This is a genomic window from Pseudomonas sp. PvP027 (assembly GCF_017833005.1).
Lineage (GTDB): Bacteria > Pseudomonadota > Gammaproteobacteria > Pseudomonadales > Pseudomonadaceae > Aquipseudomonas > Aquipseudomonas congelans.
On sequence record NZ_JAFIBK010000001.1, the window covers coordinates 3,455,001 to 3,570,343 of the forward strand.

Consider the following 115,343-nt stretch of genomic DNA (forward strand, 5'->3'; position numbering starts at 1 on the left):
AGGCTGAAAAGCGTAGTCGATGGAAAACAGGTTAATATTCCTGTACTTCTGGTTATTGCGATGGAGGGACGGAGAAGGCTAGGCCAGCCTGGCGTTGGTTGTCCAGGTTTAAGGTGGTAGGCTGAGATCTTAGGTAAATCCGGGATCTTAAGGCCGAGAGCTGATGACGAGTGTTCTTTTAGAACACGAAGTGGTTGATGCCATGCTTCCAAGAAAAGCTTCTAAGCTTCAGGTAACCAGGAACCGTACCCCAAACCGACACAGGTGGTTGGGTAGAGAATACCAAGGCGCTTGAGAGAACTCGGGTGAAGGAACTAGGCAAAATGGCACCGTAACTTCGGGAGAAGGTGCGCCGGTGGAGGTGAAGCATTTACTGCGTAAGCCCCTGCCGGTCGAAGATACCAGGCCGCTGCGACTGTTTATTAAAAACACAGCACTCTGCAAACACGAAAGTGGACGTATAGGGTGTGACGCCTGCCCGGTGCCGGAAGGTTAATTGATGGGGTTAGCGCAAGCGAAGCTCTTGATCGAAGCCCCGGTAAACGGCGGCCGTAACTATAACGGTCCTAAGGTAGCGAAATTCCTTGTCGGGTAAGTTCCGACCTGCACGAATGGCGTAACGATGGCGGCGCTGTCTCCACCCGAGACTCAGTGAAATTGAAATCGCTGTGAAGATGCAGTGTATCCGCGGCTAGACGGAAAGACCCCGTGAACCTTTACTATAGCTTTGCACTGGACTTTGAATTTGCTTGTGTAGGATAGGTGGGAGGCTTTGAAGCGTGGACGCCAGTCTGCGTGGAGCCAACCTTGAAATACCACCCTGGCAACTTTGAGGTTCTAACTCAGGTCCGTTATCCGGATCGAGGACAGTGTATGGTGGGTAGTTTGACTGGGGCGGTCTCCTCCTAAAGAGTAACGGAGGAGTACGAAGGTGCGCTCAGACCGGTCGGAAATCGGTCGTAGAGTATAAAGGCAAAAGCGCGCTTGACTGCGAGACAGACACGTCGAGCAGGTACGAAAGTAGGTCTTAGTGATCCGGTGGTTCTGTATGGAAGGGCCATCGCTCAACGGATAAAAGGTACTCCGGGGATAACAGGCTGATACCGCCCAAGAGTTCATATCGACGGCGGTGTTTGGCACCTCGATGTCGGCTCATCACATCCTGGGGCTGAAGCCGGTCCCAAGGGTATGGCTGTTCGCCATTTAAAGTGGTACGCGAGCTGGGTTTAGAACGTCGTGAGACAGTTCGGTCCCTATCTGCCGTGGACGTTTGAGATTTGAGAGGGGCTGCTCCTAGTACGAGAGGACCGGAGTGGACGAACCTCTGGTGTTCCGGTTGTCACGCCAGTGGCATTGCCGGGTAGCTATGTTCGGAAAAGATAACCGCTGAAAGCATCTAAGCGGGAAACTTGCCTCAAGATGAGATCTCACTGGAACCTTGAGTTCCCTAAAGGGCCGTCGAAGACTACGACGTTGATAGGTTGGGTGTGTAAGCGCTGTGAGGCGTTGAGCTAACCAATACTAATTGCCCGTGAGGCTTGACCATATAACACCCAAGCAATTTGCGTCGAATGACCAGATTGCGGTGACTGTGGAGATGACACGAACCGAAAGTTTGCGTCACGAACGACACCTGAAACAGCTTGATATCACATACCCGATTTGCTGAAGCGCGCCGCAAGGCACGATTCGGTACCCGAATTTCTTGACGACCATAGAGCATTGGAACCACCTGATCCCATCCCGAACTCAGTAGTGAAACGATGTATCGCCGATGGTAGTGTGGGGTTTCCCCATGTGAGAGTAGGTCATCGTCAAGATTGAATTCCAGAAACCCTCTTCGCTTACGCGTCGAGGGTTTTTGTTTAAGTAGAAGTCACCAAAATTCGCTGGAACGTTACCTGTTAACGGATCGGCAACAGAATTTCTTGACGACCATAGAGCATTGGAACCACCTGATCCCATCTCGAACTCAGCAGTGAAACGATGTATCGCCGATGGTAGTGTGGGGTTTCCCCATGTGAGAGTAGGTCATCGTCAAGATTGAATCCGAAACCCCTCATCGCTTACGCGATGAGGGGTTTTGTCGTTACGGGTCAATAAAAAAGCCCGCTCGGCATTCGCTCCGAGCGGGCTGCTGTGCTGTCGCATCACTCAGCCAAACAGGCTGCGCACGTTACTCATTGCGCCATCTGCAAACCCCTGAAGAAACGCCTCAAATGCATCCCCCTCAGGCCCTCCATCAACAGGGTCTGCAACAATCGTCCAACTGGCGATGCAGGTATCGCCGCTACCTGTTGCTTCAACAGTCATTGCCGCCCACAGATTGCTGACCGGCAAACTGGTGTGGATCAATGACCAGGTCATATAAAGCGCTTGATCGTCCCTTGAGTTCAGTTGTTCGATGGCCACGTTGCCATCCTTGAACAGCTTCCTGCGAACCGAGCCGTGACCTTCGCCGGTGACCTCAATGCTCTCCAGTGCCGGTATGAACGCCTGGAAGCCACCGAAATTGCCGACGACAGCCCACACGCTGGACGCATCACCGGGGACTTCCACTGCCGAAACCACTCGGCAAGACACCGGATTCTTGATGAGGGTGTCGGGTTTCAGATTGCTGTGAAGTGTGTTCATGTCGTTCTCCATTTATCTCAGTGGGTAGTGGCTCAGATGAAATCGATTTCTCTCAGGTAATCGCAGCCTCTGCGCAGCAGCGCCGGCGTTTTCAGCGGATATTGCTCGCCCATGCGACGAATGCGGTTCAGGGTGTTGCGGTGCTCGATCATCGAGATGTCGCCGATGTCTTCTTCAAACCCGTCCAGGTAGAACCCCAGCACACCAAACAGCGCATTCTCGCTGTCGACGCGCCTGAGTTGCGCCTGCCATTGCTCAATGCTGACCAGCTCGAACTGACACCCAGCCTCGCGGAAGGCGTGCACGTAGTCGCTCCAGCTCAACGGCTCGGGGTTATGCAGATTGAAAACGGCGTGCTCTGGCTGGTAACGACTGGCATTGAAGCCGATGAAGCGCGCCAGAAAGTCCACCGGCATCAGGTCGAAGCTGATGGCGAATGCCGGAACCTGACCCAATTGCAGCGAGCCCTTGAGCATCAGCATCAAGCGGTTTTTCTGTGGCTGACACACGCCTGTAACGCTGTTGAACGCGATGTTGCCGGGGCGATAAATATTCACCCACGCACCCTGGTCTCGGGCACATTGCAGGATGCGCTCAGCCACCCACTTGGAGAGGTTGTAGCCGTTCTTGATATAGATCGGTGGGGTTGCGGCAGCGGGTTGTTCAAGCACATTGCCGGCGGCATCGATGGCACTGCATGCAGACAGCGTTGAAACGAAATTGAAGATCTTTTTACTGCGCCCCTCACACAGCTTCAGGCATTCAAAGACCGGGGCCACATTGTCTTTGACCAGGGTTTCATAGTCCTGAACATGGTTCACATTGGCAGCGTTGTGCACCAACGCACCAAACTCAAGGTCCAGTCGTTCATACACCGCTTCACTGACCCCCAACCGAGGCTTCGTCAGGTCAGCGGGGTAAACCTTCACGCGACTAAGGTCCAGGTGATCCAGACGATTTTCCCGCAGGGCATGTACGAAGCGCTGCTGTGCGCTTTGCCCTGCAGTCTCTCGCACCAGGCAGGCGATCTCTGTCGCCCCCCAGTTGAGCAGCGCTTCGACGATATGCACACCCAGAAAGCCGTTGGCACCCGTGACGATCACTTTATGAACATCACCCAGCCTGCTGACGGGCAATGTAGTCAGCTGCAAGTCCGGGTTCGCATCCAGCAGGGCCTGAGCACTGAGGACACCCGCCGATGTGCCGTCGCTGTCGATCAGGCTGGCCAGCGTCAGCACCGTCGGTGCTTCTATAAAACGATTGATGGGAATGCTGCGCCCAAAGCGTTCACGAACCCCCAGCAACAGGCGCGACAGCAGGATCGAGTGACCACCGAGATTGAAAAAGCTTTCGTCAGTCGAGATGTCGTCTGGCGGCAGCTCCAACAGCTCGCCCCATAGCTCCAGCAGTGCCTGTTCATGCTCGGTCTCGGGCAGGCGACGAGTGTGCTGCCCGATAAAGCTCAGCGGTATTTCCAGAAGCGCTTTGCGATCGACCTTGCCGTTGCTGGCGAATGGCATGCCGGGCAACATCGTGTAGACGGCGGGATGCATGTAATCAGGCAACAGGCGTTGTACATGCGCCTTTAGCGCCTGTTCGTCATGCTCAACATACGGTTGAGCGAGAAACGCCAGAATTCGTCGCTGCCCGTCGATCACCACGGCAACCTGTCGATACAGTCCGCTGTCACGCAGGCAATGCTCGATCTCCTCCGGCTCGACCCGAAAGCCGCGAATCTTCACCTGATGATCACGACGTCCGCTCAGGACGATGCCGTCAGCCGTCCACTTGGCCATGTCGCCGGTACGGTAGGCACGCATCAGTTGCCCATCCGGTTTCGTCAGCCACACATAACGCTCGGCGGTAAGCTCGGGATTATTTACATAGCCCAGGCACACACCGGGGCCGACGATGTACAGCTCCCCTTGAATCTGCTCGGCCACGGGCTGCAATTGCTCGTCCAGAATCCACGCTTGGCTGTTGGCGATCGGTCGGCCCAGATGGCGGTTGCTGCTGGACGGCCCGAACTCGCAGGCGGTGACCAACACCGTGGCTTCGGTGGGGCCGTACAGGTTGTGGAAATGGCATTGCGCGGTGAGTTGCGCAATCACATGCGGCTCACAGACGTCGCCTCCGGTCATGACATGCTCAAGCCCCAGCGGCTGATCCAACGGCAGGATGCTCAGTAGCGCCGGCGGCAGGAATGCATGGGTGATGCCTTGCTGCAGCACGCGGACCAACTGCAACGGATCACGCCGCTGGTCTTCATCGGGGACCACCAGTTCGGCACCACTGAGCCAGGTGGGGAAAATGTCGATGATCGACGAATCGAAACTCAGCGTAGAGAATTGCAGCACGCGGCTGTGTTCGTTCAGGCTCACATACTCGGCATACCAGGCGGTGAAGTGGCTGAGATTGCGCTGGCTGAGCAACACGCCTTTCGGCTGCCCGGTGGTGCCCGACGTGTACAGCGCCATGCAGGGCGCATCCTGATCGGCAGGAATGAGTACAGGGGCTGAAGCGCTCTCCTCTACAGGCACCGCAGCGATATCCAGCGCTGGAAACTCGGCAGCTGCCAGAGGGTGCGAGCCATCGTGCAGCAACAGCATCGCCCCCGAGTTTTCCAGAATGTACTGCTGACGCTGCACAGGCTGGCCGGGATCAAGCGGCAGGTAAACTGCACCGCAACCCAGAACCGCGAGGATGCCCGCATACAGCTCGGCAGACTTGTGCAGGCAGATACCAATCACCGCAGGTGTGTCAGCTTTCGCGTGCGCCAGCAATGGCCGCAGCAAGCGCTGGATGGCGAGACTCTGCGCGTGCAGTTGCCGATAGCTGAGCGTCTGGTTGCGAACGGACAGTGCCGGGCGTTCGGCAAACTTCAGCAGCGCCTGCTCCAGCCGCTCGGTGATGGGTGTTTCGGCCAGTTTCAGCAGGTACGGTTGATCTGTCTGATTCAGACGATGTTCGAACAGCAATTGATCAACCGCCTGCAAGCCGTGCTGTCGATCACTCTGGGCAGGCGTGACGTTCATCAGACCCTCGAGATAGTCGTCGTCTCTGGATAACCGACTGATCTGTAATGCCGCCAGATCCACCATGGCAGCGACAGCCGCATCACGCAGTACGCGGCCGTTGCCTGACTCCTCTGCCGGCAGCCACTCATGAGCGATCAAGCGTCTAGCCTCGACCGCACCGTGCCAGCACAGCAGCTCCAGCCGGGGTAACCCGTATTCCAGTGCCCTGCTGAAACCCACTCGCAGGCTCAGATGAGTGCACTGACCGAACCTGTTCAGCTGCTCTTCGGACAGGTCCAGGCTGCCATCTTCGATCAGTACGCAGGCATCAGGCATCGTCAAAGCGTCCAGCGCCTGCTGATCAGAAAGATGCCGCACGCCATGCCCGTGGTTCAGCAGCTCGGTATTCAGTTCACTCAAGGTCAGGCTGTGACCAATGAGCACAATCTCCAGGCGCTTCATTGCAGCGTCCCCTGAGCAGGCAGATAGTCCGCCAGCGCACGCTGTACACAAGGGTCGTCCAGCATCGAGCTGTTCTTGAAGAAGCGCACGATGTTGGCTACCAGAGGGTGATGGCGGTTGACTGGAAAACTCACAGCCCTGGTCTCGTCCCTGAGCGCCTGCTTGACGGTGTCCGGCACCTGCAGGTGTTCGATCAGCGTGAAGTCGAAGCCATTCTGAATATCGTTGGTCAGATATTGAGCGATGAACACCGGCATGATGCGGGCGATGGCCGCCCGATCCTGTTCGGCCGCGGTGTGCCAGTAGATGCGCACCAGCCGCGCCCAGAAGCCCGAATGACGTCCCTCGTCCAGCAAGTGGTCGGCCATCAGGCCCTTGACCGATTGCTTGACCGATTCGTCCTTGGCGAACGCCGCCACATCGTTGGTCACGGTGTTCTCCGCGATGGCGACACAGATCAGCTCCACCGCGCTGCGCAGATGTTCGGGGGCCAGAGCCAGTGCTGCGGGAATGGCCCGGCTGAGTTCAATCTCGTCCGGCAACGGGATAGGCTCTATGCCTGTCAGGGCGATGGTCTGTTGCATGAAGTCCATCGCGACCAGCGCGTGATAGTCCTCATCGACCACCACCGTCATCGCGTCATAGCGACAGGCAAACGGGAAGCGAATCGTGAAGTTGTCCTTGGCGATACTGCGCGCGGTCTTGTCGACGATCTCGGTCTCGAAGATCACCACATCGTTGATGAACTTGTAGAGGCTCTGCACCAGCGCGTAATCGCGCAAATGCGCGCACTCGCGGATGAACGTGTCACTGAGCACCAGCGGCTGGCGACTGAGGGGGTAGATCAGTTTGTCGTCGTTCTCGACAATCCTGCGTGGACGAGTACGAATGGTGGCGCGACCTTCCCACGCATCGATGAACGACATGTAGTCTTCTGCTTTCATGATGGCTTCCTTGTAAAGGCTTCAGGATGTTGCGGGTCTTACGCGCTGGCCTGCACGAGCGGCGTTCGCATGCTCAGGCGCAGCGTGTCCCACAGCTGGATCCTGCTTTCCACAGCGGCGATGGCGGTCTGATAAACCTCTCGTTCGCGCTGCGCGTCGCCAGCAACCAGGCGAGCCAGCAACTGCTCCGCCGCCGGACCGTGGTCCTCGGCGTCCACTTCGATGTGGCGCTCCAGGTAGTAGCGAAAGGTGGGTGCCTGGTGGGCGGTGATGCCCCAGTCATCGAGGATGGTCTGGAACATCTGCGGGATGACACTCTCGCGTCCATGCAGAAAGGCCGCAGCAACGCTGTGCGCCGGCGCATGCAGGGCGATGTCGAGTGTGTGTGTCACGAATGCCGTCGCCGCCTGCCCCGCGTCGACTTGCTGCAGTGCCGTTGTGTAGCGCAGGCCCGTTCTCTGCAGTTCGATGAAGCGCTCGATCTGCACCGTGCTCGCACCAATCTCGCGCATCGCGTCCAGGTACAGTTCGAAGTGGCTGTAATGACCCGCGCCCAGTCGGTCATCGGACTCCTCACCCAGGACGATCTCGTTGATCAGGCGGGCAGCTGAAGCATCTGTCGGTGGCAGCCACGGCAATTGAGTGCAGGTCAGTTCCTGTTGCAGGCGTTTGGTCAGCGACATGAAGTCCCAGACCGCGAATACATGGGTTTCCATAAAGCGCCGGAGTACATCCAATGTCGTGATTTCCGCAAAGATCGGATGACGGCCAAGTTCAACTTTCTTATGTATGAGCAGCGTTTTTTCACAAGGCATAGTGACGTTCCTATTGAAAGAGGGCGGTAAGTAGCGATGCAGTTTTCTACGATATAAGCGTGTCGACAGTGCAGTGATAATACGTAATGAAATACCGGCTGCTAGGCGAACACGGGCCTGGGTGTGAGAACCCATTCGCTGCAAACACGTGTCGGTTATTTCAATTCAATTCAAAACACGGTGCGGGCTGGCTTGCCGAGCAGTAGCCCTTGTCTAGCAAGAGGTTCAGCCCGGTGAGCCGCCGATACCGCTGACGACGAAGAAAACTTAAAACAAACTTATGAAGGGCTGCAATCATTTTTTAATAATATTTAAAAGGCTGTTTTTTTAGCATGTAAGTTGCCATATAAAACGACGTGAATACGTTTTACAGGCGCGCAGACAACCCTCCCGACTGATTGAGTCAGAATTATTAATAATGAGCGAATGCCTCGCCCAGCGTTGCCGATGTGCTGAATAATCAGGGTTCTGGATTTTTTAATGGGCGAAGTTGGAAGTGACTTCCAATGTCTGTTTGCCCCGTTCAACAACTCCTTATCCATTGAGTTCAGATGAACAGAGAACCGCTCCGATCCTGCGCGAGCGGTTCAGCAGTAGCCAGGGAACATCCTCCGGTTGGTGTCCTCAGCGCCACGGCCGAGTTTGACTCATTCCAGCGTTGTGCCATCCGGCAGATCAGCAAAAGAGCAATAAAAACGCCAGGCCGAGGTTGGGCCTGGCAATGCGTTGACGAGGTGTGAAGAGCAGGGGGGAGAAACAAGCTGCCAGCCGGCTGGACAGACCGCTTCGATGATTCAGGCGGGGGTTTTCTTCACTGCGCGGGTCGACTTGGCCTTGGTGGCCTTTTTGCTGTTCAGGTATTGAGTGACAGCCTGAACACCACGGTTGAGGTGGTACTGCAGCGCTTCGACACAGGGTTCGATTGCTTTCTGCTCGGCGAGCCGCAAAAGCTGCCAATGGTCATCCTGAGACAGCTTGCCCAGGCCCATGTCGGAAAGATTGAAACGCAGGAAGCGTTCTTCTTCGTTCAGGCCCTCTTCAACCAGACGCATAAGACGCTTGTTGTGGGTCTTGGCATACAGCGAAAGGTGGAACATCCGATTGAGTCTGCCGATCTGGCCGAAATCCGTCTCGACTTCAAGCTGCTCGATATAGCCCTTGGCCGCCGCTAGATCATCGGCGTCCAGCAATGGGATAGACAGGCGCAACGCCTCGGATTCCAGCAGGATGCGCAAGGCGTAGGCATCCACCGCGTCTTCGGTGATCAACGGCGCGACCACGGCGCCCTTGTGCGTTTCGACACGCAGCAGCGACTGCGCCTCGAGCTGGCGCAGTGCTTCGCGCACGGGCATGCGGCTGACGCCAAACAGCGTCGCCAGTTCCTGTTGGCGCAATGCCGTACCACTTGGAAGGCTGCCATCGATGATGGCGTTTCGCAGCTTTTCTTCAATTACGGTTCTGGCAAGGTGCGCCGGAGGCTGCTCATTGCCCAGTACGGAGCCCAGAAAGGCTTCTCTATCTGATTTGCGCATTGGCCTACTTCTTCATCAACCCTGGCTGGACAACGTCCAATTAATCGCTTTGTTGCCGACAGACTAGCCAAGACTTGGCAGTACGTCGCGAAAATACAAACATCATTATGTTTAGCGGCGAGCGCCGGATCGCGCAGTAGCCCGGCGAGCTCGACAAATACGCGCCTATCTTAGCGCTCATCGGTCCTACGTACCGAGCGTGCATTCACAGGTAACAGGAGTTTCACGTGTTGTTTTTATGACATCGCGCTCTGAAACGACCGTTCCAGAGCGCAACAGGGATGTGCTCGCGGCATAAGGCCGCAGGCGTGATCATCTCAGCGCGTCAGGCGGCCAGAGACAAAGTGCTGAACGTCATTGAAACCGGGCGTCGACGCGTGTCCGGGTGTTACCAGCGAATCGATGAACGCTTCGTCTTCAGTGGTGATATCAACCGCCAGCGCCTTGATATACCCGTCCCACTGCTGCTCGGTCCTTGGTCCGACGATGGCTGACGTCACGGCCTGGTTGTTGAGTACCCAGGCAATGGCAAACTCGACAATGCCGACCCCCTTGTCCTGCACGTACGCCTGAATTCGCTGCGCGATACGCAACGACTCCATGCGCCATTCGGTTTCCAGCAGCCGCTTGTCCTGACGTCCGGCGCGGCTCTCGCTGTCGGGGGCGATGTCCGGAGCATATTTGCCGCTGAGCACGCCGCGCGCGAGTGGGCTGTAGGGCACAACGCCCAGGCCATAGTGTGCGGCTGCAGTGATCTGCTCGACCTCGGCCTGGCGATTGACGATGTTGTACAGCGGCTGGCTGATGATCGGCTTGTCCACGCCCAGGCGTTGCGCGACGTTGACGATTTCGGCAATTCGCCAGCCGCGGAAGTTCGACACGCCCCAGTAGCGGATCTTGCCCTGCCGGATCAGATCGCCAATCGCTGACACCGTCACTTCCAGCGGCGTGTCGTGATCTTCCTTGTGCAGGTAATAGATATCCACATAGTCGGTATCCAGCCGCCGCAGGCTGTTCTCGATGGCGTTGAAGATGTGCTTGCGATTCAGCCCGGCCCGGTTGGGCACGCCGTCGGCCGGGCCGATTGCGACCTTGGTGGCCAGCACCCAGTCGCTGCGCTGTGCCGCGATGCCCCGACCGACGATTTCCTCCGAGCGCCCGGCGTTGTAGACATCCGCCGTGTCGATGAAATTGATGCCCTGATCCCTGGCCTTGTCGATGATACGCAGCGACTCTTCGGCACCGGTCTGCTCACCGAACATCATCGAGCCGAGTGTCAGTGTGGAAACCTTGAGGCCGGACTGGCCAAGGGTTCGATAATTCATGCTCAGCATCTCCATATCAGTCAGGCGAGCTCAGGCAACCCCCACGCCTTGAGCGGGAAGTCGGCCAGCGAGCCCAGCAGCAGGTCCGCATGCTCGTACTGCTCGACTGGCATGTGCGAGTCCGGCACGGCCACGGCATACATCCCGGCAGCCTTGGCTGCGGTCACACCGAACGGCGAGTCTTCGAAAACCAGGCAATCGGCGGGCGAGACGCCAAGACGGCGGGCGGCGACCAGAAAGATGTCCGGGGCCGGCTTGGCAGCGCCGACTTCCGGGTCGTCGGCGGTGACGACGGTGTCGAACAGCTCGAACCATGCACGGTGCAGGGTGGTCTTGGCCTCGAAGTAATGCACCGACGAACTGGTGCCCACGGCGATCGGAATATTATGCGCAGCCAGATGACGGACCAGCGCTTCGGCACCGGGCATGGCTGCGGCGCGCGGGAAGCGTTCTTCAAGCATTGGCTCCCTGACTTCGAGAAACTCGTCGATCGACATTGGCAGCTCCAGCGCCTTGATCACGTAGTCCGAGAAGTCCCGGGCACCGCGGCCAATGGTGTGCTGCTTGACGGACCAGTCGAAGGTGCGACCGTGGCGGCTGGCAATCAAGTGGGTGACTTCGGTATAAACCCCCTCGGTGTCCAGCAACAAGCCATCCATGTCGAAAATGACGGCCTTGATCGGGCCTCGTTGTTTTTGCTGCTCGCTCATGTGATCACGTCCTGTTCCCAAATTCGTTTCAGCCTAACGTTTCCGGGAAGGCTGTGGCTAGGGTCTGTTTCAAAACCTTTCAGCGGGATTGGCGTGCGCAACAAAAGGCACAAGGCCATGTCCAACGCGCTTACAGAACGGCTACGCGCCCACAGAAATGGCCATGAAGACTGGGCCGTCGGGATCTGCCGATGATAGTCTCTCGCGGCTCTCAATCGGCGCTGCCGGTCCCGGTACGACTTTCCCATCATCAGAACGGATATCTTCACGTCACTATGAATAAATCAGCAGGTATAGCGATTGGCGTCATCGTCGTAGCGGGCGCACTGGCCACGGCCGGTGCCTGGTACACCGGCAATCAACTGGAAGGCGCGCTGAACGACTCGATCGGCAAGGCCAATCAGGAACTGGCGAAGTCGTTCAAAGGCACGGACACCAGCGTCAAACTGGAAATGCTCTCGCTCGACAAGCACTTTTTCAGCAGCACGGCGCACTATCGCGTCGATATCCAGAACCTGTCCGATAGTACTCAGGGCGGCCAGTTTCTGTTTGTCGACCATATCGAGCACGGCCCTATTCCGCTGTCGCATCTGAAGACCCTGAACCTGCTGCCGGTCATGGCCCTGAGCAATTTCCAGATGGAAAAAAGCCCCAGCGCCGAGAAATGGTTCGCCATGAGCAAGGACGTTCCACCGCTCAAGGGCCAGGCCAGCATCGGCTATGACCGCGCCACCAAAGGCACGCTGCAAATGGCCCCTCTGGAAATGACCGACGTCGACGGCACGTTCCGTTTTTCAGGCCTGGACCTGAATGCCGAGTCGTCTGCCGACGCGGAAAAATTCAGCCTTGCGGGCAACATGGACAATTTGCAACTCAATGTCGCATCGCCTGACGGCCCGGTCAGCATCGAAATCAAAGGCATGACCTTCGACACGGGTGGCACCAAAGGCAAGTCCGGTTTCTACCTGGGCCACACCAACATGAAAATCCAGAACGCGGGTTTCCAGGTGGTGGGCAAGCCGCAGGTACAGATTAAGGATTTCACCAACACCAATCTGGCGCAGGAAGATGCCGGTAACCTGGCAGCCCAGATCAACTACGATGCCGGCATGATTGCCTACGCGGGCAAGGACGTCGGTTCTGCGCACATGGGCTTCAAGATCGCCAACTTCGATGTGTTGGCGACTCAGGCGCTGTATCAGTTGTATCAGGATAAAATCCTGCCTCAACAGCAAGAGGCCGCGCTGGAAAAGCGTCCGTTCCTCCTGGAACTGAGCCCGGCTGATCAGGAGCTGATGAATACCCAGATGAAAACGCTGCTGGCGGCCAAACCGCACATCGAGCTGGAAAAACTCTCGCTCAAGACCAGCAACGGCGAAAGCCACATGCGTATCGCGGTGGACCTGGCCGATCCAGGCCCGCTCGATCAGCCTTCCGATGCGCTGCTCATGAAGAGCCTGGGCGAAGTCAACGCCAAGGTCGTCCTGTCCAAGCCGATGATTCGCGATCTCGCGACCCAGCAAGCCATTCGTGAAGGCCAGACCGACCTCAAGATCATCGCCGATCAGGCCAAGGCCGCTGGCGACATGGCCAGCGCCATGGCCGAGATGATGCAACTGGCCAAGGTCGACGGCGACAACATTGTCTCCGACCTGCATTACGCCAATCAGATGGTCGACTTCAATGGCCAGAAAATGACCGTGCAGCAGTTCATGAGCAACGTCATGGGCAAGGTCGGCGTGCTGGGCAACCAGTAAGCCGCCTGTAACACGGTCTGCTGTCAGGAGGGGCAATGTGCTGTCCTGACAGCAGGCGCTGCTACTGCGTCAGCCCGCGCAGGGTATCCGCCAGTTGCCGGGTACGCTGCGAGGTGCCCGCCGTCATGTCGCTTGAGCCCTCCAGCTCCGACAGCAGCCCCGTCAGCGTTCCGACCTCAAGGGACTGCTCCTCGATGTGCTGAGCCACCTTGCGAATTTCCTCGGCCAGGCGCTCGATATCGGTGCCGATGTCGTTGGCGTTCTGCGACGTCTTCTGCGCAAGCTGGCGCACTTCATCGGCCACCACTGCAAAGCCACGTCCCATTTCACCTGCCCGTGCAGCCTCGATGGCGGCGTTCAGCGCCAGCAGATTGGTCTGCCCGGCGATCTGCTGGATCATCTGCACCACCGACTGAATGCGCAGGCTGGACTTGGCCAGCTCCCGCGAACCCAGCACCACCTCGTCAGCCTGACTGACCAGACTTTTGACCGTGCTACCCGCTTTGTCGATAACCGTTTCCTGCTGGGTAATGGTCTGCGACAGCTCATCCATCGAAACATGCAGCTCGCCAGAGTAGTGGCGCAACTGAGCGGCGATTTCTTCCTGATCCTGGTGGGCCTTGACCAGCACATCGCCCAGGTCGCTTAGGCCACCGAACACCGGGCGGATCTGCTCGTCCAGACCGCTTGGGTCAATGGTTTGCACGAAGTTACGCTGCTTGAACTGATCGATCTGCTTGACCACCACATGGCTCAGACCGGCCAGTTTCTTGATCTGCCGGCGCAGAAAGAACGCCTTGAACTCGCCGTAATAGGCGATGAAGTTATCGATGTAGTCGTCGCGGAACGGCTGGCCTTCCGGCGTCTTGAAGAAGAACACGGCGGTTAGCGTCTGGTTGAGGTTCAACCCCAGAATCTCGCCAAAGGTCGAGAAGCCCACTACCGGCGTTGCACCGAACACATCGTTCATCCGGCCCAGTTCACTGCCGTTGTTCAGGCGCCGCAGGATGCAGTCGCTCAACAGGCCGAGCAGCGGCTTTCCGGACTTGCCCTGCAGAAAGCGCGCGAAGTCCTTGCGCGTGGTATCGATCATGGATGTTCGTTTGACCATCACCAGCTCTTCGCCGGGCGCCACGTCGCAGAACAGATGCACCCGCTCGCTTTCATAATCGATGCGCGCAATCGAGCGCACGAACAGTTCTTCGCCCACCCGGATGGCGAACGAGTACTGCGCCAGCTTGCCTTCCAGCTCATTCCGCTCGCACTTCAGCGCGTCACACAGCGCCGCAACCATCGTGGTGATCTCGCCTCTGGCGTTGACCACCTGGCTGATGTAACGCTCCTCCAGGGAGGCCGTCAGCACACTCAGGCTCAGTGGCGTCGGCTCGAAATTCTGGCTCTTGAAGACGCCGAAGCGCACGTTTTTCGCGCTCTTGAGAAACACCACCTGAGCATGATTTTCGTAGCTGCGTTTGCCGTCGTGGATCAAGGTCTTCTTGAAGTCGCCTTTGCCGCCCGCAGAACCACCCACGAACAGGCACGGAAAGCGCCCCGACTCATACAGCGCTTCCATGAAGAACGACTCCGACGCCGACAACCCGTCGAACGTGACGTAAGCCAGCGTATCGCGGTGGTCGATGGGGGTGCTGATCTGCGTACGCTTGATCGAGTCTGTCAGGCGCGCAATGCGCTCACGCATCGACAGGCGTTTGCCCGCGCCGCGAATGTCTTCGCTGTGCAGCGGAATGTGCACCACCTCCGCACTCTTGATGACGCTTGAGTCGAACAGCGCGAGGACGATCCGGTCCCACTGGTTATCCGCCGCGCAGTACAGCGAATCATTGCCCGAGCACAGTTCGCCTGACGTAGTGCACAGGCTGATTTTCGCGTTGGGAAAGCGCGCAGCGACAGACTTGGCCACCTGATCGAAGTCGACGTGCGGCGAAACGAAACCAGTCAGATAGACCGGATCGAAGCTCAGCGCAGACAGCTTGGCGTTCAATTCGCGGGCGGACGTAATGACACTGATGACGCCCTCGGTCCGCGAAGTGCCGGCCCGAAAACGAGATAAAAGGCTCATGGTTAAACCCGTAAAGATAAAAAAGCAGAGGCCACGCGGAATATGGACCGATCCTTATTGATCGGCTGCCAACAGGTTCGGGTGAGCTTGAAGGGCGATGAATTTTGCCTATGCGTGCCGCTCAGGACAGGTGCAGCATCAACGCTCTGATGAGGGCAAGCGTCTGGCGATGCACTGAATCATAGTGATCATTGTGGCAATAGGGCCGTACTGACAAGGTGATGGAGTCGGCTGTCGCAGAGGACAGGTGCACATCGACCGCAGGGCTGCTCAGTACGTTGGGGAGGCGGGCTGTCTGATCCTTGAGACGCGGGATGATCTTCTGCTCGTCGGCGCTGCCGGGCAATATCGCGGTCAGTTCGACACTGCGAAAGGCATTGCTGGAAAAATTGACGATCGTGTCAGAGAAGATCTTGTTGTTGCCCACCAGATTCAGCACGTTTTCCGGAGTGTTGATCGACGTAACGAACAAACCGATTTCGACCACAGTTCCGGTCACGCCCGCCGCCGAAATCAGATCGCCGACCTTGAAGGGCCGCAGCACGATGATGAAACCACCCGCGGCCAGATTGGCCAGCAAACCCGACCAGGCCATGCCGATCGCCAGTGCCACGGCCGCCAGCAGCGCCGCAAAGCTGGTGGTCTCGATGCCGCAATAGCTCAGAATGGCGATCACCAGAATGATATTCAGCGTCACCGTGATGAACGAGCCGACATAGCGCAGGACCGTCGGATCAAACCGCTGCCGCGTCAGCGAGCGCTGCGCCATCCTGACCAGCACACCGATCAGCCAGCGGCCGACAATCCACAGCAACGCTGCGATCACCAACCTCAAAACAACAGTCGCTCCGTATTGCATAACGATAGTGAACAGCGAGTTGATTCCGTCAGTGCCAATATTGATGACATTCAGCGCATCCATCACCGCTACTCCCGACTGCTGTGCTCGCCCGGCAGATGGCCTGACGAGCGGAGCCGTACATTGAAGGGCAAAGCGGGTTGGTGGCTACTGGTAGTTATGACTGGAGGCAAAGGGCCTTATCCACGGGACTGTGGACTTCGCGACATGGCCGTCTCGGCAGATAATCCGTTTGAAGATGCGATCAAGCGTGAGGCAAAAAACAGCACGTTAACTCACGACGGCTGTTTCTTTTTCCGTAGCCGCTGGATCAGCGCCATCAGGACGCAGGCTAATCCTGAGTAGGCACAAAACTGGCTGATGCCCAGCATTGCGTCCAGCGTCTCTCTGCCGTCTTGTGAAATGCCTGAACCGCTGACCCCGGCACCTATCGCCCCCAGATAAGAAAATGCCAATCCAAAAGATAGGATCAGGAAACAGCACGCTATTGCGAACAGCCCGCGTGGGCTAAACACATTCGATATTTCCCCTTTAAAGAGTGATCTGACGACAGAAAAAATGACAATAACCACGTACAGCAGTGCCATCAAGGCGATGTCTTCCAGCGAGTTGATGATAAAGAGCATGGCCTTACCTGCAAGAAAGGGCGATAACGCGCGTGGCATTTCGCGATAAATATGGGTCGGATGCTGTTGCAAACCATGTCGAAATCATAGCGTGGAAATCGTTACGCGGGAGGAGTATCAGTCGCCTGAGGGTCACAGAGCATCGGGGCAAATCTTGAACAGCATTCGAGGCTACTCGGTATTAAGCCTGATGAGTTATCGCTAAACTCGCCATCTCACGAGGACGACTCAAGGACCTGGTATGCCGCTCTCTTCTGACACCCTGCGCCGTACGCTGGTGATCTGGCTGTATGCCGTCGCAGTTGCGCATGTGCTGGGCAGTCTGGTGTTCACCTGGGCAGGTTTTTCCGGCTTGCTCGATGGCTACCTGACCAGCCTCGAGCAGGCGTTCTGGACCGAGGCGGTTCCCGCCGCTGCGCGCGCGCAGCAGGTCTGGTGGATGGCGCTGTTCGGCGCAACCTTGCAAACGTATTCCGTGTACATGCTGGCGCTGGTGCATTTGGGCAATCGTCTAAAAAGCGCCATGCCCTGGGGTTGGCTGATTGCCGGCCTGCTGCTTTGGGCGCCTCAGGACATCCTTATTTCTGTGCGTGGAGGCGTCTGGTCGCACGTGTGGCTCGATCTGGCAGCACTGCTTGCGTTGTTGCCGCCGCTGATCTGGCTGTATCGCCATGATCGCCGTACTTCGGCTGGCCACGCGTCGAAGGAGCCTCGCCATGTCTGACTTGCCGCTGCTGTATCTGCTGGCGGGTAACGGCAGCAGTGCCGAATGGTGGGACGACGCGCTGCCGCATTTTCAGCAGTATCACGTCGTGCCGCTGGAGCTGCCAGGCTTCGGCAATAACCCTCAGCCACCCTGCGAAGACCTCGCCGCCTACGCCGATGCGCTGTTGGCGGCGACGGTGAAGGGCAGCGCTATCGTTGCTGTGGGCGTCAACGCGTTGCTGGTCATGCATGCCTTGCAACGCCAGCCGGGGCACTTCTGCAGAAGCGTGCTGCTGGCGCCGGTGGGGGCTTTTCTGTGGCAGCGGCGCTTGCCTGCGCTGATGTCGCCGCTGCCCATTCGCAAGACCATTCACTGGCTGCTGGCCAACAAGCCCACGCTGTTTGCGCACAAGTTTTCCAGACAGACCTGGCCTGCCGCGCACTACCAGCGCATGGGCTCCGGTTACGCCCGCTGCCGTGCTTTCGTGCCGTATTGGGACCTGTTGCGTGCCGATACTGCGCTGCCGCTGCTGGAGTGGGTGCAGGATCCGATCGAGCTGGTCTGGGGCGATCAGGACGAGGTCCTGGGCATCGAGCAGGCGGCAGCGTGGACTGCCATTCTGGCGCGTGCCGACCTGACCATCAGCCTGAAACCGGGATGGGGTCACTACCCGTGGATCGACGCGCCGGCCGAGTTTGCGCAGTGGCTGGAGTCGGGCGAGCGCGGTTTTGTTGCGCACACCAAAGGTGGCCGTCTGCGTCTGGCGGCCATCGCCGGGCAGCCGGTGCCCGATGCACTGTCTCTGGTGCAGGGCGCCGACTCGGCCTTGCCGGCGTTTCTGGCCAGTCAGCCTGACGCTATCTGGGCCGTGCGCTCGTCCAGCTTCGGCGAGGATCAGGCCGATGCGGCCAATGCCGGTCTGAGCAGCACTTTTCTTCGTGAGCCCAGCCACAACGTACCCGCGCGCGTCGCAGAGCTGCACAACGCTGGCGTCGAAGAGGTTGTGGTGCAGCGCTTCATCACGCCGTTGGTTTCCGGGATCGCCTTCGTGCGTCACCTGTCGGTCGAGCTGGAGTGGGTGGAAGGGCATCTGGAGTCGCTGGCCGACGGTCAGGCAAGCCCTGAGCGAGCGATCATTTCCCGCCTCGGCGCGGCCTGGAGCAGCGGCAGCTTCAAGCCATCCCACGGTTTGACTGAGGAGATGCTCTGGGACTTCCTGCAGGGCGTTCTGCGCGTATTTCACTACGTGCCGGGCGACGTCGAGTGGGCCTGGGATGGCCGCCAGCTTTGGCTGTTGCAGTACCGCCCGATCAGTGACTATGGCTGGCGCCGCCACCTGACCGCCGCCAATATTGCGGAGATCCTGCCGCCACAGCCCAGCAGGCTGGTCGAGTACGCACAGCGGCGTGCCGCAGGCAGCATCCCGGCGATCATGGCGCGTTGGGACTCGCGCATATTGCAGGATAACGAGCCATTTACCGCACTGTTTGGCGCAGCTTCCTACATCAACAACGACCTGTTTCTCGCACGCCTGGCTGACTGGGGCATCGCCTCCAGCAGCTACGCCGATGAGGTTGGCGGCGCGACCCCGCACCTGCCTTGGCGACCGCTGCGTCTGTTGCGCTCGTTACCGGTGTTTCTGCGGATGCAGCGTGTTGCGCGTGGCCACTTGTTGACCCTTGAAAAGCAACTGCACCGCTTCGACCGGGAGCTGCATGCCCTGACGGCCCAAGGTGCTGACGGCCAGCAATTGGCTGACTGGTTCACCCGTTTCTACGTGTTTGTCGTGCAGGGCAACCTGTGCATCGCCACCTCGCTGGCCAGCAGCGGTGGAGACCTGTTGGGACGTCCGCCTACCGCCTACGATGACCTGGAGCACTGCCCGCACCGGCTGCCCTGGGAAACCGACCCCGCGACGCCGCGCCCGGCAGCTATTGACCTGCCTTTACAGGCCTTCCCGAGCTGGCCGGGGTTCATTCGTATAGCCCACCACGCAGGCCTGCCGGGCATGCGCGGCTACTACCTGCAAGTGCGCGAGTGGTATCGCGACAACCTGATGCGCCTGTTCTTCCGCCTGCATCACGCCATGCCCAGCGCCGACCGGGAACACTGGTTTGCGCCCCATCCGGACATTCGCAGCCGTGCAGGCTGCTTCTGGCAGGACGGCCGCGAAGGCACCGAGCAGGCCACCGGTTTCATGATTTATCCGGGTCGGGTCCAGGGCGTTCTGGGTGACGACATCCTGCTGGAAGACACCCTCGACCCCGGACGCCACGCGCACTACCAGAACGCCCGCGCGGTGATTGCGCGCATGGGCGGACGTCTCTCACACGGCTCGACGTTGCTGCGTGAACTGCGCAAACCCTCGGCCGTGCTGCCGCAGGTTGATCTTGCGTGGGTGGGGCGTGAGGTGCTGTATGTGGACGGGGAGTTGAGGCTGGTTGAAGGGCAGGCATGCAATCAGACCCGCGTCGACAAGGTATAGCCAAACGCTTACACGCGGTGGAGGGATTTGGCCATTTCCGATCTGGTCCTTCCTCCGTAGTATTGGATCCATCAAGTGGTGAACAGGAGTTCACCAGGATCAAGGATGATCGACCATCGCCTCGGAGGCAGACGACAGAGAGTCGGGATGGTCTTGGAAAAACCCGCTTCGGCGGGTTTTTTGTTGGGGGCGATAAAGTCCTCGTCGAGCCAAGGCTATTTGCGTAGCGCCTTTCTCTGGCGCAGGCTTTCGCGATGCACCTCGAGATCCTTGCGCCGCCGCATCTCCTGACGGATCTCCTTACGTTCGGATCGAATAATCCCCCATTGCATGCGCAATTCCCGGCCGCGCTCGCTGTTGAGCGATAAAAGGCCCAGCAACGGGAAAAGCAGCCCCAGCACGTAAAGCATCAATTCAAAACGCCGCCAGTGCGCAGGGGCAGTGGGCAACACGGCAAAAAAGCAGCTCACCAGAATGGCCGCCAATATCCACATTCCGCAGGCATGCCCGCGACTCATCATGATGCCGCCGAAACTCAAGACCAGTGATACGCCCATCATGAGCATCATTGACTGGCCCGTTCTCTCCGGCTCATTTGGAAAGTACGCATCGACCATCGTGCCTGCGGTAATGGCGAGGGAAAATATGCCCATGAAGATCGGAGTCAGAAAGGACAGCAGATAACGCGAGCGGAAAGCGGCAACGTGACTGCGGTAAATTACCATAGGCTCCGGCGAGGCCCGCTTGCTGCGAGATTGTTTACCGATTTTTCTTCCCTGGTTGGGTGTGGCGGTTAGTTGTCTTCTTCGCTGATGGTCTGCTACCTGACTTCATTTGCTGAATGATATTACCCATTTCAAAAACCTACCCAGCCACCAGCGACTGCGTGCTTCACGAAGCTGTTCGATGTACTCGAACGTGTAAGACCGATTGTGCTTCTTTTCCAGCGCCAGGATTTTTTTCAGTATTCGGATGGCGTCCCTGTTCCAGTAAAGAAGGTAAAGATTGCTCAGTGCTATCCAGATACTGACCATAATGATCAGTTCTATAGGCCACACGACCATTGCAGCGATTCCGGCCACAATGACGCCTCCGCTCAGTAAGTTTCCGTTTCTCGTGCTGACATAACCGTGCACCATATAGACCTTGTTATCTCTGATCTCAAAAGACAGCTGACTTGATCTCGATTTTGTGAAGTAAATAAATAAAAATGAAACGAGCATCAGTAAGGCCGGAATCATCGCCCACGATAAAGCATCTGTCGTTGAAACGCCGTATTCAGATTTTGCTATAAGATAAATAACGCTTGTATTCATGAGTAGAAATGAAGAGAAAAGGCCGATGAAAGAATGAACTGCGATTGCAGTGAAGCTTTCACTCAGGTAAATCAAATATATTGCCCGTATGAGTAGGGTAAAGAGGCCGAGGCATACAAGCCAGAAAAAATCAGATTTAAACGTCGACATTGTGCCAAATAAGGCGATCAGCAAGAAAGACCCGTAAAGTCCCTTTTTTATTGCGTTGGGTTGTGGTTCGATCATGTGGTTAACTCAAGTTTTAAAAGCGAAATATAGTAAAAGTTAATGGCTTGGTCTGAAAGATCATACATCAAATATTTAAGTGTATGACCAGTCGTCCCACTATTTTAGATGGTTGCATTTGACGTGTGACCTAATCAAAGCGGCCGGTGCTGAGGTTCAGACGGCTGCCGATGTCGTAATACGGATGGTTAGGTGCTGGTCTATGCGATGAGGCAGTGAGGTTTAATTGCTGAGTTAATCGTCCTGGCAGCCTGCGCTCCATAAGTCACGGTCTTTCACATAATGGCCCACAGGTCGTGTGCGAAGTCTGTCTTCTCGGCGGTGACGCCCAGTTTTCTGCCGGTGTCCGTCGGCTTGCGCTCGATTGACAGCAGTCGGTCGCCGTCGTCGTAGGCATAGTCCTGACGGGCATCGTCGTTTAGCTTGGCCAGCAGGCGACCAATCGGGTCGCGCTCCAGATGAGTGCTGCGCCGTGGCTGTTCGCCTTTCTCGCCGTAGCCGATTTCCTCGACCTGTGTCAGGTGCCCGCCGAGGTTGTAGCTGAAACGGCGGGTCAGGTTGTCGATGCGTTTTTCTTCGATCAGACGATCTGCACTGTCGTACTCGAAGTTGTAAGTGGCGTTGTTTTCGTTGACCAGTGCCGTTAGGCGAATGGCTTTGTCGTACTGGTAGGCGACCGCCTTCCCTTTGGCGTCCTCACGCCGGGTGGGTAGACCACGGGCGTTGCGGGACAAACGTGTTATCTGGCCTTTGCCGTCGGTGTTCGAAAGCACCTGGCAACGCCATCGGGATGGTTGATGCGCAGCACTTCGCCGTCGGGTTTGCGTTCCAGCGTGGTGGTGTTGTTAAGGGCATCGGTGACGGCCACCAGGTGGTGGCGCTCGTCGTAGCGGTAATAAGTGCTTTTACCCGAACAATCCTGAAAGCGCTGCACTTGCGCCAGATTGTTCGACCACAGGTATTTGGACTTGAGCGTCGGATCGACGATGGTGTGCGGCAGGCCGTCCTCACCATTGAGGTACTCGGTCTTGTGGCCCAGCGCATCGATCTCGGCCACGAGGTTGCCTTTGGCATCGTAGTTGGCCTTCCAAGTACTTCCATCCGGGTAATCGACCTGAGTGATAAGATGATGGTATTGATTTTTGAATTAACTACCTAATGAAGCAAGAAAGCTAGTGGCTGAGGCAAGGTTGGCAGCCACTAACGTTGATTATTTTTTATTAAAGAGCACTAGAATCTGACGTCAGCAAAATAGCAAAACGAGTCTGCTCTATAGACCTCAGGTTTTGGAAAAGCTCTTTTTGAACTCTAAACCACGTACTTCATTAAGCTCGCATATTTCCTTAACGCGAGCGGAAGCTAACATAGTTGTAAAATCCTCATCCGCTCTAAAAATATCTACCACTATGTCAATATCATCCCTCAGAAAAATCTCAGTATACTTTTGGGGGCCATCTGGCAGATAGCTCAAAATTGGCTCGCTTCTAGATTTCTCTTTATTAAATGCGCTGAGTTTTGAAGTTATATTGAAAACTTTATAGCCATCATATTTCTTTCCACCCATGTAGACGTCTGCATCGAGAAATTGAACACCCATAATCTTGGCATCCAATAATAACTTATGAAACCTGGGGCTAATAAAATTAGGTCCATCGCTGAAAAGAAAATCATACTTGAGTATCTTGTCAATACTGGCTCTTGAAGTCAGCGTAAACTCAATTAACAATTTCTCATTTACCTCCACCCCAGTCTTCAAGAGAATCGAGTCTTGACCTGTCAAAATCTTGCTCTTAAACCAATAGCTTTCTGGATAAGATTCAGATATTTTTAGAATAAAAATTTTAGCCACAAGCAACACCTCTTACGGACGCCGAATTTAACCTCGTAGTGCCAGAGCGCAGCCCTTTACGCTCAGTAGCGATAATCTTATTTACTGCTTTGTCATAATCACCCTTGGTCCAACCGTTTTCCACTCCATACTTATGAACCGAATCAAGCTGTTTTTCAACAGAGGTAGTATAGTCAGCATGAGAACCTCGATGAATTGTTCTGGTAGGATGACTTTCGGCATATTTAGGCAGGTAAATAATATTTGAAACTTTATGAATATTCATGCCAGCTGCTTTGATAGCCACATGATTTGCTAATTGCTGAGGGATTATATGATGCTTTTGAAAGCCCGAAAGAGCTTGCATGGTGTTATAGGTAATCCAGCCAAGTGGATCCAGCCAGCCTACTGGGTTCGGAGCATATTGATAAAGATTAAATCCACCCCACAACCCAATCGGATCCTGCGTAGTAAACCGCCCAATCTCCGGGTCATAATACCTAAACGTGTTGTAATGCAGCCCCGTCTCGGCATCAAAATACTGCCCCTGAAACCTCAGGTTCTGTTCAACCTCGTTCACGACCAGCTTTTCAACCGCCCCCCACGCCCGGTACTTGGCCTGCCAGACGATCTGTCCTTCGGCGTCGGTCATTTCCAGCGGCGTGCCGATCTGGTCAGTGTGGAAGTAATAAACCTTGTTCTCTACCTCGCCTTCTTTCTCATCCACACGGGCCAGCGGCGCATAGCTGCCGGGCTCGTAAAGGTACAGGCTGCTCTGTCCTGGACTTTCCTCACGCAGCATGCGCAGGCCTTGCCAGAGGAAGCGTTTGTGTTCGGTGTGGCCTTTGATCTCGGACTGTTTGGCGACGCGTCGACCGAGGCTGTCGTACTGATAGCTGCTGGTGCTTTCAACCTGCGTGTCGGCCATTGTCTCGGTTTTGACCAGGCGGTTTTCGCAGTCGTAGGTGAAGGTCTGCCAGCGCACGATGCCGACAACTTTTTCGATCAGGTTGCCCCAGGCGTCGTATTTGTATTCGTGGTTCGCCCACTGTTTGAGACGGTTGTCTTTGACGTGGTCGAAGCGGCTGGTGTTGAAGTTCAGGCGGTTGGCCGCGGCGTCGTAGCGGAACTCTTCGCCGTCGACCACTCGACCGGTGTTGCGCGCCAGCAGTTGGCCGTTGGCTTCGTACTCGTACTGGGTTTCGCCGCGCAGCTTGTCGAGGGTGCGGCTCAGTTCGCCGGCAGGGTCGTATTCGTAGCGGCGGTGAATCGGGTTGTAGGCGTGTTCGACGTAAATGCCTGAGCAGTCCTGAAAGCGCACAACCTGAGCGAGGCTGTTCCACCACAGGTTTTTGGACTTAAGCGTCGGGTCGATGATGGTGTGCGGCAGGCCGTCCTCACCGTTGAGGTACTCGGTCTTGTGGCCCAGCGCATCGATCTCGCCCAGAAGATTGCCTCTGGAATTATAGAGAGACTTCCATTGGAGTAATAGACCTGAGTGATAACATGGCGGTACTGGTTTTCAAATCCACTATTCAATAAAATAAGAGGGCTAGTGGCTGAGGTAAAGTTGGCAGCCACTAGCATCGCTTGCTTTGTTATTAAAGAGCGTTAAGCCCAAGTAGCAGCAAAAAAGAATAAAGAGCACGCTCCATTTAACTCAAGCCTTGAGAATATGCTCTTTGAATTGCAGGCCCCGCACTTTATTAATCTCGCATAAATCTTTGACGCGAGCTGTGGCTAGTATAGTTGTAAAGTCCTCCTCCGCTCTAAAAACATCTACCCCTATATCGAGATCATCTTTAAGAAAGATTTCGGTGTATATTTTAGGCCCATCTGGTAGACAGCTCACAAGCGGCTCATTTTTTGATTTTTCTTTATCAAAAGCGCTAAGTCTTGAGTTGGGGTTAAAAAATTTATAGCCTTCATATTTCTTCCCGGCTATATATACGTTTGCGTCAAAAAATTGAACTCCAGAGACATTGGCCTCCAGTAATAATTTATGGAGTCTAGGGCTGATAAAGTTAGGGCCATCACTGAAGAAAAAATCGTATTTAAGGATCCCATTGGTGCTGGCTCTTGACGCTGAAGTAAACTCAACTAGTACATTCTCACCTATCTCCATTCCTTTTTGCAAAAAAATAGGGTCTTGACCTGTTAAGACCTTACTTTTAAACCAATAGCTCTCTGGATAAGAGCTAGATATATTTATAATGAAGATCTTAGCCACAAGCAATACCTCTCACAGACGCAGAATTTAACTTAGTAGTACCAGATCGTAATCCTTTACGCTCATCCGCTATAATACCATTTACTACTTTTTCGTAATCTCCCTTATTCCAGCCATTGATCTTTCCATAATCACTAGCTATATTAAGCCGTTTCTCAATTCTGGCAGTGTACTCAGCATGAGAACCTCGATGAATTGTTCTGGTAGGATGACTTTCGGCATATTTAGGCAGGTAAATAATATTTGAAACTTTATGAATATTCATGCCAGCTTCTTTGATAGCCACATGATTTGCTAATTGCTGAGGGATTATATGATGCTTTTGAAAGCCCGAAAGAGCTTGCATGGTGTTATAGGTAATCCAGCCAAGTGGATCCAGCCAGCCTACTGGGTTCGGAGCATATTGATAAAGATTAAACCCACCCCACAACCCAATCGGATCCTGCGTAATAAACCGCCCAATCTCCGGGTCATAATACCGAAACGTGTTGTAATGCAGCCCCGTCTCGACATCAAAATACTGCCCTTGAAACCTTAGGTTCTGCTCAACCTCGTTCACCACCAGCTTTTCCACCGCACCCCACGCCCGGTACTTGGCCTGCCAGACGATCTGCCCTTCGGCGTCGGTCATCTCCAGCGGTGTGCCGATCTGGTCGGTGTGGAAGTAGTAGACCTTGTTCTCTACCTCGCCTTCTTTCTCATCCACACGGGCCAGCGGCGCATAGCTGCCGGGCTCGTAGAGGTAAAGGCTGCTCTGACCCGGACTTTCCTCACGTAGCATCCGCAAGCCTTGCCAGAGGAAGCGTTTGTGGTCGGTGTGGCCTTTGATCTCGGACTGTTTGGCGACGCGTCGGCCCAGACTGTCGTACTGGTAGCTGCTGGTGCTTTCCACCTGCGTGTCAGCCATGGTCTCGGTTTTGACCAGGCGGTTTTCGCAGTCGTAGGTGAAGGTCTGCCAGCGCACGATGCCGACAACTTTTTCGATCAGGTTGCCCCAGGCGTCGTATTTGTATTCCTGGTTCGCCCACTGTTTTAGACGGTTGTCTTTGACGTGATCGAAGCGGCTGGTGTTGAAGTTGAGGCGGTTGGCCGCAGCGTCGTAGCGGAATTCTTCGCCGTCGACCACGCGCCCGGTGTTGCGCGCCAGCAGCTGGCCGTTGGCTTCGTATTCGTACTGGGTTTCGCCGCGCAGCTTGTCGAGGGTGCGGCTCAATTCGCCGGCCGGGTCGTATTCGTAGCGGCGGTGAATCGGGTTGTAAGCGTGTTCGACGTAACGCTCCGGCTTTATGAGCGGGTTCTGGATCTGCGATAGCTTTTCGGCGGGCAGGGTGGTTGCGTACTGCCACGCTTTGCGGCCCATGCTGTCATAGCCGAAGCAACTGGTGAGTTTGCCCTGGGTGCGGTAGACCTCGCGATGCAGATCGTCGCGTTCCATGTCGCTGATCAGCTGGCCATCCAGATTCATCTGGTGCATGTGACCGCTGCCGTAATAGAGGTGATTCAGGTGCTGGCCGGTAGGAAGTGTCAGCGTGTTCAGGTTGCTGAGCGGATCGTACTCGTAGGCCAGCGCGCCCTGAGGCGTGGTTTCTTTGACGAGGCGGCCCAGCAGGTCGTAAGCAAATTCCAGTTTTTCGGCAGTGACGCCGAGTTTTCTGCCGGTGTCCGTCGGCTTGCGCTCGATTGACAGCAGTCGGTCGCCGTCGTCGTAGGCGTAGTCCTGACGAGCATCGTCGTTGAGTCTGGCCAGCAGGCGACCAATTGGGTCGCGCTCCAGATGGGTGCTGCGCCGTGGCTGTTCGCCTTTCTCGCCGTAGCCGATTTCCTCGACCTGTGTCAGGTGCCCGCCGAGGTTGTAGCTGAAACGGCGGGTCAGGTTGTCGATGCGTTTTTCTTCGATCAGACGGTCGGCGTTGTCGTAGGCAAAGCGGTAGGTCGCATCGTTTTCGTTGGTCAGGGCGACGAGGCGAATGGCCTTGTCGTATTCGTAAGTGATGGTCTGGCCTTTGGCATCCTGTCGCCATTTGGGCAGGCCACGGCCGTTGTGCAGCAACTGGGTGGTTTGGCCTTTGCCATCGGTGTGGGTCAGGACCTGGCCCAGTTCGTTGTAGGTGAAGGTCTCGTGTGTGCCGTCCGGGTGGTTGATGCGCAGCACTTCGCCGTCGGGTTTGCGCTCCAGCGTGGTGGTGTTGTTCAGGGCATCGGTGACGGCCACCAGGTGGTGACGTTCGTCATAGCGGTAATAAGTGCTTTTGCCCGAACAATCCTGAAAGCGCTGCACTTGCGCCAGGTTGTTCCACCACAGGTATTTGGACTTGAGCGTCGGGTCGACGATGGTGTGCGGCAGGCCGTCCTCACCGTTGAGGTATTCGGTCTTGTGGCCCAGTGCATCGATCTCGGCAACGAGGTTGCCTTTGGCATCGTAGTTGGCCTTCCAGGTACTTCCATCCGGGTAATCGACCTGAGTGATCAGCGTCGTCAGGTGGTGATACTGGTAGCGAATACTGCGGCCCAGCGGATCGGTCTCCTTGAGCAACCGGGCGAACTCGTCGTACTCGAACGCCAACTGATTGCCATCGGGCAGGGTCAGCCCGGTCATGTTGCCGGTGTCGTCGATCTCGATGACGTAGTGATCGCCACTGTAGTCGCGGCTCGAGGTGACGCGATGGTCCTTGTTGTAATGAATCTCCAGCTCGCGGCCCAGTACGTCGGTGACCCAAGTGGTGCGGGCTTCGCGGTCGTAGCGGAAGAGGAAGTGCTCGCCGTCGCTGGTCCAGTGCTCGACCACGCGAGGCTGGTCATCAATGGTTTCCCAGCGGTAGTAACAGTTCAGGCCCAAGGCGTTGCTGTGGCGGGTCATCACGCCGTCGGTATAGGAAAAGCTGCGAATAGAATAATGATTTCGGTGATGCAATAGGGTGGGAAGGAGGCTGAAGTAATATCAGCAGCCTCTCTTTCGACTTGATTTTTAAAGAGCTTTAATTTATATCTAAAAGCTGCACTTTAAGAAGTTAATCTACTAACTAAAAGCTCTACTTTGATTTCTTCAAAATAAAAATCAGTTGGATCTTTTAGTGTTTTTCAGTTTATTGCTCGCGAACTATTCGTAAACCCCGGCATCTTGTGCTTTTCCAATGAAAATATCAGCAAGACTACCCTGAATCTCTTTGCCGTCGCAAAGAAGCAAAAAGTCTCCATCTAAATCATCGGGAAAATGTACGCCATCCAAAGTTCCTAAAATCACAGATGCACTATCAAACATCACCACTTTAAAAAAATTTATTACATGAGATCTTTCAGTTTCATCCAGCAATGCTAGAGCGTTTCTAGCTCTAGCAAAGGAGTCTTTGCCATCATCGATAGGCTGGTTTAAAACCTCCTTATAACGGTTGAAATTCTCCTCGAACAGCTCATCATATATAGCACGCACAAAATTTTCATCTAAAGACATAAGGACTCCGGCTAACGCATTTCTGGATACATAGATTTATTGAGTTGAATAAGTTCTTGTAGCTTTGTATTAGGCACTTCTGGGTAAACTCGTCTGAGTTCTTTAATGTCACGCGCCAAAACATCTCTTGCGCTCGTGAATGGTAGCCTTGTTGTAGGGTTTATTTTGCTGCGAGAGACTACTCCAAGGTTACCTTTTAAACTAGTGTGTCCGACTTTCGGCACCAGCATTGCTGGCCCAGTTGCAGGATCATAACCTTCGACCAAATCCTTCATCAAGTCTTTCTGACCCACATGATGAGAATCCAAGCCGAGTTTTTTGCCTTTCACAGCGCTTTTATTTGCTTTATGTGAACTGACTGTCCATTTATCACACGCTAGCCCTAGAGCATCAATCCAAGATTGCGTGTTTGGAGCATATTGGTAAAGATTCTCCCCACCCAACAACCCAATCGGATCCTGCGTAATAAACCGCCCAATCTCCGGGTCATAATACCGAAACGTGTTGTAATGCAGCCCCGTCTCGGCATCAAAATACTGCCCTTGAAACCTTAGGTTCTGTTCAACCTCGTTCACCACCAGCTTTTCAACCGCACCCCACGCCCGGTACTTCGCCTGCCAGACGATCTGCCCTTCGGCGTCGGTCATTTCCAGCGGCGTGCCGATCTGGTCGGTGTGGAAGTAATAAACCTTGTTCTCTACCTCGCCCTCTTTCTCATCCACGCGGGCCAGCGGCGCATAGCTGCCGGGCTCGTAGATATACAGGCTGCTCTGTCCCGGATTTTCCTCACGCAGCATCCGCAGGCCTTGCCAGAGGAAGCGTTTGTGTTCGGTGTGGCCTTTGATCTCGGACTGTTTGGCGACGCGTCGGCCCAGACTGTCGTACTGGTAGCTGCTGGTGCTTTCCACCTGCGTGTCGGCCATGGTCTCGGTTTTGACCAGGCGGTTTTCGCAGTCGTAGGTGAAGGTCTGCCAGCGCACGATGCCGACGACTTTTTCGATCAGGTTGCCCCAGGCGTCGTATTTGTATTCGTGGTTCGCCCACTGTTTGAGGCGGTTGTCTTTGACGTGATCGAAGCGGCTGGTGTTGAAGTTGAGGCGGTTGGCCGCGGCGTCGTAGCGGAACTCCTCGCCATCGACCACTCGACCGGTGTTGCGCGCCAGCAGTTGGCCGTTGGCTTCGTACTCGTACTGGGTTTCGCCGCGCAGCTTGTCGAGGGTGCGGCTCAATTCGCCAGCCGGGTCGTATTCGTAGCGGCGGTGAATCGGGTTGTAGGCGTGTTCGACGTAGCGCTCCGGCTTTATGAGCGGGTTCTGGATCTGTGACAGCTTTTCGGCGGGCAGGGTGGTTGCGTACTGCCAAGCCTTGCGGCCCATGCTGTCGTAACCGAAGCAACTGGTGAGTTTGCCTTGGGTGCGGTAGATCTCGCGATGAAGATCGTCGCGCTCCATGTCGCTGATCAACTGGCCATCGAGGTTGAGCTGATGCAGGTGACCGCTGCCGTAATAGAGGTGATTCAGGTGCTGGCCGGTAGGAAGTGTCAGCGTGTTCAGGTTGCTGAGCGGATCGTACTCGTAGGCCAGCGCGCCCTGAGGCGTGGTTTCTTTGACGAGGCGGCCCAGCAGGTCGTAAGCAAATTCCAGTTTTTCGGCAGTGACGCCGAGTTTTCTGCCGGTGTCCGTCGGCTTGCGCTCGATTGACAGCAGTCGGTCGCCGTCGTCGTAGGCGTAGTCCTGACGCGCATCGTCGTTTAGCTTGGCCAGCAGGCGACCAATCGGGTCGCGCTCAAGATGGGTGCTGCGCCGTGGCTGTTCGCCTTTCTCGCCGTAGCCGATTTCCTCGACCTGTGTCAGGTGCCCGCCGAGGTTGTAGCTGAAACGGCGAGTGAGGTTGTCGATGCGTTTTTCTTCGATCAGGCGGTCTGCATTGTCGTAGGCAAAGTTGTAGGTGGCGTTGTTTTCGTTGACCATTGCCGTTAGGCGAATGGCCTTGTCGTACTGGTAGGCAACGGCTTTGCCCTTGGCGTCCTCGCGTCGGGTTGGCAGGCCACGGGCGTTGCGGGACAACCGCGTTATCTGGCCTTTGCCGTCGGTGTGCGAAAGCACCTGGCCGAGCGCGTTATAGGTGAAGGACTCAACGCTGCCATCGGGATGGTTGATGCGCAGCACTTCGCCGTCGGGTTTGCGTTCCAGCGTGGTGGTGTTGTTCAGGGCATCGGTGACGGCGATCAGATGACCGCGATCGTCATAGCGGTAGTAAGTGTCTTTGCCTGAACAGTCCTGAAAGTGCACAACCTGAGCGAGGCTGTTCCACCACAGGTATTTGGATTTGTAGGTCGCATCAATGATGGTGTGTGGCAGGCCATCTTCACTGTTGAGGTATTCGGTCTTGTTCCCCAGTGCGTCGGTTTCGACCAGAAGATTGCCTCTGGAATCGTAACGGGCCTTCCACGTGCTGCCATCAGGGAAAGTCGTCTGGGTCACCAGCGTGGTCGCCAGATGATGCTTGTAGGCGATCTTGCGCCCTAGCGGGTCGGTTTCTTCGATCAGTCGCGAGAGGTGGTCGTACTTGAAGGCCAACGTGTTGTCATCGGGCAATACCAGCCCCGTCATATTGCCGCTTTCGTCTATCTCGATGGTGTAGCGTTCTCCGCCGTAATCACGGCCGGAGGTGACGCGCCGGTCTTCGTTGTAATGAATTTCCAGTTCACGCCCGAGCACATCGACGGCCCACGACGTACGCTGTTTAAAGTCATAACGGTAATCGAAATGTTCACCATCGCTGGTCCAGTGCTCGACCACGCGAGGCTGGTCATCAATGGTTTCCCAGCGGTAGTAACAGTTCAGGCCCAAGGCGTTGCTGTGGCGGGTCATCACGCCGTCGGTATAGGAAAAGCTGCGAGTGGAATCGCCATTACGGTTGTAGACGTCACTGAGCTGGCCGTTGTCGTCGTAGTGGTAACGAACCAGGGTTTCAACAGCTTCCTTATTGACGATCCGCTTTACCGACGTCAGCCGTCCCAGCGGGTGCTCGTACTGCAAATGCACATGTACGTTGCCGGGTGCGCTGATGTCGGTGAGAGTGCCTTCATCGGTACGGCTGAAATGCAGGTAATGGCCGAGCGCGTTTTCGATACGCTGCAGTGGAACGGGTTTGTTGTTATTCGGTACTTCGCCGAAGTAGAAGAATATGTTGTCCTGGGTCTGCAGCATGTAATGGCCGCCTTGCGTGCGGACCAGATGCATCTGCTCGTAAGGGTTGTAAATGCTTTCGCCGGGCTCGACGTTGACGAAGGGTACGCTACGCCCCTGATTGTCGATGAGGTAAACGAAGCTGCCATTTCGGCGCAGGTTTTGCTCCCACGGCAGAACCCAGCCCTTGCCCAGAACGCTGTCGACGTTGAGGTCGCTGGCGTAAAAGCGCGACCACTCGATAGGCATCAGCCCCGGCAGCGCAAAGTCTGTTTCGCCTTCTTCAAGCAGTAATTTGCGCCCGCTGGTGAGGTCAACGGGGTTGCCGCTTAAGCCGCCTATCACCCCGCTTATTGCAGGCCCCGCAACAAAACGTCCAAATAAGTAGGACGCGCCCACCGTGGCCGCGAATTTCAGGGCGCAAGGTGCGACAGCCTTCAGGCCGCCACTGAGTCCCTTGGCTAACATAGGCAGTCCACCGCGCCCCATCGAGGCAATGATGATCGCGATATCAATACCGACACGAAGCGATTCAGATATCTCTTCGTTTACTTTCAGATAGCGCTTTGTCCCGCCGCCAATAAAGACGTTATTGGAACCTGTAGCGATTTTTGAGTCACAGGTGAGCTTGTCGCCCTTGCGGGCGGCCGGGTAGCCATTGATGAAAACGCTTGCAGAGCCATCTGCAATCTGCACCGGCGCGGGATGGTTTTCGCACTTGGCGATACTCTGTGTGGTGAGAGCAGCATTGCGGCCATTGATAAAAACGTTGGGCGAACACCCTGTTTGCGTAATGTCTCCTGCGGGAGAACTTCGTGCTGCGCCCCAGCTTTCACCCACAGCGGGGGCTGCGCCTGCGCCTACTGACAAAACTACACCCAGAAGAATAGCCCCCAGCCCGGCGGTGCAGACAATCAGAGCCGCGCCAGCGACGGCCATCGCGATGCCGATGACAGCCCCCGCCAGAAGACCGACCAGTGCGCTATTGTGCTCAATTCCATCGTGCAAACGCGCTGCTTCGAACATGGTTTTATTCCTGTTCGGTGTTTATGGGCTCAGCGTTATCCGGGTGTGGCTGAAAACTGGCCAGCAACTGCAACCACTCCTCGTCCTGCGTGGAGCTAAAGTCAGTCTGACTGGTTGCCGAAAATACCAGAATACGACCCGGTACGACTTCAAAGGCCGCTTGGCGCTGGTAAATCGGTCTGCCCTCATGCATGTAGTAGGCATCTACTTGCATGCCGGGAAGGGTGTGCCCAGTAGACAATAAGGCAGACTTCTTACCGAGCAGGGTATAGCCCCGAAGCTTATTGGCGATGAGCTTTATCTGCCGGCTTATGTAGGTGCTCATGTCTTCTGCGGGCAGCATGTCATCACGTGAAATCGTGATATTGAGGGGGGCTGGAATGCTATCGCCGAGGGTGAACATGTTTACCGTCCGGTCCTTGAACCCATCTGGCAATGCGATTGATCCTTCGTGAAGCTGATAGTCCATTGTGAATGTCCTGAGTGCGAAAATAAAAATCAGTAAGCGACAATTGCTTCAAGCACTGCGTCGAAATCGATCAGCCAGTCTGCCAGCGCAGCGGTGTCAGGATCAATCATCGTGGAGATGCAAAGCCATTGCTTATCTCCATTTTCGGCAGTGGTGATCGCGTTGATAGCTCTGCCGTGAGTAAGCCCCTGCCTGGAGGTGAGTACATAGTCGAGAGCCACAGCCGCATTGCCCGCCAGCAAGCAATCTCGCTGCCGCACAGTATCGATATCAGGGTGTCTCTCACGCAGGTTTGCCAAATAGAGGCCCGTATAGAGGTTCAGCGTAAGATCATCCCGCACTGGTCGCCGCGTGATGGTGAGCGTGATGGGGTGACCATCCTTTTCAAGGGTGATGCTGATTTCCTGAAAGTTCACCCGCTGCGGCATTACCAGTTTCAGCCCGGCAACCGTAATCTCATTGCGTGTCAATTCAAGCGGTAAAACCGGCACTGGCGCAGGCTCGGGAACGATCGGCGGAGCACTTGCTGCGTGTAATGCTTTCTCACGCGCCAAAGCCTCATCGGCTAGACGCTTTTCCGAAATACGGTCATAAAGGCTGGTTCTGACCATCTCAGGATTTCTCGATATTGATATCGACACGGTCACCTTCGACAAAGGTGTTTTTGCCGAGAACCTTTATTTCGTCGCCCTTGATTTCGATGCTGCTCGGCTTGAGGGTAATGCTGCTGGTACCTACAGTGAGGGTGATCTCCGTCATGGCCGTAATGTCGATAGACTGCTTGTCGACGGTAATCGTCAATGAGCCTTGCTCTACCTTGAGCAAAGCGTCGTTCTGAATAATTTCCGTATTCTTACCGCCGACAGTCACACTGCGGTTATTACCCACGTCATGCGTCTCATCCAACTCGATCTCGGTGTCCATGTTGCGCTCGGCATGCATGATCACCTGTTCGGCACCGGCCTTGTCTTCAAAGCGGAAGAAGTTGGCTGTACCGCCATCCCCCTTGGCCGAACGCGTCAGGAAACCGCTTTGGGTCTTGTTGGCAGGCAGCGACCACGGCGGCGTGTTCTGGCTGTTGTACAGACTGCCCATGACGAGCGGACGGTCAGGATTGCCATCCAGGAAAACGACCACCACCTCGTCACCGACGCGCGGTATCTGGATGCTACCAAAACCGCCACTTGCGCCGGATTGAGCGACGCGGACCCAGCAGGAGCTTTTGTCGTTGTGCTCGCCTTTGCGGTCCCAGTGGAACTGAATTTTCACGCGCCCCAGTTCGTCTGTGAAAATTTCTTCTCCGGGCGGGCCCACAACGATAGCGGTCTGCGGACCGGAAATGACGGAGCGGTTGGTGGTGAGCTGTGGGCGGAAAACTATCTTCTTGCGTACGCAGGAGAAGGTGTTCCGGTAACTGGCTTGCTGGCCGTTGAGGTAATTGTTGTGGCCTTCGCTATCAATAAGAACGAGCAGAAACTGACGATCTTCAGGCGAGCCCTGATCGTGGTCGTAATGCTGCAGCAGTTCGAAGGTATAGCCAGGCTTCATGGCGCGACAGTTACTGGCCCCTCGAAAGCTCTTGCCCCTCAACTCAAGCGCTTCAACGCGCAAGCGCAACAACGCCTCACCTTCATCATAAGTGCCATGGGTGTACTGGCCGGGGAAGTCGTACACCTCGAAGTTCTCAACGTCACCCTGCTGGTTCAGGCTGTTCATGGTCACTGGCAGCCTGTTGTTAGGCTGACGATAGTCGAACGTCTGAACCGCCATTTTTCCTGATTGCAGCCTGCGGTCGCCGTTCCAATCGGTGATGGAGTCGGCTGTCTCGGTAACAGATGCCGAATGGAAGCGTATCTGAGGCTGTTCCGGCAACGGCACCAGCGTGGTGGAGTCGTCGCAGATGATCATGGTGTGGCCTTCGGCGGTATGCTCGAAGTAATAGAACATCCCTTCTTCTTCCAGCAGGCGCTGGACGAAGTTGAAGTCGGATTCGCGGTATTGGGTGATGTAGGTATAGCGCTTGAGAGGCTTGCTCAGGCGAAACTCATGCTTGGAGAACGCGGTACACATCGCGAACACTTGGGTAACGACTTCCTCAACCGTATTCCCCTGGAAGATACGTGTGTCGAAGCGGTTCTTCAGCATCGAGAACCAGGGGTTGAGCGTTGCCGTGTATTTGGCCATGCCGCCGTCGCTGCCACCGCTGGCAAAGCGCGTGAGATAGCCGGCGATGTAGCGTGGCGAGCCATCGGCCAGTTCGATCTCAATGACGACATGTTGGCCCATCATCGACTTCAGCTCGACCCCGGAGTCCTGGCATACCAATAGCAAATCAAATTGGTACGCACGCGAAAGACCTTCAGTCCCCCGGAAGGACTCCAGCAGCAGTTCCTGCTCAGGATTGGCGAGGTTCTTGAATTTGAAAAGGCGCCGGTTCTGCGGCGAAAGCATCGCGGCAAGGTCCATCAACATGTATATCTCCTTGAGGGCAGGGAGGCCAGCACCGCCGGGTTTAGCGGCTAACGATTACGAACTGACAAGTCACAGCTTTGGTCTGGTGCTTAAGTATCAATCATTTAGGGCATTCGATTGACATTAACCACGGATGTGCACCGCGCCCTAAACCTCCGAAAATCTCGTAGGACCAGGGCTACAGACGCATTCCACATCTCGTAAATACTGCAGCGTGCGACCATAAATTAGTGTGAAAGTGCCACTAGCTCAGTAAAAATACCCTACATCTCTCACAAAACCGTTACAGTTCTTATCTTAAAGTATGAAAGGAAACACCGTGGCGCTGCGCCGTGTCAACCACAACCATGCGGCTCACGTGTTGGCTGCGATTTTGATGAAGACGGGCTATCTATAGGCGTTTTGATTCCACCGAGCCCAGATACTTGTTAATGGGTAAATACTCAGTATTCACAATGGTTTAAGTGAAGACTCGACTGATTGATGGCTTAACGGCATCATTGCAGTCTGTTTCGCAGATGAGAAAAATGAGCTCGTCTCGAAATTCAGCTCAAATATTCAGGTCTGACAGGCGACATACGCACTGCTCAGCCCAAGCTGATTCGTGGTCACGCAAGGCACCGGTGCTAGCTTCCTTCAACCCAGGACTGTGACGTGTAAATGGACCTATTAGCCAATGTTCCTAGCTGGGATGACATCGAGCGAAACCTCGATGATAAATTCAATACGCTGAATCAAGCCTACAGCGATGGGCTGCAGAGCGCTCACGATAGCTGGAATGGCTTTAACCGACGCGTCAGTACCACAGCCACTCAAGCCTACGGGTACATGGGAGGCAACAGGATTGACTCGGTGAAAGCAGCGATGCGGCTTTCCCAGCCCATTATCGAGTCGAATCTCAAGCGCAAGTGGGCGTCTATCGAGATCGAACAGATCCTCCCGGTACTGCTGCAACTGGTCAAAGAAGTGGCGATGATTCTGGGGGGCAGCGTTGCGGTCGGCACCATTGCTGGCGGCGTTGCCGGGTCGTTTTTCTTTGGTGTGGGCGCCGTGCCGGTAGCGGCAGCGGGAGCGGGTATCGGGCTACAGGTTGGCAATCTGATCCTGTTGACGCTAGGCCTCGCATCTATCGCTGAGTATTTCTACCAAGGCCTACCCGCTTGCCTTGCAACCCTGCAGGAAGGCTTTGCTACCGCCTGGCATGCTGACGAAGGCCTGAAACCCGAGGGCCTCGACCCTACCGGTGGTTCAGCATACGTAATGCAGGAGCGCATTGATCGTGCGGCTCAGCAACTGGCCAAAGGTCAGGAGCAACTCGTACTGCTGCTCTTCACCGCCATCGTGACGTACTGGACACGTGGACAGGTCAAGGCAGGCCTCATGGGCAGCATGGATAGCATCGCAGCGCGCAGTACCAAGCTTCAGGCGGAGATTTCGAACAAGCAGTTCGCGAATTGGTTGGCGCGTAATGAGCGCAGGCTATTGGCCGAGCCTGAGTTGCGGGTAGATGAGCCGGCGCCGTTGTCTAAGGCTGAATCCGAGACAATGCGTGAGTATTACGCTAAGCAAGATCCAGAGTTTGTATCGGTAGAGCAGCAGATTAAAGAATTTAGTACATTTGAAACACACGGTGTTCAAACAAGTGAGATAGATGCGTATCTCGGTACGGCAGAAGGAAGGGCTTATTATGATGCTCTTGCACGGTCAGCCCCTGATGCTTCTGAAGAGCTTCTATACGCCAGAGCAGCAGGACAGCTTGCTTCCGGAAAAACTCTCCCTTCTGTGAAGTTCATAGAGGAGCCATTGGTAAAAATAGTTGCCGAAGGCGGGGCTTCTCCAAAATACTCGCCTTATTTTACAACACGTAAGGAGTTAATGAAGGCATCAGCCTCCGATAAGACGTTGGCTGATTATTTTGGGCTTCCCTTGGGGAGTGAAGGTGTTACATATGGCATATACGAAATAAAACCGCTAAATATTACTAAGGTTTACGTTAGTGAGGTCGCTCCTACGAGCGAGTTAGGAGGTCTAGTTAAACGCTCTGCCGGAGCAATACAATATGTGGTGCCTGATCGTGGGGGCTGGGCTCCAGCCGTAAGAATTGGGACAATAGGAAACTAGAGATGAATATAGATAAAATCGAATTTTCAGCGAAAGTTTTAGAGGGGAAATTAAAGGAATATGCTTTAAAGGATGATGAGGCTTCGCGTCTCTATGATGATTTAAGACCATTGCTGGAGCTAGCAAAATCAAGGCGCATTATATCGCCCATACAATGGGGTAAAATTCCGGGGCGTTATCGTTTTACTGAAAACGGACTTCAGGAGTACAGAGAATTGGAAGAGGCATATGCTGTATTTTCAATTGAGATTACGGGCGGGGAACCTCCACTTCTAAAGATACTTCGTGCAGAGAGAAATCAAAATAGTAATTGAACAAAGTGGCAGTGAAATTAAATGCGTGCTGTACATTGGTGGCGATATACCAAATTGATCGGCATGAACTGTTTAAGAGGTTCGAGGCCGCCGGAGCATTTATAGGTTAAGAAGTTCTCTAAGTCAAGAGGGGGTAAGTAATAATCAGGCAGTTTCTTAGAAGAAATCTGAAGAAGACTGTCCAGTTTGGCGGAGTATCTAATCCCAACCGCCGAGACGCCTGATGACGCAGATGACTTCCGCCGATGCCGTGCACACAGTAAAGATTCCTGCCGGAGCTTTTGTATATAAGGGGGGCATTAGAAAATCAAGGTGGACTTTACATGGATGGCGCAGATATAAAGCAGATTTTGGTCAAGATCCTTGGATGAGTCCGGGTGTTGAAGTGATCGGGCTTTCCGTATCTATTAAGTGAAGAGGAAGATGAAAGAATCCTATCTGATATCATTACTTACAGAGTTAAAATAGATTTATCATTTTGAGGGGTGTTTGAATTTCGACTCTGGAATAGATGCTGTACTGCATAAGCTTTCTGCGGGCTCTGATGCTATCGATATGACTAGAGAACGGAAAAAACGCAATTCTTCATTTTCTGTCTATGCCATAGTTATAAACCAGTTATTGTATATAAGGGCTGTTTATGACGGTGTTGAGAAGGATAAATTTATACTTCATAAGCTTTCCATTGGAGCTCTTACGGCGAAAGAGTTTGAAGATGCTGGTTACGAGTTGGTGCGAGCATTAATGGATTTTTATTACATAGCTAATCAATCAGCGAACGGACTAAAAGTTAAGCTTCCCGAAGGGTTGTGGCGTCCTTGAGAAATAAATTTCATTACGCTTGCCAAGAGCGAAAAAATTTTCAATTTTCGCTCTTGAGTCCGGTCGCAGATGTCTGCTTTCCTTCGTCCTTTCGTCGATCCATCTGCTGCTAAAGTCATTACTATGAATGCTGAATATCTTAAGCAAAAAACGCAAAAGCTGCGTGACGTGATCGAAGATTTGAGAAAGTCAGACCCCGTTGTTGAAAAGCTCCGAGCTGAGATCGAACCACTGATGAAACTGGCCGAATCTGGCATGATAACAGTTAAGTTGCAGTGGCGAGACATTCCGGGGCGTTACCTATTTACCGAAGAGGGCTTGCAGCAATATCCTCATCTTGAGCATGCTTTCGAGAGTTCAGGATTGAGCTGACTGGTGGAGAGACTCCCTTGTTACGTAAGTTGAAAAGGGAAATGGGCGAGGAGTGAAGGTGAGTGTCACGGGCATTTAGATTTTGCTTTGTGTGGCGTACGTGCCTTGCTATCTTGATGCTGCATGACCTGCTTTCTGAGATATATATTATATGCACTGGTGAGAATTAGCTAATGCCCAGGATAACATGCGCCATAGCGAATAGGAGTAATATTATGGATGTTGAAGCTTTGAGAATGGCAGCCACAACGCTTCGTGACAAACTTGAATTTTATAAACATCGCGATCCTGATGCTTCAATATTGCTATTGGATCTTGAGGATTTGCTTTTCCCGAGCAGAGCGAGGCCAAATCACTGAAATGGTTGAGTCGCGAGATATTCCAGGTTACAAGCTTTTCACTGAGACAAGTTTACAGTCATATGAAGATTTGGAGGCTGCATATACAGATTTCTATATGGAACTCATTGAGGGGCGGGAGACCGAGGCCTACAAAATTTTGCTGGCCAAAATGGCTAAGGACTGAAATATCTGCGAATAGGGAATAGGCGTGAGGAACAAAGCAGTGTAGCTTATTTCTAGCAGACGTAGGGGGTCGAATAAATTTCTTTCTGGCTGTGAAAGTTCAAATCATGAGGTGCTAAAAATTAACATAGAAAAATTGAGCTCTTCAGCAAGAGTTTTAGAGGAAAAGTTGAAAGAGCATATGAATAAAGATGTACAGGTGTCACATCTCTATAGCGACCTGAGGCCATTGCTGGAGCTGGCAAAGTCGAAAAGGATTTTGAACCCTATAGAGGTGGGAGCCGTTCCGGGGCGTTATCGCTTTACCGAGAATGGGCTTCAAGAATACAGTGATTTAGAGCATGCATTTGCTGTATTTTCAATTGAGATTACGGGCGGGGAACCTCCACTTTTAAAAATACTTAGCGCAGAACGAAATCGAAAATAGCTCATGCGTTTCGTATTGATGAAGCATGATCTGTATTAGGAGGCACTAATGAAGTTTGAGTCCTCCATGGAATTTAGCGATCATGCTATTCTACTAGCCGGAGTGCGTATAAGTCGCCGCCCTTTGCTTCCGATATACGCAGCAGTTCTAAATCAACTTCTCTATATAAAAACGTTTTGAGAGTGTTGAGAAAGACAGATCCAAACTTCACAAGGTTTCCATCGGTGCCCTTGCAGTCAAGGAGTTTGAAGAAGCAGATTACGAACTGGCACGAGCCCTGGTGGATGTTTCTTACATCGCGAATCAGTCAGCAAACGGACTGAAGGTTGAACTGCCCACCGGTATTCTATACCGTGACTAAGGTAGCACGCGGTTCATGCAGAGATGGATCGGGAAGTGATATCTCAAGACGGAATATGAAATTTAACGACACTTTTTTTAATCGCGACCTCATGCTCTCCTTGGGCACCGAGGAAACCTCCGGCCGTTTTTATTTATCGTTCCCGGTGAGCAATGGCTTGATCGATTATGAGGAGTATTACGAGATCGACAAAGCCAGCTTTGATCTTTTCCACACAGATCTCATTGCTGCAGATGCTTTCGCCACGACATGCCGCAGGAGAGAGCGGGATGATTTTTTGATCCAGAAGCCAGGAGCAAAGCGGGGAACGGCTATTTGGCCGTTAACAAGCAGTATAGACTCGGGCAACAGGTAGCAGCTTCCATACTGCTCTGCACCTTGAAAGATTATCCTGGAAGGACCCATGATCGACTTGAGAAGCCCCAACGACATGCTCGACCACTATGTTGAGCGCTACGATCATCTGCTGCCCGCACCTTCCGCGCAGCTACTTCAGCGCATGGATTACATGCTGAAGCCTGATGCACCCAGGCTGCCGAGGGGCAAGCCCGATTGGATAGCATCACGGACGTGTACCCTCAGCGAAGAACAGGCGCTGGACCGTGCGAAGGGGTGCTTGCTCGGTATGGCCATTGGCGACGCGGTGGGCACAACACTGGAGTTTTTGCCTCGTGATCGTAGCCACGTTTTTGACATGGTCGGTGGCGGCCCTTTCAAGCTCAGTCCCGGTGAGTGGACCGATGACACCAGCATGGCGCTCTGCCTGGCAGACACTTATCTTGCGAAGGGCAATTTCGACCTTATCGATTACGCGGCCAGACTAGGCCGCTGGTATCTAAGCGGCGAAAACAGTCACAACGGCAGATGTTTTGATATCGGCAATGCTACTCGAACTGCGGTCGAAGAAAGACTGAAAAATGGCGGCCTTTGGTATGGAAATGCTGCTCCATCCACCGCTGGTAACGGCTCAATAATTCGCTTGGCCCCAACTGCGATATTTTGTCGACATTCGCTCTCAGCTACTTGGCGTGATAGTGCCGCCCAAAGTCAATGCACGCATCGAGCACTAGAGGCCATCAGTTGTTGCAGACTGCTCGGTGCCCAGTTGCATCTGGCCCTAAATGGAGCAGACAAAGAAGAGACCCTTTCTCCGATGATTCGGCCATTACGACCGCGAGCTTTGATCATCAACGCAGGCGAATACAAAGAAAAAACCCGCGACCAGATCCGCTCTTCAGGCTATGTCATCGACACACTCGAAGCAGCCCTGTGGGCCGTATGGAATACCGACAACTTCAAAGATGCTATTTTGCTGGCCGCCAACCTGGCGGATGATGCCGACAGCGTAGCCGCTACCGCCGGACAAATCGCAGGCGCGCTTTATGGGGTGTCAGGCATGCCGGAGGAATGGGTCAAGAACGTCGCATGGTCCGAGCATATTCAGGGGCTGGCCCAACAGTTGTTCGAGCGTGCGCCGCTGCATGACCCTTTGGGCGACTGATAGGGAAACGCGCGTACTCTCTCCGAATATCAGCTCACAGCCCCTGACTTCTATCGCGTCTCAAGGAATCTGACCCAAATGTCCAACCCGTGCCCGCAACAGCTCTACAACAAATCCTGGCTATTCGCATCCCATGCCCACGTCGGCCAAAAAATGACAGGCTCGGACCTTCCTTACACCACCCACGTAGCGATGGTCGCCAACGAGTTGATCTTTGCCCATCGCGAAGAATCCGTGGGCGCGCTTGAAATCGCCTTGCCCACAGCGTTGCTGCACGACGTGCTGGAGGATACGCCGGTGACTCAGGATGAGTTGGCTGAAGCGTTCGGTGTGGAGGTCGCCTCAGCCGTGGCGTGCCTGAGCAAGAACCTGATCGTGCCGTTTTCCGAAGCGCTTTATTTCGCTGGGATTGCCAGGCATTCCACAGAAGCTGCGTCGGTCAAGTTGTGTGATCGCATCACCAATCTCCAGTCAGCGCCGGCCACCTGGAAGAAGGCGAAGCGAGCGTCGTATCTGGTGGAGTCGGCGCAGATCCTGGCAGCCTTGGGGCATACGAATGGGTATCTGCGGCAGCGGCTCATCGATACGATGGCGCGTTATCAGGCGCTTTATGTTGATGGCTTTGAAGGCTGAGTAATGAGCGGGCTTTCCATTTTGATAAATAGGGCTATGTAGCAATCATCGAGAGACACGTACCCTACGATTTGTGCCGAGAAGAGAACCATTTGAAAAACCTGCTCAGCCACCAACGACTGCGGGCTTCGCGAATTTCATCGATTTGCATGAACGTGTAGGCAGCAGGCATATTGCGCTCCTTGGCTCTGAGTGTGCGAAGCCCCCTGATGACATGCCGCATGTAGAACAGTATGGTCACACAGCATCCAGTAAGAACAAGGGCCGCAACTACACTGCCAGTTAGTACGCCGAACGCCTGCAGGAAAATACCGGCCGCCAACGTGGTTGCTCCCGCAATCAAGCCAGTTTTATAACTTGTTGATGGTTGTGAAGTGCTAGCAAAACGCGTCTGGATTTTCTGTCCGTCATATTCGAATGGTTGAAAAGAAGGCTTTTTGCTAGCAATCACATAATAAGCCAGCAATATAATGATGGCAGGGGCTAGACTTGTAATGAAAGCATTTAAACTGTTCTCTCCAAAAATATTAGAAGTGGAGACATAAGCTACGCTACAAGCGAGTAGTGTAAAAGAACCAATCAGTGCGCTAATAAGCGAAGTCATATAGGTTGTGTAATTTTCGGACAGGTAGACTAGGTATATTGTCCAGGCAAGCATCAAGGTTACGGCCAAAAAATATACGTACCAAAAACACGTTAATTTAGATGGGCCAAAGGCTGTAAAAAAACCAGTCGTGAAGAATGCTAGCCAGCTGCTTTTTCTAAGACTATCTGAGTTAATCATTATGTCTTCTCATAGTTTTAACATGTTCCCGAGATCTTTCTCCCATCCTTTATTAACGATGAGTGCCTGAACGCCTAGACCTGCCCTCCATTCAACGAGTATTACTAAAGTCAACGGCGCTGCCCCCTGGGAAGCAGCGATGAACACAACGCCAACAAAAGCACCTCCGGCCATGCCAGCCGCAGCTGAGGCAATGCTGGTCGGCTGACTGTAAACGGAGAGGTGGGATCGTTGATCACGATGATTGGTCGCATACTGGCTTCCCTGTAAGTGATGACTCCCTGCCTGCTTAACGGGGCAGGGAGAAAATATTGCTAACGGTAAAGTTAAAACTTTTGGCAAATACCAGCCGCTACAGTCTATTCATTGACCTTCAATGGGCTCTGGTCTTACCCATCAGCACCGCCATCGTCACTGCCTGAACAATGAGATAGGCTGATATCGATAGGAATAGATTCGTGTAGTCGGTATACCTGGAGTTCGGGACAACATTGACGATAAGAGCAAAGCCTGCAGCAGGAAAAGACAGGCACATGGATATCCCGTAGGAAAGTCGAGATACTCGATCAAGAGGGTTTTTACGCCTAATCAACGATACTACGGTTCTAAGCGGCGCGTAAAAAATAAAGAATGCCAGCGTTGAAAAACACAGCAGCGATATCGCATTGACTACATAATCAAACATTCATGCTTCCCTGAAAGTAGATCCCAATGTGTTCGCGTTACCAACGCAACCCCCCAAACGGATTCCAGCCCTGCTCGCCTCTCACTTCCTTCAGGTAATACGCGTAATTGGTCAACTGGCCATACAGCGCATTAAACGCAAACCCCAGCGCAGAACTCGCCTCCTTGGCGTAGCGGAACTCAAACATGTCCATCACGATGTTCAGTGCGACAGAAACCACTATCATGATCGCGATAATGCACAGGTTCTTCTTCCATAGCCCCAGAATGAACAGATAAATCGGCCCAAAAAAGAACGCGAAGAAGTTGAAGTTGATTTTCACTTTTTTCAGAAACGGCAGTTGCTTGAGCGCAGGTCTAAACCCCGGTGCGCTTGGGCCGCCATGCGCTTCAAAAAAGGCGAAGCGTTCTTTCCATTTGTCGCTGTAGTGGCCTGATGCGTTTACTGGGTCTGACGTGTTCATTCTCTAATCCCTGATGTATGTGAATCACGTGAATGGTCGTTCCCTGTTGCTGCGCTGGATACGACGCAAAATACGGATAAATCGAGGGTACGTCAGTCGTACAGACAGACTCGTTCTGTGGTGCATTTCCCGACGGTCTGTACGGATGTTCATACAGACCGATCCTACGGATTACGCTTACTGCTTAGGCTCTTTCGTACCCAGCACATCGCGAATGCTGTCCACGACGTTGCTGTCCTTGATGACGTCGTTCAGCCAGCCTTCCAGCGGCATGTTGCCCCACTTGATGGCGCGCTCGATGAGGTACGGGACGGGGCTTTGCGGTTCGGTGTTTTTGAAGAACTGCGCGATGCCGGCGAGCATGGTGAAGGCTTCGTCGCGTGTGGCCGGGGTGGTGCGCAGTGGTGCGGACGCGCTGTCCTGGCTGGCCTGGGTCATTACGGCACCTGCGGGTTGGTCGACGACGGTTTCGGGTGCGGCCTGAGCGGCGGCGGGGGCGGGGCTCAGTTCGATGCCGCGGTCCTTGAGCAGCTTTTCGGTCAGTTGCCCGGCGCGTTGCAGGATGTCGCTAAGGGTGACGAGGCTCGGTGCGTCGCGGCCGAACAGGGTGTCGGCAGTGGCCTGGAGCTGCTGACAGGCGTACAGGCTGGCGGCGATTTCGCTGGCCTTGAGGCGCAAGTGGTCCGAGTCGGTCAGGACCACCGAGCGCTGGAAGATTTCGGCGTTGATCTTGCCTTCTTCAACAGCGGACTGCATGGCCTTGGGGTTTTGCAGCGCGAGGTTTTCAACGTGGCGCGACTCGTCATAGCGCAACAGGCCGAAGTTCTGCCCCTGCGTGATCGGCAGCCCGCCGACGACTTCGGTCAGTGTGGTTTTCAGCCAGGCCAAGCGGGCGGCACGTTCTTCTACGCCATCTTCCAAAGACGGGTACAGATCGTCCCAGAAATTTTGCAGGATCCGCTCGGCCACGGTCAGGCCGAAGGTGATGCCGACGAAGTGGTATTTGTGCGCCAGGGCTTCACTGAGCCAGGCGACGAGCATCAGGTCCTTGCTTTGTTCGGCAAGGCCCTGTGCGGCCAACGTGATGGTCTGTTCCCAGTCCGAGGACTTGAGATCGGTTTGCCAGTCACCTTGGGTGAGGTAGTCGGGGTCTGCTCGACGAGCTTCCTTGACCTGATCGAACAGGGTGGAAAAGCTCAGGTCCTCGCCACTTCCCCCGTTGATGGGTGCCGTCAGATCGGCAAGCGAAAGGTCGTTGAGAAATTCAGACATAGTCAACTCTGATCAGAGGATAAAAGAACACCGTGCCCGGGCAGACACGGTGTTGAAGACGGGCCGCTTGCGCGACCCGATGTGTCACGGACTTATGCGAATACTTTGTTCGCAGTGCGGTCCCAGCCGCCAGTGACGTTACCGCCACCCTGGCCATCGGAACGGCTCTGCTGGGTGTAGGTGGTCTTGATGCGAGCGAAGTTGAAGCTGATTTCTTCAATCGGCAGATCGCTGACTGCGTTGTCTTCGCCTTTCTGGCTACCGCCAGCAACCGCCTTCACGGAAGACACAACCACTTCTTCCAGGTTGATGGTCAGGTAGGTCAGCTTGTCGCCGCCTGCACGGTTGACGTTCAGCTGGATCTTGGCGATGTGAGTGCCCTTGCAGCACGCTTCGAACAGCTTGGCGGAAGCCTTGTCCACAGACTTGCGGATGCTGAAGTCGCTCAGTGCAACGCGCTCGGACGAAGCACCGCCCGAAGAACTTGCGGTCGCCGAGGTGGCCTGGGTAGCGCCGAACTCGTAGCCCAACACTTCGATCCAGTCCTTGTGCTTGTCGTCCAGAACTTCGCCTGGGATGCCATCGATTTGGATGTATGCGTCAAATGCCATTTTCTGCTTCTCCTTCTTCATTTAAAGCCGTGGCGTCTGCGGACAGAACACGGCCCTTTTGATTAACCTTCCTGAAACGATCAAGAAAGGTTCTCTTGCCACGGCCAAGGTTTCATAGGGACAACCCGGGCTTCGGTTTGCTTGCCAACGCGCGATCAATTGAGCGCGCGTACTTCGATCTCCACGCGTCGATTCGGCTCAAGGCACTGAATCAACTGCGCTCTGGGTTGCTGCATGTCGCATTTGACCAGAGGCTTCTCGCTGCCTTCACCGACCGCGTCCACCAGCTCGGCGGGCACGCCCTTGCCGACCAGGTAGGTCTTGATGGTCTGCGCACGCTGTTTGGACACCTGCATGTTGCTTTGCGGGTCGCCCAACTGATCGGCGTGACCTGCAATCACGATCTTGCCGATGTTCGGTGTATTCAACAGCTTGCCGGCGATCGCGCTCAACTGATTTTGACCTTCGGTTTTAAGGCTCTGGAAATCGGCACGACCAAAGGCAAACAGCGTGTCCGATTCCAGCGTGATCGTTTCGATAGCCTTCAACGACTGCGTCAACAGGCTGTTGATGTAATTACGCGAACTGGATGTCAGAAATGCGTTGTCGAGAATACGCGGCACGTCCAGCTCGTGAATCTGATCGCTATAGAAGTTGATCTGTCGGCTGGCGTACTCGTAATCCTGATTGGAGCCTGCCTCGGCATTCGCGGTGATGGTCTTGCCGGTCTGACGCGCAATGGCCGGATACCAGTAATCAGGCATCTTCGCTTTCAGGAACGCCGGGTCAGCCTTTTCACGCTGGGCGCGCGACAACATTACGTAGGTGTCCAGCGTGGCCTTGCCGAAGGCAGCGATGGATTGCGCGCGGTTATCCGGCGGCAGCGCCTTGGGCTCGACACTGTCCACACCGGTGACCGGCATCAGGTCCTTGGCATTACGCTGGTAGACCTTGATCGTGGTCAGCAGGTAAAGCGAGCGCGTCAGGTTGTCTGCGGTCGGTTTGAGCATCACCGTTTCCAGACGGTTGAAGTAACGCGTGCGCAGCAACGGCTCGACGTCATAGCCCCGGTAGAGACCCAGACGCAAGCGCAGTGGTACGCCTTCGTCGTGATGACGGTCGTAGTAAAGCGAAGTCCAGAAGCGCATGCGATCCAGCGTTTGCCATTCGGTGTACTGCCCGGTGGCCTTGCCGTCCTCGGCTGCCGCCTGAGCGAGTTCGCTGGAGATGGACTGGATGTTGTCCTTGTTGTTCCAGTACGACCAGCCCCACAGACTGCACAGCAGCAACGCCACAAGGCTTGCGCCACCGATCCAGGCGGCCTGGCGGCGACGTTCGCGGTGGTTGGTGGTGTACAGCGCCACCAGATGCTGATCGGGGATGATCACCTTGCGGAACAGGCTGTTGATGAACAGCGGGTGCGGCTGGACATTGCCATCGACAGCCTCCTGCTCGCTTTCCAGCTGGAATCGCTCAGTGACCTGGCGGGTGTGTCCGCCCATCTCGGGCTGATCGGCGTCCAGTGCGCTGGTGAAGTAGAAACCGCGCAGCATCTCGGCGCTTTGATACGGGTTGGCGCGCAGCAGAGCATCGACAAACAGGAGCAGGCGCGGTTTCAGGGCTTCCAGCTCCAGCGGGAAGCGATACACCGCAGTGTCCTGACGAGTGACCTGGATGTCCTGAAGCACCAGTTGCTGGTTGGCGATCTGTTTCCAGTAATTGATCAGTTCTTCCATCGCCACACCGAAGCGCTGGCCCCAGTCGGCTTGCTCGAAGCCCTTGTGCGGGAAGGTCTTGCCCATCACTTCGCCACGCGCCACATCGTCGAGCTGGCGATAGAACGGCACGAAGCCCGGGACCAGGTCGCACTTGGTGAACACCAGATACACCGGCAGACGCACTTCCAGCAGCGCGTGGGTTTCCTGGATGCGTTCGCGCAGGCGCTTGGCGATGCGCTCCTGATCCTCCACCGAGGATTGCAGGATGTCATGAATGCTGACGGTGACAATCAGGCCGTTGAGCGGTCTGCGCTGGCGATGCTGACGCAGCAATTGCAGAAAGGCGCGCCATTTGCCGGCTTCTTCCTGATCGTTCATGTAGCGACCGGCCGTGTCCAGCAGCACGGCTTCCGAACTGAAGAACCAGTCACAATTGCGCGTGCCACCCAACCCGGCCACGCGTGCGCCTTCGCGCTCTGCGTAGGGGAAGTTGAGGCCCGACTGATAGAGCATGGTGCTTTTGCCCGCTGCGGGCTGACCGACCACCAGGTACCAGGGCAGGGCATAGAGCGCGTCCTTGGAGTTGCTGCCGTTCGGCTTGTTGCTCTGCAGGCGCTCAAGGCTTTGCAGCAGGCGCTCGCGCAGCAGGCTGACTTCTTCACGGTCTGCCGGGCTGGCGTTGAGCACCGCCTGATCGGCGTCGTCACGCAGCAGGCCTTCCAGGTTCTGGTGCTGTGATACGCCTCGGTACAGCAACAGCACATAGGCTGCCGACAACAGCAGAAACAGGCCGATCCCCGTCAGCAGGCTGTTCATCGAGCTGAAGCCCAGGGCACGGCCGATGCTCCAGACGATAAAGATCGCCAGGAAAAAGCAGACCCCTAAAACGTAGGGCTGGTAGCGCAAAAAGTAGTATTTGATCTTGTTCATACGGGCTTCAAATCCAGCACATCGACAAAGCGGTCGATAACGTCATAAAGAGGGCGGTCAATGTCTGGAAACACATGGCCTCGGTGGTGTTCGTCGAACGCGTCGAAGGGTGCCAGTACGTCATAACTCTCCGAATGCTCACTCACGCCCGTCACCACCCGATATACGCCGGAGGTGTTGCGGGATGCGAAGCAGAACAGCCGGGGGCGCATGAAATCATCCGCCAGAATGCTGATCTGCGGCACCGCCCGGTTAGGCTCGATGCGTGTCAGCCAGTTGACCCACAGATCGGCTGTCGGGTTCTTCAAGCCTCGTTCTGCCGGCAGTGGCAGCGAAATACCAACGGGTGCCTTGGACGACGGGCGGCTCAGCGCCTGCAGCCTGGTGAGCACGGCGTTGCTGATGAACTCCGGGTAGGAGCTTTCCAGCGAGGTCGCGATGTCACGCAGGGTGAAGTTCACCAGAAACTTCTCATGCACACGCCTGAACAGCTCGAAGTCCTGCCCTTGCAGCGGTCGCAAGGCCCTGATGCGTTCGAACAGCACCGCCGTACTTTCGCCTTGCGCGGCCATGTGCAGCAGCGGTTTGATCTGCCCGGCGAACAGTTCGCTCAGGGTGAACGGGTTCACAAACAGCCCGGCGTCACTGGACTTCACCGTTTGAAAGATGAAGAACGGATAACGCCGAGCGCTTGAGTCCCGGGAGCTGATCAAACCGCCCACCAGCCAGTTGCCGCTGCGTGCCCGGTAGCTGAAAAAGCACACGGGCAATCGGTCGAATAGCGTGCGCCAGTCTTCGCGGTGCTGCATGTCGGCGAGTGCGCCCTGCAGCCATGCATCGAACTCGCAGACATCGTCGCTGGCACCATGCAGGCTGACGAAATCTGCGCTCGCGGGCACTTTTCCGAAGCAGCCAATCATCGACCGCCCTCCAGATCCAGCATGTGCATCCTCACTTGCTCCGCCCATCGGTTGCGTTAAGCGCGCTCAGCGCCTTGACGTTGGCCAGGTCGGTCAGCTTCACGCCGCCATAGTTGCGTACCACCAGACTGACCGGCCCTTTGGCCGTGTTCCAGCTGAATCGCTGCTGGATGCCGTCGAGGTCAGCCACGCGTGCGCTGTCGTTCATGCGCAGCAGGCCCCAGCGGCCGGTGTAGTCGAACACGGTAATGCGTTCGCCGGACAGGGTGACCACATCCAGGCGTGCGCCTGGCGCTGTGGTAGTGCCAGGCCACGAGAAGCGGCTCCAGCTGGTCTTGCCGTTGCGGTAGTGCTGCTCCTGGCCATCCAGCGTGAAGATGATATCGGTGAAGTAGGCCGACGGCTCAAGCATGATCTCGAAGCCGTTGTCGCGGTCCGAGAGGCTGGCGATGACTTCGCCCAGCGAACTGGCCTTGTCGATGTTGCTGACCATTTTCGGGTTGACCAGCGGTGCCGCCTTGGCCCCGCTGCCCATGCCGAGCCCTTCGCCATCGGACAGATTGCCGATTTCATTGCGTTTGAAGTTGGGCAGCAGGCCCGACTCCGGGTCGACGAAGCGCTGCAGGTCTTTCACCGAGGCCTCGTTGCGGCTGTCTGCAGCAATCGGGTACCGGTGAGCCATGACCTGCTCCCAGGGCTTGGCGACCTGTTTGGCCCAGGCTTTGGCGATCTGTTCGCCAGCCGGATCACGCAGTGTTTCCCAGGCGAACTGAATCGGCAGGCTGAACAGGCTTTGCAGCGAAGTGGAAAGCCCGCCCTGGCTGGTATCGACCGTGGTTTCAACGTAGTTACGCACGTTGGTGACTTCGCTCGGCTGCCCTTCGAGAGTTTCGCTGATCAACTGCTTGCTGCTCTTGCCGACATCCTGCGAGCGCTGGATGTTGTTCATCCGCACTTTGAGCTTGCGCAGCGCTGCCAGGTAGCGATCCATGATGGTGCTGTCGGCGCCTTCGGCGTTCTGTGTGGCGAAAACCCGCGATACAGGCTCGAAACGCTTGGCCAGACTGCCGTCATCCACCGCAGGCAGTGGCGAGACCAGTACGCTGGCCGCCGCTTCCTTGTTGTCGAAGATGCCGGTGACCTTGCCCCAGAAGCCATCATCGCGCTTGACCCCGGTCTGTTGCGCCTCGCGAACTGCAGGGACGTCCCATTGCGTGTTGTCGTTGACTGAGGCCAACAGCAGCTTGACCGGCGAATTGCGCACGTCACTGAGCAATGACAACTGCTGCGTGGCGTTGGCCATGTCGCTGAAGCGACGTACGCCCACGCTATCGATCATGGTGTACCAGACTTTCGTGTAGTCACGCTTGTAACGGGACATGAACTCACGGACGAAGTTGGCTTTCTGCACCACGCTGTCGCCGCCTTCACCATCGAGCACCCAGTCCGATTCGTTACGCAGGTTGCCGGACACCAGCTTGATCAGCTCGGGCTTCACGAACTCTTCCCAGCCCTGACGGGTGAAAATCGCAGGCACGGCTTCCGAACCGTACAGCAGCTGACGACCCGGCATCGGCACCAGATCATTCAGGCCTATAGCCGGGAACTGACGGCTGGACTCCAGTTGCAGACGCAGGTATTCACGGTCCACCAGCGAGCTGGAGATCATGAAAAACTTCAGGCTCTTGCGGGTCTCGTCGATCAACTGCTCATTGCGCGGCATGGCCGGCGCGTCGCCGTTCTTGAGCAACTGTACGTAGACCGGCGAGTTGTCCTCGATAACGTCGTCGCTGATCGGATTGGTCTCGCTGGAAATATCCGCCCAGGCCACCGGCAACGCCGCGTTGACGAACTCGGTTTCCGGGTGCGTGGTCGGCTGAGTCAGAATCAGATAGAGCTTGAGAGCGTTGTATGACTCGATGATGGATGCCACTTGCCGTTCATCGAGTCGTCCAAGCATTTCCTCAGACAGCGACAGGCCACCCGTGGTGGCCGACAACTCGGCCGCGTCGTTTGCGGTGGCCGGGTTACGCAGTGCGGCGATGGCCTCGCTGCGTGTCTGACTGGCCGTGGTTCTCGCGGCGCCGGTCAGGCGATTGGTAACGTCGCCGGTGCTGCGTGGAATGCTGCTCAGGCTGGTCGGACGGCCTGCAGCGACGTTGCTTGCGCCACGATCCAGCAGTTTCCGGCCTTGCGCGCGCGCCTTGCCGGTTTTGCTGTCCGAACCGGCAGCGGCGGCCCCGAAGCCATACTGCGGATCCATGGTTTTGGCGAACTCGTTGAATTCACGCATCTGCAATTGCAGTTTCAGCGTGATCGGCTCCAGCGCCTGGGTACGCAGCTGCTGCAAGTAGGCGGTCTGGGTGGCGAAGTAGATATCGTCGCCACGGTACAGGCCGCCACTGAGTTGCAGCGGTACGCCCTTGGTGCGGTATTTCTCGATGGTTGCCAACTGATTACGCAGCAGCTCAAGGCCCTGGCCCGAGGCGAGGCGTTGTGCCCGGTCCGGGGATTGCTCCAGTTCGCGCAACTGCTGGCTGATGTTGGCCAGCCACTCGCGGTTTTTCTGGAACGACAGGGCCTGCCAGCCGATGAAGGCCAGCCCGGCGAACAGCGCCGCAGCGATGACAATCGGGCCAATCGAGCGGTCGCGGCCATGCCGTGACTGGTACAGGGTCAGGTCACGGTCAGGGAAAATGACGCGGCGGAAGGTATCGGTGATGAAGTAACTGCGATCACTGATTTTCCGGTGTTCTTCTTCCTCTTCCTCCACTGCACCGTATGGCTTCGCCGGCCGCAGGACGAACGACTCTGACAGCTCGTCTTCATACACCGGTGTCAGTTGCTTGTCGGTTTGCAGGGCACTGGTGAAGTACAGGCCGCGCAGCAGCAACTGAGTACCGTTGACGTTACTGCGCGCGAAATGCTGCAGGAACTGCTCGAGTATCGCCGACAGCTCGGCAAAGTAGTTGGGGAAGTTCAGCAGAGCGCTGTTGGCGTCTGCACCCAGCGCGATGATCTGTGCATCGACGTGGCGACTGACGTGCGCCTGCAGGTTTGCCAGCTTGCGATCGAGCACTGTACGCAGGCTTTCGGTGTTGATCTCGTTCAGACCGAACGTCATGCCCAGCGGCTGCTGGCGCTCGTTCAGGTCCATGCCGTCGAAGGCCTGGTTGAAGCCGGGCAGTTGGTCGGTCTTGGTCAGCATCAGGTAGATCGGTGGATTGGCGTCCAGGCAATCGGTGTATTCCTCGATGCGCGTGACCAGGCGTGCGCCCATTTCGTTGCGTTCGGCAGAAGAAGCGGCCAACAGCTCCGGCAGGCTGACCACCAGCACCAGACCATTGACGGCGGCCTTGCTGCGCTGCTTTTTGAGCATGCGCAGGAACGCCGCAAATTCGCTGGCGGACTGATCATCGCGAAGGTAGCGGCCAGCGGTGTCGATCATCACGGCTTCAGGGCTGAAGTACCAGTCGCAGTGCTGGGTGCCGCTTTCCGTGTCATTGGCGCTGCTGGCAATGCTGGCGGACAGGCCGGAGCGGGTCAGCAACGAGGTCTTGCCCGCTGCGGACATGCCAATGACCAGATACCAGGGCAGGTCGTAGAGCGCCGAGGAGCCGCCACCGCCTGCCGAGCGATCGGTGCGCAGCATGGCGATGGCGTGCTTGAGGCGGTCGCGCAGCACTTGCTGATCACGGAACTCACCGGTGGATTTCAGCGAGCGGTCAACTTCGATCTGAACCAGGTTCTCGAGGTTGTGTTCGGTGCGAATCCGGCGGTATTGGCGCAGTACGATCAGCAGCAGGTAGAAGGCGCTGATGATTGCCATCGCTTCGAGCGTGTAGCCTTGCAGCCAGCTGATCCTCGGGGCGAAAAACCAGCAGACAGCCAGGCTGATCAGCCACAGTATCGGGACCAGGAACCAGAAACTTTTTAACAGGCGCAGTAATGTCTTCATGTCTTCCTGACTCGGTTACCTGATCGGGACTCAAGCATTGAACAGTTGGCTGATTTGTTCGGCCAACGCGGCCACGTCTTTGCCCAGCAACCAGTCAAGGGTCAGATAGACACCCAGGCATACCAGGGCGATAAGCACCAGATAAAGCCATACCGGAACTTCATGGCGAAGCATCTGCGACACCTGGTCGGGCAATGCCCAGTCAGGCGACAGCGCCTTTGGCGTCTTGCGATAGCGTGCGATGTCCTGGCCCAGCGTGTTGGCCAGGTAGCGCAACTGGTCTTTCTGACCCAGTCCGAATTTGCCTTCGAAACCCAGTGCCAGGCACAGGTGATACACCTCAAGCACATCCAGGTTCTTTTTCACGTCGGCGCGCAGCAGTTCGATTTTCTCGAAGAAGCCTTCGCCCGCCAGGTGAACCCCGAAATAACGGAACTGCAAGGGCTCCATTTCGAAGTGGCGACGCATGTCGTTGTCGCCCGAGCGCAGCACGCTCTCATCGAGAAATGCGCACAGTGCGTACTGCGCATCCTTGACCTGTTCGACGCTGTAGTTGGCGCTGCGCGCCTGACGCTCCAGGTTGGCGAAAAAGGTATCGACGCTGGATTCGAAGGCGGTGACCGAGATCGCCTGGCGGCCGCGACGGACAATCAGCGCCATGGTGATGAAGTCACGTACCAGGTCTTTGAGCGTAGGTTTTTCGGTTGCGGCCGTAGCGGCACCTTGCATCACGGCTTCAGTCATTTAAGCACCGCCAACAGTTCGAGCTTGAGGTTGGTAAACGCGCTGGGCGCGTAGAAGGAAATGGCCTGGGCTTCCATCATGCGTTCGTACACCCGGCCATGCGGCTCGATGGAGAAGTAATGGTTGTCCAGACGCACGGGAATGGCATTTGGCAGGCGCGTCGAGTGGTTCAGCGTGACGCCCGGCATGGCGCTGTTGACGACCACTTCGATGTCCTCCGGCGAACCGACCTTGAACGCACGCGGCACCAGTTCCAGCAGGCTGGAGCCGGGCATGTCGGCATGCACCGAGATGTAAAAGTCGGCTTCGGTAAGGCGCGGGTCCAGCAACTGGCCCTGCCAGTACGAAGGCCGGACCTGACTCAGGTTGATGACGATGCACTGGTTCGGAATCACGTTTTCAAGCAGCAGACGAACCAGTTCGTCGAGCTTGACCAGCGAGGCCGCCGGGTCCTGATGATCGTAGTCGGGAATGTCGGTGAGCTGAGTGTCCAGCGAGAAGGTCAGCAAACCACCCGCCAGTTCCGCCAGAAACAGATACAGACGCTCCGGGTGCAGGCGTGGATGCGCCAGCAGGTGAGCCAGTTGCGGGTAGGCGCGGTTGACGGTATTCAGCAGCCAGAACAAGGTGACGTCGCTGGAGCCGAACTCGGCGATCTGGTCAGCACGCTCGCGGCGGCGGCCTGAAAGCGCCTTGCTCTTGGCTTGCAGTACGCTGATCAAACGTCTGCCGAGACCGACCAGCGTCTCGTGGGTGCCCACGTGCAGCGTCGGGTGCACAAAATGCGCATCCAGGTTAAAGCCGCCGATGCTATTGCGTGCCAGTCGGGCAATCGGGCAGTAGCTGTAGCCATCCAGACTGTCGCCATCGACCAGCATCACCACGTTCAGACGCAGGCTGGTGATTTCGTTTTCCAGATCGCCTTCGTTGAGGTCCGGCAGGGTGTCGAACTGTTTGCGAAAGCGTCGCGCGCTCTTCTGTTCCTGGCCGTCCTCAACGTAGTTCAGGCCAAAGGGCTCAGGCAATTTGAGCGCTGCGTAGACCTTGATTTCTCCGCCTTTGGTCAGGTTTTTCAGGTCACGGGCGGCGGGCAGCGGGTCGTGCTGCGGCGCGTCGTAAAGGCTGCCGTCCGGGAACACCAGCTTCAGACGCTTCAGTTGCAGGGAGCCTGTCGCCAGCGCCTCGACGTCGACTTCCAGCGTTTGCACACCCCAGTGAAAGGGCGTGGAGCGCAGCGTCGACTCAGCAAGCTGATGTTGATGAAACTCATCCTGATATTGGAAATGTTGCGGCAAAAGGAACATGCCTTCCGACCACATCACGCGGCTTTGTTTACTCATTTGGCGCCTTCCAACAGAGAATTGAATTGTGAGTCGGCTGCCTTTTTGGCAGCACTGCCGGCCGAGTCCTGAACCTGCTGGACAGCTGCGTCCTGGGCGCGCTCGGTCATACTTTTACTGGCGGGTTGTTCGGGAATCGAATTGGATTTGTTGAACTGCTCTTCAGTCTTGAGTTTGTTCAGCACGTCCACACCACGCACCGCGAGGATGTAGTTGTTATCCACCAGCACACGCACGCCGTCGGACGAGAACCAGATGCCATCCTTGCGCAGCGTGTTGGCGTCGAACGCGACCTTCCAGCGGCTGTCGACGTCGGTGCGGAAGAACGCCGCGATGCCCACGTACGAGGCATTCGGGTTCAGCGGCCATTGATCGGTCTGGCCCATGCCAGGCAACAGAATCAGCTCCCGGCTTTCGACCAGTGTGTTGCCCAGAGCCTTTTGCGGATCATCCCAGAGGGTGTCGGCGTTGATCGACTCGAAGCGCTCCAGAGAGGACAGCTGATAAACGCGCACCACCACCGAGAGCGGTTTACCGTACTCGTCGGGGTTGAGCTGGTTACCGCCGTCAGTGGTCAGGATGACCTTTTCGTTGTCACCGAACATCATGTCGCCAGCCCAGGTGTCATCCATGCGCTTGGCGACACGGTCTGTCACGCCGCAGGCGGACAGAGCCATCATCATTGCCAGAACAGCCAGGCACCTTGCCAAGGCTGGCTTCGAGGAACAATTGCCTTGAAGTCTTTTATTCATCACGTCTTACCTATGGGGTGATCGATCAGCTCAGGGTGTAAGCGAAGTCGCCATCGCTGCCCAGGTCGATGGCCAGGCTCTGAATCGGCTTGTCCTGCGCCATCCGCTCCAGCACCCGCTGAGCGAGCTCCGGCATGAGGGTCTTGGACAGGATGTTGTCGATATTGCGTGCGCCGCTGTCGACTTCCGTGCAGCGCGACGCGATAGCCTTGATCAGCGCTTCGTCGTAACGCAGCACCGCCTGATGATTGCGCTCGAAACGCTTGCGGATGCGCTCCAGTTTCAGGCCGACGATGCGTTCCAGAATCGCGTCCTGCACCGGGTAATACGGCACGATGGTCAGGCGACCCAGGAAGGCCGGTTTGAACACCTGATTCAGCTCGTCGCGCAGGCCTTCCACGATGTCGTCGGGAGTCGGCTTCTGCTCGGTGTTCAGGCACCACTGCATGATGCGATCAGTGCCGGTGTTGGACGTGAGGATGATCACGGTATTGCGGAAGTTGATCTCGCGACCTTCGCCATCGTCCAGCACGCCTTTGTCGAAGACCTGGAAAAACAGCTCGAGCACATCCGGGTGGGCTTTCTCCACCTCGTCGAGCAGCACCACGCTGTAAGGCTTGCGGCGCACGGCTTCGGTGAGCACGCCACCTTCGCCATAACCGACGTAACCAGGCGGTGAGCCTTTCAGGCTGGAGACGGTGTGGGCTTCCTGATATTCGGACATGTTGATAGTGATGACGTTACGTTCGCCGCCATACAGCGTGTCAGCCAGGGCCAGTGCCGTTTCGGTCTTACCGACACCGCTCGGGCCCAACAGCAGGAACACACCGATCGGCTTGTTCGGGTCTTCCATGCGGGCACGGGAAATCTTGATGCGCTTGCCGATCTCTTCGAGTGCGTGGTCCTGACCCAGCACGCGTTCGCCCAGCAGCGCGGGCAGGCTTTGCACGGTGTCGATTTCGTCGCGCAGCATCTTGCCCAGCGGAATGCCGGTCCAGCCGGAAATCACCTCGCCAATCGTGCCGCCATCGACCAGTGCGTGGACCAGCGGTTGTTCGCCCTGCACGCTGGCCAGTTCTGCGCGTACCGCAGCAATCTGCCCGGCATCAGGCTCGCCGCTTTCCGGAACGCTGAGTGCTCCTAGCTTCTCGACCAGCTCCAGCTCGCGTTTCCACTGCTGTTCCAGCGACTCGCGGGTCTCCTGTTCGGCTTTCAGCTCTTCATGCAGGGCTGTCAGGCGGCGTGCGTGATCGCTGCCCTTGGCGGTTTCCTGCTCCAGTACGGTGATTTCTGCGTTCAGGTTGTCGATGTGACGCTTGCAGTCTTCCAGCGCTCCCGGCTGTGCTGATTGGCCCAGAGCAACGCGTGCGCAAGCGGTGTCGAGCACGCTGACTGCCTTGTCGGGCAGCTGGCGACCAGTGATGTAACGATTGGACAGGCGCACGGCCTGCACCAGCGCTTCGTCCATCACAGTGACCTTGTGGTGTTCCTGCATCTTCGCCAGCAACCCGCGAAGCATGTGGATGGCCTTGTCTTCGTCAGGCTCTTCGACTTTCACGACCTGGAAGCGTCGAGCCAGCGCGGCATCCTTCTCGAAATACTTTTTGTACTCGGCCCAGGTGGTGGCGGCGATGGTGCGCAGCTCGCCGCGCGCCAGGGCAGGCTTGAGCAGATTGGCAGCATCGTTCTGCCCGGCTTGCCCGCCCGAACCGATCAGCGTGTGGGCTTCATCGATAAACAGAATGATCGGGTGCAGGCTGCGTTTGGTTTCTTCGATGACCGACTTGAGACGGTTTTCGAACTCGCCCTTGACCCCGGCACCGGCCTGCAACAGGCCCAGATCCAGCGTGTGAATGGCGACGCCCTTGAGCACCGACGGCACGTCGCCCTGCACGATGCGCAGCGCCAGGCCTTCCACCACGGCTGTTTTACCGACGCCGGCTTCACCGGTCAGGATCGGGTTGTTCTGGCGGCGGCGGGTCAGGATGTCGACCATCTGCCGCACTTCGAATTCGCGTCCCAGCACCGGGTCGATCCGGCCATCGCGAGCGCTCTGGGTCAGGTTGACGGTGTACTGGTCCAGTGCTGGCGTCTTGCCGTTGCCTTTGGTGGTGGCGCCCGTGCTGGCGTCGGCGTTGGCCAGTGGCTTGCTCAGCCTGGTCTCGGGGCTGCCCTCGACCAGCGCGCTCATGTTCAGGCGCAGGTCGTCAGCGTTGATCTTCTCCAGCTCCGGCGCCGAGCCGATGACCACGCGACGCAGTGCATCGTCATCCAGCAATGCCTGCACAAGATGGCCGGTACGGATCTGAGACTGACCGAACTCGATCGATGCCAGCACCCAGGCCTGCTCGATCATGCGGGTGATGTGCGGCGAGAGCGCAGGCGTCCGCGTGTTGCCTTTCTTGAACGTCCCCAGCGCGGTGACCAACTGTGCCTGCAGGCGATCAGGCACCACATCGTAGTGGCGCAGAATCACCGGCAGATCGTTGTCGTTGTTATCGAGCAATTGCAGCAGCAAGTGCTCGACTTCAACGTCGTAATGGTTCTCCGACAGGCACAGCGCAGCAGCGCTTTCAGTGGCAGTGCGGCTCGTTTCGTTCAGCTTGGCGAACAGGGACTTCAGGTTCACAGGGAGACCCCATCAAAAGGAATATGGAAAACGGCGCAACGGGAAGGCTCCACGTCGACACCGGGGCGTTTGAGCCAGCCAAGCCAGCCCAGCGATACATTGCCTTGGCGGCCCAGGCGGGCCACGGGTACAGCTTCGCGCTTGAGCCTGGGTGCAATCTGGAAGTCCAGCTCGGCACCCACATAAAAACGCACCAGTTCAACCAGCTTGCGGTAGTCCACTGTGCCTGGCTGAAAACGCTGGTAGTCGGCCAGATCCAGAGGCCCCATTTCGATACGCACACACGACTGGTAATCCCAGACGCGATTGCCGGCCACGGCGCTTTGCCCCAGCACTGCATTCTTGCGGCCCAGCTGCGTGCACTGGCTGCTGTCGAGCTTCAGCCAGCGTCCGGCGAACTGCTGGATCTTGAACGGCAGCGAGAAGTAAAAACTCAGCATGACCTCAAGGTTCAGGGCGTTGCGCGGCTTCTGGGCGAACATGCCCGAGAAGTAGCTGAACAGTTCGCGACGCAGGGGAGACTCGCCCTTGTCGAACTTCTGCTTCAGGCCTTCGGGACCGAACCCCACCAGGTTGAGCAAATAACGGTCGAAGTTCGAGGTGCCGTTGCGCTCGTACTCGATGTAAAACTTGTACTTCTGCCACGCCTCGTAAAACAGCGTGGTCATGCGATGCGAAAAGATATCCAGAAACGCATGTGCGGCGTCGTCTCGATACTGGATATGCCGGTCGATCAGCAGCTCGGTGTACGGGCGCGGCAGCACGCCCGAAGGACCGACCAGGCCCATGAACGTGACCTGCACTTCGGACAGCGGCAAACCTGCCGCCGAGAGCTTGCCTTCGCGTTCGAACTGCAGGTCGCTGACTTCACTGGCCGGGAAGTTCAGCGACAGCTGCGAACGAAAGCGCAGAGGGTCTTCGTGCGGCCTGGTTTCCAGGTCCATACGCCCGTTCCTGCTGTAGTGCAGGCGAAGCAAACGCACCAACTGGAAAAATTCGAATCGGTGCGGCTCAGCCCTTGCCTGGTCGATCAGACCAGGGGTTGATCGCCTGTTCGCGGGGGCCATTGGACCACTCTCTTTTCGCGCTGCAAGGTGCGAAGGGTTAATTGGGTAAAGCTGTTCATCGAGCAGTACTGACCAAAGAAGTGGTCAAGCACCATGCCGAACAGGAACACGCCGCTGCCGGTGTACTGGCTTTCATCGAACTTCAGCGTAATGCCGACGCCGCGCACGAAGTTCGGGCGCGGATGGCCGATGCGCGCCACGACCGGCTCGCTGCTCACCGAAACGATCCCGTTGATCTGTTTGCGAATCGCCGACACGTTGCGGTAGTTGTATAGCGACAGCAGTTCCAGCAGCACCTCGCGTCCCTTGGAAACCAGCGACATGTGGTTGAGTGACAGGTGCGAAATAAGCCGCCAGATCACTCCGTTGCCCAGCGGCACACGCACCGTCGCCGTCGGCTTGCGCAGGCAGCGGATGTCCTTGATCACTGAATTCGAAGGAATATTGAAATCGCCGCGCTCGCCGCCGAAAGGCAGCATCAATGGCAGGTCGCGATTGCTGCATGTCAGACGGATACTTAGCGTGTCGTTGTTGGAATCGATCAGCTCCAGATCCCGATCCACGACCCGGATGAACATGTTCGAGCCATCGCTTTGCCGACTCTGCGTAGGCCGGCGCCGGGCGATCCAGAAACTCTGCCCCGGGCCTTGATCGCCGCGTGGTTCGAAGAACGGATGGCAGGTGCCGACCTGGTCATTGCCATTGATCTTCTTCACCCGGCGCACGCGATCGATCGAGACCACTTCGGCGGAGCTTTGCAGGCGCACATCCGGCGTGACAGCGTATTCATGCTGGACGTGGGTCAGCTTGATCGGCTCGGCCTGCTGGCGGAACAGGTTGATGATCGGCGTGCAGTTGAGCTTGAAATTGTTGCGGCTGATGTTCTGCGTCAGGCGTGCCAGACGATCCGTCAGGTCGTAGTCGGAAAAGTAGAAATTGATCTCCACTTTGCCGATCTCTTTACCCGCCAGAATGCGCGCAAAGCCCGACAGGTCGAAGAACATGAACTTGTCCGGGAAGGTGAAGTACTCGTGCAGCAACCGATAACCCAGAAACGAACGCTCCGAGTAATCCACCAGCCCTTCATCCAGACCGTAACCGACAGACTTCAAGGCACCGGCTGGCAGCACCACTTCGCGAATGCGGCCTTCGTCTTCGAAGGACAGCGTGGCCTTGGCCAGGTTATTGAACAGCAGCTCATACAGCTGATGCATGAGCGTGCTTTCGCCATCGAGGAAGAAGCGCAGGCTGTCCATTTCCATCTTGCCGAACAACACGTCGGAGGTGGCCGTCAGACCAATGCGCAGACGCGCAATCAGGTCTGCGCTGTGGCCGTTGAACGCCGAACGCTCCATTTCGATGAATGACGCGCTCTGCACGGCAATCGGCCATAACTCGACCGGGTAGCACGTCCGGAACTTGCATACGATGCCATCCACCGGATTGGCGTGCAGCTCGGTGTGTCGAGCCACGCGATAGGACTCGGTGACCTTTTCCTGCTTGCCCATGTTGAACTCGACGATGGACATCGACGGGGTAGGGCGCAGGTAATGCGGGTATAGCACCTCGAGGAACGACTCGACGATTTCCGGAAACTCGTCATCGAGTTTCTTGTGCACGCGCGCCGACAGGAACGAGAACGCCTCGATCAGGCGCTCGGTATGCGGGTCCTCGCAGTTGTCGCCCTCAATCAGCAGTCGCGAAGCGATCTTCGGATATTGAGCGGCAAATTCCTGGCCCAGAAAGCGCAGGTGCGAGAGTTCCTTCTCGTAATAGGGCAGCAGATCGTCGAGCATCAGTTGAGGTTCTGCACTTTGTATTCCTGAGTGTTGACCTGCAGCACGGCGTCAAAGGAAACCTGACGCGAAATGTCCTGCAGACGCAGTACTGCGTCCACACGAAAAGTCAGCATGCGTTGGCCGGTCTGTTGTGCAAGCAACTGGACTTTCACGCTGCGAAAGCGTCGGTCGCCCACCGAGATGGCCTTTTCCAGCTGGCGCTGGATCAAAAGACGATCCTGTGGGTCGAGCACGCTTCTACTGGTGAAGTCGGGCATACCGTAGTCGAGGATGGTGCCGCTCAGATTGGCGAAACCTTCCAGCTCGCCAGCGACCAGAGACTGGCGAGTGTTCACCAGAATCTCCAGGTCACGAACGATGCTGGCCTTGTAATCGGCCAGCGAGCTCAACCGCTGCGATGACGATTCCACGGACTGATGTGGACGATCGTCGAGCAATCGATCCAGCAATGAAGGCAACAGCTTGTGTTGACTACTCATGTTGCCTCCCTGGCTAAGTGATTGACGTTAGCCGCGTGTCGATTGCGGCAATTCGGCGACCAGACGCAGCGATGCCGTCAGTTCATCCAGTTGGTAATGCGGACGCAGGTAAGTCACGGCCTTGTAGACGCCAGGCTTGCCAGGGACTTCAAACACTTCGGCACGCGCTTCGCGCAGCGGGAACTTGGCCTTGGCTTCCTGGCTGGCGGTGTCATCCAGCAACACGTAGCTGGACAGCCACTTGTTGAGGAACAGCTCGACATCCTTGCGCGATGCAAAACTGCCGATTTTGTCGCGCATGATCGCTTTCATGTAGTGAGCGATACGCGAGGTCGCGAAGATGTATTGCAGCTGCGCCGACAGGCGTGCGTTGGCGTTGGCAATGTCGGTGTTGTACTGCTTCTGCTTCTGGGTCGACTGGGTGCCGAAGAACGCGGCGTAGTCAGTGCCTTTGCAGTGCACCAGAGGAATGAAGCCGAGGTCCGAGAGCTCTTTTTCGCGACGGTCGGTGATGGCGATTTCAGTCGGGCATTTGAGCGCGATTTCACCGTCATCGGTCTTGAAGGTGTGGGTTGGCAGGCCTTCGACCAGACCACCGCCTTCCACACCACGGATCGCCACGCACCAGCCGTAGCGGGAGAACGCATCGGTCACGCGAGTGCCCAGCGCGTAGGCAGCGTTCATCCACAGGTATTTGTTGTGGTCGCGGCCATCGACGCTTTCGACGAAGTTGAATTCTTCGACGGGCGTGGTATCCGGGCCGTACGGCAGGCGACCCAGCACGTGCGGCAGGGTCAGGCCGACATAGCGGGAGTCTTCAGAGGCGCGGAACGACTTCCACTTGGCGTATTCGACTGTGTCGAAGATCTTCGCCAGATCGCGAGGGCCGGCCATGTCGGTGAACGAGTCCCAGCCGAACAACTCGGCCGAGGCTGCCGAGATGAACGGCGCGTGGGCAGCGGCTGCCACGTGGGAGATCTCTTCCAGCAGGTACATGTCTTCCGGGCTGCGGTTGAACTCGTAGTCACCCAGCAACATGCCGAACGGCGCGCCACCGAAGGTGCCGTACTCTTCTTCGTAGATCTTCTTGAACAGTGCGCTCTGGTCGAATTCGGACGACGCCTTGAGGTCACGCACGAGGTCTTTTTTCGACGCGTTGAGCAGGTGAATCTTCAGCGTGGTGCTGGTCTCGGTCTGGTCAACCTGATATTTCAGGCCGCGCCAGGACGCTTCCAGTTGCTGGAATTCACGGGCGTGCATGATTTCATTCATTTGCTCGGAGAGCATCGAATCGATCTCGGCGATGCGCGCGTCGAGCACGGCAATCAGGTCCTTGCTCGGCGTCATTTCGCCTTCAAGTACCTGAGCCACCAGTTCGCCGATCAGATCGCGGGTACGGGTGCGCTCGGTTTCGGAGCGCGCAACGCGGCTTTCGGAAATGATGCTGTCGAGCAGGGAGGATTGCGGGGCGAAGTTTTCCACTTCAACCAGGGTGCTGTCCTGCTGAGTCACGGGTTGCTTATCGGTCATCGTCAGGCTCCTCCTTACTCTTTGCTGTCGGTAGCGGGAACGGCGGCTTCACGGCCGAATTCCTTGCCCAGGGTTTTCAGCTTTTCAGTGTTCTGCAACACATCCATCAGCAGTTCTTCAAGCTTGTCGTTGCCACCCATCTTGTTACGCAGGTCAGCCAGCTTGTTGCGCACTTCCAGCAGCTTGCGCAGCGGCTCGACCTGACGCACGACGTTCTGCGGCTCGAAGTCTTCCAGCGCATTGAAGTTCAGCTCGACACCGAGTTGGGTACCGTCTTTTGCCAGGGTGTTGTCGACGCGATACGCCAGGCGCGGCTTGATGCCTTTCAGGACGCCGTTGAAATTGTCGCGGTCGATGAAGATGAACTTGCGATCCTTGAGCTTGGGCAGCGGCTCCAGCGGATTGCCGGAGAAATCGCCCAGAACGCCTACAACGAATGGCAGCTCTTTCTTTTCCTGAGCATCGCCGATGTCCACGTCGTAAGTGATATGGACCCGAGGCGCGCGAACGCGGTCAAGTTTGTGCTGGGTACTTTCCTTCTTCGCCATCGTCATCTCCTGTGCGAGCAACTCGCTGCAAGTCGTTTGCGTACCGGGCCTGCGGCAGGCCGGGCGCGATTAGAGTCCTTCAATCGTCAGCAGCAGACGCTGACGGATTTCATCGTTCATTTCCAGAATGTTTTCGTGTCCGACCAATTCTTCGAAGCTGGTATTGCCTGCGATCTGCGTACTGTTGCGAATGACCGACTCATCCGGCAGCTCGGAGCGTACCGGCGAGCTGATCACGCAGAACGGCAGGTCGCCAAAGTCTTTCAACCGCTCGAAACTGACCGGGAAGCGCAGCCCTTCGAACAGGCGGCTCATGCCCGGCGACTTGCTCAGGCAGTAGAACAGCACCAGATAATGCACTACATAACGATACAGCTCGGCGCTGCTGCGATTCGGGTCTTTGATGACCTTGCGAAACTGCGCCAGATCGAACGAGTTGAAGCCCACCACCCAACGCACCGGACTGGTGATGCGAATGGTCTGCCCGCTTTGTGACAACACCATGTCGTATTCGAGCGGGAACAGCTCGGGTGTGGTGCTGATCAGGTTCAGCGGCACTTCCAGTTCATTGACCAGCTTGAACGGCTCTGCCGAAGCAATGCGGTCATAGAGCTCCTTGAGCTCCTTGAAATGGTGCTGCGTCTCGCGGCCGCTGCTGCGCTGCGCGCCCTGCAGGTATTCACCGAAGAATGTCTGCGGGCGTATCAGCAGCGCGAGGGTCGACAGATAGTCGGACGCCTGCACCTTGAGCGCGTCGGAGATAGCGCGCGTCTGCTTGCGCAGCTTGATCAATGCTTCTATATCGAACGTCTGAGTCATCGGTACATCGTCCTTGAACCCTTCACGACCGTTTCCCGGATCAGACCGGGGACGGGGAAAAGTTGCGAATTTCTCGACTGCACACCTGCTCATGAAGTGGTCCTGCCATGGGTGTCACTGAGAGACACACCGCCACAATAATGAGGGAGGATTTCGTGCTGGCATATAGATGTCGTCTAGCCAGCAGTGTGGTCTATGGCACTATTTTTAGTAGGAAAGTTCCTACGGACGGTAGATATTTTCTCGGTTTCGTTACAGTAAGCAATGATGACTATGAGCCATCAGTGTTTTGGATTACACCCTTAATGTAGCTGTAAGTATTGATTTCAAAGGGCTTTAGGGGTGTATTTGGATCCGATTATAGGGGTAAATTAAGCTTAGAAAGGTGAACTTATTTGCAGATTTTCCAAGCTGTGAAGAGGGTAAACGTACGGACTCGCCTTATAAATGGTTTTTTCTGTATGGGGAATGATGGCACTGCAAGTACTCAGGCGGACGGATTCAGGTGGGTCGGCGCAGGTCAGGCGGGCAGCCTTGTTATATCAGTCGGCAAATCAGGGTATAACGCCGCCAGCGCCCTCGCGCTTGTACTCGAGCAGCGGCAGGGCGCATGTACGCAGACGCCAGAGGCGTTTTTCCTGACGGACCTTGTGCGCGCTAAGGACAGCCGGCGGCGCACCTCTATGAGCCGTGCCTCATGAAAATCTACAAGCTCATTGCTGTACTCATCCTGCTCCCTCTGGGCCTGAACCTTGTCGGTGTCTGGCAGTTGCAGCGCAGTGTCGAGAACACTGAGCGCCTGACCGAGATCCAGGCCGACCTTGCGCATGCCCGTCCCTATTTCGAAAAGCTCACCCGGTCGCCCGACGCTCTTACGCGAACGATGGATATAGACGGAGAAAACATCACCATCAAGGAGGCTCTGTCCCGTCTCGATGAGGCAGAACAGGGCCTCGACTTCGTAGTGGTGCTGGGTCATGTCACCACTTGGCTGGCACGCGCCGTCATTGCGCTGTGCCTGCTGGCTGCTCTGGTCGGGGGCATCGGGCTGGCAGGGCTCAACTGGGCCGGCGTGCGCGCACGTCAATCCCGCGAGCGATTGCTGCACACCTTCAGCAAGGTCAGCCGGCTTCTGCCCTTCGTTCTGGTGGGGCACATCGTCGCGATGGGGGCGGCGGTGTCTGCAATCCTCTGTTTCGAAGCCCTGGGCCTGTGGCATGTGGGGCGCATGTCCGCGGGCGAACTCAAGTTGATCATTGTCGTGTTGATGCTGGTGGCTGCATGCCTGTATTCGATCTGGCGGATGGGCAAGCAGCTGGGCGTCATGTTGCATATGTTCGAGCCCACCCCGATGCAGATTCTGGGGCAACAGGTCACGCCTGAAGAGGCCCCGGTGCTCTGGGCCTATGTTCGCGACCTGGCCGAACGGCTCGGCGCGCTGTCCCCTGATCACATCGTGCTGGGCATGACCGACGGCTTTTACGTCACCTCGAGCGACGTCTCCCTTCTGCCGTCCGACGCTGCGCTCCAGGGGCGTACTCTGCACGTGCCTATCCTGTACCTCGGGCTGATCGATGCCGCGGAAACCAGTGCGGTCATCGGTCACGAGCTTTCGCATTTTGCCGGCGAGGACACCGAGTACAGCCTGCGCTTTCTGCCGATCTACGATGGCATCGGTCGCAGCCTTGGTGTCATCGCCGAAAACATGATGGTCAGCGGGTGGCTGCAGCGCACCCTTTTGCGTCCGGCGTTCATGCTGGGTGTGTATTTCATGGAAAGCTTCGATCACGCGGTCAATCACTGGAGTCGCGTGCGCGAGCTGGCTGCCGATGCCGCAGGGGCGCGTCTGGCGGGTAACACGTCGGCTGCCTCGGCGCTGGTGCGTATCTCGGCCATTGATCCGCTTTTGCAGGAGCGAATCTACACTCACATCACCCGGGCCACCAATCCAAGGCGCGGGGAGGTGTTCACCAAGGATCTGCCGAACAGCGTGCTGCACGAGCTGGCCAGCAAGACATTCACTCTGCCTGACGAAGAAATGGCCGTCCAGCTGCCGCATCCCTCGGATACGCACCCTTCAAACGGCGAACGTATTGCCGCGCTGCAGGTTTCTGCCGACGAGGCGGTCCGCAGCGGCACCCGGCCTGTCGTGGCAGCCCAGGCCCGCGCCGCGATGGACCATTACTTCATCAACCCCCAGGCACTGCGCACTCGTCTTACCGAGGATTTCATCAAGCATCATGTGGCCAATGATGCTGAGGTGGTGACCGAGCTACGTGCCCGCGCGCGCACGGTAACCGGTGATGTCGTTCTGCATGAGGGCGCTCGCCTGCGGGGGCTGTTGCTAACGATAGTCCTCGCCCCTCTGCTGGTGCTGGGTATTTATCTGATAGCCGAAGCGCTGTCACTGCCTCAGGGGCTTACCGAAAAGCGCAACAATATGCTGATTGCGGGCGGCATCCTGACGGCGTTCATGCTGATGCTGCTGCCCTTTACACTGCGCATGTGTCTGCGTGCTGACAAGACCGCTCTGGTGCTCACTCCTGATCATTTTGTGTTCGCAAACCTGAAGTCTCCCGTCCCGATCCAGCACATCGCTGATTTTGAGCTGAATGTGGCCTACGGGACGTTTCTGACCTTGCATCTGCAAGACGATGCGCCCTTGCCCGAGCGCGCCTCACGTTCGTTCTCTGCGCCGAATGCAAAAGTGTTCAGGAAAAAACGCCGGGTACTCCTGGCGCTGGTCCGGTTCTGCCGGGACGGCAAAAAGCTCAAGCCAGACGAGCTTGGTCAGTTGATCGCGGATTACGTCAACGCGGGTACCGCGCGCAACTTGCTGCAGCAGCGCTTCGAGCAGGGCAAGCGGTAAGCGGTTGGCTGTGAGCGGCGCGCGACTTTTCTGCAGACAACAAAAAACCCGCCGAAGCGGGTTTTTCCAAGACCATCCCGACTTCCTGTCGGCCGCCTCCGAGGCGATGGTCGATCATCCTTGATCCGGGTGAACTCCTGTTCACCCCTTGATTGATCCAATATTACGGAGCACGAGCCGGGCCGCAAATAGCCAAGTTCCTCCACGGTGTGTAAGCCTTTCGCTATACCTCCCGGCAGTCTTCTCGAATGGCCTCGCGAGGAGCGGGTAATCTGGCGTCAGGAAAAATTCTGACGCTATACGACTGCTGGCGGCAAAAATCGCAGGCAATAAAAAACCCGCCGAAGCGGGTTTGTACCAAGACCATTCCAACTCCCTGTCGGCTGCCTTCCCGGCGATGGTCGATCGTCCCTGATCCTGGCGAACTCCTTGTTCGCCAGTTGTTGGATCCAATCTTACGGCTCCGAGGGCCGGTGCAAAATAGCCATTCGCTTCATTGCGTGTAAGCCTTTGGCTATCCATGTGTCCGTTTTTGCGTATTCCCAGATGCTCGGCCAGGCGCCCGGAGCGTAGAGAACATCGTTGAAACTACTGTGCCAGAAGGGCGCAGGCTTGTTTCAGGGTGAGAAATTCGAAGACACTTCACAGTAACGCTGTTGGGCGTTTTTGCTGCCCTCGTCGCGGTTTCTGGCCGCGCGTTTGGTCCACTCGCGGCACTCCTCTCTGAAATTGACCTCTGCTGCCTTGCGACACTCGCGCCGTTCGAATGAGCGAATGGCAAAGTTTTCGCAGACACTGTCTCCGTCGATCGTGTTGCCGTAAACCCGCCACTGTGCGCGGTAGCGATTTCTGCCGTCCGCTTCGCGGATAGAGGCCGTCGCTACGCTGTACGGCTTGGACGAGCGCGTGGAAGTGCTTGAAGCATTGGCCTTGAAATCGGCCATGTAGTCGGCAGACACCATGCCTTTTGCCGGTTCACCCTGAGCGGGGCGAGGTGTCTGGCCGAATCGGCAGGTCGCCACTGCCTCATCGATGACGTTGCCGTTTTTCATGCAGTCATCCAGAGGCTTTACAGGGGCGGGTGGCGCTACAGTGGCGGCGATCGGCACAAGCTCCGCAGTTTTTCGAATGTGCGCGGGCGCAGTATCCGCGGCGACGACGGGTTGCGCCTCGACCTCGACTGCCTCGGTTTCAGGTATGGACTGCACAACAGGCGTTACTGCCAGCGCTTTGGGACCTCGCGCATGTGAGGCGACCAGCCCGGCCATGCAGGCTGCAGCAATAAGACACGCCAGCCACAAGCCGTAAGGACGTGAGCGGCGAGGCGCATCGACGCGCTTGCGGCGTGGATGCGAGCCCAGCACCACATCGACCTGACCGGGCACGAGGCGCTGAATGCGGATGACCCCGTCGTCCTCGGGTTGCTGTAGGGAATCCATTCCTGCTCCTGAGCAAGCGATGTTAGGCTGTGATATTACAATGATATCGGTCGCGGGGTAGAGTTTCTGCAACGCTTTGCTGCTATGTGCATCCGGCCTGGCGCGTTAAGGTTGAGCCCGTTTTTTTGACTGATGGATGGACCGCGAATGCACCAGCGTCTCGAACAGGTATTCGGCTACACACAGTTTCGGCCGGGGCAGGAGGCTGCGATCAGTGCAGTACTGGCCGGACGTTCGGCCGCGGCGATCTTTCCGACCGGTTCTGGCAAGTCGCTATGCTACCAATTGCCCGCCCTGATGTTGCCGCATTTGACGCTGGTGGTGTCGCCGTTGCTGGCGCTGATTCAGGATCAGCTTGCCTTCCTGCACCGCCACGGTATTTCGGCGGCGAGTATCGATTCGGCGCAGAGCCGCGACGAGATCGCCGACGTGATGGCGCGCGCACGCTCCGGCGAGCTGAAGATTCTGATGATCTCGGTCGAGCGCCTCAAGAACGAGCGTTTCCGCAATTTCATCGCGCAAGTGCCGATTTCCTTGCTGGTGGTCGACGAAGCGCACTGCATCTCGGAGTGGGGGCATAACTTCCGCCCCGACTACCTGAAGCTGCCGGACTACCAGCGCGAGTTCAACATTCCCCAGACATTGCTGCTGACCGCCACGGCGACCCCGCAAGTCATCATCGACATGCAGGACAAATTCGCCATCGCCCCCGAGGATGTCATCACCACCGGTTTCTACCGCGCCAACCTGCACCTCTGGGTCAAGCCGGTCAGTGGACGTGACAAGCGGCGCCTGCTGGTGGAGTGGCTCAACGAGCGTCGCGGGCAACCGACCATTGTTTACGTGACCCTGCAAAAGACCGCCGAACACATCGCCGCGCACCTGGAACAGAACGGCCTGCCCGCCAGCGCCTACCATGCCGGGCTGCCCAATGATCAGCGCGAATCGATCCAGAAGCAGTTCATGGGTGGTCGTCTGAACTGCATCGTGGCAACCATCGCGTTCGGGATGGGCATCGACAAAAGCGATATCCGCAACGTGGTGCATTTCGACTTGCCCAAATCCATCGAGAACTACAGTCAGGAAATCGGTCGGGCAGGGCGTGATGGTGCTGCTTCGGATTGTCTGGTGCTGGCCAATCGCGACAGTCTCAACGTGCTGGAGAACTTCGTGTATGGCGACACGCCTGAGCGCGAGGGGATTGCCCGTGTGCTGGAGGACCTGCTCGGGGCGCGTCACGACGGGCAGTGGGAGTTTCTGCTGGGGCCGCTCGCCGACCTCAGCAACATTCGTCAATTACCGTTGAAGACCCTGCTGGTGCAACTGGAGCTGCGCGGGATCATTGCGCCGCGTTACGCGTATTTTGCCGAGTACCGCTTCAAGTTTCTGCTTCAGCCGCAAGACCTGATGGCGCGTTTCGAGGGGGAGCGACGCGAGTTCGTCCAGGCCGTGATCGATACCTCAAACCGGGCACGGACCTGGGCCACCGTCGATTTCGAGGCGATGTACCAGCGATACGGCGCCGAGCGCGGGCGGGTGGTCAAGGCACTGGATTACTTTCAGGAAAAAGGCTGGATCGAGCTTGAAAGCAAACAGATGACCGAGGTTTACAGCCTGTTGCGCAGCGACTTTGATGCACAGGCCTTGAGCATCGAATTGCACGATTATTTCGCTCACCACGAAGCCAGCGAAGTTGCGCGTATTCACACCATGCTGGAAGTGTTCGCCAGTGACCGGTGCCTGACCCATCGGCTGGCGCTGTACTTTGGTGATCACAAGGCGCCTGAGCACTGCGGTCATTGCTCGGTCTGCCTTGGCGAAGTCGCCCGCTTGCCCGAACCACCCGCGCTGGAGCCCCTGGCAGGTCGGGACTATCAGCAGCTGTGCGGCGACTTTATCCACAAGCACCAGGACTACACCGGCCAACCACCCAGCGCCGACTGCCTGACGCGTTTTCTGTGCGGTATCAGCGTGCCGCTGTTTACCAAGCTCAAAGCCCGCGCCACCACCGGGTTTGCGGTGCTGGAGGATTACCCGTACGCACAGGTAAGGACGTGGGTGCAGACAATGGCTGGCAACTGACTACGCGTACAAAGTGATCTGACCAGGAGGGCGATGCTCTGCATCCAGTCCTGAGCCTGCGTTGCGACAGACAAAATGAAAACCGGCCGCTCAAGAGCGGCCGGTTTTTATGCTTCAGCGACTGACGGTGGTATCAGTCACGATGACGGCGATTGCCGTGGTGCTTAGGGCGGTGGCCATGATCACGGCCACCACGATAACGACGATCGTCGCTGCGGCTTTCGTTGCCCATGTAGTTACCCAGTGCGGCACCGCCGCCGCCACCTACCGCCGAGCCGACCAGGCTGCCGGTGCTGCCGCCGACGCTGCGACCCAGCACGTTACCGCCCGCTGCGCCCAGACCGCCACCAATGGCTGCTTCTGTGCGGTTGCGACGATCTGCGCCTACAGCGCCACCGGCTGCGCCGCCGACACCCGCGCCAATTGCTGAACCAGTGCTGCCGCCGACCTGCTGACCGACGACCGAACCGAGTACCCCACCCAATGCTCCGCCTACGCCTGACTCAAGGTTGCCAGCAGATGCCGCACCGCTAAGCAGGGTAAGAGACAACAACAGTATCGAGGAATACTTCATGTATGGAATCTCATAGGGATGACGGCGCGATCTTGGTGTCAAGTGAAGAATGTAGCAATGCAATTCCGACGAGTAACACGATTGCCACGCAAACTGCTAAGTTCTTGTTTTGGCTAAGGAACTTAAGTCGGAAAAGAGAGTCTGAGGTTACTTGCAAAAGGCCCGTTTCCAGTGAAACGGGCCTTTTTTGTGGACGTCTTTCAGCGACGTCAGAGGATGCGTGCCGACTCTGCCGAGCGCTCGAGGCGGATCGCGACGAACTTCGATGTCGGTGTGCTGCTACCATCGCCCACGCTTTCCAGCGGCACCAGCGGGTTGACCTCTGGGTAGTAGGCGGCAGCCTGGCCAGCTGGAATATCGAAAGGCAGCAACGTGAAGCCTTTGACGCGACGCTCGCGGTTATCACTCCAGATCGAAATCACGTCTGCCTTCTGCCCCGGCTGGAAGCCCAGGCGGATGATGTCGGCTTCGTTGACGAACAGCACGTCACGCTGACCCTTGACGCCGCGATAACGGTCATCCAGGCCATAGATGGTGGTGTTGTACTGATCGTGCGAGCGCATCGACTGCATGATCAGGTCCGGGATCTGCCCGGTTGAGGTCACGTGCTCATGGATCAGGCTCAACGGCAGCGCGTTGGACTTGAAGTTGGCGCGGGTCGACGCCGTGTTCCAGCGACGTGCGCCAGCAGCGTTGCCCAGGTAGAAGCCGCCCGGGTGCTTGACGCGCTCGTTGAAATCCTTGAAGCCGGGGATGGTGTCGGCGATCAGGTCACGAATACGGTTGTAATCTTCCACCAGCCACAACCAGTCCACAGGCGTCTTGCCCAGCGTTGCGTTGGCGATACCGGCGATGATCGCAGGCTCGGAACGCATTTGCTTCGAGGACGGCTTCAACTGGCCGTTGGAAGCGTGAACCATGCTGAACGAATCTTCCACGGTGACAGCTTGTGGGCCGTTGGCCTGGATGTCGATGTCGGTACGGCCGAAGCACGGCAGGATCAACGCGTCCTTGCCGTGGAACAGGTGGCTGCGGTTCAGCTTGGTGCTGATCTGTACGGTCAGGTCGCAATTGCTGAGGGCTTCGGCAGTGCGATGGCTGTCCGGGGTGGCCTGAGCGAAGTTGCCGCCCAGCGCGATGAACACCTTGGCGCGACCTTCGGCCATGGCGTGAATGGCTTCGACGACGTTGTGGCCATTGTCGCGGGGTACTTTGAACTGGAAACGTTTTTCCAGAGCATCGAGCAGGAACACCGGTGGGCGCTCGTTGATGCCCATGGTGCGGTCACCCTGCACGTTACTGTGACCGCGTACCGGGCACAGACCGGCACCCGGGCGACCGATGTTGCCGCGCAGCAGCATCAGGTTGGCGATTTCCTGGATGGTCGGCACCGAGTGGCGGTGCTGGGTGATACCCATCGCCCAGCACATGATCACGTTCTTGCCCTTGGCGTACATGCGTGCCGACTGTTCGATGTCGCTCAGCGGCAGGCCGGACTGCTCGACGATTGCGTCCCAGGACGTGTCATCGATAGCGGCCAGGTATTCGAGTACGCCTTCAGTGTGTTCGTTGAGGAACGCGTGATCGAACACAGAAGGTGCGTTGTTGGCCTGCGCCTCGCGCTCCCATTGCAGCAGGAACTTGGCCATGCCGCGCAACAGCGCCATGTCGCCACCCAGGGCAGGGCGGAAGTAGGCGGTGTTGGTCGGGCGGTCGCCGTTGGTGAGCATCTCGACCGGGTGTTGCGGGTGCTGGAAACGCTCCAGGCCACGCTCTTTGAGCGGGTTGACGCACACCACCTGGGCGCCGCGCTGGACCGCTTCACGCAAGGGCTCAAGCATGCGCGGGTGGTTGGTGCCGGGGTTCTGACCGAGGACGAAGATGGCATCGGCGTGTTCGAAATCCTCGAAGGTCACGGTGCCCTTGCCGACGCCGACGCTTTGCGACAGCGCTACGCCACTGGCCTCGTGGCACATGTTCGAGCAGTCCGGGAAGTTATTGGTGCCGTAGGCGCGCACGAACAGCTGATACAGGTATGCCGCTTCGTTGCTGGCGCGACCCGAGGTGTAGAACTCGGCCATGTTCGGGCTGGGCAGGTTCTTCAGGTGCTTGGCGATCAGCGCAAACGCGTTGTCCCAGCTGATCGGCTTGTAACGGTCGGTTTCCGCGTCGTAGCTCATCGGCTCGGTCAGACGGCCCTGATACTCGAGCCAGTAATCGCTCTGCTCCATCAACGAGCTGACGCTGTAGCGGGCAAAGAAGGCCGGGTCCACACGACGCTTGGTCGCTTCCCAGTTCACCGCCTTGGCGCCGTTCTCGCAGAACTTGACCATGCCGCTTTCCGGCGAGTCGCCCCACGCGCAGCCCGGGCAGTCGAAACCGCCGTTCTGGTTGGTCTTGAGCATCATGCGCAGGTTCTTCAGCGCGTTGTCACTGCCCAGCCAGTGTTGCGTCACGCTGATCAGTGCGCCCCACCCGCCTGCCGCACCTTTGTACGGCTTGTAGCGGGGGGTTGGTGTCTTGTCGGCTTGATGATGAGTGCTCACGCTTGAATCTCCATCGCAGGGCTATAGACCCGCGGCGCACTGTGCTGCGGCAGGTGAATTAAATTGAGGTTGTGACGGCGGGCCCATTGCAGGGCCAGGCCGGTGGGCGACGACAGGCTGACCAGCGTCTGGATGCCGGCGCGCAATACTTTCTGAATCAGTTCCAGGCTGCAGCGGCTGGTCACGATGGCCACGCCGCCTTCCAGGGGGATGTCCTGGCGGATCAACGCGCCGATCAGCTTGTCCAGCGCGTTGTGGCGGCCGATGTCTTCACGGCCCAGCAGCAACTGGCCGTTACCGTCCATGAAGACCGCCGCATGCACCGCGCCGCAATGGCGGCCAAGCGGCTGGAACTCGCCGATACGCTGACGCAGGCCCTCCAGCCATTCGATCGGGGGCAGGGGCGCGCCGGGCAGCGCCTTCAGGTCAGGCAATGCCTGCTCGACGGCTTCAACGCCACACAGTCCGCAACCGCTGGTGCCAGCCAGTTGCCGACGCTGCTGCTTGAGTTCCCAGAACGCGCGGCTGGCGATTTCGACCTCGGCCTGCATGGCCGAGCCGCAACCGCTGAGTTTGAAATCGTAGATTTCGTCGTGCGAGGCAATGATGCCGCTGCCCAGGCTGAAACCGACGATAAAGTCTTCCAGATCGGTCGGGCTGACCAGCATGACCGCCTGACTGATGCCGTTGTAGGCAATCGCCAGTGCCACTTCTTCGGCAAGTTCGTTGCGTGCAGAGGCCGTGCCCTCGAGATTCGAGTAGCTGTAAGACTGGCTTGCTTCGGGGGCTGGCGTAGTAAAAGACGCCGAGCTGACCTTGCGCGTAACGGGCATGGGCTGAAATACCGGCAGAATGACATCTGCAAGACTAGGCCCGTTATTGGAAATCGTCTAATCGCTAGTGCTGATGCCCCGATAGATGACGTCGATCAACGCCCTATCGAGGTATTTCTGCTACCAGCGCGAAACAGGCCTCGGCCAGTGCCGAGCGCGGCGCGCTGCGGCGCATGATCAACCCCAGCCGGGCCAAAGTGCGGGAATCGGCAATCGGGTGCAGGCGCAAATGTTCGGTGAGCGTTTCCAGGCCGCCATCCAGCGGCATGATCGCGCAGCAAAAACCGCCATGTACGGCTTGCAGCAACTGATGAACGGCATCGGTTTGTATCAGCGGATTGGGTTGCAGGCCGCGACTGTGAAAGTTGTGATCGATCGACTGCCGAAAATGCATGCCGCTGGTCAGCATGCCCAATGGCAGCTCGACCAGATCAGCCCAGCTTAGAGGTTCTTCACCAAACGAAAAGTGCCGGCGGTCGTACAGCAGGCCCATGCGCGTGTCGTCCAGGGGCAGCGAATCGAAACGCTCGTTGTCCAGTCGTTCCAGGTACGAGACGCCCAAATCGATACGATTGCTGGCCAGTTGTTCCAGCACTTGCTCGGAGCTGAGTGACGACAGCTCGAAGCGCAGATTGGGGTGCATCTGGTGCAGCCGGTGCAGCAATGGCAGCGGGTCGAAGCTCGACAGCGGCACCACCCCGAGGCGCAACGTCCCGACCAGATGACCGCGGCAGGCGGCCGCCTCTGCCTGCAGGCCGTCGTAGGCAGCCAGTACCGTGCGTGCCCAGGCCAATACGCGCTCGCCTGGCGCAGTGAAACCTTCAAAGCGCTGACCGCGATTGACCAGTGGCAAACCAAGCTCTTCTTCCAGATTGCGCAGGCGCATCGACAGCGTCGGCTGGGTGATGTTGCAGCGCGCAGCCGCCTGACCGAAGTGCCTCGTCTCGTCGAGGGCGATCAGAAATTTAAGTTGCTTGATGTCCATGTTCACTCCGATGAGCCGTCCAGACAGGCGATTCTACGCGTTCAGGCTGAACGATGGTCGAGCTACGTTGGTCGGAAGCCTGCAGCCCTCGATTTACAAGGGCTAAGCTAATCACGCGACTCCTCAAACCTACTCACGGATAACCTGAACATGAGTCTTATCAGTTTCATCAAGGAAGCAGGCGAGAAAATTCTGGATGCACTTCTGCCAGATAAAGCCAACGCCGATGAGGTGCTGAAAAAGCATATCTCCGAAGTCGGTCTGGGCAACCCCAATGTGCAGACCGAGGTTAACGGCAGTACGGTCATCGTCAAAGGCGAAGTCTCCAGCCAGGAAGAGCGGGAAAAGATCGTTCTGACCCTGGGCAATATTCATGGCGTGGAAAAAGTCGATGACCAGATGACCGTCGCAGGCGGCGCGGGTACGGAGTCCAAATACGTAGAAGTGAAGTCGGGCGACACCCTTAGCGCTATTTCCAAGCGCGTGTATGGCGATGCCAATCAGTACACCAAAATCTTTGAAGCCAACAAGCCGATGCTCAAGAGCGCGGACAAGATCTACCCAGGTCAGAAGCTGCGCATTCCAGAGTGATCTGAAGACGCTGCCCGCGCCTTATCGGGCGGGCACACGCCTTTGCCTACAATCCCTTGCTCAGTTCCCGATAGTCGTCCACGGCGGCGAACTCTTCGGTGTCCTTCGGGCCTTTCTGGCTGTTGGGCTGGCTGACCGCCAGCAAATGGGCGACGCCGAAGTGTCGAGCGCTGCGCAGGATCGGCAGGGTGTCGTCGATGAACAGACTGCGCGCCGGGTCGAACGCTGTTTCGGCCTTCAAGGCATCCCAGAAATGCTGGCTTTCCTTGGGAAAGCCGTAATCGTGAGAGCTGATCAGGCGTTCGAAATAAGGCGCCAGCTCGATTCGCTCCATCTTCAGCGACAACGAATCACGGTGCGCATTGGTGATCATGATCACCCGCTTGCCGGCTTTTTGCAGGGCCGCGAGAAAGGTCTCGGCGTCCGGGCGCAACGCGATCATGTGGGCGATTTCGCGTTTCAGGTCGCGGACCGACAGGTTAAGCTCGGCGCTCCAGAAATCCAGGCAGTACCAGTTGAGCGTGCCCGCGTTGTTTTCGAACAGCGGTTTCAATTCCAGCCAGGCCATGGCGAAACTGACGCCGTGCAGTTCGGCGTAGCGCTGCGGCAGGTGTTGCATCCAGAAGTGTTCGTCGTAATGCAGGTCGAGCAACGTGCCGTCCATATCCAGCAGGACGGTATCGATTTCGCTCCAGGGCATGGAAAGCATTCTGGCCTCGTCAGGGGGTTGTTAGCGGGTAAGCATATCCGACACAGAGATCGGGAAAAGCTCGGTATAGTACCTCGTTCATGTAAAGGAGCCTGTCATGCGTCAGAAACCTACTGTACTTGCCCGCGCAATCGTCGCCAGTAGTCGTCTGTTCCGCGTTGAAGAGCTGCAATTGCGCTTTGCCAATGGCGTCGAGCGGACCTACGAGCGTCTGGCCAGCAAAGGCACGGGCCCCGGGGCGGTGATGATTGTGGCCATGCTCGATGCCGATCACGCTGTGCTGATCGAAGAATATTGCGGCGGCACCGATGCCTACGAGCTGTCCCTGCCCAAGGGTCTGATCGAGCCGGGCGAAGACGTACTGGCGGCCGCCAACCGTGAACTCAAGGAAGAGGCCGGTTTCGGTGCCCGGGAGCTGGAATTGTTGACCGAGCTGTCGCTGTCCCCCGGCTACATGAGCCAGAAAATTCAGGTGGTCCTCGCTACCGACCTGTACGAAGAGCGGTTGGAAGGCGACGAGCCCGAGCCGATCCGGGTCGACCGGATCAACCTGCGCGAGCTGTCGAGTCTTGCTCAGAATGCGCAGTTCAGCGAGGGCCGGGCGCTTGCCGCGCTGTACCTCACACGTGACCTGCTGACCCAACGTGGATTGTTCCAGCCATGACCGATACGTTGCATAACCTGCCACATCCGCTGCTCGCGCCGGTGATTGAACTGACGCGACTGGCGGGCGAAGTGATCCTGCCGTTCTGGCGCGCCAACGTCACTGTGACCACCAAGACCGACGACTCGCCGGTGACCGCCGCTGATCTGGCCGCTCATCAAGTGTTGGTCGAGGGCCTGCAGGCGCTTGATCCGGACATTCACGTGCTCTCCGAAGAGGACGCAGATATCCCCCTCAGCGAGCGTGCAGGCTGGGAGCGCTGGTGGCTGGTCGATCCGCTGGACGGCACCAAGGAGTTCATCTCCGGCAGTGAAGAGTTCACCGTCAATGTCGCGCTGATCGAGCGTGGCCGAGTGGTATTCGGTGTGGTTTCGATGCCCACCAACAACCGCTGTTACTTCGGCGGTGCCGGGCTGGGCGCCTGGCGCAGCGATGGTGTCGGCCACATGCAGCCGATTGCAGTGCGCAACCAGCTTGGGGAAGGGCAGACCTTTACCGTGGTTGCCAGCCGCCGCCATTCCAGCCCGGAGCAGGAGCATTTGCTCGCGGGCCTGTCGAACGGGCTGGGTCATCTGCAACTGACCAACATCGGCAGCTCACTGAAATTCTGCCTGCTGGCCGAAGGTGCCGCCGACTGCTACCCGCGCCTGGCCCCGACCTCGCAATGGGACACCGCTGCGGCGCAGGGCGTGCTTGAAGGTGCAGGAGGCGAAGTGTTGCAACTGGACGGCCAGCCGTTCAGCTACCCGGCCCGCGAATCGCTGCTCAACCCGTTCTTCCTGGCCCTGCCAGCCAACGCCGAATGGCGCGACAAACTGCTGGTGCTGGCGCAGTCCTGAGGCCGGCTTCAAGGCTCCTGCCCGGCGGGCGTATGGGCGAACCGGGCGACGCTTCGTTTGTTCGCGAAAGGGCCGGTGCATCCACAGCCGATCCATTGCTTGGAACGACGCCTTCGCGAACAAGTTCGCTCCTACAAAAGCGCTGAGAACTTCGCTGATGCAAGGGTTGGGACATTCTTGTGGGAGCGAACCGGGCGACGCTTCGTTTGCTCGCGAAGGCGATGGTTAAGGCGATAGATTTTCGCCGATCATACGAGCAAGCTCGCTCCCACGGGTATTGCGTAGTGAATCGACTGCGGGCAGCCTCACCGGTGCAACACAAACTGCCCGACAAACCTCACGGCCTGTTCTTCGCTGTCCTGCGCGCTGATGCAGGTGTGCAGGGTCAGGCGGGCGCGGCCTCGGCGTTGGTAGGTGGCGATGAATTTGTCCCACTGCGTCAGCTCGGGCGCCTCGCAGCGGGCGATGGCGTCGCTGCGTACCGGCAGTGGATAACTGATCTGCCCATCCTGAATCACGATATGACCATCGGTGATCCCCGCTTCGCGCAGCCGCAGGTGCAGCCAGCCCCAGCCCGCTAGTACTGCGCCGCAATACAGGCTGCCGCCGAACAGCGTGCTCTTGTGGTTGACGTTGGGTGCCAGCGGCAGGTGCAGGCGCAGTGTCTGGTCGTGCCAGTCGATCACGCGCATGCCCATCTCGCGGGTCAGCGGAATGTCGTGGTGCAGCACCTGCTCCAGCGCGTGGGCGGCGTCATGTCCAGGCTCAATCGGTGTCATCGGAGGCTCCGCTGCTGTCGCCAAACGTCAGGCCGTGCTTGCGCAGTTTGTCGTGCAGGGTCTTGCGTGGCACACCCAGCGCTTCCGCCAGGCTGCGCACCGAACTGTGCGGGCGCGCCAGTTCGGCGGCGATCAACGCGCGCTCGAAGCTTTCCACCTGATCGCTCAGCCCGCCGCCCGGCGGTGGCGCCTGTTCTGCATCAGCGCCTTCCAGCTCCAGTTCCAGACCCAGCGCAAAACGCTCGGCGGCGTTTTGCAGTTCCCTGACGTTGCCCGGCCAGTTATGCCGCAACAGCAGCGCACGCTGGCCGGGCTTGAGTTCGTGTTTGGGGATGCCGTGGCGCATGCTCGCGGCATCGGCATAATGCTCGAACAGCATCAGCGCGTCTTCACCCCGTTCGCGCAGCGGCGGGATGCGCAGCGAGGCCACGTTCAGGCGGTAATACAAGTCCGCCCGGAAGCGACCCTGGTCGGCCGCGTGACGCAGGTCTTCCTTGGTCGCGGCGATGATGCGGATGTCCAGCGGGATCTGCTGATTGCTGCCCATTCGCTCGACCACGCGCTCCTGCAGCAGGCGCAGCAGCTTGACCTGCACGTCCAGGCTCATGCTTTCGATTTCATCGAGGAATAAGGTACCGCCGTTGGCAAATTCGAACTTGCCGATACGTCGCTTCTGCGCGCCGGTGAAGGCACCGGGCTCGTGACCGAACAGCTCGCTTTCCACCACCGATTCAGCCAGCGCGCCGGCGTTGATCGCCACGAACGGGCCGCTGCGGCGGTTGGACAGGTCGTGCAGCGCGCGGGCGACCACTTCTTTGCCTGCGCCGGTTTCGCCGAGGATCAGCACGTCGGCACGGGTCCCGGCCAATGCGCCGATTTGTTCGCGCAGACGCAGGATCGGCGGCGATTGCCCGATCAGGCGCGTGCTCAGTTGCTGGCGATCACTCAAGGCAAGCCGCAGGCTGCGGTTATCCAGCACCAGACGGCGCAGGGCCAGGGCACGGCGCACGCTGTCGAGCATGGCGTCGCTGGCGAAGGGTTTTTCCAGAAAGTCGTAGGCCCCGGCGCGCATGGCTTTCACCGCCAGCGGTACATCGCCATGCCCGGTGATCAGCAGCACCGGCAGGTCGGGGTCCTGCGCGTGAAGCTGGTCGAGCAGTTCCAGGCCGTCCATGCCCTGCATGCGAATATCACTGACCACCACGCCCGGCCAGTCGCGGCCGATGCGTTCGGCCAGCCCGGTTGCCTCGGACAGCGACAGAACGTTCAGGCCTGCCAGGTCCAGCGTCTGGCGCAGTGCCTGACGCAGGTGCGAATCGTCGTCGATCAACACCACCTGAATCTGGCTGTCGATGGCTGTGTCCGAACTCATGCAGAAAGGTCCTCTGGCGGTTGAAGATTGGCTCCGGAAGCACCGGCACGCAGGCGCAGGGTCAGCAGCGCACCGCCGCTGGGATGGTTGGCGAACAGCAACTCGCCGCCCAGCGCGCGCATCAGCGTATCGCAGATGGCCAGACCGAGGCCAAGGCCCTGGGTGCGGGTCTTGGTCGTGAAGAAGGGCTCGCGGGCCCGCGCCAGTGCTTCCTGGGAAAAGCCGGGGCCGTTGTCACGAATGTACAGGTTAACGCCCTCGGCGGTTTGCTCGACACTTATCCACAGCCTGCGCGGCGGGCCTTTTTCAGTGAGGGCGTCCAGCGCGTTGGCGATCAGATTACCGAGCACCTGACGCAGACGGGTTTCACCGGCCTGCACCCAGATCGTGGCGTCCGGCAGGTCACGGATCAGTTCGACTTCCATGGCGCGCCGCCGCTTGGCCAGCAACGCCAGCGCATCTTCCAGCGCCGGTTGCAGTGCGACGCTTTCAGGGGCGTGGCGGTCGCGGCGGGCGAAGGCGCGCAAGTGCGCGATGATCGAGGCCATGCGCCCGGTCAGTTCGCTGATCAGCTTGAGGTTGCCGCGTGCGTCCTCGGTGCGCTGATGATCGAGCAGCACTTCGGCGTTTTCGGCGTAACTGCGGATGGCGGCCAACGGCTGATTCAGCTCATGGCTGATACTTGCCGACATGGTGCCCAGCGCTGTCAGTTTGCTGGTCTGCACCAGTTCGTCCTGAGCCTGCACCAGTTCCTGTTGCGCCTGTTCGCGCTCCAGCACTTCCTGACGCAGACGGCTGTTGAGCCCCTCCAGGTCGCTGGTGCGTTCGATAACCCGCATCTCCAGTTCGCGACGCGCCTTGGCCTCGAAAGCGATACGGTCCAGGTAATGGCGACGCCGCTGCATCATCAGCCCGAGCAACAACATCAGCACCAGCAGCGCTGCGCCGCCAATCGCCACCACTGTGCGCACCTGACGGTCGACAAGGGCGCGAGGCGCGAGGATATTGACGTTCCAGCCGGTCTCCTCGATGGCCTGGGTCTGGGTCAGCCAGGCGTGCTCATCGATTCTCAACGGGCGCGGATCGCGGGTCGGGTAGGACTGGATCGCGACGATGGCTTTTTTCTCGTCATCGGTCAGATCACGAGTCGCCCGAAAACGCCATTCGGGGTTGGAGGTCAGAATCACCACGCCGTTCTGATCGGTCAGCAGCAGTTGCTCGGGCGTCTTGCCCCACAGGGTTTCGGTGTGGTCCAGATCGACCTTGACCACCAGCACGCCGATGATCCGCTCACCGTCACGCACCGGGCCGGCGAAAAAGTAACCCCGCTTGGCAGAGGTCGTGCCGAGGCCGAAGAACCGCCCGGTTCTGCCTGCCCTTGCATCAATGAAATAAGGCCTGAAAGAGAAGTTTCGGCCAATGAAGCTGTCTTTCTGATCCGCGTTGGAGGCCGCCAGGGTCAGGCCGTTTGCGTCCATCAGGTACATGACATCGGCACCGGTCTGGCGTGTGATCTCGCTGAGCAGACGGTTGGCGTTTATCAGGGTGGGGGTGTCGCCGGGTGCCGCCAGTGCGGCGCGCAAGGCCGGCAGGTCGCCGAGGATCTGCGGCAGGGTTTCGTAACGGTGCAGGGTGCCGAGCAGGTTGGCGACGTACAGGTCCAGGGTCTGACGGTTCTGATTGGCCAGCACGTTGCGGTAATAACGTTCGGCCAGATGCTCCAGCGGCCACAACAACGGCGCCAGGCAGAGTGCCAGAAGGGCGAGGCTGCGCCAGCGAGGGCGGGGCGGCAGAGCGGGAGTCATGGTCATCGATTGGCCGTCGCCGAAGGGTTGACGATGCCTGCTGACGATTACGCCGCGGCAGGCAACAGAAACACCCGGTCGATCCTGACGTGGGCATCAGGGCGTATTATGCCCGCCACCGGCTTGTCAGGCACCCGGACATTGCGCCGGGCGGCCTTGGGTCGCGGGCTCAGGGAAACAGGTCGGCTTCTTTCAGGCGCTTGCCTTGCTGATCCTTGGCCGACAGGCTGGGCTGGCCGTCGAACTGCCAGTCGATGGCCAGATCCGCATCGTCCCAGGCGATGCAGCGCTCGGCCGACGGTGTGTAGTAGTCAGTGGTCTTGTACAGGAATTCGGCGTGTTCACTGAGCACCACGAAACCATGTGCAAAGCCTTCCGGAACCCACAGTTGACGGGCGTTTTCAGCGGACAGCTCGACGCCTACCCACTGGCCGAAGTTCGGCGAGCTGCGGCGAATGTCCACCGCCACATCCAGCACCTTGCCGAACGTGACGCGCACCAGTTTGCCCTGGGCATTTTCGATCTGATAGTGCAGCCCGCGCAGAACGCCGCGCTGCGAACGCGAGTGGTTGTCCTGCACGAAATCACGGGTCAGGCCGGTGGCGGCCTGAAAAGCCTTGGCGTTGAAGCTTTCATAGAAAAAGCCTCGTTCATCACCGAATACCTTGGGTTCGAGAATCAGGACTTCCGGCAATTTTGTTGCGACTACGTTCACGTGGCTTCCCCTGCAATATTCAAAAAATTGTGGCGACTCGACAGTCTGCCCTGAGGCGCGCCTGCCGAGAAGGGTATTGATCAGGCAATCAGGTCTTTAGGTTCGGTAAAGCCCAGTCGTTCGCCCTGATAACTGCCGTCCTGAACCCTGCGGCACCAGTCCAGGTTATCCAGATACCACTGCACTGTCTTGCGCAGCCCGGACTCGAAGGTCTCTGCGGGCGTCCAGCCGAGCGCCTTGTCGATCTTGCCGGCATCGATGGCATAACGCTGGTCGTGGCCCGGACGGTCGACCACATAGGTGATCAGGTCGCTGTACTGCGCGACGCCTGCCGGGTGCTGCGGAGCGAGCTCATCGAGCAGCGCGCAGATACCGCGCACGACGTCGATGTTTTTCTGCTCGTTATGGCCACCGATGTTGTAGGTCTCGCCGACCTCACCTTCGGTCACCACCTTGAGCAGGGCCCGTGCATGATCCTCGACGAACAGCCAGTCGCGCACCTGCAGGCCATTGCCGTACACCGGCAGTGGCTTGCCCGCCAGGGCGTTGAGAATCACCAGCGGGATGAGCTTTTCCGGAAAGTGGAACGGCCCGTAGTTGTTGGAGCAGTTGGTCACCACCACCGGCAGGCCATAGGTGCGGTGCCAGGCACGCACCAGGTGGTCGGACGCAGCCTTGCTCGCCGAGTAGGGTGAGCTGGGCGCATACGGTGTGGTTTCGGTGAACAGATCATCGACACCGTGCAGGTCGCCATACACCTCATCAGTGGAAATATGGTGGAAGCGAAACGCCTGGCGCTCCGCGTCCGGCAGATTCAGCCACCAGGCGCGCGTGGCTTCCAGCAGGCTGTAAGTACCGACGACGTTGGTCTGGATGAACTCGGCCGGGCCATCGATGGAGCGGTCGACGTGGGATTCAGCCGCCAGGTGCATGATCGCCTGCGGCGCAAAGCGCTCCAGTACCGCGCTGACACTGGCTTGGTCGCAGATATCCGCCTGCACGAACTCATAGCGCGTGTCGGTCGCAATCGACTGCAGCGATTCAAGGTTGCCCGCGTAGGTCAATTTGTCGAAGTTCAGCACTTCGTGTTCGGTGTTGTTTATCAGGTGGCGGATCAGTGCAGAACCGATGAAGCCTGCGCCCCCGGTGACGAGTATTCGCATGAACTGACCTTCTTGTGTGTTCTGGAGTAACGCAGCATAGCGCTTGAGCGCGTATGACAGGATCAGCCCATTAAACCCGAGCAGGAGATCGAAGAAAACTCCGGCTGTTTTACGACCTGAGGTAAAGGTCCGGATTAGTCGCGCAGCGCAATCTCCCCATAGTCAATTCCTCTATAGTTACGCGACTGCCCATCACGCCTTGCTCGGCGAGCCCGGGCCTGACAACAAGAACGAGGTTCTCCATGCCGCTTGCCACGCTTATCCGTCGCTCCAGTCTGCCTTGCCCCGAGGTCAGCGTGGACCAGGCGCTGCAATTGCTCACGCAGCATTACGGGCTGAGCGGCACGCTGAAAGCGCTGGGCAGCCAGCAGGATCGCAACTTTCTGCTGGACACCGGCACGCGGCGTTATGTGCTGAAAATCTGTCATGGGGCGTATTCGACCACCGAGCTGAACGCTCAGCACGCGGCGCTGCAACATCTGGCTGGCCACAGTACGTTCAATGTGCCGGGCGTTATCCGTGCCAACGATACCGAACAGTTACTGTCGGTCGACATCGACGGGCAGGCGGTGCATGTACGCCTGCTGGACTTCATCGACGGGCAATCGCTGGGGCATGCCGAGCATCTGGGCCTTGACATCGTGGTCGAACTGGGCGAACTGTGTGCCCATGTGGATATCGCGCTGGCCGATTTCGAGCACCCCGGTCTGCAGCGCATCCTGCAGTGGGACCCGCGTCACGCCCATGCGTTGATCAAGCACCTGCTGCCGGTAATCAAGGATGCCGACGCCCGTGCCTGTCTGATCGAAGCCGGCGAGCAGGCTCATCGCCGTTTGTTGCCCCTGATTGCAGCACTGCCGATACAGGCGGTGCATCTGGACATCTCCGAGCACAACGCAGTCTGGCGGCGCGAGGCGGGGCACCCGTGGCAGTTGCAGGGGCTGATTGATTTCGGCGATCTGCTCAGTACCTGGCGAGTGGCCGACCTGTCGGTGACCTGTGCGGCGCTGCTGCACCATGCCGAGGGCGATCCGCTGTACATCCTCCCGGCCATTGCCGCCTATCACGCCCTCAATCCGCTGAAGATCGAGGAATTGCAGGCGCTCTGGCCGCTGATCGTCGCTCGCTCCGCAGTGCTTGTGCTCAGCAGCGAACAACAGGCCAGCGTCGAGCCTGGCAATGCGTATATCCAGGCCAACCTTGCCGGCGAATGGAACATCTTCGATGTCGCCACGTCGGTGCCGATGGCGCTGATGGAAGCCGCCATCCTGCGCTCGGTGGGTCTGGATCTGCCGCCTGTCGAGCAGCCTGCCTATTCGCCGTTGCTGCCCAGCCTGGCGGGGCAGCAACCGGTGCTGGTGGATCTGGGCGTGCTCAGCGAACACTTCGTGGCAGGCAATTGGGAACAGAGTGGGATCGATGAATACCTGCTGTCGCAAGCGGCCGGGGATGATGGTCTGGCAGCCAGTCGGTTCGGTGAATACCGTCTGTCACGTACCTTGCCTGACTGCGCCAGCGAGCCGGAGACCTTTGCGCTGCACGTCGAATTGCATGTGCCCGCAGCAACACCGCTGCATGCGCCGTTCGATGGCACCTTGCGGCTGACGGCCGATGCTGCGCTGCTGTTGGTCGGCGAGCGCATCAGTTTGAAGCTGTGGGGGGTGTTGCCGGAGGCTTCGCTACCGGGTCAGGTAGCGGAGGGCACGTTGATCGGGCAGGGCGGTGGCTCGCTGTTGCTGCAATTGTGTACGGCGCCAGACCTCAGCCCGCCGCTGTTCAGCACACCGGCCTGGGCAGATGCCTGGCGCGCAATCTGCCCGTCGCCGTCGGCCCTGCTGGGTTTTGATTGTGACGCGCCAGCCTTGCAGGACGCCGCGCAATTACTGGCGCGCCGCGATGCCAGCTTCGCCCGCTCGCAAAAGCACTACTACCATGCTCCGCCGCAAATCGAGCGCGGCTGGCGCAATCACCTGATCGACATGCAGGGCCGCTCCTATCTGGACATGCTTAATAATGTCGCCGTTCTCGGTCATGGCCATCCGCGCATGGCCCACGAGGCGGCGCGGCAGTGGTCGCTGCTCAACACCAACTCGCGTTTTCACTATGCAGCGATCGCCGAGTTCTCCGAACGCCTGCTCAAGCTGGCACCCGAGGGCATGGACCGCGTGTTTCTGGTCAACAGCGGCACCGAGGCCAACGACCTGGCGATCAGGCTGGCGTGGGCTTACAGTGGTGGTCGCGACATGCTCAGTGTGCTGGAGGCGTATCACGGCTGGTCGGTGGCCACCGATGCCATTTCCACCTCGATTGCCGACAACCCGCAGGCGCTCAGCACCCGCCCGGACTGGGTGCATCCGGTTACCGCGCCTAATACCTATCGCGGCCCGTTCAGGGGCGCGGACAGTGCGCCGGACTATGTGCGCAGTGTCGATCAGACCCTTGCCACGCTGGCTGAGCAGCAACGGCAGGTGGCGGGCTTCATCTGCGAGCCGGTGTATGGCAATGCGGGCGGGATTTCCTTGCCACCGGGTTATCTGCAACAGGTCTATCAGAAGGTCCGCGCGGTGGGCGGTGTGTGCATTGCCGATGAGGTGCAGGTGGGCTATGGCCGTCTGGGGCACTACTTCTGGGGCTTCGAGGAGCAGGGCGTGGTGCCGGACATCATCAGCATGGCCAAAGGCATGGGCAATGGTCACCCGCTGGGCGCAGTCATCACCCGCCGCGAGATCGCCGAGGCGCTGGAGGCCGAGGGCTATTTCTTCTCGTCATCCGGTGGCAGCCCGGTCAGTTGCCGGATCGGCATGGCGGTGCTGGATGTCATGGAGGAGGAAAAGCTCTGGGACAACGCGCGAATCGTGGGCGACCACTTCAAGGCGCGGCTGCAGGCCCTGGCCGACAAGCATCCGCTGGTGGGCGCGGTGCATGGCATGGGGTTTTATCTGGGCATGGAACTGGTCCGCGACCGCCACACCCTGGAACCCGCCACAGAAGAAACCGCCCGGCTGTGCGAACGCCTGCGTGAGCTGGGAATTTTCATGCAGCCCACCGGTGACTACCTGAACATCCTGAAAATCAAACCCCCGATGTGCACCACCCGCCAAAGCGTGGATTTTTTCGTCGACAACGTATCGAAGGTGCTGCACGAACTGGAATAGAGGACGCAGAGCGTCCAGAACGGCATACCCACGCGGAGCATGGGCACGATAGGTGTGCGCCTGACGACTATCGTTCCGCACGCTCCAGCGTGGGAATGCCTTTCGTGACGCTCCGCGTCACAATTTTGCGCCGCGCTGGATATGCAGGATCGAACGCAAAGCGTCCAGAACGGCATACTCACGCGGAGCGTGGGCACGATAGGTGTGCGCCTGACGACTATCGTTCCGCACGCTCCAGCATGGGCACGATAGGGCGGTGCGCGGCCGGACCTATCGTTCCGCACGCTCCAGCGTGGGAATGCCTTTCGTGACGCTCCGCGTCACAATTTTGCGCCGCGCTGGATATGCAGGATCGAGCGCAGGGCGTCCAGAACGGCATGCTCACGCGGAGCGTGGGCACGATAGGTGGCGTGGCCGGACGACGCTTCGCCTGTTCGCGAAGGGGCCGCTGCGAGCTATAAGTAGATTAATATCGGTAAAAAATTACGAATAAATTCGTCTAAGCAAGAATTATCGCTTTTAGTACCGATTTATATCCGTTATAAAGGCGTTCATAATCGTCATCGCTCGTCTGCTATGGTGTTAAGCCCTTTTCAACCGCCCCTGGAGATATTTTCATGAGCCGTATCGTTTCTGTCGCTGCTACCCAGATGGCCTGCTCCTGGGATCTGGAAGCCAACATCGAGACCGCTGAAAAGCTGGTACGTGAAGCTGCCGCCAAGGGCGCCCAGATCATCCTGATTCAGGAACTGTTCGAAACCCCGTACTTCTGCCAGAAGCCGAACCCGGACTATCTGCAGTTGGCGACGACCCTCGAATCCAACATCGCAATCAAGCACTTCCAGAAAATCGCCAAAGAGCTGCAGGTCGTATTGCCGATCAGCTTCTTCGAGCTGGCAGGGCGTGCGCGTTTCAACAGCATCGCGATCATCGACGCAGACGGCAGCAACCTGGGCATCTACCGCAAGAGCCACATCCCGGACGGCCCTGGCTATCACGAAAAGTACTACTTCAACCCGGGCGACACCGGCTTCAAGGTCTGGCAGACCCGCTACGCGAAAATCGGCGTCGGTATCTGCTGGGATCAGTGGTTCCCGGAGTGCGCGCGCAGCATGGCGTTGCAGGGCGCGGAAATTCTGTTCTACCCGACCGCCATCGGCAGCGAGCCGCACGACAAGACCATCAGCTCGCGCGACCATTGGCAGCGCGTGCAGCAAGGTCACGCCGGTGCGAACCTTATGCCGCTGATCGCCAGCAACCGCATCGGCAACGAAGAGCAGGACGGCTACGACATCACCTTCTACGGCTCGTCGTTCATCGCCAACCAGTTCGGTGAAAAAGTCGCCGAGCTCAACGAAACCGAAGAAGGCGTACTGGTCCACAGCTTCGACCTGGACGAGCTGGAGCACATCCGCAGTGCCTGGGGCACGTTCCGCGATCGTCGCCCGAACCTGTACGGCGCGGTGAAGACCCTCGACGGTTCGCTGGAGTCCTGATCGCCATGACCACGCTCAATAGCACGCCACGCGCCGATGGTTTCCACATGCCGGCCGAATGGGCACCGCAAACCCAGGTCTGGATGGTTTGGCCCGAGCGCCCGGACAACTGGCGTCTGGGTGGCAAGCCCGCCCAGGCTGCCCACGTTGCCATCGCCAAGGCCATCGCCCGCTTTGAGCCGGTCACGGTGGCCGTGTCCGCTGCGCAATACGACAACGCCCGGGCGCGCCTGGACATGCCGAACATCCGCGTTGTGGAAATGAGCAGCAACGACGCCTGGGTGCGCGACAGCGGGCCGACGTTCGTCATCAACGACCGTGGCGAAGTGCGCGGCGTGAACTGGGAGTTCAATGCCTGGGGCGGCTTCGATGGCGGCCTGTATGCGCCGTGGAATCTGGATTCGCAACTGGGCAGCAAAGTGCTGGAAATCGAGCGCTGCCCGCGTTACGTCACCGAGGGCTTCGTCCTCGAAGGCGGCTCGATCCACGTGGATGGCGAGGGCACGCTGATCACCACCGAAGAGTGCCTGCTCAATCGCAACCGCAACCCGCACCTGACCCGCGAACAGATCGAAACGATCCTCGGCGATTACCTGGCTGTGGATAAAGTCATCTGGTTGCCGGATGGCCTGTTCAACGACGAAACCGACGGGCATGTGGATAACTTCTGCTGCTACATCCGTCCGGGCGAGGTGTTACTGGCCTGGACCGATGATCCCGAAGACCCCAACTACTCACGCTGCCACGCAGCATTGAGTATTTTGGAAAACACCCGGGATGCCAAGGGTCGTGCGTTTATCGTGCATAAAATGCCGATTCCAGGCCCATTGTTCGCAACAGAAGAAGAATGCGCAGGCGTCGATCAGGTGCACGGCAGCCAGGAGCGCAACCCTTCGGTGCGCCTGGCCGGGTCGTACGTGAATTTTCTGATCGTCAACGGCGGCATCATTGCGCCGAGTTTCGACGATCCGATGGACGAGAAGGCCCGTGAGATCCTGCAAAAGCTGTTTCCGGAGCATGAGGTCGTGATGGCACCGGGCCGTGAATTGCTGCTGGGTGGGGGCAATATCCACTGCCTGACACAGCAACAGCCAGCGCCTCACAAACACTAGTGCTTAGTGACTAGTTGTATCTGACAGCAACTAGTTGGTCCCGTTTTTGCTGTTATTAAACCCATCATCTGATGGGTTTTTTTTTGCGTTACCTTATAACTAAAGTGGGTTCGTTTATCCGAATGACCCTAAATCGGACTGGCGAAACCCCGTTTTCTTAGCTTGACTGTCACATGGCATCAGTAGATTTAGCCCCTCATGAATCAAGAGGTTTTCGTTATGAATGCAGGTATGAACCAACAGCGAGTTCGTGGTTTTTCTGCTTCTCTCAGTAACGAGGCACGCCAGCGAGTGGCGGATTGGTTAAGGACAACCAGGCCCGTGAAAGCCAGACCGGATGTACGTGCCATGCTGCTGAATCGCTATCCGGCAGGCCTGTTCAACGATGCGGAATTCGAAGCGTTGGCACGCGTGCTGACAGATTAGGTAATACACCAGACCTGGCCCCGGCCATCTACACGTTTGACACCCCCAGGCACCCGAACTAGGATTCGCGCCCCACTGCCTGTGGCTCCACACCCTGTACGTGCTTCGTAGTCCACTGCGATGATTTCGTGCGGCTCTCCTCCGCCTGATCAACGGCTGGAAGCCAGGACGGCCATTGTCCGCCGCCACAGCGCATGTCATTTGCAGAACGAGGAAGACAAGATGCTTAACACACGTATGGGCATGCTCGCTCTGGGCATCATCAGCGCCGGTCAGGCCGTGGCGCAGGGGCAGGCCGATGCCAAGGGCTTCGTTGAAGACAGCAGTCTGAACGTCAATCTGCGTAACGCCTACATCAATCGCGACTACAAGAACGACCGTGAAGACAAATCCGAATGGGGCCAGGCCTTCATGGGCACCTTCGCGTCCGGTTTCACTCAGGGCACGGTTGGCGTGGGCGTCGACGCCTTTGCGCTGTACGGCATTCGCCTCGATGGCGGAAAGGGTCGTAGTGGCAACGGCGGCATCGACTTCTTCAAGCAGGGCGACAGCGGCGCGGCTGCCGATGATCTGTCCCGTGCAGGCGCTGCGGTAAAAGCGCGCTTCTCGAATACCGTCATCAAGTACGGCGATCAGATGCCGCAATTGCCGGTGCTGAACTACGACAGCTCCCGGCTGCTGCCGGAAAGCTACACCGGCACCCTGATCAACTCCAAAGAGATCGATGGGCTGGAAGTGGTCGCCGGGCGTTTCACCCAGGAAGCGCGCAAGAGCGCCGAAGGTCGCGACAGTGGTGACCTGAAGAGCATCAACGTCTACGGTGCCAGCTACAAATTCACCGATGAGTTCAGCGCCGCTTTCTATGCCTCCGACAATGAAGACGTGTTCAAGAAGCAGTACCTGAACCTGAACTACGTCTTCACCCTGCCGCAAGACCAGTCGCTGACCTTCGACTTCAACGGCTACAAGACCCGACTGGATAAAGACTTCGCTGCCAGCGACGCGCGTGACAACAAGATCTGGAGCCTGGCTGCGACCTGGGCCGTGGGCATCCACTCCTTCACCCTGGCGCACCAGCGCAGCTCCGGTGACATGGGCTACGCCTACGGAGGCTATCGCAACGACGGCGGTTTCGGCGATGGCGGTAACACCATCTACCTCGCCAACTCCTACTGGTCCGACTTCAACGGCAAGGACGAACGCTCGTGGCAGGCGGCCTATGGCGTCGACCTGTCCGGACTGGTCCTGCCCGGCCTGAGCTACAAGGCTGCCTACGTACGTGGCGACAACATCGACGATGGCACCGCAGGCAGCGGCGACGGCACTGAACGCGAGATCTTCAGCCAGCTGACCTACGTGGTCCAGAGCGGCCCGGCCAAAGACCTCTCGATCCGCCTGCGCAACTCGTTCCTGCGGGTCTCGGATGATGCCCAGGCCTACAACAGCGAAGGCAATGAGACACGCATCTTCGTTGACTACCCGATCAACGTTTTCTGATCCGTAGGCGGCGGCCTGACAAAGACCGTCGCCTGTATCCTGATCGTGCCCATGCTCCAGCGTCGGCACGCATTTCCTGACTCAATCCGCAATCAACTGCACAAACACTGCGAACCCGCCGAGGAATACCCAGAAAAAGCTGAACAGCCAAGGACTGCGCTTGGAGAACAGCAAGGACTTTTTCGGCCCGGTTTCGCTGGACTCCCAATCGCTGAATAACGGCGAGTCGTCATAGGTCAGCCCGATGACCGGCTCGCTGAGCAACAGTTGCGCCTGTTTGTGATGCCAGTGCTGGATGATGTCGCACGCTGCCCGAATACCCGGCCAGGCGAACAGCGTACTGAGCAGCCCCAGCAAGGCCAGCATCGGCGGCACTACCAGCGTGAACATCGCGCCCCAGGCCGTGTTCATGTTGGCCATCGACGACGCATAGGCGATCACCAGAAATGACTGCGCCGACAGATAGGCGTTGGTGCGGTTGGAGAGGTTGGTGGTTTCGTAATGAATTTCGCGTCGATAAAAATCCAGCCGTTCCTTGGGCGAGCCAAACAATTTGACCTGCTGCTCATCCACGACTTTCGCGGGTGTTTCATCCGTAATGATTCTGGGCACTGGTGTTACCGATGTATAAAAGATGCTGGATAGACCCCCACCTGCAGCCAGCAGTTCGACTTAAATCCCCGGCATACGGGACCGTTCATCCAGTGCGCACTTTTCGACGAACAGGTACACCGTCATGACCATCACCCCCACGCTGCACACCGACCGCCTGCTGCTGACGCCACTGCAGCTCGAGGATGCGCCTGCGGTTCAGCAGCGCTTCCCGCTATGGGACATCGTGAAGTACCTGAACAACCGCGTCCCCTGGCCTTATCCGCAGAACGGTGCGCTGCGCTACATTCAGGACGTCGCACTGCCCGCCATCGCAAACGGCAGCGAGTGGCACTGGATGATCCGCCTGCAGAGCGCGCCCCACGAGATCATCGGCAGCATCACCCTGATGACCCATCCCGGTAACAACCGCGGCTTCTGGTTGCACCCGGACTGGCAAGGCCACGGCTACATGAAAGAGGCCTGCCGTGTGATCAATCGACAGTGGTTCGACGTGATGGGCATGCCCCTGATGCAAGTGCCCAAAGCCACCCCCAATGAAGCCTCGCGGCGCATCTCGATCAGCGAAGGCATGCGCAAAGTGAGCACGCAGGAAGGGGAGTTTGTCGGCGGACGGTTCGAGGTGGAAGTTTGGGAGATGACGCGGGAGGAGTGGTTGGCGCGGCCGCTGTAGTCAGGCCCTGCGAATGTCTGACGCAGAGGCCGACCGGGCAGTAATCTGTTGCTCAAACCACCAGCCCAAGTGATATTGCTCGACAAACAGGGAGCGACCCGAATGCCGTTGACCCGCAAGACCGAGCCCGACATCACCCTGGTAACGGTCCAGCCCGAAGACTTCGAAACCTTGGTGGCCATACGTATCGAAGCCATGCGCGAAAGCCTCGAGCGTGTTGGCCGCTTCGATCCGGTGCGCGCCCGAGAGCGTTTTCGTGAAGGGTTTTCTGCGTCGTGCACACACTACATCCAGGTTGCCGGCAGCAAGGTCGGCTTCGTGGTCGTCAAACCGAGCAGCGACGGCCTGTTGCTGGATCACCTGTACATCAAGCCCGCCGTTCAAGGGCAGGGCATTGGTGCTGCCGTGCTTCGGCAAGTGTTCGCACAAGCGGACGAAACCGCATCCACAGTACGAGTGGGCGCCCTGAAAGAAAGCGACTCCAACCGCTTCTACGTCCGCCACGGGTTTCAGCTCGTTGAGAGCGGCGAGTTCGACAACTACTACCTCCGCCCGCAACGTCTGCCGATTTGCTGAGGGGTTGGGATACTAATCCGCAGTTGTCACGGCTGTACGCGCAGCTCGAGCTGACCAGCGAGAGCGTGGGGACCCAAATGATCTGTACAGCTGCTTGCAAAAATAGCCACTTTGCCTCAGTGTAAATACAATTGTCATTACACTGGAGGATGCCCCATGGCGTCTATCAACGTTCGTATCGACGACGATCTCAAAGCGCGTGCTTACCTCGAGCTGGAAAAGCTTGGCGTCACCCCCTCGGAGTTGCTGCGCCAAACCCTGCAGTATGTAGCTGAGCGTGGCCAGCTGCCCTTCAAGACGGTTCTGATGACAGAGGAAGACGAAGCGCTGTTGGCAACTGTGCGCGAGCGCCTTGCAGCTCCGCAGCGGGTCAAGGTTTCACTGGATGACCTATAACCTCGAATTCGATGCGCGGGCTCTAAAGGAATGGCACAAATTAGGGGATACCGTGCGTCAGCAGCTCAAGAAAAAGCTGGCTACGATTCTGGTTGCTCCGCGTGTTGAAGCCAATCGTCTGCATGCATTGCCTGACTGCTACAAAATCAAACTGCGCAGTAGCGGTTATCGGCTGGTTTATCAGGTTATTGACCAAGAGGTTGTGGTCTTCGTGGTTGCTGTGGACAAGCGTGAGCGAGAGGAGGTTTACCGTAAGGCTGCTGATCGGTTGGGCGGGTAAATGAGGACCGGGCTACTGCGTACTGAATGAAAAACATAAGTTGCCTAGCCCGCCATCAGCTCTGGTACCAAACCATCGACAGTACGAGTGGGCGCCCTGAAAGAAAGCGACTCCAACCGCTTCTACGTCCGCCACGGGTTTCAGCTCGTTGAGAGCGGCGAGTTCGACAACTACTACCTCCGCCCGCAACGTCTGCCGATTTGCTGACGGGTTGTGATCAACCCGCCGAGGCAGCCTTCTCCGCCGCACGTGCAGCGAGCATGGCCGCCTCCGATTCCTGGGTGTGCAGCTCACCTTTGTAGGCCAGTTGATTGAAGAACATACCGTCGGCCTGCTCTTTCGAAGGCGTCGACGTCTTGGGAATGAACAGCGCGCCCAGGTCCAGAGAATTGGCGAAGTTCTCCTTGTTCAGGTTGTAGCGACCCAGATAACTGCCGCTCCAGGGCGAATCGGCGTCGACCAGATCAATGGCCGTCTCTCGATAGGTGGCCGCCGCGGTTTTGAGCCCACTGGACGCATTCAACAATGTATTGAGTTGCTTGGTATCCGCCTCGCTCAACTCGCCGGAACTGTTGATCGCCTTCAGATTGCCGTCCGCCTCGATTGTGAAGCCGAACTTCTTGCTGGCCAGGTCCGGATACACCGACGCCAGCGTCGACTTGAACGCTTCATACGACGTCTTCAGCGCCTCCGTCGAGTTACTGTGCTGCGCCGCCATCTTTGGGAAATCAGGCGACTGCGAGCGACCTATCCAGGTATCCACCGCTTCCATCGGCTCAGTTGTCGCAGGCACTTCGGTGCTCGGGTGATAGACGACAGCGGGCGTACTGGCAGCAGCGTTCTTAAACGCTTCTTTCTGCGCATCGGTGAGCGGCTTTGGAGTGAGCGTGATACCGGAATTGGGCAGGGTGATGGTGGGAGACGTGTTGTTGCCGGGGGTTAGTGAGATAACCATTTCATCGATCCATGATTGCGGGGTTGTATGGAGGGTATCGACGGGGTGGGGGGGAGCTTGAGGAGTTTGGGGAGGACGAAGGTTTTCAGGTTGTTTCCGTGAGCTTTGCCTCGGGAGCTTTTGTTTCCCGATAGAACTTGGCACGTCGTGGGCTGCTCAAGGCCACGCGCACAGGAAACCTCCGTCACGCTGAAAGGGGGTTTGAATTACGTGGATTGCTGCGACCTGACGTCATCACCGAGCGCATCCACTTTTCGTAAGGCGCTTAGGGGTTGAAGTAACCAAAAAGATTCCGACCTAGAATTAGCTTGAATTTAGGTACCATGAGAAGCAAGGCGTTTATACAGAGAACATCGCTTTGTCAAACTAGCCTGGGGCCTAGAGGCTTTAGATCGCCGCGTAGATTCATCGAAGTGCGACGAGACCATGCCTAAAGAAAAGTCGAACGACTCAAAAATTTGCAGAAAGCGTCGAAGGTATCAATCGCAGTGATCGAAAATGGCTAGGCGGACTGCAGAAAAACGAGGGACTGAACGGCTCCTCTCAGATAGGCTTCGTGATATTCTGAAACCAATGGCGATAGGGATTGATGAAGGGAAGCTTGAAGAGTTTACTAAGGCTTGTGCCAGCCTGCGAAATAACTTACCACATCATAGCGGAGAGAGTGAGTTAGGAGAATATAAACGGTTTGTTGACGAGAACGTAAGTAGAGTCGACGTGCTTTCTAAGTTGTACTTCCTTGTCATTATAAGTCTGCTCAGAATTGGGTTATGTGAAATTATGTGCATAAATCATCACAGCTCTAGCTCTAATTAGTTTAGTATTTCGCTTATCAAAGTAGGGTTAATTTCAGAGCTATTCAAATGAATTATTTTCTCGCTCTGAAAAATGAGTCCACTCCAGACTCTTTAGATGAAGAGGATCTTAATGCATAGCAGTTTATAGTTCAAAGCTGTACGGCCTTCATTATCATTGGCGGGATGAATATCCTTAGGCTTTGAAAAACGGCTGCTTCCGATTATGCTGTGTTGCTCGATTTAAGGAGTGGCATTCCAGCTATGAGGATCTCACGAGCAAAGTGCCGCTTTGATTGAAAGCGGCATTTCCAGGGAGGGCGTTTGGAAAATTTATCAATTTTAGCGTGTTAGCTTTTCCTATTGTTATAAGCCCATGGCTTTTTGGATTGCTTGTGCGGCGACGCTAGTGCCTATTTCAGTTGCCATGTCAAACGCCCATTTGCCTGCGGATTTTAGATGCTTCAATGCGCCCTCTCCATCTTGTATCATCGCAGAACTTTCTGCAGCTCCGATGCTGACAATGGCTTGGTCATGATCAAAATCGGTAGCTTGTGCACGCAATGACTTGCGCAATATTTCCAACTCCGCAGCAAGTGCAGCAAAATCAAGCGTAGCTCCCGCCTGCTGCAATGCTTGATTGAATATATTGTTCTCCGCTTTTGAACTTGGGCCCACTGCTCCTGCCTGTCCAGTTATATTATATTGATCACCCATAGAGAATTCCTTACCGATGAATTGTTGTATGATAAGTGCGTGCTTGTGTGGCGATTGATGTTCATAGCTATTAATGTGCTGCAAGCCTGGAGCAGGCTCTTTCTCTTTTAGTTTGTCTAGTTCGTTTTTCATACTTAGTTCCAGAGTTAGCAATTCCCACATTCTCTGCGCAGAGATACTTTCCGATAGGAAATATTTTGCATCAGTTATTATGCGTTCAGTTAGCGGGCTCAGGATTAAGCTAGTATTCTCAATGGAGCTTTTTAAAAGTGGAATAGATCTTAAGTCTCGTTTAATTGCGCTTGCAAATTCCATAAGCGAAGAGGCATTTTGAAAACGCTGCAGGTTACCCTTTACTTGTTGATAGCTGTGATTTGGTGGCACGTAAGAAAGAATACCTTGCTTGTCTATTAGCACTAAAGTTTTATCAATTTGATGGCTTTTGTTTTTTGAGAAAACTGAATCTACAATCGCTTTATCATCGATTGTATGGTGGGTCAGTAACTCCGCGAGGTAGTGCGAGGTATCAGCCTGCTCGGCTCCCGTACACGAAATACGAGTTGTTGGAACTATTTTAGGTATTTCATTTAATAAGATCCTCCGGGTCTCTCCCGAGTTTGCTATTACTAAAATATTAGAAATAAACTCAAATAGCTCTCGGTGAGCCGCTAGATCTTGTAGTTCGATAGCCTCAAAAAGATTATCAATACAGAAGCTCTCAACCACTATAGAGATGCATATGCAAGATAGGTATCTTCTGATGCCTGTTTTTATCATTAGGCGTTGATTCGCCTTTTTTAAAAAAATGGTAAAAGGAAAGCGTTTTTCTTCTATGTGCAGCTTAGCCCTAGAGCCACGTAATGCCTGGTAAAAATTTTTAGTTGGTTCAATTGTTTTTGGAACATAGGGTGGGTGTGCATTACCTCCTAAAGTGCGAATGAATGAGCTAGCCCCCCGTATATTAAATAAATGGCCCGAGGGATCGGTTTTTTTTATCTCTTGTGAGGAAAGGTTGGAGAAAATCTTCCAGCCTAATTCAATTTGGTAAGACACATTTCGCACCTTTCATTGGGCTGGCGGTGGGGGAGTCGAACCCCCTTGTTCTAGCAAGCTAGAATCTGTCGGGTCAATGTCTCCAAATCACCGTCCTCACACAGCCCGCCTAATCTAACTCTATCACGCTGAAAACTATAATTGAAACGGCCGATGTCCCCATGGCTAGAGCACATGCTGCTGCAGTTCTGTCGCGCATTGATCGCCTGCCTCGCGAAGGTCGGCCATTCAGCGCCAACGAACTCGCCTCCGCTATGCGGCCCGAGGCATTCCTGAAGGTACAGGAGTACATCAAAATCGCTGAAACCCGCTTCCAAGGCGTGTTCATCGCAATTCGGGCGTGGAACAGCGGACGTGAAAATCCTTTGAGCACTGTCAGCTTGGCTTTGCGGCAGGGTGAGCTGGATGAACAGCTTTTGAAGGAACTGGAAAATGCTGATCGTAAAGGATGATACGGATGTAGGAGTTATCGCGTTGAAAGCCTTACTTGGCGCCATGAGGGAAATGCGTGAGGGAAGGGTTTTCGAGCACCGTGGTGAGCTTCTCGATCACCTACAGCACCATGCTAAGCAGGCTGGAATTGCCTATGGTTCGCCGCTTTTCGACCAGGCTGCCGAAAAGGCTGGATTGTTCTACTCTAGGAACTGGGACCTTTACGTCGAGGCTGCTGATCTGGAGTTTGTGGAGTCGTTTCCGTCCGCTCATCCGTCTAGCAGGCACTGACTGTTGCCATGCTGTGTTCCAAGGGCTACCCCGTGCGGATGGCCCTTTTCATTTCAACGACTTAGCGACTCATACCTTTTGATACGAAATCAGCGTGCAGTTACGAGAGTTCCCATACTCCTTTGGGTGAAACAGAGGCTGGCTTGATGACTCCACGCTTCCTCAAGGTCGAAGCAGCCCATCGGACCTCATATTGCCACGTATATAAAAGATTCCGAGAGCTGTCTATCTCCGATCTATAGTTGATCCACACATACTCAGCCACATCAATCAATGAGGCCCTACCCGCATAGCTCATTAGTGCTGCGGTAACCCAGTCCTGTACCTCATTTCGATTCGACATATCCTTGCCCTTAGCACTGAAAGGGCCTTGGCATCTAAAATGCCAAGGCCCTTTATTACGGTTTACGACGAATTACGATGCGAAACGGCTGGCCGTTGGCGCGACGGATCACTTTCCCAGACTTGGTGCGGATGGTCATCCGATAGATGACCTCGCAGCCGTTGTCTTGGTCGGACAGGTCTTTGTATGACATGTCTATTCCCCTACATTTAGGGGCTCGAACACAAAACTCGCAGCCTTGCAACAGAAGCTAAACACCACTACTATTACGAGGCTTTCCCAAAAGCATCGCGAGAGACATCTGGAGCCCATTCAGCTGTCTTTTACAAGCCGGTCAAGTTGGCGCTTGACCGGTTCTCCATGACTCTCAACCATTCAAGATCAGAATCCGGTTCTCCGGAGGTTTTTTTGTACCTGAAATTTGAGGTTTCTCGGATCTTGTTTCGGAGTTTATAAACCGAGATGCGGGTTGTCAAGAATAGTTTTTCGGTTCTGAGTATTGGAGAATGCCAAGTCTTGCCTGAGTCTCTTGGATGCGGTAGATTGAGCGGGTCGAAAACCGTATTGGAGCCTTAATATGGCTAAGCAAAGAAGTCCTTCATATCCAGGAATCACGCTGGAAACCGCCCTCGCCAGGGCCAAAGCTTTTTATCGCGCAGAGGATAGGCATGAGACCGTGGTCGCCACTGCCGTCGGACACTGGAAATACGGTCCGAAGAGTAGTGGAGGGTTGGTGACAATATCGGCCTTAAAGTCTTATGGATTGATGGATGATAAAGGCGTCGGAGTCGATCGTAAGGTACGTTTGAGCCAGCTAGGTTTGTCGATAGCTCAAGATGACAGGCTCGTGTCCCCTGAGCGAGACGAAGCCATAAAGAAGGCTGCATTGAACCCCCCCATCCTAAGAGATCTTTGGGAGCGGTACGGCTTGAATTTGCCATCCACAGATACGGTAGCTCATTATCTCAGGGTCGAAAAATTATTCATCCCTGCTGCTGCCTTAGACTTAATTAAGATATACAAAGAGGTGGTCAGCTATGCAAAACTTGGCGCTAACGACTCTTCGAGCGAGAGCCTAGACTCGATTTTTGAAGATGAGATCATTGACGAGGAAGAGGTCGATTCTCCGGTCAGTGACCTCCCTCGGAGCCCTAATGTAGCGGCGTCAGTTGAGAGGCCGACCGCTTATCTTCCGCAAGTCGTCGGCGAGGAGATAGCGAATATTCGTGTTTCGCGGTCTACGACTATCAGGCTTACAGCCAACGGTCCCTATTCGAAGAAGAGTATGGAGGCATTGGTCGCTCAGCTGAAACTGGGCCTAGATCTAGGTACCTATGACGACCTACCCAGCGAGGATGAAGATTTCTAAACCGTTCGAAGAGCTGGATTAATAGCTATTGAGTGCCAGACGCATTGATAGTCGGGGTAGCCGCGGTCCAGTTCGGCGATGGTCTAGCAGGCAATGATGGTAAATTGAACGGGCGACCCGTTGAGTTCCGCTGATTTGTTTATTATTTAACCAATCATTGCGCTTGTCTCGCTATTTGCAGACTGATTTACCAATTTCGACAAACTACCCGGTGCGCATCAGCTTCACGATGTCGATGATCTTGACGAGCTCGGGGCTTACGCCATGGTCTCCTGCAACAGAGCAGATGTAGTCTGCAAAGCCATCTCGTCTTGAGCGGTCGTCAAACACTCCCACGTATAGATTTGAGTCAGTCATCCACGTGGCGTCTTTCACCTTCGGTTCTCTGCCGCTTTTCACCAGATAAGTGATGAAGTCTTTCTGAGTCTGGTTTGGCTCTGCCACAGCGAGCGCTGGCGTGAAAAAGGCTGCTGCGAGAAGAAGGCTTTTGAGTCGCATTTCTGAATTCCATTAATATCCAAGGCTTAAAATAGTCAATTTTGGACTATCCCGAAATGGACTTCACCGTGCCGTGAACCCTTGGTCACTGTGTTCATGGCTAACTCGACCCACAATTCTGATTATCAGCTCCTGCTCGTCGTATTACGTGAGTATAGGGGGAGGGTGGGCGTCTCTCAGGTGGACCTTGCAAATCGGTTGGGAAGCACGCAGACGTTCGTTTCCAAATGTGAGCGTGGAGAGCGTCGCCTAGACGTTGTTGAGCTGGTCGAGTTCGCAGAAGCTCTCGGGGTCGAACCCCTGGACCTACTCAGTGAGTTTTTGACGAAGCGGGGTAAAGGGGCTTCGCCAAAAACCAAGAGGGCCACCAAGCAAGACGCTTAGCGTGTCAGTTTCGTGTTTTGGTCTGACTCAGAAACGACAAAGGCCAACCCGAGGGTTGGCCTAAGTCTTACTGCGTATGGTGCCGGCACCAGGAGTCGAACCCGGGACCTACTGATTACAAGTCAGTTGCTCTACCAACTGAGCTATACCGGCGTAATGGGCTGCGAGTATATAGAGTCTGATGCGCTTGTAAAGCCTAGCTGTCTGATTCAGTTGAAAAAAATCGACCATTGGCGCCTCGGGTCGGATGCGGGCGGGTGGTGGTGCAGGACCTGTCCTTCGGTTTTGACAGATTGGTCTGCGTGGTAGGACGGATGGCGTTGAATTCGGGCGTTGATTTTGCCTTTGGCGCTCGTCGCTTGTGCCTGACAGAACGCTGGATTTTTAACCTGGTCGCGCAAACCAATGGGTCCAGCGTTGATGGCGATTTGGCGTAGGAACAGGCACCCATCCGACCCCGCCATTTTTGGGCAGTTGCGGGGCAGGAGGGCTTTGCATAGGCTTGTTCTCAACGGCCCAGGCTACTGAGTCAGCAGCACGGGACGTTAGCTTTTCAGCCATGCAGATAAAGGACTATCTGATGAGTGATGCGATGGATCGTAACCGGGTTTGGGGTTTTGTATGCCGCAGGCTGGTCATTCGCTGAAGAGTTGTTGAAGGATATTTGCAGGTGCGCCTGGCCTGTTGGCTTTGCGCAGGGTGGGGCTGAGGATGGCTGTCTGAATCGCATGAATGTGCGTCTGGATGCCGACGAAGGCTTCATCGATGTTTCAAGAAATGCCCGGATCCTCTGGATTCGGGCATTTTCTTGTGGGCTGGTTGCTGTTGCGTCGGATTTGCACTGGAGCTACCGGCTTTTTGGCCGATACAGCTGTATCGAAAATGGCAGTCAGCCATGGACAGCAAGTGCAATGCAGAGAACGCCTACGCATTACGAGCTGCTGAGTGTCGCTCGCGATGCCTCTCCTGAGCAGATCAAGAAGGCTTATCGCAAGCTGGCGCAGAAGCTGCACCCGGACAGGAATCCAGATCCTTACGCCTCGGACATGATGGGCGTCGTCAACGCGTCTCACGATGTGTTGGCTGACCCTTCGCGGCGTGCGGCTTATGATGCGCAGCTCGCTGCCAATGAGCACAAGGCGCGTATGGACGCTGCGCGCCGCAAGCAGGCGCATGCAGCGCGTGGGCAGGCGGTGCATGTGTATGCGGCCACTTCTGCAGCCACTGCTGCCGCGCCGTCTCAGGCGGCTCGTTCGGGGCCGGCGCCCAAGTCTTCTTCCTATGCTTCTGCATCCCCTTCCCGTGACAAGCGTCGTCGCAGTGCGTGGCGTTGGGCGCTGTTGTTTGTGGTGTTCTGCGCGGGTGGCGCGTGGATGGGCTACGACCCGGGTGCAGGCAAGTCGTTTGTGCCGTCCGAGCCTGCACCGGTTGCGCAGACGTGGGTCAAGCCCGCACCTGCGACGCCTGCCGCGCCAGTCGAGGAGCCTGTAGCTAGCCCGGCCAAATCGGTGGATGCGGCGGCGTCCGAGTGTGGTGTGCCGGCGCTCGATCCGATGGGCGCGCCGTGGCCGGACAAGGCGGCCTATGTGAAGGACATGCCGGTGCTCAAGGACAACGGTTGGTCGCAGATCACTGTGGATAACTCGGCGGGCGAGTCGGCGGTGTATGCCAAGGTCACGGATGCGGTAGGGCGCAGGGCGTTTCGGCATGCGTTTGTGCCGGCCGGGGCGGTGTTTACGTTCGCCAAGATGGACCCGGGGCTGTACCTGCTCAAGTACAAGATGATGAGCACGGGCTGTGCATTTGCCTCGGGCAGGATTTTGCTGGAGGAGACGCCGATGGGCAGTCAGATCAAGTCCAGTGCCTACAAGCTGACGTTGCGCAAGCTGCAGAACCGCAGTGTGCCGTTTGCGCGGTTGAAGGATGATCAGTTTTAGTAGTGAGTCATGACAGGAATGCGGCGCTGCGTATTCAGTCTTCGCGAACAAGTTCGCTCCTACGGCCTTCGGCCAGAATCAAAGCGTCGTACTGTGAACTCACCTTTTGCAACGCTTTCAGGCGCGTTTTTGCAGGCACCGTCTCTTTCTTTTGAAGGACATTTCCGAGAGAATCCCCGACCGCTTGCGCCCCTCTGTCTGGGCTTCTACTCTCCGCCCCGTCGCTGCCCATCAGCGATCGGGTTTAGTCGCCCGGATTTGAGTTAAGGCGTATCGCGTCGCTGTTTTGTTCAGGTCTTCTTCCTGCACTCTATGGCGGCTGTGCGTGAGGGCACCTTCGGGTGCGCCGGTCTTAGCTCCCGGTCGACTAACCTTTCGCACAGCTGCCACCTCAATCGTTTAGTCGCGACCCAGTGGCAGTTCCATTGAGGAGAGAGCTAAGCATGGTCAAAGTAACCCCCGATCCGCCCAACAAACAATCCAGCAGCGCACCGGTCTTCGACAAGGCTGTGGTCAAGCGCGCCATGGAGTGTTACCTGCCAATCTCCCGACCGGCCAAGGAACCCCACGACAGCAAGTTCGACTTCATCAGCCTGGAAGCCACCCTGGTGCACGCGCTGGATTTCCTGCGCTGCGCATCGGCCACCGCTCACGAACTCGGTGATGAACTGACCGGTTCGCAACGCGATCTGGCGTTCGCCTCCATGCACATGCTGGAAATGGCCAAAGTCATGGTCGAGCGCTCGCTGGAGTGTGTCGAAGAGGTCTGAAATCTTTCCGTCGGACAGCTCGTGCACAAGCGCCTGCATGTGCACGATTGAGCCATGCAAAACGCTTGCGCCAGAGCCTTTACCAAATCTTTATGCACAATTTGCTGATAAAGATTTGCGCAGCCGGGTAATTATGTGCAGTCGGGTGCCTTGAGCCGCAAGGCATTGTTTTTGCGGGTTACGGGAAGGATTGCGGAAAAAAATAAGGGGCTTCAGTAACTGGCGCGCCAAGCTTTAACGCACTCATCCACATTTTCATCAACAGACTTATCCACAGGTTGCTCAATCGATTTAGGTCACGATTTTCGAGCCAGAATCAGCAGGTTGCGCGGTGTAATCCGGCTGTCACAGAAAGTGCCAACGCTCACGCTGTAACCCTGCTCACGCACATACATCGCCCTGTCCAGCACCAGCCACATCTCCAGCGGACGCCGAAACAGATCGCGGACCAGTTCCAGATTGCGCACTTCGGCCAGTCTTTTCCATCCAGCGGCTTCCAGAGCAGCCCAGTCCTGCTGACCCGGTGCAGGCAGATGCTTGAGTTTTGCCAGATGGTTGCAGTAGTCCGCGTAGGACGCATCCAGCCAGGACGTCGGCAGCGAAGGTGTAGGCAAGTAGTCATCGATACCGCGCAGGCGGCGCTGCAGCAGGTCGAAGCCCAGGCGGCGGGCCATCGAGATGTCGCGTTGACGGCGTACGCGTGCGCCAGCCGTCACGGTCTCACTGAGCGGCAGACCCAGCTCGTCACGCGACAGCTTCAGGCCGGACGCCTTGCCATCGCTGGACAGCGCCTGATAAAGCTCGTGCCGGGTACGGTTATAGCAGCACGGCGCAATCGCCATACGCCGACAGCCCGTCTGGCTGGCCAGCTCCATCAACTGAATGTGCAGGTCGCCGCAGGCATGCAGCGCCACAGGCGTATGTTCGGGTTGCAGGTAGCGCCACGTGTCGTCGGCCATGACATCCTGCTGCACATGTCTGGCGTCGATGCCTTGCCGCTTGCTCAGGTCCAGGCCTGCTTCGATCAGCGCCGGGTCGTGCTCCAGACAGGTCAGACGCTGGCCGGGCCCTGTCAGGCGGCGCCCCAGATGGCCTTTGCCTGCGCACCAGTCCAGCCAGTGAGTTGCGCTGTCACGCATGTCCAGATGGCTGGCGAAGGCTTCGATTTGCTGCCACTTGCGCCCTGGCACATCGACGCTCATGCGCGGCTCGACCGGCTGCAGGGCGTGCACGGGCAGTTCGGCGACGTGGCTCAGCGCGACGGCTTCGGCGGCCAGTTGCTTGAACGGGAAGGGCGCGTCGAGGTGTTCCGGGTGGTTGTGCGCGGCCTCGGCCTGTTCCAGCGTGCGTTGTCGCAGCCAGTGCGCGAGGTCCGGGTATTTGTCTTCCCATGGCAGGGCCAGGTGCGTGAACGGCTTGGGCCGCCACAAGGCCTGATGCGCGAACAGGAAGCTGTCCAGCGCACCAAAGTGGCTGCCGAGGTGTTCATCCTGCAAGCGATGTTCAGAGGGCATGGTCGCGGCCTCGTGTGGCAAGGTGCTGGCTGGATCGACGCCAGCACCTTTCATATCAGCGCCCCTGGCTGGCGTCTACACGCAATAGTTTTTCCAGCAGCCGGAAGCCCTGCACCAGCACAAAGGTCATGACCAGATAGAACATGCCGGCGGCGAAGAAGATTTCCACCGGCAGGTAGGTGCGGGCGATGATCGTGCGTGCCATGCCGGTCAGCTCCAGCAGGGTGACGGTGCTGGCCAGCGCGCTGGCCTTGAGCATCAGGATCACTTCGTTGCTGTAGGCCGGCAGGCCGATGCGTGCCGCGCGTGGCAGGACGATGTAGAACAGCGCCCTCCATTTCGACATGCCCAGCGCCCGTGCCGCTTCGACCTCACCTGGCGGTACGGCCTGCATGGCGCCACGCAGGATCTCGGCGATGTAGGCGGCGGTGTGCAGGGTCATGGTCACCACGGCACACCAGAACGGATCGCGCAGGTACGGCCACAACGCACTCTGGCGCACCGACTCGAACTGCGCCAGCCCGTAATAGACCAGAAACAGTTGCACCAGCAGCGGTGTGCCGCGGAAGAAAAAGATGTAGGCGTAGGGCAGGGCGCGCACCGGCCAGTGCCGCGATGCGCGGGCTATGCCCATCGGGATGGCGAGGATCAGCCCGGCGATGACGGCAATCGCCACCAGCTCCAGAGTCAGGGTCGCGCCCTGCGCCAGGCGGGGCAGCCACTTGATGATGACTTCCCAGTTCATGACGCGCTCCTCAGAAAGCCGCGACTGGCGCGTTTTTCAAGGAAGTACATGCCGGCCATGGCCAGTACGGTCAGGCCCAGGTACATGAAGGCCGCGACCATATAGAAAGTGAACGCTTGCTTGGTGAAGCCCACGGCGATCTGCGCGTGACGCATGATTTCTTCCAGGCCGATCACCGAGACCAGCGCGGTGTCTTTCATCAGAATCATGAACAGGTTGCCCAGGCCGGGCAGGGCGATGCGCCACATCTGCGGCAGGACCAGTTTGAAGAGGATGCGCGAGCGTGACATGCCCAGCGCCAGCCCGGCTTCACGATGGCCTTTGGGAATGGCCAGAATCGCGCCGCGAAACACTTCGGTCGCGTAGGCGCCGAAGCAAATGCCCAGGGCAATGACCCCGGCAGCAAAGGCGCTCAGGGCCAGGTCGGGTATGTCGAACAGTTTGCCCAGGGCGCGCATGTCGTTGACGGTGCCGAAGTAAATCAGCAGCACCCAAAGCAGTTCGGGAATACCGCGCACCAGCGTCGAGTAGGTACTGCCCAGCCATTGCAGCGGCTTGTAGGGCGAGGTCTTGGCCAAGGCGCCGAGCAGTCCGAGCACCAACCCCAGGCACAGGGCCGAGAGTGCAAGCTGAACCGTCATCAGCGCGCCAGACGCAAGGGCCGGGCCGAATCCGTGGAGATCAATGTTCATGGGCAGGCTTTGTCAGGGCCGGTCGCCGCGCTTCGACAGGAAGCGACGGCGACGCGGTCGGTGAATCAGAGGATGCTGAAAGGGAAATACTTGTCGTTGATCTTCTTGTAGGTGCCGTCAGCGATGATTTCTTTCAGGGCAGCGTTCAAGCGATCGCGCAGTTGCGTGTCGTCTTTGCGCACTGCGATACCGATCTTGTCGTCTTCCACGACAGGCTCGCCCTTGAACTCGAAGTTCTGACCCGCTTCGCTTTTCAGCCACTCGAAGCTGACGTATTTGTCGGCCAGCATGGCGTCGACGCGACCGGAAGACAGGTCGAGGAAGGCGTTTTCCTGAGTGTCATAGAGTTTGGCGTCCATGATCCCCAGCTTGTCTTCCAGCCAGGTGGCGGCCAGTGTCGAGCGCTGTGCACCTACTGACTTGCCGGCAAGGCTCTCTTTGGCTTTTTCAACGCTCGATACATCGATCGAGGAAGTTTTCGGCGCGATGAATTGCAGCTTGTTCGAGTAATACGGGTTGGTGAAATCGACCACTTCGCTGCGTTCTTTGGTGATCGACAGCGACGAGATCAGGAAGTCGAACTTGTTGGCCATCAATGCCGGGATGATGCCGTCCCAGTCGGATGTCACCGCTTCGCACTCGACCTTCATCTTGGCGCACAGGGCCTGGCCGATTTCATAGTCGAAGCCCACCACCTGGCCACTCGCGTCCTTGTTGTTGAACGGCGGGTAGGCACCTTCGATGCCCATTTTCATTGTTTCAGCAAAGGCACTGCCGCTGAAGGCAAGGGTGGCCGCTGCGATCAGCAAGATCTTTCTGTACGACTGCATGGGTGTTGCTCCGTTAGCGGTGACTCGACATGAATTGTTTGCACCTTGCCGACAGCGGGTTTTCGAATACTTGCTGCGGTGTGCCCTGTTCTTCGACCATTCCCTGATGCAAAAACACCACTTCACTTGATACCTGACGTGCAAAATTCATTTCGTGGGTCACCAGCAGCATGGTCCGGCCTTCTTCAGCCAGTGCGCGGATGACACCGAGTACTTCCTGAACCATCTCCGGGTCGAGGGCCGAGGTCGGCTCGTCGAACAGGATGACCTTTGGTTGCATGGCCAGCGTACGCGCAATGGCGGCGCGTTGCTGCTGTCCGCCGGAAAGTTGTGCGGGGTAGGCATGGCGCTTGTCGGCGATACCTACCTTGGCCAGCAACTCTTCAGCCACCGCAATGGCCTCGGCCTTGCTCTGACCGAGGACGCGACGCGGGGCTTCGATGATGTTATCGAGCACGCTCATGTGCGGCCACAGGTTGAAATTCTGGAACACGAAGCCGATCTGGCTGCGCAGGCGGTTGATCTGCCGGTTATCGGCGGCAATCAGGTCGCCGTTGCGCGCGGCCTTGAGCTTCAGTTCTTCGCCAGCCACCAGAATCTGGCCCTGATGCGGGTTTTCCAGCAGGTTGATACAGCGCAGCAACGTGGACTTGCCGGAACCGGAAGAGCCGAGGATCGATATGACGTCGCCGTCGCGAGCCGTCAGCGAGATACCTTTGAGCACCTCAAGCTGATCATAGCGCTTGTGCAGGTTGCGGATTTCCAGGGCGGGCGTGGCCTCGGCCATGTGGGGTCCTCGTTGAAGTGTGCGCGCTGGCTGCCAGCGAACGCCAAGCTAGCACAGCGTCTAAAGGACAACCATCGACGTCGAACACTGAATGTGACGGCGTTCGCCGGGTTGTCTCATCCTGGCAGCGGACGGTCGCAAGAAGGCAAGCACGATGCCCTGTAAAACAGGGGCGTGCGCGAAAAAGGCGCGATGTTGCCAGCTTTGGCCGGGTGTTGGAAGTAGCATTTGCTGAGCGGCGGTCTGATTTCTGCACCATGTTTGCGCTTGGAGGAAGGTTTGGGGCATTTTTGGTGCGTGCATGTAGACGAATCTGAGGCGTTTGGTAACAAATCCTACAGGCTGCGTATAAAAGCCATCGTCTTGCATGCTTAACGGGTCAAGCCACAGGCCTCGTATTCTCTAAGCGACGTCGTTTTCGAAATATTTTGGCGCAATTCTTGCGTCAAATATAAAGAACGGCACCGTAGGTTTCTTTTTACGTAACGCTTCGGTGTGCCTCGCTCGTCTTGCACAGGTGGTTTTATGAGCAGTACCGCTAACTCTTCCGAGCTCGAACAAGGGCTGAAACCTCGACACATTACGATGCTGTCGATTGCTGGCGTGATTGGCGCCGGGTTGTTCGTCGGCTCCGGCCACGCAATTGCCGAAGCCGGTCCTGCCGTGCTGCTGGCGTATGCCGCTGCGGGTACGCTGGTGGTGCTGGTGATGCGCATGCTGGCCGAAATGGCCGTTGCCTCGCCTGACACCGGCTCGTTTTCAACCTATGCCGACCGCGCTATCGGTCACTGGGCCGGTTTCACCATCGGCTGGCTGTACTGGTGGTTCTGGGTGCTGGTGATTCCGCTGGAAGCCAACGCTGCTGCAACCATCCTGCACGCCTGGTTCCCGAACATCGCCATCTGGATGTTCACGCTGGTCATCACCTTGCTGCTGACCGCGACCAACCTTTTCAGTGTGAAGAACTACGGTGAGTTCGAGTTCTGGTTCGCGCTGATCAAGGTCGTGGCGATCATCGCTTTCGTGGTGCTGGGTGTCGCGGCAATCTTCGGTCTGCTGCCCACCAGCAACGTCAGCGGTGTCAGCCACCTGTTCGACACCGGCGGCTTCCTGCCAAACGGTATGGGCGCAGTGCTGGCAGCAATGCTGACCACCATGTTCTCGTTCATGGGCACTGAGATCGTGACCATCGCAGCGGCCGAGTCCAAGAACCCTGGCAAGCAGATCACCAAGGCCACCAATTCGGTGATCTGGCGGATTTTCCTGTTCTATCTGGTTTCGATCTTCATCGTCGTGTCGCTGGTGCCGTGGAACGACCCGCGCCTGGCCGAGGTGGGTTCGTATCAGACCGTGCTCGATGCAATGGGCATTCCGAACGCCAAGCTGATCGTCGATCTGGTGGTCCTGGTCGCAGTGACCAGCTGCCTGAACTCGGCCCTGTACACCGCTTCGCGCATGCTGTTCTCGTTGGGCAAGCGCGGTGATGCACCGGCGCTGTCCAAGCGCACCAGCAAGGGCGGTACGCCTCACTGGGCGGTGATCATGTCGACTGCGGCGGCCTTCCTGACCGTGTTCGCCAACTACATCGCGCCTGCGGCCGTGTTTGATTTCCTGCTCGCCAGCTCTGGTGCCATCGCACTGCTGGTGTACCTGGTGATCGCGGTGTCGCAGCTGCGTATGCGCCAGAAGCGCATTGCTGCGGGCGAGGCCATCGACTTCAAGATGTGGCTGTTCCCATGGCTGACCTGGGCAGTGATCGCGTTCATCGTCGCGGTGCTGACCATCATGCTGGTGCAGGAAGAGCATCGCATCGAAATCATCGCCACCGGCGTGCTCAGCCTGCTGGTGATCGGCGCTGGCCTGATCGTATCGCGTCGCCGCAAGGCCGGTCGCGTGGGCGCTGCTGCGCTGGGTTGATCGCCCCCCCTGAACGGATGACGATCGTGCCGATGCCAGGCATTGGCACGATCTTCCATCAGCGTGCGGCTCTGGTGTCTCTCTTCATCAGCAGGTCGGACGCCAGGGTGTAATCCTTCTGGAAGGCAGCGCTCTCGATCCACTCGATTGCTCTATCTTCGTCCTCATCGTGGTACATGGCGCGGTACACGATCAGCAGGCCCATCATGAAGTCCGTGGCCGGGTCTTCGTCTTCTTCGGAAATCACCAGTGCCAGCACCGGGTACTGCAGGAACACCACGCACAGCGCGAGCTGGCTGATGGCCTCTGCTTGCTTCATGGCAGTGAAAAGGTCGTCGTAGTCAGCCGGGTCAAAACCGTTTTCGACAATGTCGCTGAAGTCGAAGGTATTGAGGTCGAGTTCGACGTCATCGAACGGCTGGTTGACCAGTGCCGAGGCAAATACCGGATGAACCAGGCTGGTTGCAGCCTTGCCCGAGCGGTTCTGCTTGGCCTTGATCTTTGCGCGCTTGGCACGTTTTTGCTGCTTGTCTGGCGAGGCCATGAGCGGTCCTTTGGCTGGCGTGGGGTGCAATGGCCGCTATTGAAGCGCAGACGGGCTCGATAACCAAGGTTTGTGCAGTAATCAGCAGTCGATAAAAAACCCGCAACGCGCGGGTTTTTGATTTGCTGGGTGTTACCTGAGCGTCACCGTTTACCGGGTTTTGCAAACGCTTCGGCTTCATCCATGCGGTTGGCGAACATGCTGACTGCTTCGACCGCATCGCTTGCGCCATCGCGGATCTGCACGATGACCTGCCCGGCCTGGTCGGCCAGCGTCACGCCGCGAATGGCACCTTCCTGAGTGGCGTCCATGCTCGCCACAGCTTCGCTTGTTTCGGCGAGGATCTTGCCGATCATTTCGGCAATCTCGGTGGTCGAGCCGCTGGTACGCCCCGCCAGTTGCCTGACTTCATCGGCCACCACGGCAAACCCACGGCCCTGATCGCCCGCCCGTGCCGCTTCGATGGCTGCGTTGAGCGCCAGCAGGTTGGTCTGATCGGCAATGCCGCGAATGGTGTTGACGATGGCGGTGATCTGCTCGGAGCGGTCGCCCAACTGACTCACCAGCTTCGCCGACGCACCGATGTTTTCGGAAATCTGACGCATTTCCCGCGCGGTGTCCTGAATGACCAGGGTTCCCTGCTCGGCCACTTTCTCGGTTTCTGCCGAGATATGGTAAGCGCGCGACGCACCGTGCGCGTCTGCTTCCTGTTTTTCGACGCGCTGGGTAATGTCGCTGGCGAACTTGACGATTTTGTAGAGTTTGCCGTCGACATCAAAAACCGGGTTATAGGTTGCTTCCAGCCACACAACCCGGCCATGTTTGCCGATACGTTTGAACTGGTCGCCGATGAACTCGCCGTGGTTCAGCTTGCGCCAGAACTCGGTGTATTCCGGACTGTTGACCAGTGTGGGTTCGCAGAACGATCGGTGGTGTTTACCCTTGATCTCGTTCAGCGCATAACCCATGACGTTCAGAAAGTTGTTGTTGGCCGTAATCACATTGCCGTTGGGTTCGAATTCGCAGATAGCCATCGCCCGGTCTACGGCGGCGAGCTTGCTGTTGGTTTCGTTCTCCAGCATCACGCGTGCGGTGACGTCCAGGGCGTACTTGACCACCTTGACTACCTGGCCCTGCGCAATTACCGGGTTGTAGCTGGCTTCGAGCCAGACGCTGTGGCCATTCTTGCCGACGCGCTTGAAGGTGCCAGAGATAAATTTCCCGGCCTTCAGAGATGCCCAGAGGTCAGCATATTCGCGGCTGCGGAGCATGTCCGGTTCGCAAAAGTCGCGATGCGTCTTGTTTGCCAGCTCTTCGGCCCGATAGCCCATCGCGGCGAGGAAGTTATCGTTGGCTCGAATAATCTTGCCGTCGAGACCCAACTCGACCACTGCCATCGATTTTTCCAGCGCGCTTGTCAGTCCTTTGAGTCCATCTACCTCGGCCTTCATGGCCGTCAGTTCAGTTTTGTTCTTGTTTCCGAACATAACGTGCCCCTTGGTGTGATTACGGACTTACTGTGATGAGGCTATCGACACCAGAACCTGTGGCGTTAATGCATGAGTGCAATAATCCTATAAATAAATCAAGTGATTTTTTGGCGTCAGATATTGGGCGATTTTTTACCGAGAACGGCCCGCCGGGAATGGAGATCGAATCTGCTCAAAGGTGGCCTTGCCCGCCAAATTCCGGGCAAAGAAAAGCCCGCGATGGGGGAGCGGGCTTAAGGATTCACACTTGGGAGCAGCTCTACAATGACGCGGCCGCTGTGAAAACTTTGTGAAGAGTTTTCACTGTTTTACTTTTTTTCAGGCTGAATGGTATTGGTCACTTCGGAGGTCGGCACGAAGGTCTTCGACTCTTCGGCAGCCGCTTCCTTGGAAGCCGCTTTATCCTTGGCCGCTTCGGTGTTCTCTTTGGCCGCTTCGTTCACTTTGTCCTGAGCAGACTCCATCTTCTCCTGGGATTTCTCCTGATGCGCCTGAGCGTCCTGTGCTTTCTGTTCGGATTTGCTGTCGCAGGCAGCCAGACCCAGAGTGGCAGCGATGATGAGGGCGGAGGCAGTTAACTTGAGCACGGAATTTTCCTTGTGGAAGCAAATGTATGGCTTCGAGGGCGGGCAGGGAAAATTAGTTCAATGGGATGGAGGTGGCAGGGCTCTGGATGGCTGGTTTTGAGGGGCTCGAAGCTCTGGACCTCCGCGCTGCTTAACGCATGTGTGAGCATGTCCCTTCCAGGAGAAGGCCTCTCGCAGTCGATAACCGATTCTGGAGTTCAATTATGGGGACCGTACGGATGACCGA

At 57.1% G+C, this 115,343-nt stretch carries 95 protein-coding genes, 1 tRNA gene, 3 rRNA genes and 6 pseudogenes (2 of these 105 cut by a window edge); 39 read left to right on the forward strand and 66 right to left on the reverse strand.

Features of this window, described 5'->3' with window-relative positions:
* The 3 genes from JOE33_RS14700 to rrf (JOE33_RS14710) all read left to right on the forward strand — a co-directional run.
* Positions 1-1,546, forward strand: a 23S ribosomal RNA gene (locus JOE33_RS14700); it begins 1,348 nt to the left of the window's first position.
* Positions 1,547-1,704: 158 nt separating this feature from the next.
* Positions 1,705-1,820: ribosomal RNA gene (rrf, locus tag JOE33_RS14705) — 5S ribosomal RNA — on the forward strand.
* Positions 1,821-1,927: 107 nt separating this feature from the next.
* A 5S ribosomal RNA gene (gene rrf / locus JOE33_RS14710) occupies positions 1,928-2,043 on the forward strand.
* Between the two features lie 111 nt (positions 2,044-2,154).
* On the opposite strand, the gene JOE33_RS14715 is transcribed toward rrf (JOE33_RS14710), so the two are convergent.
* From JOE33_RS14715 to JOE33_RS14745, 7 genes are all read right to left on the reverse strand, one after another.
* Complete coding sequence (locus JOE33_RS14715) at positions 2,155-2,634, reverse strand: SRPBCC family protein (protein ID WP_187626198.1); 480 nt, start codon at positions 2,632-2,634, stop codon at positions 2,155-2,157.
* Between the two features lie 32 nt (positions 2,635-2,666).
* Positions 2,667-6,113, reverse strand: coding sequence for a non-ribosomal peptide synthetase (locus JOE33_RS14720; RefSeq protein ID WP_187626196.1), 3,447 nt, complete (start codon positions 6,111-6,113; stop codon positions 2,667-2,669).
* Complete coding sequence (locus tag JOE33_RS14725; protein ID WP_010439083.1) at positions 6,110-7,057, reverse strand: diiron oxygenase; 948 nt, start codon at positions 7,055-7,057, stop codon at positions 6,110-6,112. The genes JOE33_RS14720 and JOE33_RS14725 overlap by 4 nt, the downstream gene beginning before the upstream one ends.
* A gap of 38 nt (positions 7,058-7,095) precedes the next feature.
* Positions 7,096-7,872 carry a DUF3050 domain-containing protein gene (locus JOE33_RS14730; RefSeq protein WP_010439085.1) on the reverse strand — a complete coding sequence of 259 codons (777 nt, stop codon included), beginning with the start codon at positions 7,870-7,872 and terminating at the stop codon, positions 7,096-7,098.
* 794 nt (positions 7,873-8,666) lie between these two features.
* Positions 8,667-9,404 (reverse strand): GntR family transcriptional regulator, encoded by a 738-nt coding sequence (locus tag JOE33_RS14735; protein WP_010439087.1) that lies wholly within the window; start codon positions 9,402-9,404, stop codon positions 8,667-8,669.
* A 317-nt stretch (positions 9,405-9,721) separates the two neighbouring features.
* On the reverse strand, positions 9,722-10,729 hold the full coding sequence (locus tag JOE33_RS14740; protein ID WP_096131614.1) for an aldo/keto reductase: 1,008 nt from the start codon (positions 10,727-10,729) through the stop codon (positions 9,722-9,724).
* Positions 10,730-10,749: 20 nt separating this feature from the next.
* Positions 10,750-11,439, reverse strand: a complete 690-nt coding sequence (locus JOE33_RS14745; RefSeq protein ID WP_003407919.1) for an HAD-IA family hydrolase — start codon at positions 11,437-11,439, stop codon at positions 10,750-10,752.
* 275 nt (positions 11,440-11,714) lie between these two features.
* On the opposite strand from JOE33_RS14745, the gene JOE33_RS14750 reads away from it, so the two are divergent.
* On the forward strand, positions 11,715-13,196 hold the full coding sequence (locus tag JOE33_RS14750; protein WP_187626195.1) for a YdgA family protein: 1,482 nt from the start codon (positions 11,715-11,717) through the stop codon (positions 13,194-13,196).
* A 61-nt stretch (positions 13,197-13,257) separates the two neighbouring features.
* Here the strand turns inward: JOE33_RS14750 and JOE33_RS14755 are convergent, their stop codons facing one another.
* The 3 genes from JOE33_RS14755 to JOE33_RS14765 form a co-directional block, all read right to left on the reverse strand.
* A complete protein-coding gene (locus tag JOE33_RS14755; protein WP_096140006.1) occupies positions 13,258-15,276 on the reverse strand; it encodes an FIST N-terminal domain-containing protein in 2,019 nt (672 codons plus the stop codon).
* Between the two features lie 121 nt (positions 15,277-15,397).
* A complete protein-coding gene (locus tag JOE33_RS14760) occupies positions 15,398-16,198 on the reverse strand; it encodes a mechanosensitive ion channel family protein (protein ID WP_187626194.1) in 801 nt (266 codons plus the stop codon).
* A gap of 212 nt (positions 16,199-16,410) precedes the next feature.
* Positions 16,411-16,761, reverse strand: coding sequence for a hypothetical protein (locus JOE33_RS14765; RefSeq protein WP_187626193.1), 351 nt, complete (start codon positions 16,759-16,761; stop codon positions 16,411-16,413).
* A gap of 241 nt (positions 16,762-17,002) precedes the next feature.
* Between JOE33_RS14765 and JOE33_RS14770 the strand changes: the two genes are divergently transcribed.
* Together JOE33_RS14770 and JOE33_RS14775 are read left to right on the forward strand one after the other, a co-directional pair.
* A complete protein-coding gene (locus JOE33_RS14770; protein ID WP_003343721.1) occupies positions 17,003-17,485 on the forward strand; it encodes a hypothetical protein in 483 nt (160 codons plus the stop codon).
* A complete protein-coding gene (locus tag JOE33_RS14775; protein ID WP_187626192.1) occupies positions 17,478-19,952 on the forward strand; it encodes a PEP-utilizing enzyme in 2,475 nt (824 codons plus the stop codon). The genes JOE33_RS14770 and JOE33_RS14775 overlap by 8 nt, the downstream gene beginning before the upstream one ends.
* 215 nt (positions 19,953-20,167) lie before the next feature.
* On the opposite strand, the gene JOE33_RS14780 is transcribed toward JOE33_RS14775, so the two are convergent.
* From JOE33_RS14780 to tssI, 13 genes and pseudogenes are all read right to left on the reverse strand, one after another.
* Entirely contained in the window at positions 20,168-20,719 is a 552-nt protein-coding gene (locus JOE33_RS14780) for a hypothetical protein (protein ID WP_187626197.1), read from the reverse strand.
* A 63-nt stretch (positions 20,720-20,782) separates the two neighbouring features.
* Entirely contained in the window at positions 20,783-21,493 is a 711-nt protein-coding gene (locus tag JOE33_RS14785; protein WP_187626191.1) for a hypothetical protein, read from the reverse strand.
* Between the two features lie 290 nt (positions 21,494-21,783).
* Positions 21,784-22,631 (reverse strand): annotated as a pseudogene (locus JOE33_RS14790) (type IV secretion protein Rhs); the annotation flags it as partial.
* Between the two features lie 141 nt (positions 22,632-22,772).
* Positions 22,773-23,342: a hypothetical protein gene (locus tag JOE33_RS14800; RefSeq protein ID WP_177205389.1), complete on the reverse strand. Its 570-nt coding sequence runs from the start codon at positions 23,340-23,342 to the stop codon at positions 22,773-22,775.
* A complete protein-coding gene (locus tag JOE33_RS14805) occupies positions 23,335-24,642 on the reverse strand; it encodes an RHS repeat-associated core domain-containing protein (protein WP_209924095.1) in 1,308 nt (435 codons plus the stop codon). Before JOE33_RS14805 ends, JOE33_RS14800 begins: the two co-directional genes overlap by 8 nt.
* A 339-nt stretch (positions 24,643-24,981) precedes the next feature.
* The gene (locus tag JOE33_RS25815) at positions 24,982-25,551 is read right to left on the reverse strand and encodes a DUF1629 domain-containing protein (protein WP_226489398.1); all 570 of its coding nucleotides are present in this window, start codon (positions 25,549-25,551) and stop codon (positions 24,982-24,984) included.
* Positions 25,544-25,897: an AHH domain-containing protein gene (locus tag JOE33_RS26050; RefSeq protein WP_348635084.1), complete on the reverse strand. Its 354-nt coding sequence runs from the start codon at positions 25,895-25,897 to the stop codon at positions 25,544-25,546. The genes JOE33_RS25815 and JOE33_RS26050 overlap by 8 nt, the downstream gene beginning before the upstream one ends.
* Positions 25,898-25,915: 18 nt before the next feature.
* A pseudogene (locus JOE33_RS14815) lies at positions 25,916-28,462 on the reverse strand (RHS repeat-associated core domain-containing protein); the annotation flags it as partial.
* Positions 28,463-28,648: 186 nt separating this feature from the next.
* Positions 28,649-28,999, reverse strand: coding sequence for a hypothetical protein (locus JOE33_RS14820; protein WP_003384023.1), 351 nt, complete (start codon positions 28,997-28,999; stop codon positions 28,649-28,651).
* Positions 29,000-29,010: 11 nt separating this feature from the next.
* A complete protein-coding gene (locus tag JOE33_RS14825) occupies positions 29,011-33,216 on the reverse strand; it encodes an RHS repeat-associated core domain-containing protein (RefSeq protein ID WP_209924096.1) in 4,206 nt (1,401 codons plus the stop codon).
* Positions 33,217-33,220: 4 nt separating this feature from the next.
* Positions 33,221-33,685 carry a DUF1795 domain-containing protein gene (locus tag JOE33_RS14830; protein WP_003424283.1) on the reverse strand — a complete coding sequence of 155 codons (465 nt, stop codon included), beginning with the start codon at positions 33,683-33,685 and terminating at the stop codon, positions 33,221-33,223.
* A 29-nt stretch (positions 33,686-33,714) separates the two neighbouring features.
* Positions 33,715-34,296, reverse strand: coding sequence for a hypothetical protein (locus JOE33_RS14835; RefSeq protein ID WP_187625561.1), 582 nt, complete (start codon positions 34,294-34,296; stop codon positions 33,715-33,717).
* A 1-nt stretch (position 34,297) separates the two neighbouring features.
* A complete protein-coding gene (gene tssI, locus JOE33_RS14840) occupies positions 34,298-36,157 on the reverse strand; it encodes a type VI secretion system tip protein TssI/VgrG (RefSeq protein WP_122255867.1) in 1,860 nt (619 codons plus the stop codon).
* Between the two features lie 660 nt (positions 36,158-36,817).
* Here tssI and JOE33_RS14845 point away from each other — a divergent pair.
* The 10 genes and pseudogenes from JOE33_RS14845 (at position 36,818) to JOE33_RS14890 (ending at position 43,232) form a co-directional block, all read left to right on the forward strand.
* Positions 36,818-38,278 carry a DUF6861 domain-containing protein gene (locus JOE33_RS14845; RefSeq protein ID WP_096131606.1) on the forward strand — a complete coding sequence of 487 codons (1,461 nt, stop codon included), beginning with the start codon at positions 36,818-36,820 and terminating at the stop codon, positions 38,276-38,278.
* Positions 38,279-38,280: 2 nt separating this feature from the next.
* Positions 38,281-38,592 (forward strand): hypothetical protein, encoded by a 312-nt coding sequence (locus JOE33_RS14850; RefSeq protein WP_096131605.1) that lies wholly within the window; start codon positions 38,281-38,283, stop codon positions 38,590-38,592.
* A gap of 223 nt (positions 38,593-38,815) precedes the next feature.
* A complete protein-coding gene (locus tag JOE33_RS14855; protein ID WP_209924097.1) occupies positions 38,816-39,007 on the forward strand; it encodes a hypothetical protein in 192 nt (63 codons plus the stop codon).
* A 74-nt stretch (positions 39,008-39,081) separates the two neighbouring features.
* Positions 39,082-39,414 carry an immunity protein Tsi6 family protein gene (locus JOE33_RS14860; RefSeq protein ID WP_338125247.1) on the forward strand — a complete coding sequence of 111 codons (333 nt, stop codon included), beginning with the start codon at positions 39,082-39,084 and terminating at the stop codon, positions 39,412-39,414.
* Between the two features lie 123 nt (positions 39,415-39,537).
* Positions 39,538-39,842: pseudogene (locus JOE33_RS14865) on the forward strand (hypothetical protein).
* Between the two features lie 159 nt (positions 39,843-40,001).
* Positions 40,002-40,311: pseudogene (locus JOE33_RS14870) on the forward strand (hypothetical protein).
* A gap of 474 nt (positions 40,312-40,785) precedes the next feature.
* Positions 40,786-41,098: pseudogene (locus JOE33_RS14875) on the forward strand (immunity protein Tsi6 family protein).
* 55 nt (positions 41,099-41,153) lie between these two features.
* Positions 41,154-41,453, forward strand: coding sequence for a hypothetical protein (locus JOE33_RS14880; protein WP_187625560.1), 300 nt, complete (start codon positions 41,154-41,156; stop codon positions 41,451-41,453).
* 48 nt (positions 41,454-41,501) lie between these two features.
* Positions 41,502-42,599, forward strand: coding sequence for an ADP-ribosylarginine hydrolase Tri1 (gene tri1, locus JOE33_RS14885; RefSeq protein ID WP_187625559.1), 1,098 nt, complete (start codon positions 41,502-41,504; stop codon positions 42,597-42,599).
* Positions 42,600-42,677: 78 nt separating this feature from the next.
* Entirely contained in the window at positions 42,678-43,232 is a 555-nt protein-coding gene (locus JOE33_RS14890; RefSeq protein ID WP_187625558.1) for an HD domain-containing protein, read from the forward strand.
* A 64-nt stretch (positions 43,233-43,296) separates the two neighbouring features.
* On the opposite strand, the gene JOE33_RS14895 is transcribed toward JOE33_RS14890, so the two are convergent.
* The 18 genes from JOE33_RS14895 to JOE33_RS14980 form a co-directional block, all read right to left on the reverse strand.
* The gene (locus JOE33_RS14895; protein WP_187625557.1) at positions 43,297-44,016 is read right to left on the reverse strand and encodes a hypothetical protein; all 720 of its coding nucleotides are present in this window, start codon (positions 44,014-44,016) and stop codon (positions 43,297-43,299) included.
* A gap of 373 nt (positions 44,017-44,389) precedes the next feature.
* Positions 44,390-44,701 (reverse strand): hypothetical protein, encoded by a 312-nt coding sequence (locus JOE33_RS14900; protein WP_074595068.1) that lies wholly within the window; start codon positions 44,699-44,701, stop codon positions 44,390-44,392.
* A gap of 37 nt (positions 44,702-44,738) precedes the next feature.
* Positions 44,739-45,164 (reverse strand): DUF2628 domain-containing protein, encoded by a 426-nt coding sequence (locus JOE33_RS14905; RefSeq protein ID WP_187625556.1) that lies wholly within the window; start codon positions 45,162-45,164, stop codon positions 44,739-44,741.
* A 177-nt stretch (positions 45,165-45,341) separates the two neighbouring features.
* Positions 45,342-46,436, reverse strand: coding sequence for a type VI secretion system protein TssA (tssA, locus tag JOE33_RS14910; RefSeq protein WP_103712696.1), 1,095 nt, complete (start codon positions 46,434-46,436; stop codon positions 45,342-45,344).
* A 92-nt stretch (positions 46,437-46,528) separates the two neighbouring features.
* A complete protein-coding gene (locus tag JOE33_RS14915) occupies positions 46,529-47,047 on the reverse strand; it encodes a type VI secretion system tube protein Hcp (protein ID WP_003318810.1) in 519 nt (172 codons plus the stop codon).
* A gap of 155 nt (positions 47,048-47,202) precedes the next feature.
* A complete protein-coding gene (tssM, locus tag JOE33_RS14920; RefSeq protein WP_209924098.1) occupies positions 47,203-49,695 on the reverse strand; it encodes a type VI secretion system membrane subunit TssM in 2,493 nt (830 codons plus the stop codon).
* Positions 49,692-50,615, reverse strand: coding sequence for a type VI secretion system-associated protein TagF (tagF, locus tag JOE33_RS14925; RefSeq protein WP_003318808.1), 924 nt, complete (start codon positions 50,613-50,615; stop codon positions 49,692-49,694). Before tagF ends, tssM begins: the two co-directional genes overlap by 4 nt.
* A 31-nt stretch (positions 50,616-50,646) precedes the next feature.
* Positions 50,647-54,573 carry a type VI secretion protein IcmF/TssM N-terminal domain-containing protein gene (locus JOE33_RS14930; RefSeq protein WP_187625554.1) on the reverse strand — a complete coding sequence of 1,309 codons (3,927 nt, stop codon included), beginning with the start codon at positions 54,571-54,573 and terminating at the stop codon, positions 50,647-50,649.
* 30 nt (positions 54,574-54,603) lie between these two features.
* Positions 54,604-55,317 carry a type IVB secretion system protein IcmH/DotU gene (icmH, locus tag JOE33_RS14935; RefSeq protein ID WP_003318805.1) on the reverse strand — a complete coding sequence of 238 codons (714 nt, stop codon included), beginning with the start codon at positions 55,315-55,317 and terminating at the stop codon, positions 54,604-54,606.
* Positions 55,314-56,657: a type VI secretion system baseplate subunit TssK gene (tssK, locus tag JOE33_RS14940; RefSeq protein WP_003394238.1), complete on the reverse strand. Its 1,344-nt coding sequence runs from the start codon at positions 56,655-56,657 to the stop codon at positions 55,314-55,316. The genes icmH and tssK overlap by 4 nt, the downstream gene beginning before the upstream one ends.
* A complete protein-coding gene (tssJ, locus tag JOE33_RS14945) occupies positions 56,654-57,409 on the reverse strand; it encodes a type VI secretion system lipoprotein TssJ (RefSeq protein ID WP_004415260.1) in 756 nt (251 codons plus the stop codon). Before tssJ ends, tssK begins: the two co-directional genes overlap by 4 nt.
* Before the next feature lie 25 nt (positions 57,410-57,434).
* The gene (gene tssH / locus JOE33_RS14950; RefSeq protein ID WP_187625553.1) at positions 57,435-60,038 is read right to left on the reverse strand and encodes a type VI secretion system ATPase TssH; all 2,604 of its coding nucleotides are present in this window, start codon (positions 60,036-60,038) and stop codon (positions 57,435-57,437) included.
* Positions 60,035-61,105: a type VI secretion system baseplate subunit TssG gene (tssG, locus tag JOE33_RS14955; protein ID WP_054993189.1), complete on the reverse strand. Its 1,071-nt coding sequence runs from the start codon at positions 61,103-61,105 to the stop codon at positions 60,035-60,037. The genes tssH and tssG overlap by 4 nt, the downstream gene beginning before the upstream one ends.
* Positions 61,069-62,901 carry a type VI secretion system baseplate subunit TssF gene (tssF, locus tag JOE33_RS14960; RefSeq protein WP_054993188.1) on the reverse strand — a complete coding sequence of 611 codons (1,833 nt, stop codon included), beginning with the start codon at positions 62,899-62,901 and terminating at the stop codon, positions 61,069-61,071. Before tssF ends, tssG begins: the two co-directional genes overlap by 37 nt.
* Complete coding sequence (gene tssE / locus JOE33_RS14965) at positions 62,901-63,383, reverse strand: type VI secretion system baseplate subunit TssE (RefSeq protein ID WP_003318239.1); 483 nt, start codon at positions 63,381-63,383, stop codon at positions 62,901-62,903. Before tssE ends, tssF begins: the two co-directional genes overlap by 1 nt.
* Positions 63,384-63,410: 27 nt before the next feature.
* A complete protein-coding gene (gene tssC, locus JOE33_RS14970) occupies positions 63,411-64,913 on the reverse strand; it encodes a type VI secretion system contractile sheath large subunit (RefSeq protein ID WP_054993187.1) in 1,503 nt (500 codons plus the stop codon).
* 14 nt (positions 64,914-64,927) lie between these two features.
* The gene (gene tssB, locus JOE33_RS14975) at positions 64,928-65,461 is read right to left on the reverse strand and encodes a type VI secretion system contractile sheath small subunit (protein WP_003318241.1); all 534 of its coding nucleotides are present in this window, start codon (positions 65,459-65,461) and stop codon (positions 64,928-64,930) included.
* A 69-nt stretch (positions 65,462-65,530) separates the two neighbouring features.
* Positions 65,531-66,280, reverse strand: a complete 750-nt coding sequence (locus tag JOE33_RS14980; RefSeq protein ID WP_002551426.1) for a hypothetical protein — start codon at positions 66,278-66,280, stop codon at positions 65,531-65,533.
* A 697-nt stretch (positions 66,281-66,977) separates the two neighbouring features.
* Here JOE33_RS14980 and JOE33_RS14985 point away from each other — a divergent pair.
* Positions 66,978-69,149: a M48 family metallopeptidase gene (locus JOE33_RS14985; RefSeq protein ID WP_187625552.1), complete on the forward strand. Its 2,172-nt coding sequence runs from the start codon at positions 66,978-66,980 to the stop codon at positions 69,147-69,149.
* A gap of 617 nt (positions 69,150-69,766) precedes the next feature.
* On the opposite strand, the gene JOE33_RS14990 is transcribed toward JOE33_RS14985, so the two are convergent.
* Positions 69,767-70,588 (reverse strand): hypothetical protein, encoded by an 822-nt coding sequence (locus JOE33_RS14990; protein ID WP_054993185.1) that lies wholly within the window; start codon positions 70,586-70,588, stop codon positions 69,767-69,769.
* 147 nt (positions 70,589-70,735) lie between these two features.
* Here JOE33_RS14990 and JOE33_RS14995 point away from each other — a divergent pair, with 147 nt between their 5' ends.
* On the forward strand, positions 70,736-72,670 hold the full coding sequence (locus tag JOE33_RS14995) for a RecQ family ATP-dependent DNA helicase (RefSeq protein WP_187625551.1): 1,935 nt from the start codon (positions 70,736-70,738) through the stop codon (positions 72,668-72,670).
* Positions 72,671-72,803: 133 nt separating this feature from the next.
* Here the strand turns inward: JOE33_RS14995 and JOE33_RS15000 are convergent, their stop codons facing one another.
* From JOE33_RS15000 to JOE33_RS15015, 4 genes are all read right to left on the reverse strand, one after another.
* Entirely contained in the window at positions 72,804-73,244 is a 441-nt protein-coding gene (locus JOE33_RS15000) for a glycine zipper domain-containing protein (RefSeq protein ID WP_054993183.1), read from the reverse strand.
* A 209-nt stretch (positions 73,245-73,453) separates the two neighbouring features.
* Entirely contained in the window at positions 73,454-75,790 is a 2,337-nt protein-coding gene (locus JOE33_RS15005; RefSeq protein WP_096124527.1) for an FdhF/YdeP family oxidoreductase, read from the reverse strand.
* On the reverse strand, positions 75,787-76,623 hold the full coding sequence (gene fdhD, locus JOE33_RS15010) for a formate dehydrogenase accessory sulfurtransferase FdhD (protein ID WP_054993181.1): 837 nt from the start codon (positions 76,621-76,623) through the stop codon (positions 75,787-75,789). Before fdhD ends, JOE33_RS15005 begins: the two co-directional genes overlap by 4 nt.
* Positions 76,624-76,726: 103 nt before the next feature.
* Positions 76,727-77,608, reverse strand: coding sequence for a LysR family transcriptional regulator (locus tag JOE33_RS15015; protein ID WP_032613139.1), 882 nt, complete (start codon positions 77,606-77,608; stop codon positions 76,727-76,729).
* 150 nt (positions 77,609-77,758) lie between these two features.
* On the opposite strand from JOE33_RS15015, the gene lysM reads away from it, so the two are divergent.
* A complete protein-coding gene (lysM, locus tag JOE33_RS15020) occupies positions 77,759-78,199 on the forward strand; it encodes a peptidoglycan-binding protein LysM (RefSeq protein WP_010431751.1) in 441 nt (146 codons plus the stop codon).
* Between the two features lie 46 nt (positions 78,200-78,245).
* Here lysM and yrfG read toward each other — a convergent pair whose 3' ends face one another.
* Positions 78,246-78,908 (reverse strand): GMP/IMP nucleotidase, encoded by a 663-nt coding sequence (yrfG, locus tag JOE33_RS15025; protein ID WP_003343604.1) that lies wholly within the window; start codon positions 78,906-78,908, stop codon positions 78,246-78,248.
* 97 nt (positions 78,909-79,005) lie between these two features.
* Between yrfG and nudE the strand changes: the two genes are divergently transcribed.
* Together nudE and cysQ are read left to right on the forward strand one after the other, a co-directional pair.
* Complete coding sequence (gene nudE, locus JOE33_RS15030; protein WP_003372295.1) at positions 79,006-79,572, forward strand: ADP compounds hydrolase NudE; 567 nt, start codon at positions 79,006-79,008, stop codon at positions 79,570-79,572.
* The gene (gene cysQ / locus JOE33_RS15035; RefSeq protein WP_010431749.1) at positions 79,569-80,411 is read left to right on the forward strand and encodes a 3'(2'),5'-bisphosphate nucleotidase CysQ; all 843 of its coding nucleotides are present in this window, start codon (positions 79,569-79,571) and stop codon (positions 80,409-80,411) included. Before nudE ends, cysQ begins: the two co-directional genes overlap by 4 nt.
* 305 nt (positions 80,412-80,716) lie before the next feature.
* Here the strand turns inward: cysQ and JOE33_RS15040 are convergent, their stop codons facing one another.
* The 5 genes from JOE33_RS15040 to rfbB all read right to left on the reverse strand — a co-directional run bounded on the left by JOE33_RS15040 (position 80,717) and on the right by rfbB (position 86,245).
* Complete coding sequence (locus tag JOE33_RS15040; protein ID WP_054993180.1) at positions 80,717-81,190, reverse strand: YiiD C-terminal domain-containing protein; 474 nt, start codon at positions 81,188-81,190, stop codon at positions 80,717-80,719.
* Positions 81,177-82,562, reverse strand: coding sequence for a sigma-54 dependent transcriptional regulator (locus tag JOE33_RS15045; protein WP_010431747.1), 1,386 nt, complete (start codon positions 82,560-82,562; stop codon positions 81,177-81,179). Before JOE33_RS15045 ends, JOE33_RS15040 begins: the two co-directional genes overlap by 14 nt.
* Positions 82,559-84,367 (reverse strand): ATP-binding protein, encoded by a 1,809-nt coding sequence (locus JOE33_RS15050; protein ID WP_187625565.1) that lies wholly within the window; start codon positions 84,365-84,367, stop codon positions 82,559-82,561. Before JOE33_RS15050 ends, JOE33_RS15045 begins: the two co-directional genes overlap by 4 nt.
* A gap of 169 nt (positions 84,368-84,536) precedes the next feature.
* The gene (gene rfbC / locus JOE33_RS15055) at positions 84,537-85,082 is read right to left on the reverse strand and encodes a dTDP-4-dehydrorhamnose 3,5-epimerase (RefSeq protein WP_010431742.1); all 546 of its coding nucleotides are present in this window, start codon (positions 85,080-85,082) and stop codon (positions 84,537-84,539) included.
* 80 nt (positions 85,083-85,162) lie between these two features.
* A complete protein-coding gene (gene rfbB, locus JOE33_RS15060) occupies positions 85,163-86,245 on the reverse strand; it encodes a dTDP-glucose 4,6-dehydratase (protein WP_187625550.1) in 1,083 nt (360 codons plus the stop codon).
* 242 nt (positions 86,246-86,487) lie between these two features.
* Here rfbB and JOE33_RS15065 point away from each other — a divergent pair, with 242 nt between their 5' ends.
* The 5 genes from JOE33_RS15065 to JOE33_RS15085 all read left to right on the forward strand — a co-directional run bounded on the left by JOE33_RS15065 (position 86,488) and on the right by JOE33_RS15085 (position 93,931).
* The gene (locus tag JOE33_RS15065) at positions 86,488-89,400 is read left to right on the forward strand and encodes an aminotransferase (RefSeq protein ID WP_187625549.1); all 2,913 of its coding nucleotides are present in this window, start codon (positions 86,488-86,490) and stop codon (positions 89,398-89,400) included.
* Between the two features lie 617 nt (positions 89,401-90,017).
* Positions 90,018-90,896, forward strand: a complete 879-nt coding sequence (gene aguB / locus JOE33_RS15070) for an N-carbamoylputrescine amidase (protein ID WP_187625548.1) — start codon at positions 90,018-90,020, stop codon at positions 90,894-90,896.
* Between the two features lie 5 nt (positions 90,897-90,901).
* Positions 90,902-92,008: an agmatine deiminase gene (aguA, locus tag JOE33_RS15075; RefSeq protein WP_010433025.1), complete on the forward strand. Its 1,107-nt coding sequence runs from the start codon at positions 90,902-90,904 to the stop codon at positions 92,006-92,008.
* A gap of 219 nt (positions 92,009-92,227) precedes the next feature.
* Positions 92,228-92,434 carry a hypothetical protein gene (locus tag JOE33_RS15080; RefSeq protein WP_080009255.1) on the forward strand — a complete coding sequence of 69 codons (207 nt, stop codon included), beginning with the start codon at positions 92,228-92,230 and terminating at the stop codon, positions 92,432-92,434.
* Positions 92,435-92,656: 222 nt separating this feature from the next.
* On the forward strand, positions 92,657-93,931 hold the full coding sequence (locus JOE33_RS15085) for an OprD family porin (RefSeq protein ID WP_187625547.1): 1,275 nt from the start codon (positions 92,657-92,659) through the stop codon (positions 93,929-93,931).
* Positions 93,932-94,012: 81 nt separating this feature from the next.
* Here JOE33_RS15085 and JOE33_RS15090 read toward each other — a convergent pair whose 3' ends face one another.
* Entirely contained in the window at positions 94,013-94,543 is a 531-nt protein-coding gene (locus JOE33_RS15090) for a hypothetical protein (RefSeq protein WP_050549142.1), read from the reverse strand.
* Positions 94,544-94,667: 124 nt separating this feature from the next.
* Here JOE33_RS15090 and JOE33_RS15095 point away from each other — a divergent pair, with 124 nt between their 5' ends.
* The 5 genes and pseudogenes from JOE33_RS15095 to JOE33_RS26055 form a co-directional block, all read left to right on the forward strand.
* A complete protein-coding gene (locus JOE33_RS15095; protein ID WP_187625546.1) occupies positions 94,668-95,216 on the forward strand; it encodes a GNAT family N-acetyltransferase in 549 nt (182 codons plus the stop codon).
* 102 nt (positions 95,217-95,318) lie between these two features.
* Positions 95,319-95,792, forward strand: coding sequence for a GNAT family N-acetyltransferase (locus JOE33_RS15100; protein WP_187625545.1), 474 nt, complete (start codon positions 95,319-95,321; stop codon positions 95,790-95,792).
* Positions 95,793-95,948: 156 nt separating this feature from the next.
* Positions 95,949-96,188, forward strand: coding sequence for a type II toxin-antitoxin system RelB/DinJ family antitoxin (locus JOE33_RS15105; RefSeq protein ID WP_002551444.1), 240 nt, complete (start codon positions 95,949-95,951; stop codon positions 96,186-96,188).
* Complete coding sequence (locus JOE33_RS15110; RefSeq protein ID WP_010434526.1) at positions 96,178-96,468, forward strand: type II toxin-antitoxin system RelE/ParE family toxin; 291 nt, start codon at positions 96,178-96,180, stop codon at positions 96,466-96,468. The genes JOE33_RS15105 and JOE33_RS15110 overlap by 11 nt, the downstream gene beginning before the upstream one ends.
* A gap of 75 nt (positions 96,469-96,543) precedes the next feature.
* Positions 96,544-96,675, forward strand: a pseudogene (locus JOE33_RS26055) (GNAT family N-acetyltransferase); the annotation flags it as partial.
* A 10-nt stretch (positions 96,676-96,685) separates the two neighbouring features.
* Here the strand turns inward: JOE33_RS26055 and JOE33_RS15120 are convergent.
* Together JOE33_RS15120 and JOE33_RS15125 are read right to left on the reverse strand one after the other, a co-directional pair.
* The gene (locus tag JOE33_RS15120; protein WP_096101746.1) at positions 96,686-97,423 is read right to left on the reverse strand and encodes a hypothetical protein; all 738 of its coding nucleotides are present in this window, start codon (positions 97,421-97,423) and stop codon (positions 96,686-96,688) included.
* Positions 97,424-98,583: 1,160 nt separating this feature from the next.
* Positions 98,584-99,987, reverse strand: a complete 1,404-nt coding sequence (locus JOE33_RS15125) for a hypothetical protein (protein WP_187625544.1) — start codon at positions 99,985-99,987, stop codon at positions 98,584-98,586.
* A gap of 161 nt (positions 99,988-100,148) precedes the next feature.
* Here JOE33_RS15125 and JOE33_RS15130 point away from each other — a divergent pair, with 161 nt between their 5' ends.
* Positions 100,149-100,439 (forward strand): hypothetical protein, encoded by a 291-nt coding sequence (locus tag JOE33_RS15130; RefSeq protein ID WP_187625543.1) that lies wholly within the window; start codon positions 100,149-100,151, stop codon positions 100,437-100,439.
* Positions 100,420-100,710: a hypothetical protein gene (locus tag JOE33_RS15135; RefSeq protein WP_187625542.1), complete on the forward strand. Its 291-nt coding sequence runs from the start codon at positions 100,420-100,422 to the stop codon at positions 100,708-100,710. The genes JOE33_RS15130 and JOE33_RS15135 overlap by 20 nt, the downstream gene beginning before the upstream one ends.
* A gap of 398 nt (positions 100,711-101,108) precedes the next feature.
* Here the strand turns inward: JOE33_RS15135 and JOE33_RS15140 are convergent, their stop codons facing one another.
* Positions 101,109-101,246 (reverse strand): hypothetical protein, encoded by a 138-nt coding sequence (locus tag JOE33_RS15140; protein WP_166650997.1) that lies wholly within the window; start codon positions 101,244-101,246, stop codon positions 101,109-101,111.
* 384 nt (positions 101,247-101,630) lie between these two features.
* Between JOE33_RS15140 and JOE33_RS15145 the strand changes: the two genes are divergently transcribed.
* Positions 101,631-102,422 carry a hypothetical protein gene (locus JOE33_RS15145; protein WP_187625541.1) on the forward strand — a complete coding sequence of 264 codons (792 nt, stop codon included), beginning with the start codon at positions 101,631-101,633 and terminating at the stop codon, positions 102,420-102,422.
* Positions 102,423-102,626: 204 nt separating this feature from the next.
* Here JOE33_RS15145 and JOE33_RS15150 read toward each other — a convergent pair whose 3' ends face one another.
* Positions 102,627-102,920, reverse strand: coding sequence for a hypothetical protein (locus JOE33_RS15150; protein ID WP_187625540.1), 294 nt, complete (start codon positions 102,918-102,920; stop codon positions 102,627-102,629).
* A 96-nt stretch (positions 102,921-103,016) separates the two neighbouring features.
* Here JOE33_RS15150 and JOE33_RS15155 point away from each other — a divergent pair, with 96 nt between their 5' ends.
* On the forward strand, positions 103,017-103,304 hold the full coding sequence (locus JOE33_RS15155; RefSeq protein ID WP_187625539.1) for a helix-turn-helix transcriptional regulator: 288 nt from the start codon (positions 103,017-103,019) through the stop codon (positions 103,302-103,304).
* 77 nt (positions 103,305-103,381) lie between these two features.
* On the opposite strand, the gene JOE33_RS15160 is transcribed toward JOE33_RS15155, so the two are convergent.
* Positions 103,382-103,457, reverse strand: a tRNA-Thr gene (locus tag JOE33_RS15160).
* Between the two features lie 758 nt (positions 103,458-104,215).
* Here JOE33_RS15160 and JOE33_RS15165 point away from each other — a divergent pair.
* Together JOE33_RS15165 and JOE33_RS15170 are read left to right on the forward strand one after the other, a co-directional pair.
* Entirely contained in the window at positions 104,216-105,241 is a 1,026-nt protein-coding gene (locus tag JOE33_RS15165) for a J domain-containing protein (RefSeq protein WP_110768579.1), read from the forward strand.
* Between the two features lie 443 nt (positions 105,242-105,684).
* Positions 105,685-106,011: a hypothetical protein gene (locus tag JOE33_RS15170; protein WP_003318323.1), complete on the forward strand. Its 327-nt coding sequence runs from the start codon at positions 105,685-105,687 to the stop codon at positions 106,009-106,011.
* 296 nt (positions 106,012-106,307) lie between these two features.
* Here JOE33_RS15170 and JOE33_RS15175 read toward each other — a convergent pair whose 3' ends face one another.
* The 5 genes from JOE33_RS15175 to JOE33_RS15195 form a co-directional block, all read right to left on the reverse strand.
* Positions 106,308-107,579, reverse strand: coding sequence for a methyltransferase (locus tag JOE33_RS15175; protein ID WP_187625510.1), 1,272 nt, complete (start codon positions 107,577-107,579; stop codon positions 106,308-106,310).
* Position 107,580: 1 nt separating this feature from the next.
* Complete coding sequence (locus JOE33_RS15180; protein ID WP_187625509.1) at positions 107,581-108,270, reverse strand: ABC transporter permease; 690 nt, start codon at positions 108,268-108,270, stop codon at positions 107,581-107,583.
* Positions 108,267-108,962, reverse strand: a complete 696-nt coding sequence (locus JOE33_RS15185) for an ABC transporter permease (RefSeq protein WP_187625508.1) — start codon at positions 108,960-108,962, stop codon at positions 108,267-108,269. Before JOE33_RS15185 ends, JOE33_RS15180 begins: the two co-directional genes overlap by 4 nt.
* A 65-nt stretch (positions 108,963-109,027) precedes the next feature.
* Positions 109,028-109,792 carry an ABC transporter substrate-binding protein gene (locus JOE33_RS15190; RefSeq protein ID WP_010433103.1) on the reverse strand — a complete coding sequence of 255 codons (765 nt, stop codon included), beginning with the start codon at positions 109,790-109,792 and terminating at the stop codon, positions 109,028-109,030.
* 13 nt (positions 109,793-109,805) lie between these two features.
* On the reverse strand, positions 109,806-110,579 hold the full coding sequence (locus JOE33_RS15195; RefSeq protein ID WP_003318317.1) for an ABC transporter ATP-binding protein: 774 nt from the start codon (positions 110,577-110,579) through the stop codon (positions 109,806-109,808).
* Between the two features lie 525 nt (positions 110,580-111,104).
* Between JOE33_RS15195 and gabP the strand changes: the two genes are divergently transcribed.
* Complete coding sequence (gene gabP / locus JOE33_RS15200) at positions 111,105-112,496, forward strand: GABA permease (RefSeq protein ID WP_025990996.1); 1,392 nt, start codon at positions 111,105-111,107, stop codon at positions 112,494-112,496.
* 58 nt (positions 112,497-112,554) lie between these two features.
* Here gabP and JOE33_RS15205 read toward each other — a convergent pair whose 3' ends face one another.
* The 3 genes from JOE33_RS15205 to JOE33_RS15215 form a co-directional block, all read right to left on the reverse strand.
* Complete coding sequence (locus tag JOE33_RS15205) at positions 112,555-113,040, reverse strand: hypothetical protein (protein ID WP_187625507.1); 486 nt, start codon at positions 113,038-113,040, stop codon at positions 112,555-112,557.
* A gap of 143 nt (positions 113,041-113,183) precedes the next feature.
* Entirely contained in the window at positions 113,184-114,527 is a 1,344-nt protein-coding gene (locus JOE33_RS26000; protein WP_010433115.1) for a methyl-accepting chemotaxis protein, read from the reverse strand.
* Between the two features lie 311 nt (positions 114,528-114,838).
* The gene (locus JOE33_RS15215; RefSeq protein WP_010433117.1) at positions 114,839-115,117 is read right to left on the reverse strand and encodes a hypothetical protein; all 279 of its coding nucleotides are present in this window, start codon (positions 115,115-115,117) and stop codon (positions 114,839-114,841) included.
* Between the two features lie 203 nt (positions 115,118-115,320).
* On the opposite strand from JOE33_RS15215, the gene JOE33_RS15220 reads away from it, so the two are divergent.
* Positions 115,321-115,343, forward strand: partial view of a type II toxin-antitoxin system ParD family antitoxin gene (locus tag JOE33_RS15220; protein ID WP_010433119.1) — the 5' end (the start) only. 211 nt of this gene lie beyond the right edge of the window; only the first 23 of its 234 coding nucleotides appear in the window; its start codon is at positions 115,321-115,323; its stop codon lies off the right edge, out of view.

What these genes read in the sequence shown, in the direction of transcription:
- JOE33_RS14715 (WP_187626198.1), bottom strand. Translation starts at nt 2,634, where the DNA reads ATGAACACACTTCACAGCAATCTGAAACCCGACACCCTCATCAAGAAT.
- JOE33_RS14720 (WP_187626196.1), bottom strand. Translation starts at nt 6,113, where the DNA reads ATGAAGCGCCTGGAGATTGTGCTCATTGGTCACAGCCTGACCTTGAGT.
- JOE33_RS14725 (WP_010439083.1), bottom strand. Translation starts at nt 7,057, where the DNA reads ATGAAAGCAGAAGACTACATGTCGTTCATCGATGCGTGGGAAGGTCGC.
- JOE33_RS14730 (WP_010439085.1), bottom strand. Translation starts at nt 7,872, where the DNA reads ATGCCTTGTGAAAAAACGCTGCTCATACATAAGAAAGTTGAACTTGGC.
- JOE33_RS14735 (WP_010439087.1), bottom strand. Translation starts at nt 9,404, where the DNA reads ATGCGCAAATCAGATAGAGAAGCCTTTCTGGGCTCCGTACTGGGCAAT.
- JOE33_RS14740 (WP_096131614.1), bottom strand. Translation starts at nt 10,729, where the DNA reads ATGAATTATCGAACCCTTGGCCAGTCCGGCCTCAAGGTTTCCACACTG.
- JOE33_RS14745 (WP_003407919.1), bottom strand. Translation starts at nt 11,439, where the DNA reads ATGAGCGAGCAGCAAAAACAACGAGGCCCGATCAAGGCCGTCATTTTC.
- JOE33_RS14750 (WP_187626195.1), top strand. Translation starts at nt 11,715, where the DNA reads ATGAATAAATCAGCAGGTATAGCGATTGGCGTCATCGTCGTAGCGGGC.
- JOE33_RS14755 (WP_096140006.1), bottom strand. Translation starts at nt 15,276, where the DNA reads ATGAGCCTTTTATCTCGTTTTCGGGCCGGCACTTCGCGGACCGAGGGC.
- JOE33_RS14760 (WP_187626194.1), bottom strand. Translation starts at nt 16,198, where the DNA reads ATGGATGCGCTGAATGTCATCAATATTGGCACTGACGGAATCAACTCG.
- JOE33_RS14765 (WP_187626193.1), bottom strand. Translation starts at nt 16,761, where the DNA reads ATGCTCTTTATCATCAACTCGCTGGAAGACATCGCCTTGATGGCACTG.
- JOE33_RS14770 (WP_003343721.1), top strand. Translation starts at nt 17,003, where the DNA reads ATGCCGCTCTCTTCTGACACCCTGCGCCGTACGCTGGTGATCTGGCTG.
- JOE33_RS14775 (WP_187626192.1), top strand. Translation starts at nt 17,478, where the DNA reads ATGTCTGACTTGCCGCTGCTGTATCTGCTGGCGGGTAACGGCAGCAGT.
- JOE33_RS14785 (WP_187626191.1), bottom strand. Translation starts at nt 21,493, where the DNA reads ATGATCGAACCACAACCCAACGCAATAAAAAAGGGACTTTACGGGTCT.
- JOE33_RS26050 (WP_348635084.1), bottom strand. Translation starts at nt 25,897, where the DNA reads ATGCAAGCTCTTTCGGGCTTTCAAAAGCATCATATAATCCCTCAGCAA.
- JOE33_RS14820 (WP_003384023.1), bottom strand. Translation starts at nt 28,999, where the DNA reads ATGTCTTTAGATGAAAATTTTGTGCGTGCTATATATGATGAGCTGTTC.
- JOE33_RS14825 (WP_209924096.1), bottom strand. Translation starts at nt 33,216, where the DNA reads ATGTTCGAAGCAGCGCGTTTGCACGATGGAATTGAGCACAATAGCGCA.
- JOE33_RS14830 (WP_003424283.1), bottom strand. Translation starts at nt 33,685, where the DNA reads ATGGACTATCAGCTTCACGAAGGATCAATCGCATTGCCAGATGGGTTC.
- JOE33_RS14835 (WP_187625561.1), bottom strand. Translation starts at nt 34,296, where the DNA reads ATGGTCAGAACCAGCCTTTATGACCGTATTTCGGAAAAGCGTCTAGCC.
- tssI (WP_122255867.1), bottom strand. Translation starts at nt 36,157, where the DNA reads ATGTTGATGGACCTTGCCGCGATGCTTTCGCCGCAGAACCGGCGCCTT.
- JOE33_RS14845 (WP_096131606.1), top strand. Translation starts at nt 36,818, where the DNA reads ATGGACCTATTAGCCAATGTTCCTAGCTGGGATGACATCGAGCGAAAC.
- JOE33_RS14850 (WP_096131605.1), top strand. Translation starts at nt 38,281, where the DNA reads ATGAATATAGATAAAATCGAATTTTCAGCGAAAGTTTTAGAGGGGAAA.
- JOE33_RS14855 (WP_209924097.1), top strand. Translation starts at nt 38,816, where the DNA reads ATGACGCAGATGACTTCCGCCGATGCCGTGCACACAGTAAAGATTCCT.
- JOE33_RS14880 (WP_187625560.1), top strand. Translation starts at nt 41,154, where the DNA reads ATGAAATTTAACGACACTTTTTTTAATCGCGACCTCATGCTCTCCTTG.
- tri1 (WP_187625559.1), top strand. Translation starts at nt 41,502, where the DNA reads ATGATCGACTTGAGAAGCCCCAACGACATGCTCGACCACTATGTTGAG.
- JOE33_RS14890 (WP_187625558.1), top strand. Translation starts at nt 42,678, where the DNA reads ATGTCCAACCCGTGCCCGCAACAGCTCTACAACAAATCCTGGCTATTC.
- JOE33_RS14895 (WP_187625557.1), bottom strand. Translation starts at nt 44,016, where the DNA reads ATGATTAACTCAGATAGTCTTAGAAAAAGCAGCTGGCTAGCATTCTTC.
- JOE33_RS14900 (WP_074595068.1), bottom strand. Translation starts at nt 44,701, where the DNA reads ATGTTTGATTATGTAGTCAATGCGATATCGCTGCTGTGTTTTTCAACG.
- JOE33_RS14905 (WP_187625556.1), bottom strand. Translation starts at nt 45,164, where the DNA reads ATGAACACGTCAGACCCAGTAAACGCATCAGGCCACTACAGCGACAAA.
- tssA (WP_103712696.1), bottom strand. Translation starts at nt 46,436, where the DNA reads ATGTCTGAATTTCTCAACGACCTTTCGCTTGCCGATCTGACGGCACCC.
- JOE33_RS14915 (WP_003318810.1), bottom strand. Translation starts at nt 47,047, where the DNA reads ATGGCATTTGACGCATACATCCAAATCGATGGCATCCCAGGCGAAGTT.
- tssM (WP_209924098.1), bottom strand. Translation starts at nt 49,695, where the DNA reads ATGAACAAGATCAAATACTACTTTTTGCGCTACCAGCCCTACGTTTTA.
- tagF (WP_003318808.1), bottom strand. Translation starts at nt 50,615, where the DNA reads ATGATTGGCTGCTTCGGAAAAGTGCCCGCGAGCGCAGATTTCGTCAGC.
- JOE33_RS14930 (WP_187625554.1), bottom strand. Translation starts at nt 54,573, where the DNA reads ATGAAGACATTACTGCGCCTGTTAAAAAGTTTCTGGTTCCTGGTCCCG.
- icmH (WP_003318805.1), bottom strand. Translation starts at nt 55,317, where the DNA reads ATGACTGAAGCCGTGATGCAAGGTGCCGCTACGGCCGCAACCGAAAAA.
- tssK (WP_003394238.1), bottom strand. Translation starts at nt 56,657, where the DNA reads ATGAGTAAACAAAGCCGCGTGATGTGGTCGGAAGGCATGTTCCTTTTG.
- tssJ (WP_004415260.1), bottom strand. Translation starts at nt 57,409, where the DNA reads ATGAATAAAAGACTTCAAGGCAATTGTTCCTCGAAGCCAGCCTTGGCA.
- tssG (WP_054993189.1), bottom strand. Translation starts at nt 61,105, where the DNA reads ATGGCCCCCGCGAACAGGCGATCAACCCCTGGTCTGATCGACCAGGCA.
- tssF (WP_054993188.1), bottom strand. Translation starts at nt 62,901, where the DNA reads ATGCTCGACGATCTGCTGCCCTATTACGAGAAGGAACTCTCGCACCTG.
- tssE (WP_003318239.1), bottom strand. Translation starts at nt 63,383, where the DNA reads ATGAGTAGTCAACACAAGCTGTTGCCTTCATTGCTGGATCGATTGCTC.
- tssC (WP_054993187.1), bottom strand. Translation starts at nt 64,913, where the DNA reads ATGACCGATAAGCAACCCGTGACTCAGCAGGACAGCACCCTGGTTGAA.
- tssB (WP_003318241.1), bottom strand. Translation starts at nt 65,461, where the DNA reads ATGGCGAAGAAGGAAAGTACCCAGCACAAACTTGACCGCGTTCGCGCG.
- JOE33_RS14980 (WP_002551426.1), bottom strand. Translation starts at nt 66,280, where the DNA reads ATGACTCAGACGTTCGATATAGAAGCATTGATCAAGCTGCGCAAGCAG.
- JOE33_RS14985 (WP_187625552.1), top strand. Translation starts at nt 66,978, where the DNA reads ATGAAAATCTACAAGCTCATTGCTGTACTCATCCTGCTCCCTCTGGGC.
- JOE33_RS14990 (WP_054993185.1), bottom strand. Translation starts at nt 70,588, where the DNA reads ATGGATTCCCTACAGCAACCCGAGGACGACGGGGTCATCCGCATTCAG.
- JOE33_RS14995 (WP_187625551.1), top strand. Translation starts at nt 70,736, where the DNA reads ATGCACCAGCGTCTCGAACAGGTATTCGGCTACACACAGTTTCGGCCG.
- JOE33_RS15000 (WP_054993183.1), bottom strand. Translation starts at nt 73,244, where the DNA reads ATGAAGTATTCCTCGATACTGTTGTTGTCTCTTACCCTGCTTAGCGGT.
- fdhD (WP_054993181.1), bottom strand. Translation starts at nt 76,623, where the DNA reads ATGCCCGTTACGCGCAAGGTCAGCTCGGCGTCTTTTACTACGCCAGCC.
- JOE33_RS15015 (WP_032613139.1), bottom strand. Translation starts at nt 77,608, where the DNA reads ATGGACATCAAGCAACTTAAATTTCTGATCGCCCTCGACGAGACGAGG.
- lysM (WP_010431751.1), top strand. Translation starts at nt 77,759, where the DNA reads ATGAGTCTTATCAGTTTCATCAAGGAAGCAGGCGAGAAAATTCTGGAT.
- yrfG (WP_003343604.1), bottom strand. Translation starts at nt 78,908, where the DNA reads ATGCTTTCCATGCCCTGGAGCGAAATCGATACCGTCCTGCTGGATATG.
- nudE (WP_003372295.1), top strand. Translation starts at nt 79,006, where the DNA reads ATGCGTCAGAAACCTACTGTACTTGCCCGCGCAATCGTCGCCAGTAGT.
- cysQ (WP_010431749.1), top strand. Translation starts at nt 79,569, where the DNA reads ATGACCGATACGTTGCATAACCTGCCACATCCGCTGCTCGCGCCGGTG.
- JOE33_RS15040 (WP_054993180.1), bottom strand. Translation starts at nt 81,190, where the DNA reads ATGACACCGATTGAGCCTGGACATGACGCCGCCCACGCGCTGGAGCAG.
- JOE33_RS15045 (WP_010431747.1), bottom strand. Translation starts at nt 82,562, where the DNA reads ATGAGTTCGGACACAGCCATCGACAGCCAGATTCAGGTGGTGTTGATC.
- JOE33_RS15050 (WP_187625565.1), bottom strand. Translation starts at nt 84,367, where the DNA reads ATGACTCCCGCTCTGCCGCCCCGCCCTCGCTGGCGCAGCCTCGCCCTT.
- rfbB (WP_187625550.1), bottom strand. Translation starts at nt 86,245, where the DNA reads ATGCGAATACTCGTCACCGGGGGCGCAGGCTTCATCGGTTCTGCACTG.
- JOE33_RS15065 (WP_187625549.1), top strand. Translation starts at nt 86,488, where the DNA reads ATGCCGCTTGCCACGCTTATCCGTCGCTCCAGTCTGCCTTGCCCCGAG.
- aguB (WP_187625548.1), top strand. Translation starts at nt 90,018, where the DNA reads ATGAGCCGTATCGTTTCTGTCGCTGCTACCCAGATGGCCTGCTCCTGG.
- aguA (WP_010433025.1), top strand. Translation starts at nt 90,902, where the DNA reads ATGACCACGCTCAATAGCACGCCACGCGCCGATGGTTTCCACATGCCG.
- JOE33_RS15080 (WP_080009255.1), top strand. Translation starts at nt 92,228, where the DNA reads ATGAATGCAGGTATGAACCAACAGCGAGTTCGTGGTTTTTCTGCTTCT.
- JOE33_RS15085 (WP_187625547.1), top strand. Translation starts at nt 92,657, where the DNA reads ATGCTTAACACACGTATGGGCATGCTCGCTCTGGGCATCATCAGCGCC.
- JOE33_RS15095 (WP_187625546.1), top strand. Translation starts at nt 94,668, where the DNA reads ATGACCATCACCCCCACGCTGCACACCGACCGCCTGCTGCTGACGCCA.
- JOE33_RS15100 (WP_187625545.1), top strand. Translation starts at nt 95,319, where the DNA reads ATGCCGTTGACCCGCAAGACCGAGCCCGACATCACCCTGGTAACGGTC.
- JOE33_RS15105 (WP_002551444.1), top strand. Translation starts at nt 95,949, where the DNA reads ATGGCGTCTATCAACGTTCGTATCGACGACGATCTCAAAGCGCGTGCT.
- JOE33_RS15110 (WP_010434526.1), top strand. Translation starts at nt 96,178, where the DNA reads ATGACCTATAACCTCGAATTCGATGCGCGGGCTCTAAAGGAATGGCAC.
- JOE33_RS15120 (WP_096101746.1), bottom strand. Translation starts at nt 97,423, where the DNA reads ATGGTTATCTCACTAACCCCCGGCAACAACACGTCTCCCACCATCACC.
- JOE33_RS15130 (WP_187625543.1), top strand. Translation starts at nt 100,149, where the DNA reads ATGGCTAGAGCACATGCTGCTGCAGTTCTGTCGCGCATTGATCGCCTG.
- JOE33_RS15135 (WP_187625542.1), top strand. Translation starts at nt 100,420, where the DNA reads ATGCTGATCGTAAAGGATGATACGGATGTAGGAGTTATCGCGTTGAAA.
- JOE33_RS15140 (WP_166650997.1), bottom strand. Translation starts at nt 101,246, where the DNA reads ATGTCATACAAAGACCTGTCCGACCAAGACAACGGCTGCGAGGTCATC.
- JOE33_RS15145 (WP_187625541.1), top strand. Translation starts at nt 101,631, where the DNA reads ATGGCTAAGCAAAGAAGTCCTTCATATCCAGGAATCACGCTGGAAACC.
- JOE33_RS15150 (WP_187625540.1), bottom strand. Translation starts at nt 102,920, where the DNA reads ATGCGACTCAAAAGCCTTCTTCTCGCAGCAGCCTTTTTCACGCCAGCG.
- JOE33_RS15155 (WP_187625539.1), top strand. Translation starts at nt 103,017, where the DNA reads ATGGCTAACTCGACCCACAATTCTGATTATCAGCTCCTGCTCGTCGTA.
- JOE33_RS15165 (WP_110768579.1), top strand. Translation starts at nt 104,216, where the DNA reads ATGCAGAGAACGCCTACGCATTACGAGCTGCTGAGTGTCGCTCGCGAT.
- JOE33_RS15170 (WP_003318323.1), top strand. Translation starts at nt 105,685, where the DNA reads ATGGTCAAAGTAACCCCCGATCCGCCCAACAAACAATCCAGCAGCGCA.
- JOE33_RS15175 (WP_187625510.1), bottom strand. Translation starts at nt 107,579, where the DNA reads ATGAAAGGTGCTGGCGTCGATCCAGCCAGCACCTTGCCACACGAGGCC.
- JOE33_RS15180 (WP_187625509.1), bottom strand. Translation starts at nt 108,270, where the DNA reads ATGAACTGGGAAGTCATCATCAAGTGGCTGCCCCGCCTGGCGCAGGGC.
- JOE33_RS15185 (WP_187625508.1), bottom strand. Translation starts at nt 108,962, where the DNA reads ATGAACATTGATCTCCACGGATTCGGCCCGGCCCTTGCGTCTGGCGCG.
- JOE33_RS15190 (WP_010433103.1), bottom strand. Translation starts at nt 109,792, where the DNA reads ATGCAGTCGTACAGAAAGATCTTGCTGATCGCAGCGGCCACCCTTGCC.
- JOE33_RS15195 (WP_003318317.1), bottom strand. Translation starts at nt 110,579, where the DNA reads ATGGCCGAGGCCACGCCCGCCCTGGAAATCCGCAACCTGCACAAGCGC.
- gabP (WP_025990996.1), top strand. Translation starts at nt 111,105, where the DNA reads ATGAGCAGTACCGCTAACTCTTCCGAGCTCGAACAAGGGCTGAAACCT.
- JOE33_RS15205 (WP_187625507.1), bottom strand. Translation starts at nt 113,040, where the DNA reads ATGGCCTCGCCAGACAAGCAGCAAAAACGTGCCAAGCGCGCAAAGATC.
- JOE33_RS26000 (WP_010433115.1), bottom strand. Translation starts at nt 114,527, where the DNA reads ATGTTCGGAAACAAGAACAAAACTGAACTGACGGCCATGAAGGCCGAG.